General features: G+C 35.9%; 102 protein-coding genes and 2 tRNA genes (1 of these 104 cut by a window edge). 52 read left to right on the top strand and 52 right to left on the bottom strand.

What is annotated here, in order from left to right; genetic code table 11:
* The 3 genes from BUE24_RS08700 to BUE24_RS08690 form a co-directional block, all read right to left on the bottom strand.
* Positions 1–1,528 carry the 5' portion of a thioredoxin domain-containing protein gene (locus BUE24_RS08700; protein ID WP_244548135.1) on the bottom strand. The gene continues 572 nt to the left of window position 1, outside the view, so the window shows 1,528 of its 2,100 coding nt (coding positions 1–1,528); it begins with the start codon at positions 1,526–1,528; its stop codon lies beyond the left edge, outside the window.
* An 84-nt stretch (positions 1,529–1,612) separates the two neighbouring features.
* Positions 1,613–1,813 carry a dodecin family protein gene (locus BUE24_RS08695; protein ID WP_073315610.1) on the bottom strand — a complete coding sequence of 67 codons (201 nt, stop codon included), beginning with the start codon at positions 1,811–1,813 and terminating at the stop codon, positions 1,613–1,615.
* Positions 1,814–1,941: 128 nt separating this feature from the next.
* The gene (locus BUE24_RS08690) at positions 1,942–2,847 is read right to left on the bottom strand and encodes a NifU family protein (RefSeq protein WP_073315609.1); all 906 of its coding nucleotides are present in this window, start codon (positions 2,845–2,847) and stop codon (positions 1,942–1,944) included.
* A 253-nt stretch (positions 2,848–3,100) separates the two neighbouring features.
* Here BUE24_RS08690 and BUE24_RS08685 point away from each other — a divergent pair, with 253 nt between their 5' ends.
* Positions 3,101–4,138: a PorP/SprF family type IX secretion system membrane protein gene (locus BUE24_RS08685; RefSeq protein ID WP_073315608.1), complete on the top strand. Its 1,038-nt coding sequence runs from the start codon at positions 3,101–3,103 to the stop codon at positions 4,136–4,138.
* 36 nt (positions 4,139–4,174) lie between these two features.
* Here the strand turns inward: BUE24_RS08685 and BUE24_RS08680 are convergent, their stop codons facing one another.
* From BUE24_RS08680 to BUE24_RS08670, 3 genes are all read right to left on the bottom strand, one after another.
* Positions 4,175–5,254: a serine hydrolase domain-containing protein gene (locus tag BUE24_RS08680; protein ID WP_073315607.1), complete on the bottom strand. Its 1,080-nt coding sequence runs from the start codon at positions 5,252–5,254 to the stop codon at positions 4,175–4,177.
* Positions 5,255–5,391: 137 nt separating this feature from the next.
* Positions 5,392–5,901: a rhodanese-like domain-containing protein gene (locus BUE24_RS08675; RefSeq protein ID WP_084549459.1), complete on the bottom strand. Its 510-nt coding sequence runs from the start codon at positions 5,899–5,901 to the stop codon at positions 5,392–5,394.
* An 11-nt stretch (positions 5,902–5,912) separates the two neighbouring features.
* On the bottom strand, positions 5,913–7,082 hold the full coding sequence (locus BUE24_RS08670; RefSeq protein WP_073315605.1) for a vWA domain-containing protein: 1,170 nt from the start codon (positions 7,080–7,082) through the stop codon (positions 5,913–5,915).
* 204 nt (positions 7,083–7,286) lie between these two features.
* On the opposite strand from BUE24_RS08670, the gene BUE24_RS08665 reads away from it, so the two are divergent.
* Positions 7,287–9,512: a tetratricopeptide repeat-containing sensor histidine kinase gene (locus BUE24_RS08665; RefSeq protein ID WP_170864574.1), complete on the top strand. Its 2,226-nt coding sequence runs from the start codon at positions 7,287–7,289 to the stop codon at positions 9,510–9,512.
* The gene (locus BUE24_RS08660) at positions 9,509–10,240 is read left to right on the top strand and encodes a LytR/AlgR family response regulator transcription factor (RefSeq protein WP_073315604.1); all 732 of its coding nucleotides are present in this window, start codon (positions 9,509–9,511) and stop codon (positions 10,238–10,240) included. Before BUE24_RS08665 ends, BUE24_RS08660 begins: the two co-directional genes overlap by 4 nt.
* On the opposite strand, the gene murI is transcribed toward BUE24_RS08660, so the two are convergent.
* The 8 genes from murI to BUE24_RS08620 all read right to left on the bottom strand — a co-directional run bounded on the left by murI (position 10,241) and on the right by BUE24_RS08620 (position 18,299).
* Positions 10,241–11,032 carry a glutamate racemase gene (gene murI / locus BUE24_RS08655; protein WP_073315603.1) on the bottom strand — a complete coding sequence of 264 codons (792 nt, stop codon included), beginning with the start codon at positions 11,030–11,032 and terminating at the stop codon, positions 10,241–10,243. It abuts the gene before it with no gap.
* A 91-nt stretch (positions 11,033–11,123) separates the two neighbouring features.
* On the bottom strand, positions 11,124–11,633 hold the full coding sequence (locus tag BUE24_RS08650; protein WP_073315602.1) for an OmpH/Skp family outer membrane protein: 510 nt from the start codon (positions 11,631–11,633) through the stop codon (positions 11,124–11,126).
* Positions 11,634–11,672: 39 nt separating this feature from the next.
* Positions 11,673–12,527, bottom strand: a complete 855-nt coding sequence (locus BUE24_RS08645; RefSeq protein ID WP_073315601.1) for an OmpH/Skp family outer membrane protein — start codon at positions 12,525–12,527, stop codon at positions 11,673–11,675.
* A 35-nt stretch (positions 12,528–12,562) separates the two neighbouring features.
* The gene (locus tag BUE24_RS08640) at positions 12,563–15,199 is read right to left on the bottom strand and encodes a BamA/OMP85 family outer membrane protein (protein WP_170864573.1); all 2,637 of its coding nucleotides are present in this window, start codon (positions 15,197–15,199) and stop codon (positions 12,563–12,565) included.
* A 4-nt stretch (positions 15,200–15,203) separates the two neighbouring features.
* Entirely contained in the window at positions 15,204–15,941 is a 738-nt protein-coding gene (locus BUE24_RS08635) for an undecaprenyl pyrophosphate synthase (protein WP_073315599.1), read from the bottom strand.
* A gap of 2 nt (positions 15,942–15,943) precedes the next feature.
* Entirely contained in the window at positions 15,944–16,621 is a 678-nt protein-coding gene (gene porG, locus BUE24_RS08630; RefSeq protein WP_073315598.1) for a type IX secretion system protein PorG, read from the bottom strand.
* A gap of 100 nt (positions 16,622–16,721) precedes the next feature.
* Positions 16,722–17,606, bottom strand: a complete 885-nt coding sequence (locus tag BUE24_RS08625; RefSeq protein ID WP_073315597.1) for an NAD kinase — start codon at positions 17,604–17,606, stop codon at positions 16,722–16,724.
* A 36-nt stretch (positions 17,607–17,642) separates the two neighbouring features.
* A complete protein-coding gene (locus tag BUE24_RS08620; RefSeq protein ID WP_073315596.1) occupies positions 17,643–18,299 on the bottom strand; it encodes a CBS domain-containing protein in 657 nt (218 codons plus the stop codon).
* Positions 18,300–18,402: 103 nt separating this feature from the next.
* Here BUE24_RS08620 and BUE24_RS08615 point away from each other — a divergent pair, with 103 nt between their 5' ends.
* The 8 genes from BUE24_RS08615 to clpX all read left to right on the top strand — a co-directional run bounded on the left by BUE24_RS08615 (position 18,403) and on the right by clpX (position 26,857).
* On the top strand, positions 18,403–19,116 hold the full coding sequence (locus tag BUE24_RS08615) for a pyridoxine 5'-phosphate synthase (protein ID WP_073315595.1): 714 nt from the start codon (positions 18,403–18,405) through the stop codon (positions 19,114–19,116).
* A 7-nt stretch (positions 19,117–19,123) separates the two neighbouring features.
* Positions 19,124–19,891 carry an alpha/beta fold hydrolase gene (locus BUE24_RS08610; protein ID WP_073315594.1) on the top strand — a complete coding sequence of 256 codons (768 nt, stop codon included), beginning with the start codon at positions 19,124–19,126 and terminating at the stop codon, positions 19,889–19,891.
* Positions 19,892–20,007: 116 nt separating this feature from the next.
* Positions 20,008–21,258 carry an OmpP1/FadL family transporter gene (locus BUE24_RS08605; RefSeq protein ID WP_073315593.1) on the top strand — a complete coding sequence of 417 codons (1,251 nt, stop codon included), beginning with the start codon at positions 20,008–20,010 and terminating at the stop codon, positions 21,256–21,258.
* A gap of 6 nt (positions 21,259–21,264) precedes the next feature.
* A complete protein-coding gene (locus tag BUE24_RS08600) occupies positions 21,265–22,830 on the top strand; it encodes an SGNH/GDSL hydrolase family protein (protein ID WP_483188848.1) in 1,566 nt (521 codons plus the stop codon).
* 93 nt (positions 22,831–22,923) lie between these two features.
* Positions 22,924–23,271, top strand: a complete 348-nt coding sequence (locus tag BUE24_RS08595) for a phage holin family protein (RefSeq protein ID WP_073315592.1) — start codon at positions 22,924–22,926, stop codon at positions 23,269–23,271.
* An 85-nt stretch (positions 23,272–23,356) separates the two neighbouring features.
* The gene (gene tig / locus BUE24_RS08590; protein WP_073315591.1) at positions 23,357–24,679 is read left to right on the top strand and encodes a trigger factor; all 1,323 of its coding nucleotides are present in this window, start codon (positions 23,357–23,359) and stop codon (positions 24,677–24,679) included.
* A gap of 103 nt (positions 24,680–24,782) precedes the next feature.
* A complete protein-coding gene (gene clpP, locus BUE24_RS08585) occupies positions 24,783–25,457 on the top strand; it encodes an ATP-dependent Clp endopeptidase proteolytic subunit ClpP (RefSeq protein WP_073315590.1) in 675 nt (224 codons plus the stop codon).
* Positions 25,458–25,624: 167 nt separating this feature from the next.
* The gene (clpX, locus tag BUE24_RS08580) at positions 25,625–26,857 is read left to right on the top strand and encodes an ATP-dependent Clp protease ATP-binding subunit ClpX (RefSeq protein WP_073315589.1); all 1,233 of its coding nucleotides are present in this window, start codon (positions 25,625–25,627) and stop codon (positions 26,855–26,857) included.
* 88 nt (positions 26,858–26,945) lie between these two features.
* On the opposite strand, the gene BUE24_RS08575 is transcribed toward clpX, so the two are convergent.
* Complete coding sequence (locus BUE24_RS08575; RefSeq protein WP_073315588.1) at positions 26,946–27,287, bottom strand: hypothetical protein; 342 nt, start codon at positions 27,285–27,287, stop codon at positions 26,946–26,948.
* 249 nt (positions 27,288–27,536) lie between these two features.
* Positions 27,537–29,063 carry a GH3 auxin-responsive promoter family protein gene (locus tag BUE24_RS08570; RefSeq protein WP_073315587.1) on the bottom strand — a complete coding sequence of 509 codons (1,527 nt, stop codon included), beginning with the start codon at positions 29,061–29,063 and terminating at the stop codon, positions 27,537–27,539.
* A 120-nt stretch (positions 29,064–29,183) separates the two neighbouring features.
* On the opposite strand from BUE24_RS08570, the gene BUE24_RS08565 reads away from it, so the two are divergent.
* Positions 29,184–29,978 (top strand): DUF2797 domain-containing protein, encoded by a 795-nt coding sequence (locus BUE24_RS08565; RefSeq protein ID WP_073315586.1) that lies wholly within the window; start codon positions 29,184–29,186, stop codon positions 29,976–29,978.
* A 17-nt stretch (positions 29,979–29,995) separates the two neighbouring features.
* On the opposite strand, the gene BUE24_RS08560 is transcribed toward BUE24_RS08565, so the two are convergent.
* The 7 genes from BUE24_RS08560 to BUE24_RS08530 all read right to left on the bottom strand — a co-directional run bounded on the left by BUE24_RS08560 (position 29,996) and on the right by BUE24_RS08530 (position 38,401).
* Positions 29,996–30,637 carry a LysE family transporter gene (locus BUE24_RS08560; protein ID WP_073315585.1) on the bottom strand — a complete coding sequence of 214 codons (642 nt, stop codon included), beginning with the start codon at positions 30,635–30,637 and terminating at the stop codon, positions 29,996–29,998.
* Positions 30,638–30,763: 126 nt separating this feature from the next.
* Positions 30,764–31,204: a hypothetical protein gene (locus BUE24_RS08555; RefSeq protein ID WP_073315584.1), complete on the bottom strand. Its 441-nt coding sequence runs from the start codon at positions 31,202–31,204 to the stop codon at positions 30,764–30,766.
* An 84-nt stretch (positions 31,205–31,288) separates the two neighbouring features.
* Entirely contained in the window at positions 31,289–32,566 is a 1,278-nt protein-coding gene (locus BUE24_RS08550) for a hypothetical protein (RefSeq protein WP_073315583.1), read from the bottom strand.
* Positions 32,567–33,026: 460 nt separating this feature from the next.
* On the bottom strand, positions 33,027–33,464 hold the full coding sequence (locus tag BUE24_RS08545; protein ID WP_084549458.1) for a hypothetical protein: 438 nt from the start codon (positions 33,462–33,464) through the stop codon (positions 33,027–33,029).
* A gap of 37 nt (positions 33,465–33,501) precedes the next feature.
* Complete coding sequence (locus BUE24_RS08540; RefSeq protein ID WP_139241945.1) at positions 33,502–34,770, bottom strand: hypothetical protein; 1,269 nt, start codon at positions 34,768–34,770, stop codon at positions 33,502–33,504.
* Positions 34,771–34,969: 199 nt separating this feature from the next.
* Positions 34,970–37,603: an AsmA-like C-terminal region-containing protein gene (locus tag BUE24_RS08535; protein WP_073315581.1), complete on the bottom strand. Its 2,634-nt coding sequence runs from the start codon at positions 37,601–37,603 to the stop codon at positions 34,970–34,972.
* A 90-nt stretch (positions 37,604–37,693) separates the two neighbouring features.
* Positions 37,694–38,401 (bottom strand): queuosine precursor transporter, encoded by a 708-nt coding sequence (locus BUE24_RS08530; protein ID WP_084549457.1) that lies wholly within the window; start codon positions 38,399–38,401, stop codon positions 37,694–37,696.
* Positions 38,402–38,509: 108 nt separating this feature from the next.
* On the opposite strand from BUE24_RS08530, the gene folK reads away from it, so the two are divergent.
* Positions 38,510–39,640 (top strand): 2-amino-4-hydroxy-6-hydroxymethyldihydropteridine diphosphokinase, encoded by a 1,131-nt coding sequence (gene folK, locus BUE24_RS08525; RefSeq protein ID WP_073315580.1) that lies wholly within the window; start codon positions 38,510–38,512, stop codon positions 39,638–39,640.
* Here folK and BUE24_RS08520 read toward each other — a convergent pair.
* Together BUE24_RS08520 and BUE24_RS08515 are read right to left on the bottom strand one after the other, a co-directional pair.
* On the bottom strand, positions 39,637–40,944 hold the full coding sequence (locus tag BUE24_RS08520; RefSeq protein WP_073315579.1) for a dipeptidase: 1,308 nt from the start codon (positions 40,942–40,944) through the stop codon (positions 39,637–39,639). The two genes, folK and BUE24_RS08520, sit on opposite strands and share 4 nt — an antisense overlap.
* An 11-nt stretch (positions 40,945–40,955) precedes the next feature.
* Positions 40,956–41,495, bottom strand: coding sequence for an RNA methyltransferase (locus tag BUE24_RS08515; RefSeq protein ID WP_073315578.1), 540 nt, complete (start codon positions 41,493–41,495; stop codon positions 40,956–40,958).
* A gap of 150 nt (positions 41,496–41,645) precedes the next feature.
* Between BUE24_RS08515 and mutS the strand changes: the two genes are divergently transcribed.
* The 13 genes from mutS to BUE24_RS08450 all read left to right on the top strand — a co-directional run bounded on the left by mutS (position 41,646) and on the right by BUE24_RS08450 (position 59,334).
* Entirely contained in the window at positions 41,646–44,273 is a 2,628-nt protein-coding gene (gene mutS / locus BUE24_RS08510; RefSeq protein ID WP_073315577.1) for a DNA mismatch repair protein MutS, read from the top strand.
* Between the two features lie 95 nt (positions 44,274–44,368).
* A tRNA-Gly gene (locus BUE24_RS08505) sits at positions 44,369–44,440 on the top strand.
* Positions 44,441–44,462: 22 nt separating this feature from the next.
* Positions 44,463–44,548, top strand: a tRNA-Leu gene (locus BUE24_RS08500).
* Between the two features lie 486 nt (positions 44,549–45,034).
* The gene (locus BUE24_RS08495; protein WP_073315576.1) at positions 45,035–45,601 is read left to right on the top strand and encodes an RNA polymerase sigma factor; all 567 of its coding nucleotides are present in this window, start codon (positions 45,035–45,037) and stop codon (positions 45,599–45,601) included.
* Positions 45,598–46,281: a tetratricopeptide repeat protein gene (locus BUE24_RS08490; protein WP_073315575.1), complete on the top strand. Its 684-nt coding sequence runs from the start codon at positions 45,598–45,600 to the stop codon at positions 46,279–46,281. The genes BUE24_RS08495 and BUE24_RS08490 overlap by 4 nt, the downstream gene beginning before the upstream one ends.
* A gap of 54 nt (positions 46,282–46,335) precedes the next feature.
* Positions 46,336–47,970, top strand: coding sequence for a S8 family serine peptidase (locus tag BUE24_RS08485; RefSeq protein WP_073315574.1), 1,635 nt, complete (start codon positions 46,336–46,338; stop codon positions 47,968–47,970).
* Positions 47,971–48,122: 152 nt separating this feature from the next.
* Positions 48,123–50,963: a CHAT domain-containing protein gene (locus BUE24_RS08480; protein WP_073315573.1), complete on the top strand. Its 2,841-nt coding sequence runs from the start codon at positions 48,123–48,125 to the stop codon at positions 50,961–50,963.
* Positions 50,964–51,107: 144 nt separating this feature from the next.
* A complete protein-coding gene (locus tag BUE24_RS08475; protein WP_073315572.1) occupies positions 51,108–51,956 on the top strand; it encodes a DUF2490 domain-containing protein in 849 nt (282 codons plus the stop codon).
* A gap of 42 nt (positions 51,957–51,998) precedes the next feature.
* On the top strand, positions 51,999–53,042 hold the full coding sequence (locus BUE24_RS08470; protein WP_073315571.1) for a P-loop NTPase family protein: 1,044 nt from the start codon (positions 51,999–52,001) through the stop codon (positions 53,040–53,042).
* Positions 53,043–53,083: 41 nt separating this feature from the next.
* Positions 53,084–53,545 (top strand): hypothetical protein, encoded by a 462-nt coding sequence (locus BUE24_RS08465; RefSeq protein ID WP_073315570.1) that lies wholly within the window; start codon positions 53,084–53,086, stop codon positions 53,543–53,545.
* Positions 53,542–54,876, top strand: a complete 1,335-nt coding sequence (locus BUE24_RS24150) for a DCC1-like thiol-disulfide oxidoreductase family protein (RefSeq protein ID WP_211483313.1) — start codon at positions 53,542–53,544, stop codon at positions 54,874–54,876. Before BUE24_RS08465 ends, BUE24_RS24150 begins: the two co-directional genes overlap by 4 nt.
* Before the next feature lie 99 nt (positions 54,877–54,975).
* Positions 54,976–56,655, top strand: a complete 1,680-nt coding sequence (locus tag BUE24_RS08455; RefSeq protein ID WP_073315569.1) for an ABC transporter transmembrane domain-containing protein — start codon at positions 54,976–54,978, stop codon at positions 56,653–56,655.
* Positions 56,656–57,114: 459 nt separating this feature from the next.
* Entirely contained in the window at positions 57,115–59,334 is a 2,220-nt protein-coding gene (locus tag BUE24_RS08450) for a TonB-dependent receptor (RefSeq protein WP_073315568.1), read from the top strand.
* 284 nt (positions 59,335–59,618) lie between these two features.
* Here BUE24_RS08450 and BUE24_RS23715 read toward each other — a convergent pair whose 3' ends face one another.
* Both BUE24_RS23715 and BUE24_RS08445 read right to left on the bottom strand, forming a co-directional pair.
* On the bottom strand, positions 59,619–59,825 hold the full coding sequence (locus BUE24_RS23715) for a hypothetical protein (protein WP_139241944.1): 207 nt from the start codon (positions 59,823–59,825) through the stop codon (positions 59,619–59,621).
* A 602-nt stretch (positions 59,826–60,427) separates the two neighbouring features.
* Positions 60,428–60,880, bottom strand: a complete 453-nt coding sequence (locus BUE24_RS08445; protein WP_073315567.1) for a hypothetical protein — start codon at positions 60,878–60,880, stop codon at positions 60,428–60,430.
* A 202-nt stretch (positions 60,881–61,082) separates the two neighbouring features.
* On the opposite strand from BUE24_RS08445, the gene BUE24_RS08440 reads away from it, so the two are divergent.
* Both BUE24_RS08440 and BUE24_RS08435 read left to right on the top strand, forming a co-directional pair.
* Positions 61,083–61,304 carry a hypothetical protein gene (locus tag BUE24_RS08440; protein ID WP_073315566.1) on the top strand — a complete coding sequence of 74 codons (222 nt, stop codon included), beginning with the start codon at positions 61,083–61,085 and terminating at the stop codon, positions 61,302–61,304.
* Between the two features lie 130 nt (positions 61,305–61,434).
* Entirely contained in the window at positions 61,435–62,562 is a 1,128-nt protein-coding gene (locus BUE24_RS08435; protein WP_073315565.1) for a pentapeptide repeat-containing protein, read from the top strand.
* On the opposite strand, the gene BUE24_RS08430 is transcribed toward BUE24_RS08435, so the two are convergent.
* Both BUE24_RS08430 and BUE24_RS08425 read right to left on the bottom strand, forming a co-directional pair.
* Positions 62,552–62,974 carry a hypothetical protein gene (locus BUE24_RS08430; RefSeq protein ID WP_073315564.1) on the bottom strand — a complete coding sequence of 141 codons (423 nt, stop codon included), beginning with the start codon at positions 62,972–62,974 and terminating at the stop codon, positions 62,552–62,554. The two genes, BUE24_RS08435 and BUE24_RS08430, sit on opposite strands and share 11 nt — an antisense overlap.
* 2 nt (positions 62,975–62,976) lie before the next feature.
* Positions 62,977–63,687 (bottom strand): methyltransferase domain-containing protein, encoded by a 711-nt coding sequence (locus tag BUE24_RS08425; RefSeq protein WP_073315563.1) that lies wholly within the window; start codon positions 63,685–63,687, stop codon positions 62,977–62,979.
* Between the two features lie 71 nt (positions 63,688–63,758).
* Here BUE24_RS08425 and BUE24_RS08420 point away from each other — a divergent pair, with 71 nt between their 5' ends.
* The gene (locus BUE24_RS08420; protein WP_073315562.1) at positions 63,759–64,328 is read left to right on the top strand and encodes a nitroreductase family protein; all 570 of its coding nucleotides are present in this window, start codon (positions 63,759–63,761) and stop codon (positions 64,326–64,328) included.
* Positions 64,329–64,385: 57 nt separating this feature from the next.
* Here the strand turns inward: BUE24_RS08420 and BUE24_RS08415 are convergent, their stop codons facing one another.
* The 4 genes from BUE24_RS08415 to BUE24_RS08400 all read right to left on the bottom strand — a co-directional run bounded on the left by BUE24_RS08415 (position 64,386) and on the right by BUE24_RS08400 (position 67,316).
* Positions 64,386–64,730, bottom strand: coding sequence for a hypothetical protein (locus BUE24_RS08415; RefSeq protein WP_073315561.1), 345 nt, complete (start codon positions 64,728–64,730; stop codon positions 64,386–64,388).
* A gap of 164 nt (positions 64,731–64,894) precedes the next feature.
* Positions 64,895–65,668 (bottom strand): TIGR03915 family putative DNA repair protein, encoded by a 774-nt coding sequence (locus BUE24_RS08410; protein ID WP_073315560.1) that lies wholly within the window; start codon positions 65,666–65,668, stop codon positions 64,895–64,897.
* Between the two features lie 15 nt (positions 65,669–65,683).
* Complete coding sequence (locus BUE24_RS08405; RefSeq protein WP_073315559.1) at positions 65,684–66,946, bottom strand: putative DNA modification/repair radical SAM protein; 1,263 nt, start codon at positions 66,944–66,946, stop codon at positions 65,684–65,686.
* Positions 66,936–67,316: an endonuclease domain-containing protein gene (locus tag BUE24_RS08400; protein ID WP_073315558.1), complete on the bottom strand. Its 381-nt coding sequence runs from the start codon at positions 67,314–67,316 to the stop codon at positions 66,936–66,938. Before BUE24_RS08400 ends, BUE24_RS08405 begins: the two co-directional genes overlap by 11 nt.
* A 166-nt stretch (positions 67,317–67,482) precedes the next feature.
* On the opposite strand from BUE24_RS08400, the gene BUE24_RS08395 reads away from it, so the two are divergent.
* On the top strand, positions 67,483–68,250 hold the full coding sequence (locus BUE24_RS08395; RefSeq protein ID WP_244548134.1) for an XRE family transcriptional regulator: 768 nt from the start codon (positions 67,483–67,485) through the stop codon (positions 68,248–68,250).
* Here BUE24_RS08395 and BUE24_RS08390 read toward each other — a convergent pair.
* From BUE24_RS08390 to BUE24_RS08370, 5 genes are all read right to left on the bottom strand, one after another.
* On the bottom strand, positions 68,247–69,248 hold the full coding sequence (locus BUE24_RS08390) for an App1 family protein phosphatidate phosphatase (protein WP_073315557.1): 1,002 nt from the start codon (positions 69,246–69,248) through the stop codon (positions 68,247–68,249). The genes BUE24_RS08395 and BUE24_RS08390 overlap by 4 nt on opposite strands.
* Positions 69,249–69,329: 81 nt before the next feature.
* Complete coding sequence (locus BUE24_RS08385; protein WP_073315556.1) at positions 69,330–71,600, bottom strand: sodium-translocating pyrophosphatase; 2,271 nt, start codon at positions 71,598–71,600, stop codon at positions 69,330–69,332.
* Between the two features lie 111 nt (positions 71,601–71,711).
* A complete protein-coding gene (locus tag BUE24_RS08380) occupies positions 71,712–72,242 on the bottom strand; it encodes an inorganic diphosphatase (protein ID WP_073315555.1) in 531 nt (176 codons plus the stop codon).
* 170 nt (positions 72,243–72,412) lie between these two features.
* Complete coding sequence (locus BUE24_RS08375; protein WP_073315554.1) at positions 72,413–74,908, bottom strand: DUF5686 and carboxypeptidase-like regulatory domain-containing protein; 2,496 nt, start codon at positions 74,906–74,908, stop codon at positions 72,413–72,415.
* A gap of 111 nt (positions 74,909–75,019) precedes the next feature.
* Complete coding sequence (locus BUE24_RS08370) at positions 75,020–75,997, bottom strand: pyruvate dehydrogenase complex E1 component subunit beta (protein ID WP_073315553.1); 978 nt, start codon at positions 75,995–75,997, stop codon at positions 75,020–75,022.
* Positions 75,998–76,161: 164 nt separating this feature from the next.
* Here BUE24_RS08370 and BUE24_RS08365 point away from each other — a divergent pair, with 164 nt between their 5' ends.
* From BUE24_RS08365 to BUE24_RS08325, 9 genes are all read left to right on the top strand, one after another.
* Positions 76,162–76,908, top strand: a complete 747-nt coding sequence (locus BUE24_RS08365) for an electron transfer flavoprotein subunit beta/FixA family protein (protein WP_073315552.1) — start codon at positions 76,162–76,164, stop codon at positions 76,906–76,908.
* 11 nt (positions 76,909–76,919) lie between these two features.
* A complete protein-coding gene (locus BUE24_RS08360) occupies positions 76,920–77,888 on the top strand; it encodes an electron transfer flavoprotein subunit alpha/FixB family protein (protein WP_073315551.1) in 969 nt (322 codons plus the stop codon).
* A gap of 87 nt (positions 77,889–77,975) precedes the next feature.
* Positions 77,976–78,593 (top strand): bifunctional nuclease family protein, encoded by a 618-nt coding sequence (locus BUE24_RS08355; RefSeq protein WP_073315550.1) that lies wholly within the window; start codon positions 77,976–77,978, stop codon positions 78,591–78,593.
* Between the two features lie 36 nt (positions 78,594–78,629).
* The gene (locus tag BUE24_RS08350; RefSeq protein WP_425290159.1) at positions 78,630–80,342 is read left to right on the top strand and encodes a nucleoside transporter C-terminal domain-containing protein; all 1,713 of its coding nucleotides are present in this window, start codon (positions 78,630–78,632) and stop codon (positions 80,340–80,342) included.
* Between the two features lie 147 nt (positions 80,343–80,489).
* Entirely contained in the window at positions 80,490–81,314 is an 825-nt protein-coding gene (locus BUE24_RS08345) for a thymidylate synthase (RefSeq protein WP_073315549.1), read from the top strand.
* A 24-nt stretch (positions 81,315–81,338) separates the two neighbouring features.
* Entirely contained in the window at positions 81,339–81,764 is a 426-nt protein-coding gene (locus tag BUE24_RS08340; protein WP_073315548.1) for an energy transducer TonB, read from the top strand.
* Positions 81,765–81,864: 100 nt separating this feature from the next.
* Positions 81,865–83,031 (top strand): ergothioneine biosynthesis protein EgtB, encoded by a 1,167-nt coding sequence (egtB, locus tag BUE24_RS08335; protein ID WP_073315547.1) that lies wholly within the window; start codon positions 81,865–81,867, stop codon positions 83,029–83,031.
* Positions 83,032–83,041: 10 nt separating this feature from the next.
* Complete coding sequence (egtD, locus tag BUE24_RS08330; protein WP_073315546.1) at positions 83,042–84,025, top strand: L-histidine N(alpha)-methyltransferase; 984 nt, start codon at positions 83,042–83,044, stop codon at positions 84,023–84,025.
* A gap of 21 nt (positions 84,026–84,046) precedes the next feature.
* Positions 84,047–84,328, top strand: a complete 282-nt coding sequence (locus BUE24_RS08325) for a DUF427 domain-containing protein (RefSeq protein WP_073315545.1) — start codon at positions 84,047–84,049, stop codon at positions 84,326–84,328.
* Between the two features lie 30 nt (positions 84,329–84,358).
* Here the strand turns inward: BUE24_RS08325 and BUE24_RS08320 are convergent, their stop codons facing one another.
* Together BUE24_RS08320 and BUE24_RS08315 are read right to left on the bottom strand one after the other, a co-directional pair.
* Complete coding sequence (locus tag BUE24_RS08320; protein ID WP_073315544.1) at positions 84,359–84,655, bottom strand: isoamylase early set domain-containing protein; 297 nt, start codon at positions 84,653–84,655, stop codon at positions 84,359–84,361.
* 102 nt (positions 84,656–84,757) lie between these two features.
* Positions 84,758–85,840 carry an aminotransferase class V-fold PLP-dependent enzyme gene (locus BUE24_RS08315; RefSeq protein ID WP_073315543.1) on the bottom strand — a complete coding sequence of 361 codons (1,083 nt, stop codon included), beginning with the start codon at positions 85,838–85,840 and terminating at the stop codon, positions 84,758–84,760.
* Between the two features lie 67 nt (positions 85,841–85,907).
* On the opposite strand from BUE24_RS08315, the gene BUE24_RS08310 reads away from it, so the two are divergent.
* The 3 genes from BUE24_RS08310 (at position 85,908) to fabD (ending at position 88,666) form a co-directional block, all read left to right on the top strand.
* Positions 85,908–86,840 (top strand): dihydrofolate reductase, encoded by a 933-nt coding sequence (locus tag BUE24_RS08310; RefSeq protein ID WP_073315542.1) that lies wholly within the window; start codon positions 85,908–85,910, stop codon positions 86,838–86,840.
* On the top strand, positions 86,840–87,691 hold the full coding sequence (locus BUE24_RS08305) for a fructosamine kinase family protein (protein ID WP_073315541.1): 852 nt from the start codon (positions 86,840–86,842) through the stop codon (positions 87,689–87,691). The genes BUE24_RS08310 and BUE24_RS08305 overlap by 1 nt, the downstream gene beginning before the upstream one ends.
* Positions 87,692–87,784: 93 nt before the next feature.
* Positions 87,785–88,666, top strand: a complete 882-nt coding sequence (fabD, locus tag BUE24_RS08300; protein ID WP_073315540.1) for an ACP S-malonyltransferase — start codon at positions 87,785–87,787, stop codon at positions 88,664–88,666.
* A gap of 71 nt (positions 88,667–88,737) precedes the next feature.
* Here fabD and BUE24_RS08295 read toward each other — a convergent pair whose 3' ends face one another.
* Positions 88,738–89,628, bottom strand: coding sequence for a haloalkane dehalogenase (locus tag BUE24_RS08295; protein ID WP_073315539.1), 891 nt, complete (start codon positions 89,626–89,628; stop codon positions 88,738–88,740).
* 256 nt (positions 89,629–89,884) lie between these two features.
* Here BUE24_RS08295 and BUE24_RS08290 point away from each other — a divergent pair, with 256 nt between their 5' ends.
* From BUE24_RS08290 to BUE24_RS08280, 3 genes are read left to right on the top strand one after another with little or no spacing between them, the layout of a single operon-like run.
* The gene (locus BUE24_RS08290; RefSeq protein ID WP_139241943.1) at positions 89,885–91,810 is read left to right on the top strand and encodes a hypothetical protein; all 1,926 of its coding nucleotides are present in this window, start codon (positions 89,885–89,887) and stop codon (positions 91,808–91,810) included.
* Between the two features lie 3 nt (positions 91,811–91,813).
* On the top strand, positions 91,814–92,632 hold the full coding sequence (locus tag BUE24_RS08285) for a DUF2490 domain-containing protein (RefSeq protein WP_084549455.1): 819 nt from the start codon (positions 91,814–91,816) through the stop codon (positions 92,630–92,632).
* Between the two features lie 33 nt (positions 92,633–92,665).
* Entirely contained in the window at positions 92,666–93,538 is an 873-nt protein-coding gene (locus BUE24_RS08280; RefSeq protein WP_073315537.1) for an MORN repeat-containing protein, read from the top strand.
* Between the two features lie 3 nt (positions 93,539–93,541).
* Here the strand turns inward: BUE24_RS08280 and BUE24_RS08275 are convergent, their stop codons facing one another.
* Genes BUE24_RS08275 through BUE24_RS08265 form a run of 3 tightly spaced genes read right to left on the bottom strand, consistent with a single transcriptional unit; the run spans position 93,542 to position 96,202 of the window.
* Positions 93,542–94,048 (bottom strand): hypothetical protein, encoded by a 507-nt coding sequence (locus BUE24_RS08275; RefSeq protein WP_073315536.1) that lies wholly within the window; start codon positions 94,046–94,048, stop codon positions 93,542–93,544.
* A 27-nt stretch (positions 94,049–94,075) separates the two neighbouring features.
* Positions 94,076–94,867: a DUF3667 domain-containing protein gene (locus tag BUE24_RS08270; protein ID WP_073315535.1), complete on the bottom strand. Its 792-nt coding sequence runs from the start codon at positions 94,865–94,867 to the stop codon at positions 94,076–94,078.
* A 60-nt stretch (positions 94,868–94,927) separates the two neighbouring features.
* On the bottom strand, positions 94,928–96,202 hold the full coding sequence (locus BUE24_RS08265; protein ID WP_073315534.1) for a metal-dependent hydrolase family protein: 1,275 nt from the start codon (positions 96,200–96,202) through the stop codon (positions 94,928–94,930).
* Between the two features lie 271 nt (positions 96,203–96,473).
* Between BUE24_RS08265 and BUE24_RS08260 the strand changes: the two genes are divergently transcribed.
* Positions 96,474–97,199, top strand: coding sequence for a hypothetical protein (locus tag BUE24_RS08260; protein ID WP_139241942.1), 726 nt, complete (start codon positions 96,474–96,476; stop codon positions 97,197–97,199).
* Positions 97,200–97,214: 15 nt separating this feature from the next.
* On the opposite strand, the gene BUE24_RS08255 is transcribed toward BUE24_RS08260, so the two are convergent.
* The 3 genes from BUE24_RS08255 to BUE24_RS08245 all read right to left on the bottom strand — a co-directional run bounded on the left by BUE24_RS08255 (position 97,215) and on the right by BUE24_RS08245 (position 103,329).
* A complete protein-coding gene (locus BUE24_RS08255; RefSeq protein ID WP_073315532.1) occupies positions 97,215–100,118 on the bottom strand; it encodes a DEAD/DEAH box helicase in 2,904 nt (967 codons plus the stop codon).
* Positions 100,119–100,207: 89 nt separating this feature from the next.
* Positions 100,208–101,377: a DegT/DnrJ/EryC1/StrS family aminotransferase gene (locus tag BUE24_RS08250; RefSeq protein ID WP_073315531.1), complete on the bottom strand. Its 1,170-nt coding sequence runs from the start codon at positions 101,375–101,377 to the stop codon at positions 100,208–100,210.
* Positions 101,378–101,529: 152 nt separating this feature from the next.
* Complete coding sequence (locus BUE24_RS08245) at positions 101,530–103,329, bottom strand: T9SS type A sorting domain-containing protein (protein WP_073315530.1); 1,800 nt, start codon at positions 103,327–103,329, stop codon at positions 101,530–101,532.
* Positions 103,330–103,517: 188 nt separating this feature from the next.
* On the opposite strand from BUE24_RS08245, the gene BUE24_RS08240 reads away from it, so the two are divergent.
* On the top strand, positions 103,518–104,756 hold the full coding sequence (locus tag BUE24_RS08240; protein WP_073315529.1) for a 3-deoxy-D-manno-octulosonic acid transferase: 1,239 nt from the start codon (positions 103,518–103,520) through the stop codon (positions 104,754–104,756).
* Here BUE24_RS08240 and BUE24_RS08235 read toward each other — a convergent pair.
* Entirely contained in the window at positions 104,746–105,402 is a 657-nt protein-coding gene (locus BUE24_RS08235; protein ID WP_073315528.1) for a DUF2461 domain-containing protein, read from the bottom strand. The genes BUE24_RS08240 and BUE24_RS08235 overlap by 11 nt on opposite strands.
* 21 nt (positions 105,403–105,423) lie before the next feature.
* A complete protein-coding gene (locus BUE24_RS08230) occupies positions 105,424–106,038 on the bottom strand; it encodes a deoxynucleoside kinase (protein WP_073315527.1) in 615 nt (204 codons plus the stop codon).
* Positions 106,039–106,280: 242 nt separating this feature from the next.
* Here BUE24_RS08230 and BUE24_RS08225 point away from each other — a divergent pair, with 242 nt between their 5' ends.
* Positions 106,281–106,805: a DUF302 domain-containing protein gene (locus BUE24_RS08225; protein ID WP_139241941.1), complete on the top strand. Its 525-nt coding sequence runs from the start codon at positions 106,281–106,283 to the stop codon at positions 106,803–106,805.
* Here the strand turns inward: BUE24_RS08225 and BUE24_RS08220 are convergent.
* Complete coding sequence (locus BUE24_RS08220; RefSeq protein WP_073315526.1) at positions 106,794–107,477, bottom strand: response regulator transcription factor; 684 nt, start codon at positions 107,475–107,477, stop codon at positions 106,794–106,796. The genes BUE24_RS08225 and BUE24_RS08220 overlap by 12 nt on opposite strands.
* The gene (locus BUE24_RS08215) at positions 107,470–108,993 is read right to left on the bottom strand and encodes a sensor histidine kinase (RefSeq protein WP_073315525.1); all 1,524 of its coding nucleotides are present in this window, start codon (positions 108,991–108,993) and stop codon (positions 107,470–107,472) included. The genes BUE24_RS08220 and BUE24_RS08215 overlap by 8 nt, the downstream gene beginning before the upstream one ends.
* A gap of 124 nt (positions 108,994–109,117) precedes the next feature.
* Here BUE24_RS08215 and BUE24_RS08210 point away from each other — a divergent pair, with 124 nt between their 5' ends.
* From BUE24_RS08210 to BUE24_RS08195, 4 genes are all read left to right on the top strand, one after another.
* A complete protein-coding gene (locus tag BUE24_RS08210; RefSeq protein ID WP_073315524.1) occupies positions 109,118–109,933 on the top strand; it encodes a GLPGLI family protein in 816 nt (271 codons plus the stop codon).
* A gap of 21 nt (positions 109,934–109,954) precedes the next feature.
* Positions 109,955–111,121 carry an aspartyl protease family protein gene (locus BUE24_RS08205; protein ID WP_073315523.1) on the top strand — a complete coding sequence of 389 codons (1,167 nt, stop codon included), beginning with the start codon at positions 109,955–109,957 and terminating at the stop codon, positions 111,119–111,121.
* An 84-nt stretch (positions 111,122–111,205) separates the two neighbouring features.
* Positions 111,206–112,084, top strand: a complete 879-nt coding sequence (locus tag BUE24_RS08200) for a GLPGLI family protein (RefSeq protein WP_073315522.1) — start codon at positions 111,206–111,208, stop codon at positions 112,082–112,084.
* Positions 112,085–112,137: 53 nt separating this feature from the next.
* A complete protein-coding gene (locus BUE24_RS08195) occupies positions 112,138–114,861 on the top strand; it encodes a carboxypeptidase-like regulatory domain-containing protein (protein ID WP_084549475.1) in 2,724 nt (907 codons plus the stop codon).
* Positions 114,862–114,891: 30 nt separating this feature from the next.
* Here the strand turns inward: BUE24_RS08195 and BUE24_RS08190 are convergent, their stop codons facing one another.
* A complete protein-coding gene (locus BUE24_RS08190) occupies positions 114,892–115,233 on the bottom strand; it encodes a hypothetical protein (RefSeq protein WP_073315520.1) in 342 nt (113 codons plus the stop codon).
* Positions 115,234–115,343: the final 110 nt, after the last annotated feature.

Genomic DNA, 115,343 nt, shown 5'->3' with positions numbered 1-115,343 from the left:
AGGCATCAACAACTAGTGCATAATCCTCTAGATAGGCATTGATTGTGCTTTTACCATTTTTATAACTATGAAATAAGGAATTATCTTTTTTGAGTTGCTGCTTCTTAATAAAGTTTGCATTTTTTAATGCGATATCCAAGAATTCTTTTTCTCCGAACACGCGATACGCATCCAGATACCCCTTTAGCATAATAGCATTCCAGGAAGTAAGTGTTTTGTCATCTAATCGTGGTCTCGATCTTTTTTCTCTATACTCGAGCAATGTGCTTTTCCATGAAGAAATTTTACTATTCAGGGTTTCAATATCAATATCGTTGTTTTTACAAAAATCCGAATCATTGTCTTTTCTGATCAAAACAAAATTTCCTTTCTCCCAAAGACCGTAGGCATTTACATTGTAGTAGTTAGAAAAAAGCTTGTAATCATCTCCTAATAGTGTTTGAAGCTCTTCTTTATTCCAAATATAAAAGGCACCTTCTTCTAATTCTCCGGCAGCTGTTTTACTATCTGCATCCAGAGAAGAATAAAAAGCTCCCTCTTTGTTGGTGAGTTCTCGTTGTACAAAATCCAGTGTTTCGTATACTACAGTCTTATACCAGGGATCTTTGGTGGCAAGATAAGCATCTGCATACAAGCTTACTAATTGCCCATTGTCGTATAGCATTTTTTCGAAGTGTGGCACATGCCATTTCCCATCTGTGGAGTATCTCGAGAATCCACCTCCTACATGATCATAAACCCCGCCAAACGATATTTTTGTGAGTGTACTTTTTACAAAATCCAGCAGCTCTTGATCTTGAGTTTGATGGGCATAACGTAACAAAAAATGATAATTATTAGGCATCATAAACTTAGGCACACGTTTGGTACCTCCCTTTTGATGATCAAATTGTTTGCCCCATTCTTTTACCGCGGTAGCGACAAACTCTTTCTCAAACTTTATTTCATCGGTGTTTACCTCAATAATATCTACTTCTTTGATACCTTGCTCTAGCTTGTCGGCATATTCAACTAGTTTTTCTGGTTGTTTTTGGTACAAATCATTAATTTGTTTCAAAGCATCCACCCAATTCCCTTTTGGGAAATAGGTACCTCCCCATACAGGTCTGCCGTCAGGTAGAGTAATTACGTTAAGAGGCCAACCACCACTGCCAGTCATCAACTGTACAGCACTCATGTACACCTGGTCCACATCGGGTCGTTCTTCTCTATCTACTTTGATGTTCACAAAACTGTTATTCATCAATTTTGCTACTTCGGGATCCTCAAAACTTTCATGCTCCATAACATGGCACCAGTGACAAGCGGCATATCCTATACTGATGATCATTAATTTGTTTTCTTTTTTGGCGATATCCAATGCTTCTTCTCCCCATGGTTTCCAATTTACCGGATTATGTGCATGTTGTAATAAGTAAGGACTGGTTTCGTTGATAAGATCATTTGTGTATGCGTATTCCATCGCAGATTTGTTTTGACTTGTGCAAGAATAGGTGACCGTAAGGATGACAATGAACCAATATTTCATAATAACGCGTTTACTAGTGTCTAAAATATAAAAAAGCATCTCAATTCGAGAACTGAGATGCTTTTTTATTCTGAGTCGTTTTCTTTAGTCGATCTCGAAAGAAATTTTCAAGTTTACTCGATATTCAGCAATCTCATTATCTTTTACGATAACTTTTTGATCACTTACCCAAGCAGATCGAATGTTTTTTACTGATTTTCCAGCTTGTTTGATTGCGTTTTTTGCTGCATCGTCCCAGCCTTTTTCAGAGCTAGCTATAACCTCAATAGTTTTAACAATTGCCATTTCAATAGTTTTTTAGTTAATATTTTACGAATGGTTCTTCTAAGATACGAGATCCTTGAGTTTTATTGAAGTAAAAGCAATGAATATTTACAGACTTTTTTCGATATAATTACAGCTTTATCGTTGAACTACCCATTGAGTGCTTCAACATGAGCAATTTTGTCCTTTAGCATCTCTTTTAGCATGTTCTCGATTCCATTTTTCAATGTAAAGGTAGAAGATGGGCAACCACTACAAGCTCCTTGCAAGATTACCTTTACAATTTTGCTTTCTGGATCGTAAGAATCGAATAAAATGTTCCCTCCATCACTTGCAACGGCAGGTTTGATGTATTCTTCGATAATATTTACAATGTCTTTGGAAACGTCATCTAATTGGTCAAAATTTTGATCAGCTTGTTTTTGCACTTCGTTTTGGGATACCGTGGCATTGGCGGTTAAAATTTCTTTACCCTGTTCTAAGTATGCCTTTAGAAACTCTCGAATTTCTTGTGTAACATCATTCCAATCAGCCATATCATATTTCTGAATAGAAATATAATTTTCATCAACATATACCTCTTTTACAAAAGGGAAATGAAATAATTCTTGTGCTAGAGGGGCTTCTTTGGTGTCATCTATACTCTTAAACTCGTGACCAGCGGTAACCAATTTTTTGTTAGCTACAAATTTCAATACAGAAGGATTAGGAGTACTTTCTGCATAGATGGTAATAGGTACTTTTTTATTACTTTCAGATGCAGTAACCACAGATTGCCCACTATTTAGGTAATTTTTAATTTGTTCAGCAACCTCTTCCTGTACATCTTCCCAAGCCACAATCTCATATTTATCGATAGCCACAAAGTTTTGAGCAATAAATACTCTTTTTACAAATGGTAAATGAAATAATTGTTGCGCCAAGGGAGAATTTTTGGCCTGATCTATATTTTCAAATTCGTAGCTCGTATGTTGTGTGAGGAAATAATTGGCTTCAAACTTAATGATACTTGGGTTCGAAGTGTTTTCTATCTTTATTTCAAAATTCTTTTCCATGCTCTAATTTTTGGCAAATTTACTAAAAAGCAATACGATATGCGCATAGTATTTACATCCCTAACACTTTTTAACGAATTGAGGTAGTCAACTTTAAAATAGGCGTTCTGGTAAAAATTTATATCTTTGGAAACGTACGAATTTGGAATATGTATTTTAAAAATAATTGTGAAGCCCCACAATATAAACTGTTTTTGACAGTTTACATTTAATTCACAAAACCTGTTTGTCCCCATAAAATGACAGTGTCTAAATGAACTTAAAAGCGATCTATGTAGTAGCCCTGATGTGGCTTTCCCAATTTGCCTTTTCGCAAGAAGGGATACCTGTATTTGCAGATTATCTTTCAGATAATCTATATTTGGTACATCCATCCATGGCGGGAGCAGCAAATGCCAACAAAATTAGGTTAACCGCCAGAGCACAATGGTTTGACGTTGATAATGCACCTAATTTACAAACCGCAAATATAAATTTTAGAGTAGGAGATAAGACCGGTTTAGGAGCCATCGTTTACAAAGATGAAAACGGAAGATTTAACCAGTCTGGAGCGTATTTAACTTTTGCATATCATCTATTATTTTCGAGAGATAGAACCGATCTCAATATGCTTTCTTTTGGTGCGAGTACTGGTTTTATCCAGTCTAATGTGGATTTGAGAGGGCTTGATGATCCTTTTGATCCGGATCCTGTAATTCTCGATCGGGTGCAAAAAGATTTTTATTACAATGTCGATGTGGGAATGTCCTATCATTATTTAGAATGGTATGCACATTTTACAGTAAAAAATTTACTACCAGTAGCAAGAGATATTTTTAACCAAACAGACCCCACTCGTGCACCAATTCGGGAGTCTAATAATCAGCGTCGGTATATCTTTTCTTTAGGATACTTATTTGATTTAGGTGGCGAAGACGGGTTTAGTTTAGAACCGTCATTATTATATCAGGCAACAGACCAAACCCAAGAAAGCACGATTGATGCTAATATGAAAGTATATAAAGATTTGGGTGAGGTAACCACACTTTGGGGAGGAATCTCGTACAGAAGAAGCTTGGATGGCGCAGAATTTTCACAAGATGGATTAGCAGTAGAAAACCAACAATTACAATATATAACTCCGTTCTTGGGTGTAAATTATAAAAAATGGCTGGTTGGATATACCTACAGTTATCAATCTAATTCTGTGGTTCTAAGTAATGGAGGATTTCATCAGCTTACTATAGGATATGACTTCGCAAAACAGAAAGAACGTTGGAATTGTAAATGTCCGGCGGTAAATTCTCATTAATCTTTTGATTAATATTTTCTAGTAGTTTTTTTACTATCATTTTTCTAAAAGCGTATGGATTACTGCCTTGTTCATTATCGTAAAAGGTAATTTATCTTCCTGAGAATTGTATGCACTCCCGGTAAATACAGTAATTAGATTTAGATCTTTGAAAATCATAATATATTGCCCTCCGTTTCCTGTAGCAACCTTACCTGTTTTAGGACCAAATGGGATGGTCCACCACAAAAATCCATAGTCTATATTACTGATTTTGGTATGCGTATTTAAAGATTTTTCAATCCAATCTTTAGAGACAACTTGAACGTTATTCCATTTGCCGTTGTTTAATAATAAGAGCCCAATTTTGGCCATGTCACGAGGTGTCATTTGTATTCTCTTTGCTACATGGATAACCTCTTTTTTGGAGGTGTGTTTCCAAAAGACGTTATCTATTCCTAGAGGTGTAAACAAAAACTGTTTTGCAAATTGATCCAAAGACATATTAGAAGCATTACTAATAATTTGGGCAGCAATAACAACTCCCATTGTGCAATATGTTGATGTTACTCCAGGTTTTTCAATCATGGGTAAATCCAGTGTGTATTGAATCCAATCCTTCTTTTTATAGACTTTGTCTTCCTGGCCTTTTGATTTTTTATCCCAGTCGTTGCAATCCAAACCTGAAGACATGGTAAGAAGATGGCGAATGGTGATTTGTTCTTTTAAAGTGTTTAGGTTTTTGGTAGGTTGAATGTTGGGCAAGTATTGCTGTACGGGATCGTCTATGGAGGTTACGAATCCTTTATCGATAGCAATTCCCATCAAAATTGAAATGATACTTTTGGTAACCGATCGTAAATCTTGTGGAGTCTCAATGGTACGTTCATTGTAATATTCTTCCAAAAGTAGCTTACCGTCTTTTATCAAAAGAAAGCTATTAATTTTATGATCATTATGTTCTAATTGACGTAATACTTCAAAAAGGTAAGAAGTATTGCTATATAGTTTTTGAAAATTTTCAGTTTCCCATCCATCCGAAATCATTTTTGGTTGTTTATACTCAAATGTCTGCTGCCCATAAGAAAGTAAAGGAAGTATGATCAAATACGCCACTAGGATTCTTAGGTATTTCATTAGAAAAGGATTTTAACTATCAGAATTTACGCAAATAACTACAATTTTTATACCGTTTCCGAACGCAGATAGTAATGGTGTGTAGAAAATACAAAAAGCTCGCAGATGCGAGCTTTTTGTATTCCAATTTATAAAATTTAGCGTACTGATTTTCCCTCAAACTGCAATCGTTGATCATTTATTGAGACCAATGAAGCCAGTTCGTATATGTTCTTATATCCATACCCATAGAGATTAATAAATGTAGGTATGTTTAAAGCCAAAGGCGCTCTTTTACTAGCAAAAAACTTCGTGTCTCCTATTAGGTTGTTGTTGCAATAAATCAAAATTCTTGTATCCTTTGAAGGGATATGTTTTGCCAATTCTTCTTTGGTGAAATCTGAAAAATTGATATGAATTGCTCCTTTTAGGTGTTTTTGGCTATACATGGTTTTAGAACGTGTGTCCAACAAAATAGTATTTTCATCCTTCATGTACTCAAGAAAAACATCCAAGGGGATCAATCTTTTCTCTCGATAACTCATTACTTCTTCAGAAACTTCTATAAAAGAGTCATAATCTACCATAGATTTTTGAAGTTTTGCTTTGGGTTGTGATGTCATTGTAAATGATATACTTGTTATGATAATAAATAGTACAGTTCTCATAGTGTTTTGTTTTAATCTTCCCAGCTAAAGGATTTCTTTTTACCTTGACTTTTGATAGCGTTCAATAAAGCAGTTTCTAGGCTGGTGTCATTCTTCTTACTATTAGTTTTGATATATTCCACACGTTTTTTGTTCAGCTCCTGGATCTTTTGCTGTATTTCTTTACGCTTAGCACTTTTTTTGGCAATGTGTTTTTTTAATTCGGCTGTAGATTTATCCTGTAATTCTATAGGAAGTTGCTCTTCAGCTATTTTATCAATTTCAAACTCTTCATCTTCGGCAGCATCGATAAGGTCCCAGCTTTTATTTTTGTAAAAACCAGAGCTTTTACTAATAGTTCTACTTACTGCATTTGCCGGGCTATACGACTTGGCATTTTGGTCTTGTTCCATTTGCATGCTTCTTTTTTGAGCTCCACGACTACCGTAATAGATGTAAGTATCGTTTAATTGGTTGTTAAGTTGAAGAATAATATCATCATATGGGGTTGCTATATGAACTGTTTGATGGTTGTGATCGATAGCGCTGTACTCTCCATAAGTTAGGTCAGCACCATGTTTCCACATCGTGTCGATCCCTTGTCTGAAGTTCCCACAAAATATAGTATTGATTGTGATCCCTTTTTCCAAAGCATCAGTAGCTGCATCTTTGTAATTGGTAGGTCCTTGAGTAAACGGTTCATTTCCGGCAATAAATATCAGTTTAAGATCGTCGTTACTTTTTTTCCAATCCAATTGATTGATCGATGTGGCAATTACCTTTCCGCAGTACTCGTTACCACCATTGGTAGTCAACCCGAATAGTTCTTTGGAAATTTCATCTAAATCATCAGAGAATGGCAGTACTTGCCGGATGTAACCTTCTTTTGATGGTAATCCATCATTACCATATTCATATAAAGAAATCTGTAATCTGATTTTATTATGCCCACATTTTGCGTACGACAATTCGTTAACGATTTCCCATAGTTGCGCTTTGGCCTGCTCTATAAGTCCGTCCATACTATTGCTAGTATCGAGCAGCAAAGCCACTTGAATGTTACTGGTATTAGGATCAGTTTTGGTCGTTAAGATTTTATGGGGTTTTTCGGTAAGTGCTACCTCATTATTCTGTTTGGTGCTTGCATTACAAGAAATATGAATAAGCAACATAAACATACTCCATATATAAAAAATTCTCATGATGTTGTTTTTTAAATTCGTGGTTAAAAGTACCCTGAACTTTTTTGGAGAAAAATCTGGAATGAGGGAAATGGCATTTCTGGTTAGTAAACGGATATACAGAATTAGGGAAAGTACTTTTTTAAACCCAAAAACACCATGTTGTTGCTGTTTTTGCAGAATGAGAATTTTATTTTCCCAATGAAATGGATTAAGTTTATCCTTATGAAACAGAAGATGATAAAGTGGTCTGGCGTAATGCTGCTGTTATTTTTGATAGTGTCTTTTCAAGGTTTTTCTCAAGAAGAAAATGAAGCCCCCGTCATAACTAAGCCAATGGTGATTAAGGGTTCTGTAAAAGAAAAAAAGACCAAAAAAGCGATCAAAGATGTAGAGATTACCATAATGGGTAAGGGTACAGTATTGACCGATGTTTTTGGGGACTTTAGAATACAGGCACGAATAGGAGATGAGATTGTTATTAGCCATGACAGTTTCGAGACGGTGCGATATGTTGTTAAAGACGGACAGCGAGTAGATGTTGAAGTAAAGGAAAACCCGGTAACGATAAGATCACAAAAGTTATCCAAGAAAAGGACAGAGTCAGAATATCAGGAAAACCTTCAATTAGCTCGAAGTACAATAAGAAAGGATGTATCTGCGAGTATTGGATATATCACAAAATCCCTTGAAAGTATTCAGGAAGATGACCCAAAAGGTGATATGAAGAGGGCAGAACTCTATGAAACCCTTGCAGATATCTATAGTTTTTCAAAACAACCTGATCTGGCAGAAAGCAATTACAGAATTAGCCTATCCTATGCCTATAATACTGATGTAAAAATTAAATTAGGAAAAGCGCAACTTGAGGATAAGAATTACCAAGGCGCTTTTAAAACGTTCAGCGAACTGCAAAGGTCCCGATTAAATGCAGAGCAAAAAATATTGGTTTTAGAAGGTTTGGGAGATAGTAATAAAGGATTAGAAAATTCTTCGGGAGCTATTCAAAATTATAATAGTGCACTGTCTCTAAGTAAGAGGAAAAATCTTGATGATAAAGAAATATCTTTAAACACCAAACTGGCTGATATACTTCAAGAACAAGGTAATACTTCTGATGCAGCGGGGTACCTAGATAATTCGGTACAGTTGGCTCAGCAACAAGATAGAAAAACGGCTGCAAGACAGCGTAGTGTAGCTGCCGATTTTTATAACAAGAGTAATAGTTATGACAAAGAAATACAATTACGTAAAGAAGCACTGGCAGATATTGAGGAAATAGAGGAAAACGCCGAAGACGAGTTGTTGGAAGAGGATAAAGCAATTACACCGCAAGTACAAAATTATAAGATTGCCAATGCATTTGCAGCACAAGAAAAATATGATGAAGCGATTAGTTATTTTGAAGAGAGTAAAAAGGAAGCGGCATCAAAAAATGATCTTATCGTACAAAAAGATGCTACCCGGAAATTGGGAGAGGTGTATCGTGAAAAGGGAGAGCTAGAAAAAGCTTCAGAAGAGTTTGAGGAGTATGAAGTGATCGTAGATAAGTTATATATCCAAAAGGAACAAGAAATATCTCAGGCGGCCCGATTTGGTCGGGAGTTGGCTTTGAGTGCTAATAGAATTGAGACTTTAGAGAAAGACCGAGAACTTAATGAGACGCGTTATCAACTTGCGTTCGCTTCTCAGGAAATTTTAGATCAAAAAAGTTTACGCCAACAAGTGATGATTTATTTCTTGATTGGCCTTTCGGTGTTATTATTACTAATGGCGTATTTAATGTTCAGAAATATCAAACAACAGCGGTATGCGAATAATCTTTTGGCATTAAAGTCTCTGCGATCTCAGATGAATCCTCATTTTATTTTCAATGCTTTAAATTCGGTAAATACCTTTATTGCAACCAGTGATGAAAGAACAGCAAATCGATATCTTACCGACTTTTCATTGTTGATGAGAGCAGTCTTGGAAAACAGTGAAGAGGATTTTATTCCGTTGGAAAAGGAAATAGAACTATTGCGTTTGTACGTGCAGCTGGAGCACTTTAGATTTCAGGATAAATTTGAGTACCAGGTGGAGGTAGATCCGGCTATAGATGTGGCCGAATATATGATCCCACCAATGCTTTTGCAACCTTATGTAGAGAACGCCGTTTGGCATGGGTTGCGGTATAAATCAGAAAAAGGTACATTATCTATCCGATTTGATAAGATAGACGAAGGTAGTATTAAGATTGTTATTGAAGATGATGGTATTGGGAGAAAGCAATCTAAAGCATTAAAAACCAATAATCAGAAGTTGCAAAAATCTCGAGGGATGGGCAACATTAAAAAAAGAATAGAAATTCTTAACGAAATGTACAAAGATAAAGTCGATGTTTTTATTTCGGATCTAAACGGGAATGAAGAAGGAACGCGAGTGCAATTAATACTTAAAAAAGATAGATGAATTTAACCGCAATTATTGTAGACGATGAAGCAAACAGCAGGTTAATCCTGCGTAACTATTTAGAAAAATATTGTACTTCTGTGACCATATTGGGTGAAGCTGCTAGTGTGCAAGAAACGTTAGAGCTTTTAGAAACGATCACACCAGACATGTTATTTCTAGATGTAGAAATGCCATATGGAAATGCTTTTGACCTACTGGAGCAAGTTCCGGATCGTACTTTTGAAATTGTATTTGTGACAGCTTATGATCATTATGCGGTTGAAGCATTAAACGCGCAGGCTACTTATTATCTATTGAAGCCTATCGCTATTGATAATTTGATTAAAGCGGTAGATCATGTTACTCATATCAAACAGAAAGAAATGGCGCTGCAAGATGCTGTATTGGTACCAAAAATGGCCGCAGTGGAAAGCAAAATTACTATTCCCCAACAGGATGGTTTCGAAATCCTGGAAGTAGCAGATATCTTATATTGTGAAGCTGATGATAATTATACCAAAATTTATCTGGAAAAAGGACAGAAGCTAGTCAGTAAAACCTTGAAATATTTTGAAGATCTACTCAGGGTGCATGGTTTCTTAAGAATACATAAAAGTTATTTGGTGAATATTGGAAGAATTACCAGATATCGAAAAGGAAAAGGAGGGAGTGTGGTACTCACTTCTGGGAAAGAGTTGGCTGTCTCTTCTTCAAAAAAAGGAGCTTTGCTGGATTGTTTTAAATAACTAAAAGTTCAAAAAGCTTACCGTAGGGGATACTGTTGTTGAAGCGACGATGTCTGCAAGGATTTCGGGATTAGCGTTAGTATATAATTGGTGCGTTCCCAAATCGGATTTTGAATTCAAAATCCCGTTGATAGCTAACACTGCTTTGGTTTGTCTTGCAACAGCCTCTCCAGAATCAATAATCGTTACTTTGCTCGGGAGTATCTTTTTTAAGACCGGAATTAGATAGGGATAATGCGTACAACCCAAAACAAGGTGGTCTATATCCTTTTCCAGCATTGGATCCATATATGATTGTAATAGATGGAGCATTTTTTTTGAACGGATTTCACCTTCTTCGATGAGCTCCACCAATCCAGTTCCAATCACCTCAATCACTTCAATATTTTGAGCATAGAGATCAGAGGTCTGTGCAAATAGCTCACTGGATAAAGTTCCTTTGGTAGCCAGTACACCAACTTTTTTGGTTTTGGTGTGAATAGCCGCAGGTTTTATAGCAGGTTCAATCCCAATAAATGGAACATCATAAGTGTCGCGTAACGTTTTTATCGCGTTAGTAGTAGCTGTATTGCAGGCTACTACGATAATTTTGCTGTTTAATGCTAGTAGTTTTTCGGTGTTTTTGATACTTAACTGCAAAATTTCATCCTTACTTCTTTTACCATATGGGGCATATTTGCTATCTGCCAAAAAAATGCAGTCCTCGCTGGGTAAAAGCGCAGCAATTTCTTTCCATATGGAGGTACCGCCAACTCCAGAGTCAAATATTCCGATGGGTTGATTTTGTGTCATCTACCGTGCAATTTGTTTCAAAAATAAAAAAGACAGTGAGAAATAGTCTTCACTGTCCTTAATTTTATTTGTAAAAGAATTTGGTTTCGGATTAGATACCTAAGTCCTTTTTTACATCAGCCATTAGGTCTTTACCATCGGCCATGATTACACCTGTTCCTGTTGTAGAGTCAAGTACGTAATTAAATCCTTGAGCTCTTGCTACTTTTTGGATTGATGCACGTGCTTTTTCATAGATAGGCTTCATTAATTCTATTTCTTTTTTCTGAAGATCTTGAAGCGCATTGGTTCTATAATCGTTGATACTTTTTTCTGTAGCTTGAATTTCTTGCTGTCTTTTTAAGTTTTCCTCGTCTGTTTTTGTTTCAGCTTCTTGGGAGTACTTTTTAATAGTGCTTTGCAATTCTAGAACCATATTTCTAATCTCTGCATCATAAGTCTTGTTAAGCTTTTCGATCTCACTTTTAGCAGCTTTGAAAGCAGGCATTGCCTCAACTAATTCTTGCGATGCAATGTGTGCTACTTTTGATTGTGCATTTACAAAACCAGTGGTTCCCATAGTAATTGCAATAGCTACTAGTAATGTTCTAAATTGTTTCATTGTAGTAATATTAAAGGGTGTTATAAAATTTAAAGTTATTTATTCGTTATTGTCTCCACCATCAGATTGCGAATCGTCATCCTCTTTCAGTTTCTGCTTGGCGGCTTTTAAAGCCTCTATAGAGTCTTTTTTCTTTTTTTGTAATTCTAATAGTTTTGCTCTTCTTTCTTCAAACTCTTTTCTTTTTGCAGCACGTATAGAATCTCTTTCGGCTTTACGCTGTGCAAGAAGTTGTTCTCTTTCAGATTGTTTTTGTAAGGTAGCTCTTTCTCGGTCTGTTACTTCTTTTTCTTGAGCAGCACTTCTTTTTTCGGACCTTTCTAAAGCTTTTTTCTCCCTCTTGTTATTCAATTGTTTTCTTTTTGAGGCTCTATTGATTCTTAATAAAACCTGATCACTGATATCATATCGATCTGCAGAGTACAACATGACCAAATCGGCAGTCTTATCAAAAATGAAATCGTATCGTTTGTTTTTTGCGATTTCTTGTACCGCTACAAAAACTTGATCTTGTACCGGCTGTACGAGTCGTTTTTTCTGTAAAAACAAATCCCCATTAGGGCCAAATCTTTTTTGCTGATATTCTAATATTTCTTTTTCCTTATAAAGAATGTCTTCTTCTCTTTCTTCAATCAATTCTTTGGTTAACAAAACTCTTTCATTATTCAGATCCTTTCGCATTTCATCTACCTCTTTCAATTCAGCTTCGATCTCCACCTTCCATTTTTGTACTTTGGATTCAAGTTCAGCAGAGGCTTGATTATATTCAGGAACATTTTCTAGAATATACTCCATATCAATGTAACCAATTCTGATGCCTTTTTGTGCGCTTGCGGATGATGTGAACGACAACCAGACAATCGCGGCGAGCATTAAAAGAATCTTTGTTTTCATAATTTTGTTTATTTATTGAAATAATCGTGCCAAAACTAAAACTGTTGTCCAATAATAAAATGAGTTTCCCATCCATTAGGCCCAGTATTAGTGCCTGGGATTGGGTCAAACCCATATCCAAAATCGATCCCTAATAAACCAAAAGCTGGCATAAAGATACGTAAACCTGCACCAGCAGAACGATTTAATTGAAAAGGATTGAATCCTTTAAAACTGTCATAGGTAGCACCACCTTCCAAAAATGTCAACATATAGATAGATGCCGCTGGTTTTAACGTTATTGGATAACGAAGTTCTAACGAATATTTATTATAAATTGTTGCACCGTCTCCATCAAAATCTTGATTCGTAGGTCTGCTCAAAGGAATTAAGGACTGATTTGGATATCCTCTTAACGCTACAACTTCACGACCATCAAGGGCTGTAGCTCCCAAACCATCACCTCCAAGGAAAAAGCGCTCGAAAGGAATGTTTCCTCTATTACTATTATAAGATCCTAAGAATCCGTATTCAGCTCTTGTTCTTAAAACAAGAGGTTTTTTACCTAAATTAATTAAGCTGGTATACCAGGTACCGTCAAACTTAATCTTATAGTATTCTAACCACTTGAAACGCTCTTGATCGATTTCTCCGATCTCTTCATTTATTTCCTGGCTTCTTACCTGTTGTTGAGTGTCTGTAAGATCAAGGTTACTTTGCTCTTCTTCTAGTGCATCTCTTTGTGTTGCAAGTGCGCTATAATCATTTCCGTCAAACAAGGAGTAAGGTAACGATAATTTGGCAACAATATTAAATTCTGATCCTCCAATTGGGAAGATCGGGTTTACTGTAGTGTTATTTCTGCTTAAACCTATAGTATAGGATAAATCATTTGACGATCCATTACCAAATGTAAACAATCTGGTGTTGTAGTTTTTGAGGTTGTAGTGTCTGATACTAACAGCTTGGGATAAGGTAAAGTAGTTATCCGGCCAGTTTAATCTTTTTGCGATACCTATAGATCCACCAGTAATAAGGAACTTACTATCTCGATCTACATCACGATTAATATTGTTAAATAGGAACTGAATGGTATGAGAGAATGATGTGGATAACTGATATGGGCGTTTACCACCTAACCAAGGTTCAATAAATGACAAGCTGTAAGTCTGAAAAAATCTACTGGCTTGGGCTCTAAGGCGCAAAGTTTGGCCATCTCCCATAGGTAGTGGGCTATACGCTTCACCATTAAAGATATTTCGGATCGAGAAGTTGTTGAATGCCAAACCTAGTGTACCCACAAAGCCTCCACCTCCAAAACCACCTTGGAGTTCAATCTGACTGGAACCTTTTTCTACGACAGGGTAGTTGATATCAATTGTACCTGCCTGTGGATTTGCATTTTGGAATTGAGGCTCCAGCTGTTCAGGATCGAAGAATCCTAATTGTCCAATTTCTCGTACGGTACGTACTACCAGATCTTTACTATAACGCTGTCCTGGTTTGGTTCTTAAAATTCGGTAAATTACGTGGTCATTGGTTTTGTCGTTCCCAGTAACTGTAATATGATCAAAATATGTCAATTTTCCTTCACGAATACGAATCTCAAAATCAATAGTATCATTGTAAACATTGGTTTCTACTGCGTCTATACTAGAGAATAAATACCCGTTATTCTGATACAGGTTTGTCAGATCATCTGCATCAGGTTTGGTATTGTCAGCAATTTGTTTTTCTAATAAAACACCATTGTATACATCTCCTTTTTTGATTACAAGTTGTCTAGCTAGTTGTCTGTCGGTATATACGCTGTTTCCTAAGAAATTTATATTTCCAAAATAATATTTGTTTCCTTCTTCGATATTCAGATTTAAAGAAACTGTGCTATCATCGTTTATAATCAAAGAATCTCCAACAATACGAGCATCTCTATATCCCTTTTCCTTGTATTTTTTGATGACATTATCCTTGTCATCCTGATAATCAGCTTTGATATACTTTGAGCGTTTCCAGAACCTATAGGCTTTCTTCTGTTTGGTGTTAGACATGGCGCCTCTTACCTTGGCGTCAGAAAGTTGCTCATTACCATTGATATTGATTTTGGCAACTTTTACACGATCACCTTTGTCGATTCTTACCAACATGTTTACTTTGTTGGTAGCTACCGTATCTGTTACTGGAGTAGTGTTTATTGCTACTTTGGTATTTAAGAAACCTTCTTTTTTGTATTTATTACCGATAAAATTTCGCGTAGTGGTAATAAGATTTTCTGTTACTTTGGTTCCTTTAGTAAGGCTATTATCTTTTATGAGATCTTCCCCTTTACGTTTTTTTACTCCTTCAATGCGAACCTCATTTAATTCTGGGACCTCTTGTATGTTAAGTTCGATGTCTGCAACTTCTCCTTCTACATTTGTGATGTAAAAATTGATATCACTAAACAACTCCAAATCCCATAGTTTTTTGATTACTTTACTAATACGATCTCCTGGTAAGAAGATGCGTTCTCCTTTTCGTAATCCTGTAAAAGTGATGACGGTATTTTCATTATAACTAGTAGTTCCAGTCACTTTGATCTCACCCAAAACATATTCTTTCCCTCCGGATCCAGGGATAGTTTGTGCAGAAACTGATAATGTGTTTATGAATAAAGCAAGTAACGTAAAATACGCAATTGGTAATCTTTTTGTCATTTTTTTAACTGAGCTGCTCACTAGTTTTTCCAAATCTTCTTTCTCTTTTTTGATAGTTGTATATGGCCTCAAATAAATGTTCTTTTCTAAAATCTGGCCATAAAATCTCTGTAAAATATAATTCTGCATACGCAATTTGCCATAATAGGAAATTACTAATACGTTTTTCTCCACTGGTACGTATTAGAAGATCCACATCTGGCAAGTTTTTAGTATACAAATGCTCATTAATGACTGATTCATTTATAAGATGTGGCGAAATTACACCATTTTTAACTTTAATACTGATTTCTTCTATTGTTTTTATAAGTTCTTCACGACTTCCATAACTCAACGCAAGCGTCAATGTCATGTGGTCATTAGATTTGGTTTTTTCTATAACTTCCATTAACTCTTTCCTGGCTTTTCCTGGTAAAGATTGAAGGTTGCCAATAGCGTTGAGCTTAATGTTGTTTTCTTGAAGTGTCTTGATTTCTTTTTTTAAAGAGGTGACTAGAAGTTTCATTAAAGTGTCTACCTCTAACTTGGGTCTGTTCCAATTCTCGGTGGAGAATGCGTATAATGTAAGATATTTTACTCCGATCTCAGCGCAACTTTCAACGGCTTCACGAACAGCTTTTGTTCCTTTTTCGTGACCAACACTTCTGAATAAGCCTTGCTTTTTGGCCCATCGGCCATTGCCGTCCATTATTATTGCAACGTGCTGAGGGATATTATCATTTAACTGTTTTTTGTCAACCATTTTTAAAAAGCACAATAACACGGTATCCTACCCCAAGTATACGATATTGTAATACCTGTAAATACATACCAGTCATTGTTGTTTAAATTACCAAATCCTGTACCAAATCTATCATCGGGATCACTTCCGTCCAGATTATCTGTAAACGTATATCGGGCACCTATCTCTGCCCCGATAACAAAATCCCTACCTAATGTTTTTTTGATTCCTACAACCATAGGAATAGCAAAACTCCATTTATCGCTATAGGCTTCTATTTGGTTGCTGGCATCTATTGCCTGTGCACCATAGTTAAAAGCTGTCAATCCGCTATAAAGATAAGGAGTAAACTGGGGTTTTCCATCATATAAAAACCAATCCCAGAAATTAAACTCCATACCTACTGATAGTTCTTTTACAGAATTATCAAAACTTAGTCCTCTTTCTTTTCTACGATCATCACCTTTAGAATCATCTCCATCAAGTCCTGCATATAGAAACGAAGCTCTAAATGCATGTCTTTTACTTCTGTTCCACTTTGCAATTACCCCAAAAGCTACGTCGTTGGGAGCAATGTAGTACGTCGACCCTACATCACCTATATAATTGGCGCCTCCGGCCATCAAACCTACTTCGTAAGTTTGGGATGTAGCAGATTGTACGAAAAATACAATAAATAATAGTGATGCTAAGTATCTCATAGATTTTCAAAAGTTTGCAAATATAACAATTAACTTTAGTACACAAGAATTTGAGTAAAATAGTATGACTTAAAAAACACTTTTTAGCAGATTTTATTGTTTAATTACGTTTATCTTCTCCCCATAACATTTTTTTGCGCAGTGTTTTCAGAAAGCTATTGCCTTCCAAAACAACCATATTTATTTTAAAAGGAGCTTTTTTAATAATCACAGTAGCTTCATTAGGTAATGTGTGGATTCTTGAATCCAGGGAGACTAAATAAGAATCCTCTCTTCCTGTAACCTGAAGTTTAATTTCTGTGTCGTCAGGAATAACCAGAGGTCTTGCATTTAGATTGTGCGGGGCTATAGGGGTAAGTAACATGCTTTCTGCGTCAGGCATCACAACAGGTCCGCCACAACTCAAAGAATATCCCGTAGATCCGGTAGGTGTAGCTACAATAAGGCCGTCTGCCCAATATGAAGTTAAAAACTCATCGTTCAAACTTGTGTGCACGGTAACCATCGAGGTGGTGTTTCTTCTACTAACGGCAATTTCATTCATCGCAAAATTCAAAACTCCAAACTCGTCTGTTGGAGTTACCGTTTCTACCGTAACCAAACTTCTTGGGGATATGACATACTTTTTCTTAAGGATAAGATCAATACTATCTTGTATTTCTTCTTTTTGGATGGTGGCTAGGAATCCCAATCTTCCGGTGTTAATCCCAGCAATAGGAATCCCTAAATCTCTAACATAAGTAATGGTTCTTAATATGGTTCCATCACCCCCGATACTGAAAAAGAGATCGTAAGATGTGTCTAATTCCTCAAAAGTGCTGAAATGAGAATAACTCTTGTCGATTTCGTCATGAAGATGAATCAGTTCTAAAAAATTCTTTTCAATGACTACTTCGACATCATTGTTATCAAGAATGTCTAGTAATTGCTGGATGTAAATCCCCGAATTTTTATGATAGAACTGCCCGTAAATACCGATCTTCATCACGATATGGTTTGTATGAGTTGGTTATATAAACAATCAAATATTTAAATACTTTTCCAAATATTTTGATCGTTCCTTTAAATTGGTTAAAAAGGTGTCTTCTTGGTGTTTCGAAACAATATTGTAGCTATATCTTCTAAAAGTCTGAACAATATTATTGATATCACTATCTCCAATTTTGATAGTGATTTGCGCTACATCATTTTCCATGTTAGAAATAAATAATCCTAATACCTTGGCGTTATTTGATTCAATGATTTGAGAAATTTCACTGAATGAATAATCCAATATTCCTTTTTCTACAATCAGAATATTACCGGGCTCACTCAGGAAAGGAGTTTCATTAAAAAGGTTGATGATATCTCCCAGTTCGAAAAGTCCTAGGTAGCTATTGTTATCGTCCAGAACCGGTATGATGTTCGATTGGTTTTGCGCAAAAGCTTCCAAAATATCCAACCAATTTTGATCTTTTCTAACAAAAAAACCTTCTAATGCATACTGGTATGCTTCCAGAGTCTTGTCGGTTTCAAAACACCGTATATCTGTCTCAGAAATACAACCCAAATAGGTTTTGTCCTTTATTACCGGGAAATGGGTGTACGTTAGCTCATTAAATAATAATTGGGCTTCAGTTACCTTAACCGAGATGTCTAAAGGTTCAATTTCGTTTACTATGTATAAGTTCGTCTTCATATGTTTTTTGGACCCCTATATGATGCAAAATAATCAAAAAATATGCAATCAAGGCGTTCTCAACTTTGTATTTTTGCTTTTTTAGATAAATACATCAAAAACTATGACAAAGTTAAGTGTTAATGTCAATAAAATTGCAACGCTTCGTAATTCAAGAGGGGGTAATGTGCCGAATTTGCTGAAAGTAGCAGGTGATATTCAGGATTTTGGAGGGCAGGGGATTACTATTCATCCAAGGCCAGATGAAAGACACATTCGATATCAAGATGCTTATGATTTAAAACCCATTGTTCATACCGAATATAATATAGAAGGAAACCCAATTCCAAAGTTTGTGGATTTGGTTTTGGCAGTAAAACCTACCCAGGTCACTCTGGTTCCTGACGCTATTGATGCGATTACCAGTAACGCCGGATGGGATACCAAAAAGAACGAAAGTTTTTTATATGAAGTGATTTCAGAATTCAAACGAAATGATATCAGAACCTCGATTTTTGTGGATCCGGTGATTGATATGATAGAAGGAGCAGTCAAGACAGGAGCAGATCGTATAGAGCTTTATACCGAAGAATTTGCTTTGGAATACGGTAAAGGAAATAAAGAGGCTATTACACCATATGCCCAATGTGCACAATTGGCAATAGATTTAGGTCTGGGAGTCAACGCTGGACATGATTTGTCATTAGATAATATTCAATTTTTTAAAGAAAATATTCCTGGTCTTTTAGAAGTGTCTATAGGACATGCATTAATTAGTGAGTCCATTTATCTTGGCTTAGAAAATGTGATTCAGATGTACTTACACCGTCTTAAATAATATAGTTATGCAATTACACGCTAATGTTTTTGGGGCAGGGCAGCCCTTGCTAATTCTTCACGGTTTTTTAGGGATGGGAGACAACTGGAAAACCTTAGGCAAAAAAATTTCTGAACAGGGCTTTGAAGTTCATCTAATCGATCAGCGCAATCATGGAAGAAGTCCACATAGTGATGAATTTAGTTATGATTATATGGTAGAGGATCTTTTGGAGTACTGTACTACGAACAATTTGGATACTATCCATTTGCTGGGGCATTCTATGGGAGGTAAAGTGGCGATGTTGGCTGCGGTAAAACATCCAGAGTTGATCTCAAAATTAATTGTAGCGGATATCGGACCAAAGTATTACCCTTTGCATCATCAAGATATTTTGGATGGATTGAATGCACTTGATTTTGAAGTATTGAAGTCTAGGGGGGAAGTGGATAAAGAATTAAGTCTGTATGTTCCAGATATGGGAGTTCGAATGTTTTTGATGAAGAACTTATACTGGAAAGAAAAAGGAGTGCTTGGGTTGAGAATGAACCTGAGTGCACTCATCAAAAATGCTTCAGAAATTGGGGTAGCATTAGGAGAAGAATATCATTATGACGGTACGGCTTTGTTCTTAAAAGGAGAAAAATCCAATTACATTTTAGAGGAAGATCAGCCTGGAATTACTCGTCAATTTTCCAATGCCTACATACGTGAAATTCCTGCTGCAGGGCATTGGTTACACGCCGAAAACCCATCTCAATTTTTAGCCGAAGTATTGGAATTTGTTAAAAATTAAGTAAAAAATGCTATGTATGCATAATATTTTTAGGATTTCGTTGTCTAATTGGTATTTTCTACTATTTTTGGGGAATCTTTTTACAAACCCTAAAACAAAAACAATTCTAAATTATTATGAAAAAACTTCTATCGTTAGTTCTATTCATCTCTGTAGTTTCGGCTACTTATGCCGGTGGATATAGAGTTAGTGTGCAAGGTCAGAGAGCGATTGCAATGGGGCACACTGGAGTAGCTGTTGTGAATAGTGCTGAACTTGTATTTTTTAACCCTGCAGGTCTTGTGTATCTGGAAAACAACCTGAATGTAAGTGTTGGTGCCAGTGCTATTTTTACAGATGTGATTTATCAAAATGCATCACTAGGAACTACTGCTGAAACAGATAGTTCTGTAGGAACACCACTTAATTTATATGGTTCTTACAAGGTGAATGACTGGATGTCTGTAGGTCTTGGTGTATATACTCCTTACGGAAGTGAGGTTACCTGGCCAACAGATTGGGCGGGATCTCACCTGGTAAACAATATTGATCTGGCAGCGATTTATGTGCAGCCTGTTGTATCTTTCAAGCTTTCAGACTATTTCAGTATTGGTGGAGGGCCTATATATGTTACAGGTTCGGTAAACTTTAATCGTAACTTTAATAGAAGTTTGACAGATATCGAAGGAAACCGTTCCAATATTACTGTAGATGATTCTGGAGTAAGTAATTGGGGGTGGAGTGTAGGAGCGATGTTTAATCCAACCGAAAACCTTCGTATAGGATTTAGCTATAGAAGTGAAATCATCCTTGAGGCAGAAGATGGAGAAGCGACTTTTGCCAATTTTCCAAATTCTCCTGCATTCCCAGCAAATGGAAATACAACATTTAGCGCAGAATTACCGCTACCTGCTGAGTTAACTATTGGATTGTCTTATGAGTATAAGAAATGGTTATTTGCTTTTGATTTCAACAGACAATACTGGGAGGTATATGAATCTTTGGACCTTACCTTCGGAAACGGAGCCACTTCTTTGAACCCACGTAACTATAAGAACTCTTCAGTGTATCGTTTTGGATTACAATACCAGGCAACAGAAAAGATTGCACTTAGAGCAGGGTATTATAGAGATGAATCTCCTGTGCAATCAGGTTTCTTCGCGCCGGAAACACCTCGTAATGATTCTGATGGATTCTCTGGAGGATTTAGCTTTGCGGTCACTCCGAGATTAGCGATCGATGCTTCTTTCTTTTATTTGAGATTTGATGAAATCGATGAGTCGTATGACTTTGGTGTAGATCCTGTTTCAGGGCAAGCAGTTCCTTTTGAAGGAACTTATAAATCAAGCGCTTTTGCGCCAGGTCTTGGTTTAACTTATAAAATGTAATTCATGATGATAAAAAATATAAAATATTTAGCGATTCTAGCTGTTGGATTGGTGGCTTGTGAGCCAGAATTTGATAATCCAATTGATGAATCAGGAGTATTTACCAGTGGAGAAGCGAACTTTAGTAACTTCGTAGCGTTAGGAAATTCATTAACTGCTGGGTTTGCTGATGGGGCCTTATATATTACAGGACAGGAAAATTCTTTTCCAAATATTCTATCTCAACAATTTGCATTAGCTGGTGGAGGAGAATTTACACAGCCTTTGATGGCGGATAATGCTGGAGGATTTAGTAATGATCCAGTAAGGTTCCCTACTAGATTCGTGTTGGCTTTTGATGCTCAAGGAAATCCTGGTCCAGCTAGATTTACCGGTGCTGCACCAACTACAGATTTTACAAATAACTTAGGAAGTTCTTTTAATAATATGGGAGTTCCAGGAGCTAAGAGTTATCATTTAGCCGCTCCGGGTTATGGAAACGCTGCAGGTGTTGCTGCAGGATTAGCTAATCCTTATTATGCAAGATTTGCTTCATCTGCAACTTCTACAGTAATTGGTGATGCAGTAGCACAAAGCCCAACTTTCTTTAGTTTGTGGATAGGTAATAATGATATTCTTTCTTATGCTACTTCTGGTGGTGTTGGAGAAGATCATAATGTAACAGGAAATTTAGACCCTTCAACATACGGGTCTAATGATATTACGAATAATAATGTATTTGCTTCGGTATATAACGATCTTTTAGCTGCCCTTACATCCAATGGTGCAGGAGGAGTTGTATTGAACTTGCCAGATGTAACATCTTTACCATTTTTTACAACTGTTCCTAATAATGCATTGGTACTAGATGCTACTCAGGCAGCAAGTCTTACAGGTTTCTTCCAGGCGGTAGTTGGTATTGTAACGGCTCAAATTGCAGGAACCGGAGCTCCTTTGGCTCAGGCACAAGCAATAGCGTCACAATATGCGATTACATTTAATGCTGGACCAAACAGATTTTTAATCAAAACCGAAGTAACACCTACAAACCCACTTGGTTTCCGTCAAATGACCGAAGAAGAGCTGTTGGTACTTACTATTGATCAGGCTGCTTTGGCGCAAGGTTATGGATCTGTAGTGTTAACTCCAGAAGTACTTCAGGTGCTTGGGATCCTACAAGCAGGTGGAATGCCAACTGCAGAGCAAGGTGCATTAGTGATAGCTGCGATCAGTGCTATCGATGATCAGGATGCATTAGATAGTGATGAACTTACTGCTATAGAAACCGCAAGAACTTCTTTTAATGCTACTATTGCTGGATTGGCAGCGGCCAACGGTATTGCTTTCTATGATGTAGCGAGTGATTTATCGCAAGCTGCAAATGGAGGTATACCTTTTAATGGAGGTATCATCACTTCAGATTTTGTTACCGGTGGAGGATTCTCTTTAGATGGAGTACATCCTACTCCTAGAGCTCATGCTTTGGTGACCAACGGAATTCTAGATGCTATTCAAGAAACTTATGGAGCACAGCTTCCTAGAGTAGATCCAGGAGATTTTGGTACAGTTACCTTAAGTAACGAAGTGAACTAAGATCACAATAGATATTCAAAATAGAAAAAACCTGCTTATTTTTTAAGCAGGTTTTTTTATATTCATAGCATACAAACCATAACCAATTATATTATGAAATTTCTTTTAAAATTAGTCTTAAGCGCATTGGCTGTTTTGTTGTTGGCCAAAATTCTACCGGGCGCTCAGGTTGATAATTATGTAAGTGCGCTTATTGTAGCGGTAGTTTTGGCAATCTTAAATACTATCGTAAAGCCAATTCTAGTGTTTTTGACCTTACCGGCTACCATTGTTACTTTAGGGTTATTTTTATTAGTGATTAATGCTGCAATTATTTTGTTGGCCGATTATTTTATCGATGGATTCTCAGTCAATGGATGGCTTTGGGCGTTGATATTTAGTGTTTTGTTATCGGTATTTCAATCGATCCTACATTCAATTTTGATAAAAGATAAAAGCTAGCTGTTTTTCAAGGAGTTAAAAATTTGTTGTGACGTAAAAAAGTATTACTTTTGCAACCCAATTTTTAGTAGTAAACGTAGAGATAATGAATATTTCAAAAGAGCAATTAGACGATTTAAATGCAGTAGTAACTGTTGATATTTCCAAAGAAGATTATACTGGTAAGGTAGATAAAATCCTAAAGGATTACCGCAAAAACGCGAATATTCCTGGGTTTAGAAAAGGTCATGTTCCTATGGGGCTTGTTAAGAAACAGTATGGAAAGGCAGTATTGGTAGATGAGGTGAATAAATTATTGCAAGATGCTTTGCACAAATATTTAACTGAAGAAAAATTAGATGTTTTAGGTAACCCTTTACCAAAAGAACAAGAAAATTTTGATTGGGATGCTGATGATTATTCTTTCGAATTTGAATTAGGATTAGCACCAAAGTTTGATGTTAAACTTAACAGTAAAAAAGCGATTACTCATTACAAAATTGTTGCTAGCGATGAGATGATCGATAACCAGGTAAATACCATCCAAAAACAGTATGGTAAATTAGTCGCTAAAGATGCTGCAGAAAAAGAAGATTTGGTTGCCGGTGTTTTCGTAAATGAAGAAAAAGAAATCAATAATCCTACTACTGTTGCTTTAGAAAAAATCAAAGGAAAAAGAAATCTAGATAAGTTTTTAAAAGCAAAGATAGGAGATACACTTACACTAAAAACAAAAGGGTTATTTAATGACGATCATGACTTGATCAGTGCGCTGAAAATTACTCATGATGAGGCTCAGGATTTGGATGTTGAAGTGACTTTTACAGTTAATGAAATCAACAAACAAGAATTGGCTGATTTGGATCAGGAGTTATTTGATAAGTTATACGGTCCAGGTGTTATTTCAAGTGTTACCGAATTAAAGGAAAGAATCAAAACGGATTCTGAGTTGCAGTTTGAGCAGCAGTCTGATCAGCAATTGCTAAACGCTATTACGGAGTCACTTCTTGAAAATACTCAGTTTGATTTACCAGTAGAATTTTTGCAAAAATGGATTCGCACTACAGGAGAGCAGCCATTAACTGAAGATCAAGCTAAAGATGAGTTTGAGAAAAGTGAAAAAGGATTGCGTTACCAATTGATAGAAGGTAAAATCATTAGCGATAACAATTTGCAAGTAACTTTTGAAGAATTAAAAGACTTTGCCAAAGACTTGATCAAAGGACAAATGGCTCAGTTTGGGCAGATGTCTCCTCAAGACAAAGAGTTAGAGGATATTGCTGCGCGTATCTTATCAAATCAGGATGAGGTAAAAAGAATTTCTGAGCAATTGATGAGCAAAAAGTTATTGAATTTTTACAAAGAGAATGCAAAGCTTAAAACCAAAGAAGTAAGCTTTGATGAATTCATAAAAGAAGTTTACAAATAATTAATGTTGTAATTTACTAAGGAATTTATACTTATATTTAGGGCGTTAAACCACGTAGTGGTGAACGCCTTTTTTTATAAATAAAATTTCAGAGAAAGAACATATGGATTACGGAAAAGAATTCGAAAAATATGCTACAAAACATCATGGGATAAGCAGTACGTATTATAACCAGATGATTAGTAGTATGTATCCAACCAATATGACTCCAAATATTATTGAGGAACGTCAAATGAATATTGCAATTTTTGATGTTTTTTCAAGATTAATGATGGATCGTATTATATTTTTAGGAACTGGTATCAACGATCAGGTTGCTAATATCGTACAAGCACAACTTTTATTTTTGGAGAGTGTAGATGCTTCAAAAGATATTCAGATCTATATCAATTCTCCAGGAGGAAGCGTATATGCTGGTTTAGGGATTTATGATACGATGCAGTTTATCAAACCAGATGTAGCTACGATTTGTACAGGTATGGCTGCTTCTATGGGTGCTGTGTTGCTTTGTGCTGGTCAAAAAGGGAAACGTTCTGGTTTGCCTCATAGTCGTGTAATGATTCACCAGCCTCTAGGTGGAGCGCAAGGACAAGCTAGTGATATTGAAATCACAGCTCGAGAGATATTGATTCTGAAAGAAGAATTATATAAGATTATTGCAAAGCATTCTGGACAGACGTACGAAAAGATTTATGAGGATAGTGATAGAGATTACTGGATGAAAGCTGATAAAGCTTTAGAGTATGGAATGATTGATGAAATCTTAACAAGAGAATAACATTCTTTTATTGAGTTCGAGGCTTGTGTTTCGACTTAATGAAAATAACATAGTATTGCTGAAAAACGCGTTCTAAAATGTTTCGTTTCACACGATTGTTATAGTAAACGTAATTGGGATATATTTTTTGTAATACAAAGAGAAAGATTAATAGAAACTAAATAACGATGGCGAAAGAAGATTTAGAATGCTCTTTTTGTGGGAGAAAGAAGCCTGAAACAAACTTGCTTATTGCGGGATTAGACGCCCATATATGTGATAGATGTATTGTTCAGGCACATGGAATTGTTGTTGAAGAAGCCAAAGATGAAGAAACCGGCGAATTGAGTAATGAACTAATGTTACGCAAGCCAATGGCGATCAAGAAGTTTTTGGATGAATATGTAATCGGACAAGAGTTTACAAAAAAGATCATGTCTGTAGCGGTGTATAATCATTACAAACGTTTGTTGCAGCCTCAAACCGAAGATGATATTGAAATACAAAAAAGTAATATCATTATGGTTGGGCAGACCGGAACAGGAAAAACCCTGATGGCAAAAACTATTGCAAAAATGCTTAATGTACCTTTGGCAATAGTAGATGCTACCGTGCTTACCGAGGCTGGTTATGTGGGCGAAGATGTAGAAAGTATTTTAACCAGACTTTTGCAGGCAGCAGATTATAATCTAGAAAAAGCGCAGCGTGGTATTGTTTTTATTGATGAGATCGATAAAATTGCAAGAAAAAGCGATAATCCTAGTATTACACGAGATGTTTCTGGAGAGGGTGTGCAACAAGCACTTCTTAAATTACTAGAAGGAACAATTGTTAATGTACCACCAAAAGGAGGGAGGAAGCATCCCGATCAGAAGTTTATTGAGGTAAATACTGAAAATATACTGTTTATTGCGGGAGGAGCTTTTGACGGAATTGAAAAAATCATCCAAAAGCGATTGAATATGCAAGCTGTGGGATATAGTGCTTCAAAAAGTGAAGATGCTATAGAAAAAGATAACTTGTTACAGTACATCATTCCAAAGGATTTAAAGGATTTTGGTCTCATTCCTGAAATTATAGGAAGATTACCAGTGCTGTCCTATATGAATCCATTGGATGGAGAAACACTTCGTTCTATCCTAACGGCACCAAAGAATGCAATCATCAAACAATACAAGAAATTGTTTGAGATGGATAATATCACATTTTCTATTACAGATGGTGCTTTGGATTATATCGTTGACAAAGCGATGGAATATAAGCTGGGAGCTCGTGGACTACGATCACTTTGTGAAGCAATCTTAACAGATGCGATGTTTGAGTTGCCTGAGAGCGACGAAAGTGAATTGAGAGTGACCAAGGATTATGCAGAAAAGAAACTGAATAAATCCACCATTAAAAAGCTTAAGGCAGTGTCTTAAGCTTAAGGTTGATTACTTTATAAATACAAAAAAGCCGTTATATAACTATAACGGCTTTTTTGTTGGTTGAATAGTTGGAATATACTTTTTAGTCCGTATATGATATTCTCTCTTTTGAGTTTGTGATTATATCTTCGGTATTTCTTAGTACTAACTTGTGGTTATTGCTATCCTTAAGTTGAATATCAAAGTTGTTTTGAATGATTAATGCTTCATAAAAGGTAACTTTAGATATTTCTCCGTAGCAGGCCATATCATCAGAAGCAATTTTTTTAGCCGAAACTCTAGCGTTTGCCGCATCTTCGTTCTTTGCTATATCCTTAATAGTTTCATTGGTTGTTTCTTTTACAGGTGTAGTACTCACATTCTCTTGAGCGCTTATTCCAGTAACAACAAATAAAAATAATAATAAAGATAATGTAGTTTTCATATTTCGGGGCTTTAGTAAGTTTGTAACTATCTGGTAACAAATTTAATATGAAAAAGAGTTGTTGAAAAGTGATTTGGGAATTTTTAGATTAAACGCATTTTTTGGTCGATGAAATACTACTTTTTTTGTTAAAAACAAGTATTCTTACATAAAAATTTTACGGTAAAACCGTATTTTTTTATGGATTTCTTACCTGATTTTACCCGAAAAACGTCAGATTTTTCAAAATGCAGAAATGCTACCAGCTCATTAGTAAGAACTTACCTGATTTAGAGATAATAATTCTTCAATATAGGTTCTCGTGTTTGATAGCCTTGGTATTTTGTGTTGTCCGCCAAGTTTATCCTTGTTTTTCAACCAATCATAGAACAATCCCTTTCTGGCTTCCCGGATTTGAAGAATATTCAAAGTAGTATTATTGTATCTTTTTGCTTCGTAGTCACTGTTTACTTCCTGCAACTGCTGGTCCAGTACAAAAGCAAACTCGGTAAGGTTATTAGGATATTTTTTAAATTCTATAACCCATTCGTGAGCTCCTTTTTCTCTTCCTTCCATAAAAATAGGAGCTACGGTATAGTCTACGATTTCACTATTCGTGATTTGAGTGGTTTTTCTAAGGGCTTCTTCGGCGTTTTCGATAATTAATTCTTCGCCAAAGACATTAATATGATGTTTTGTTCTGCCCGATACCTTAATTCTATAAGGTTTAACAGAAGTAAAACGAACAGTGTCCCCGATCATGTATCTCCATAATCCGGCATTAGTGGTGATCACTACTGCGTAATTCTTATCTACTTCCACTTCGCTTAACGGAATAACCTTTTGTTTCGGAGTTCCAAAAGTGTCCATGGGTATAAACTCGTAGAAGATCCCATAATCCAACATCAAAAGTAACTCTGAAGAATCGTTTCGATCTTGAATTGCGAAGAATCCTTCAGAGGCATTATAGATTTCGTAATATTTGAAAGAGTTATTAGGAAGGATCTTTTGATATTGATCGCGATATGGCTCAAAACTGACTCCTCCATGAAAATACACTTCAAGATGATTCCAGATTTCAAACAAGTTTTCATTACCTGTTGTTTCCAAAACCTGATTAAGAAGAACCAACATCCAGGAAGGAACACCTGCCAAGCTGGTTACATTTTCTTGGATAGTTTCATTAACGATGGCTTTCATCTTATATTCCCAATCGCTCATCAGCGATATTTCACTACTGGGTGTCGAGCTGAAATCCGCCCAAAAAGGCATATTGTCTATAATGATAGCAGACAAATCACCAAAAGAAGTGCCATTTTCTTTATATAACTCCTTACTGCCACCAAGACGTAAGCTTTTTCCCGTAAAGAGTTTTGAGTTTTCATTGTTGTTAAGATACATGCATAGTAAATCCTTTCCGGCTGCAAAATGACAATCTTCGAGAGATTCCTCACTTACTGGAATGAATTTGCTCTTAGCGCTTGTAGTGCCACTTGATTTTGCAAACCATCGTATGGGTGTGGGCCAAAAGATATTACTTTCTCCTAATCGGCTTCTTTCGATCATAGATTCATAATCTTCGTATGATCTGATAGGAACCCGTTCTTTAAAGGTTTCATAATTATTTATGGAAGAAAAATCATATTGCTTTCCAAGCTCTGTGTTTTTCGCAGTTTCCAATAGTACGTGTAATAATTCTAGCTGTACTTCATTAGGGTACTTCAAAAAAAGCTCCATTTGATGAAATCTTTTTTTCAAGAACCAACTGGCTATAGAATTAACTAATGGGATTGGCATTTTTTGATGTATATTTATGCGAAAATTGTGGTTTATTTGTTTTAGATGGCCGCCATCAGAAAACTAAAATAATAAAAATAATTACATTCTTCTTCTAACCTTAATTTATAACATAGTTTTATGCAATATCAAGGGGTCCTTACCAAGATGCAAACTGAAATAGGAGAACCTATTCAATATTATCTGATTTTTGAATCAGATTTTATCAATGTCAATCAATTACTGGATAAAAAAATTAAGATCTCTTTTGTGGGATATCAATGTTTAGCATGTGGTGAGAACAAAAAAATTTATCGACAGGGCTACTGTTATGATGATTTTTACAACAGGCCAGAAGTAGGGGATTGGGTGATGCGCCCCGAATTGAGTAAAGCACATTTGGATATAGAGGATCGAGATCTTGAGTATGAGAAAAAAGTGCAGTTACAACCACATATTGTATATCTGGCAAATTCTAGTAATGTAAAAGTAGGGGTAACTCGCAAAACACAAGTACCTACAAGATGGATAGATCAAGGTGCTCATGAAGCTATAGAAATAGTAGAAGTCCCTAATCGATATTTGGCTGGAATTACCGAAGTGGCTTTAAAAGAACAGGTAGCAGATAAGACGAATTGGCGTACAATGCTAAAAAACGAAGTAGCAGACGAGGATTTGATAGCGCACAAAAACAAATTAAAGTCCTTTTTACCAGAAGAGGTTCAAGAGTATTTTATTGAGAACGGAAAAGAAACTGAATTACATTTCCCTGTATTACAATACCCTGAAAAGTTAAAAAGTTTGAATCTGGAAAAGACACCAGAATATTCGGGAATTTTAAAAGGAATCAAAGGTCAATATCTCATTTTTGAAGATAATACCGTATTTAATGTTAGAAATAATGAAGGGTACGTTGTAGAGCTAACGGTTAATTAGTCACTGTTTGGTGTCAATTACTCGATGACAAATTTTATACTCTGCGCGATCGATATTGCGATCAATGCCACTCCTATAATTCGGTGAATTTTAGTTTTTGAATCTCCTTGTTTCTGAGACATCTTATTTCCCCATTTTCCGTAAAAATATAGAGTGCCTATTTTGCCTAGATATATTCCTAAAAAGAATAAGGCAAGAGAAGATATCGGATTTTGGATAGTTAATGCAAATACGTATTTGTTGGTTAAAGATATGGCTATGAGCCAATAGATAATCACTGGTGGATTTAAAATCGCAAGAGAGAAGCCAGTTAAAAATTTTGATTTAGGCGCTTTGATCTTTTTTCTGGATTTACCACTAGTTGTATTTTTCTTCTTATTGGCAAATATTAAGAAATAGATGCCAATGGCAAAAAAGAGTGCTATAAAAGAACCTTGTATCCAAGGATTGTTTTCAAAAAATGCAGAGAGCTCCATACTACAATGCAAAGCAAAAAGAGCTAAAAAAACTTCTCCAACACCTGCAGCCAAAGCGATATAAAAAGCTTTTTTTATATTTTCTTTGATCGATGTGTTGATCACTGCGATATTAACAGCTCCTAAGGGTACTGCACCAATTATGGCAATGATGATTCCTAAAAAAAGATATAGTACGGTCATAGTATCTTAGTAGTAGTAAATATAATAATCTTACAGCTAAAATTCTTTTAAACACAAAAGCGACCTTAAACAGTCGCTTTTGCACCCTAAGTAATTAATGATAATTTAAACACATTACAATTATCTTTAGAAGTTACCGTTAACTCCAATTCTCATTTTTTTAATGATTTCTTCAAGGTAGAGTATGGTCCAAATAATCTTTTCGGTATCCGCATATGGAACTAATTCTTCGATAGCCACTTTTGTGCTTTCCAGGCTTTTGGCTACGGCTTCAGTGTTGTTCTTTAGTACTTTTACATTTCTGGAATCTTCTTTTATTCCAATGTCACTGAGTCTTACCCCTGCTTCGTTGGTGAGTGAGAGAAACGGAAGTATAATCATGATTTCCTCAACACGTTGTTTGTAAAGGTGTATGAGTTCTCCTTTTTTTAAGGCTTCTAGTTCGCTAATCGTATAAAAACGATTTATTTGCTTGGTTTGCGAAAAAAAAACGGCGTCGTTTGTTTTTTGTGCAATTGTACTTTGTAATGTTAGAAGGAAAATAAAACTAACTAATAATTTAAACATAATATATAACTCTGATTAGACAAAAATCGGTTTTGTTGAACAGGGATCAATTTAAATTGGGGGGACTGTTTTTTTAAAATTCGATTACTGCATTACCATGTAGTTATTCATAGATTGTTTCAGCTGAAATTTTGGCATTAGGTTATTTTCTGGATCATCAAAAAGATCTTTGGTATCAACAAAATCTTTAGTGAATCTATTGTATTTTAAAATATTTAATGCTCCTTTTCCTATTAATTGGTGCGCTACGCGAACTCCTTCTCCATGAATATTGAAAAAGCTATTATCCATCATAAATCTTTTTTGAATCAAGGCTACAGATGTGTAGGACTTGTCAAACTGCACCACATCAGAGAAACCAGAGATTTTAGACTTGTGGATGTAGGTTAATGCAGAATTAGAAGAGTACACAGCAGCACCAGTATGTTGGTAGTTTGTCTTATTTGATAGATTTACTAAAGTAGCATTGCTAATAGTAACATCTGTTACCGAATTTGGATCAACATATCCCATGTTTTCATCATATCCATCTACTTCTATAGCATAAGAACCAGAAGGGCTAGTAATGTATGGATGACGTACCGCCATAACGTTATTAAGATTTCCTTTGAAACCTTCTGCCATCTGGTAGTCATCGTCATTTGCTTTTAGGGAAATAAGATTTTGAGCATCATTTATTCCTCCATGAAAGTTAAAAGAATCTTGACCAGAATAGCTAACCATAATATTATCTATTATCGATCCCGATCCAATTCCATAAAGAGAAAGACCATTGGATCCTTGTTGTCTTTTGGTAGTGTTTCCAGGGTATTCGATTCTTACATATCTAAGGACAGTAGTTTGCTCTTCATGTCTGTCTCCACCGTATACTGAAAATTGAGGATTGTAATTTCCTTCTATAAGTCCATTTCCGGAAACGGTATTAGTTTTTCCTGATCCAGCAATTGAAATACCACCCCAATCACCGCTATTTCTTGATTTTGGAGCTTTGTTGGATGTGAAGACAATTGGATATGCTTTAGATCCTACGGCTATTAGTCTAGCACCTTTGGTTACTATAAGATTAGCAGGATCTTTATGGTCACAACGTATAACTGTGCCCTCTTCAATAGTTAATGAAGCACCTTGTGTAACATAAACATCACCAGACATTAAATAGACCACATCATTAGTTAAATAAGTGTCGTTGGCAATAATGTTAGGGAGTTTCTCTTCTGCTTCGGGATAATCTGTTTTGTTAGGGGAGAAATTTGTCCAGCCTTTTGCCCATTTTTCTTCGTTTTCTCCAAAGTCTTGTGCTGTAAGTGTTGGGGTATATAAAAACAAAATAAATAGGGTAATCAGGGTAGCTCTTTTTTTCATAGTAGATTATTTTGGGGTTAAATTATTGGAGGAAATTTCTTTCTTCCAACTTTTGGGATTACTAAGTTAGCAGAGTTTTGTTAAAGTTGGTTACGTGTTTACCGTAAACTTTGTACGTTCGTCGTCTTTTTAAGAAAAATTAATAAAATATTATGAGTATAATTCTTACTTTATTTTTCTTATACTGCTGAAAATCAAAAAAATAATAAATGTTTATTTCAATTGGCTGAAAATTAAACAAAAATGTGTAAGGGGGAAATCCCCCCATCAAAAAGGGTGTTTTTTGGAAGATTTTGTCCTTTTTTTACTGATATATAAACAATTAAAAGAGTTAGTTGAATCAAAAATTTAAGTGTTTTCTGTCGGTAGCTATACTTAAATGTTAAAAACCTTAGTTCTAATGAATAAAAAAACCAGTTAGTTACAACTGGTTTTTGTGAGTTTAAAGGAGAATTGGAAATTAGAAATTTCCATTGGCTCCTATGCGTATTTTTTTGATGACTTCTTCAAAATATAAAATTGCCCAAACAATTTTTTCGGTATCTGCATAAGGGATGAATTCGGAAATCATATTATTCGTACTCTCAAAAGAATCTAATATGGCTTCGTGATGTTTGTCTAATGATTTTAGATGATCAGAACTCTCTTTAATACCAATGTCTGATAGTTTTACGCCTGCTTCATTGGTCAATGCAAGATAAGGTAATACTGTAGTGACTTCTTTTACTCGTTCGGTGTATAGTTTTATCAATTCCCCCTTTTTCATGTCTTCCAGTTCATCAATGGTGTGGAATTTTGAAATCAAAGCTTGTTGATCAAAGAATACGTTCTTTTTGGTTTGTGAATACGTGAAATTGAAAATCAAAAAGAATAGAATGCTAAAAGTGATTGTTTTCATTGTAGGGGAATTTTTAAAGACGATGTGTTAATTTATGCTATTGCATAAAGGTGTAATTACTTGATTCTTTTATAGTGAATTTTGGATTTTTGGTATCTGTAGGATCTGTAAACAAATCCTCTGCGCTTTTAAAATTATTGGTGTACATATTGTATTTTAAAAGTCGACCAAGATCCTTATTTGATGTAAATCCAGTGGTTATGGCAATATCATGTACGTTGAAAATACTGTTCTCCAGTAAAAAGCATTTTTCAATATCTGTGTAGGATTGGTAAGTTTTATCAAACTTTACCACATTGGCAAATCCAGATATTTTGGATTCGGTAAGTTCTATACGCGCTAGGTTTTTGGAGGAAATTGCAGCGGTGGTATGCTGATAATTACTCTTGTCTGACAGATTGATCAGTGTGGCATTTTTTATTTTGATATAAGACAAAGAAGAGGTGTTGATAAAACCATCCTTTTTGTCATATCCGTCAATTTCTATAGCAAATGATCCGCTGATATCACTAATATATGGGTGTCTTATTGCTAGGATATCGGATAATTCTCCAGAGTACCCGAGGGTAAAATCAAAATCATCATCTTTGGCTTTGTAAGAAATAAGGTTGCTCATAGGGACACTGCCACCAAAACATTCGAACGAATCGTCGGCAGAATAGCTAATCATGATATTACTTATACTAGATCTTTTGCCAAGTGCATATAAGGATAGTCCATTAAGCTCTTTGGATTTGTTGGTCTTTTTGCCGGCAAATTCGATACGCACATAATCCAGGTCTGCAGTCATTTTATCTCCACCAGTGCCTCCATACATCGAATATTGAGGTAAAAAATTTCCTTCTATCACTTTGGTAACAGCAGGAGAATTTATTTTTCCGCTTCCTGCGATTATAATTCCGCCCCAGTCTCCAGGTTTTCTGGATTTGGGAGCTTCATTCGAGGTAAAAACGATAGGGAACATTTTGGAGCCTTTGGCTATCAATTTCGATCCTTTGGCAATGATTAAACTTGCTGGATTCTTTGTGTCGCAACGTATAATTGTACCTTCTTGTATGGTAAGCGTAGCATTGTTGGTAACATATACGTTCCCTGACATTAGATAGACTACATCATTTCTGAGGTAAGCATTGGTTTCAATAGTACTGGGAAGTATTTCTTCGGCTTCAGGATAATCCTGAAGATTTGGGTCAAAATTGGTCCATCCCTTGGTCCAATCCATGTGATTGTTTTTTATGTCTGCTTGAGACCATGCCAGAATAGATACATTGCAGCACAAAACGAGGAGTAATGCATTCAATTTCATAAACGGGGGTATTTTGGTTGGGGTATTAAAATTAAAATTATACCATTACTTCATAGACAACTATAACTTTACTAAATCGTTAACCCGGTTTTATGAAATTTATTGTTTGCAGCACACAAGAGTTATCCACAATAATCAGATTATTGGGAGAATGTTTTCAATCCAAAAGAGGTATTGTTATATCGGTATTATAACGAAATCAATTTCCAGTCTTTGTACTGTCTTTTTTCTTTTTCTTTCCCAAAAAGCCGCCAAGAATATCTTTTGCTGTGTTTTTAAGGGTGTCCTCTGTATTGGTTTTTGTTTGTGTAGAGTCGGTTTGTTTTTTTGAACCTCCCAAGAGATCCGAAATTACTTTTTTTCCTTGTCCTACCAGTTGTTCTTTCGCTTTGTCTTTTTGTTTGCTAATCAGGTTTTGTGTAAACTGTTTGATGCCTTGTTGGGCGTCTAAATTTACCTTGGGATTTGTGAAATTTCCAGATACACCAACAGGGAGTTGTACAGTTGCAGAATTTGCCTCTTTTGGGCTAAGTTGTGATAATAAACCGCTAACCTCATTTCCAAAGTATTTTGCAGGAACATCAAGCGTTAGGTTGTAGCTCATGCTTTGATCAAAACTGTGGTTTCCTCCAGCAGTGATTTTAATACCTTCTACTTCAAAATCAAAGGGTTTTACTTTTATGTTTCCATCTTCAAAGCTAAGATTGGTTTTAATGTCTTTTAGATTCAACTTATCTAGTTGTACAAAACTCATTTTACCATCAAGTTCTGATAATAATGGTGTTTTGGCAGTAGATACTTTTGCATTTAGGATTTCTGCCAATGCCTTCCCTTTTAAAGAGGTGAGCACAGGAGTAAGATCGCTATTTAATTTTCCGTTTAAATTAATTTGAGTGGTAAGATCTCCGGTAAGGGCACGTGCAATTGGAGCTAATCCTTTAATCAACTCGAGATTATTGAAAGATTGTGCAATATCGATTTTACTTAAATCCAAAGCCATATCAAAAACAGGAACTTCAGATTTTGTAGACACATTACCATTGAAGGCTAAACCGCCATCAAAAATATTGGAAGTTACATTTTGTAAATACGCGGTTTCGTCTTTTATTTTTACAGTCCCCTTGGCATTGGATAAGGTCAAATTATCATAGATCACTTTTTGAGTATCAAAATTAAGTGTGGCATCCAAAAAAGAAGGGATTTTCATGGTTTCATCTTCGGTAGCTGTTTCGTTAGTATTCTCAGTTTCTGAAGTGCTGGTTTCCGGCATCATAAAATCATTAACCGCAAAAGTGTTTGAAGAAACATCAAAATTTCCTTTCAGATCTTGTTTGGCAAATAAGAACCCCATCAGGTTGTCAATAGTTCCTTTGGCAGAAAGGTCAGATTTTCCTGTAGTGACCTCCATTTTTTCTAAAGAAATGGTTTGAGGGTTGAAGCTCACATCTGCATTTTGAATATTGATGGTATTAGGAAGTTCTTCAGAAGCATAAGAAAAACCAGATATACTCGCGGTTCCAGAACTTTTGACATTTTGATACTGTTCTTTTTCCAAGGATTCCATATCAAAATGGGTTTGAATATTGGCATTAACAATACCATTGATTTTTTCTTCCAATTCCAAAGGATATGCTTGATCCAGATGAGCAAGATTTAAAGTCCCTTGCATCGCCATGTCTACAATCATATTTTGAGTAAGGTTGCGTAAACTCCCTTTGGCAGCAAAAGTGTCCTGATCAATTTTAAAAGTTAGATTTCCGATTTGGATATAGGTGTCATCGGCTAGTCCTGTGTCATTCTTTATTTGCGTGTCAATGTTAATGTTGCTTACACCTTTTGGTAAGTCAGGGTATTTAAAGGAGGCGTTGTGAGATACAATTTTAATATCCATTTTTGGGATATAGGTATCATCTGCTTTTCCTTTTATCAAACCATCAATAGAAAAATCACCACTAGTAGTTACTCCGTCCAGGTTTTTGGCATAGGTTTCTGGGACCACCGCCAGGAAGTTTTTGAAATCCGAAGTTGGTGTTTTAAAACTTAGATCCACATCGGTGTATGTTTCCGCAGTTTGTACATACCCTGCAAACTCTAATGGTAATCGATTGATTAATGCTTTGTTTTCTTTGAAGGAATATTTTTGATTTTTTAAATCTAATTCTAGTTGCGCATCGAGTTGTACCTTGTTTTTGTTTAAATATTGCGTGTCATCTAACCCAAAAGAGACTTCAGAACTGGTTTTTGTATCCAAAATTACTTTCTCTCCAGAAACAGACCCATCACCGCTATGATTTAAATGTGTCATCAGCAAGTGTGTTTTACTCACGTCATCCTGGTATAAAATCTTACCATTATTAATCTCATAATGTTCTAGTGCAAAAGTAAAAGAGCCACCATCTTCTGTAGGTGTTTCTTTGGTTTGAGAGCCTTCAGTCTTTGAAATATCAAAATTAGAACGACTCAAAGAATCTGTTTTGATAGCAATATTGGCTTCGTCTATAATTATCTTTTGAACGCTAATAGGTTCTGTAGCGTCTTTGAATAGTTCATTGACGGCCATATCCAGTGCTATTCGTTTTGAATAGGCCAAGGTATCTCCTTCAAAAGGGGCGTAATTAATCACCGATAGATCATCTATGACTACAGAGGCCTGAGGGAAACTGCGAAGCAAGCTAATATCGATATTAGCAAAATCCACCTTTGCATTTACGTGCTGATTGATAAGATAGCGTACTTTGTCTTGTATCGTTCCTTTAAATAAAAAGGGTATGGCAATAATTCCAATAATGCCAAGAAGAATGACGATACCGAATATTTTTAGGGCTTTTTTCATGCGTTCATGTAATTAGATAATTGAGCCGTATAAAATAACGGTTTACAAAGATACTATGTTGCTTTTTTTAAGTTAACTATTTGTTAGATTTTACACTTCTAACTCTATTTCACCACCAACACCTAGCTTAAATCGCTTTCGTAAAAAGTAAACCGCAGCATATAGAAGGGGTGTATCCAAAGCAGCCACCAAAATTTTGAAAAGGAAACCATTGAGCAATAGTAGTCCAAAACGGTCCCAGCCTATGATTCCTGTAGAGCACAATAAAAGTAATACCGTAGCGGTATCGATCAGTTGAGAGGAAAAAGTAGAGAAATTATTACGCAGCCATAAATGTTTTCCTTTGGTAAATTTTTTCCAAAAATGATAAATCTGGATATCGACATATTGAGCAAAAAGATAAGCCATCATCGAGGCAAAAACTGCAATGGCAGTAGCACCAAAAACAGTTTTGAAAGTTTGGTCATCGATAGGAGACCAGGACGTAGCTGGCACAGCTCCCGATACCGAAACAATGAGTAAGGAAAAGAAAGAAGCAAATATTCCTGCAGTAACGATTTGATTGGCTTTTCTTTTTCCGAAAATTTCGCTTATGATATCAGTAATCAAAAAAGTGATAGGATATGGCAAAATGCCTACAGAAACCTCAAAAGTGTAGATCCCGAAAAAATCCCAATAAAAAAACTTCTGAAAAATTAAATTAGACGCTACCAAAGAGGAGATGAATAATGCCCCGAGAATAAGGTAAATCCTAAAAGCATCCCGTTTATCTTTAGGATTTAATATAGTTTCGTTCAAAATAAAATAGTTAATAATACTTCATGCAATAGTAGCATGAAGTGATTTTGTTTTGCTTAATTTGCCTTAAAAATAAGGAGTTCTTCTTAGATTAATAAATCTCTGCTGTTGAAAACGTCACATCTTGTTCATATATCATTAGGAAGTAATATAGGAGATCGTATTGATTTTCTTCAAAAAGGCGTGGATGCTATTTTTGAATCTATCGGCGATGTTATCGCTATTTCAAACGTGTATCAAACACCTTCCTGGGGGTTTGATAGTGAGGATTTTTATAATGCTTGTATCACTGTAGAAACTTTTTACACCACCCAAGAGGTTCTAGATCTGTTATTAAAGATTGAGACGGAATTGGGTAGGAATCGAGCAGCAGATCAAAAAGGGTATCAAGCAAGAACTATTGATTTGGATATTTTGCTATCCTCAGAAGGGATTATAAAAACTGAAGATCTACAAGTACCACATCCGGCAATGCAAGATCGAAGGTTTGTTTTGACCCCTCTGGCTGATATTGCGGATAATGAAGTGCATCCTGTTTATAAAAAAAGCATTGCTAAGCTGCTTGAAGAAGTAAACGATGATTCACAAATCGAACAAGTTTCAGAAAAGATAATTCCACCAAAGAATGTGTATAAGTTGTCCCAATTTCAATACCTTACTATTGAGGGTAACATTGGAGCAGGTAAAACAAGTCTGGCGCAGTTGATCTCTAAGGAATTTAATGCAAAGTTGATTTTGGAACGATTTGCAGATAATCCATTTCTGCCTAAGTTTTATGAAGATATGGAACGATATGCTTTTCCGTTGGAGATGTCTTTTCTTGCGGATCGCTATCAACGGCTTCAGGACGATATTGCGCAGTTTGATCTTTTCAGTGATTTTGTAGTTAGCGATTATGATGTGTTTAAATCATTAATTTTTGCCAAGGTTACTTTGCAGGATGATGAATTTGCTTTGTATAAGAAAGTATTTGATCTCATGTATCGCAATCTGGTAAAACCGGGATTGTACATTTATCTCTATCAAAATACAGAAAGATTGTTGCAAAATATCAAAAATAGGGGTAGAGATTATGAGCAAAAGATCCCACCAGAATACTTAAATAAGATCAACCAGGGATATTTGCAATTTATTAAATCTCGTGCTGATTTTAATGTGAAAATCATTGATGTTTCTGAACTGGATTTTGTCGCAAATCGAACGGATTTTGTAAAAATACTACAAGAGATTTGCGCTTAGCTTTTTTGAAGCTCCTGAGCTACTGCTTGCACTTCGTCCAAAACACGAAGTAAGTTACCGCTCCATAGCTTTTCGATTTCTTCTTCTGTATATCCTCGTCTTACCAATTCTAGAGTGACATTAAAAGTTTCTGAAGCATCGCTCCATCCTTCGATACCACCGCCACCATCAAAATCAGAGCTAATACCTACATGGTTTATCCCGATTTTCTCGACCAAATAATCAATGTGATCTACAAAATCAGCTACATCAACAGCAGGAGGAAGATCTTTCATTGTTTTTACTTTTGCCCGTCTAACCGCTGCCATAGTTCCTAAAAAGTCATAGTATTTTTCTTTTTCTTCGCTACTCAGTTTCATTACTTCCTCACGTTCTAGCCAGGTTACTCCCATAGAATCAGCGATCTGTTTTGCTATCTCTACGTCTTTGATCACTCGTTTCTCAAACTTTTCCGTGTTCAAATACGAGGAAAAAGCTACAGTTTGCACAACACCACCATTGTTTTTGAGCCATTCGAGTTGCTCATCGTCAAGATTCCTGCTATGATCGCAAAGCGCTCTTGCCGAAGAGTGAGAAGCAATGATGGGAGCTTTAGAGAGTTCGATCATTTGTCGCATGGATTCTTTTGAAGGGTGAGAAACATCGATCATCATGCCGTATTTATTCATTTCTACAATCACTTCTTTGCCCAGTTCGCTCAGGCCATTATGTAGCCATACCCCATCTGCTTCTCCAGTATTCGAATCGCAAAGTTGACTATGCCCGTTATGTGAGAGCGACATGTATCGAGCACCAAGATCATAGAATTTCTTTACATTGTTGATATCGGTTCCTACAGGATAGCCATTTTCGATACCGATCATCGCTACTTTTTTTCCTTTTTTATGGATGCTACGAACATCATCAGAAGTAAGGGCTAATTCCATTTGATCTGGAGCTATAGAATCTACCAGTTTGTGGATGGCGTCAAATTTTGACATTGCAATTTGGTGGGCCTTTTCATAACCATTTGGGGTTAAAGAATCTTGACCTGTATAGACAATTAACCATGCTACATCTAATCCTCCTTTGTCCATCTTAGGTAAGGTGATTTGGGTGTTTAGATCTTGTGTGTAGTTTGTTGTGCGAGTAAAATTTTTCACATTGATATCACAGTGGGTATCCAAAGTGATCACTTTACTGTGTATTTCTTTAGCTCTGTTTAGTAGTTGTTGATCCTCAGACTCTCGTAAAGGTTTGGTTTCTTGTTTACAAGAAAAAAGAAGTAAGGAAAAAAGACAAATGAATGGTGTGCTGTATTTCATGAGTGAGTGTTCTAGTTCACTCTAAACTTACAAAACAAATCCCAGATTACCACTCCTGCGCTTACCGAAATATTCAAGGAGTGTTTGGTTCCAAATTGTGGAATCTCTAGTACAGTGTCACTAGATGAAACTACTTCTTGCTGGACTCCCTTTACCTCGTTTCCAAAGACAAGTGCGTATTGTCGGTCAGTTTCTGGAGTAAATTGATCTAACATTTCTGCGTTTTCTGCTTGTTCTATAGATAGTATTTTGATGCCTTGTGATTTTAAGGAGGTAACCAATTCTATAGTGTCTTTTTGATATTCCCAACTCACCGTATCGGTAGCTCCTAAGGCTGTTTTTTGAATGTCCTTATGAGGGGGTGTTGCAGTAATACCGCACAGGTATATTTTTTTGATTAAAAAGGCATCTGCTGTTCGAAAAACAGAGCCAATATTATTTAGACTCCTGATGTTGTCCAGGATGATGATCAATGGAGTTTTATCCGAAGATTTAAACTCTTCTATGGTTTTGCGATCAAGCTCGCGGTTTTTTAGTTTTCTGTTTTTCATCCCTGCAAAAATATTATTTATTCGTTAGATGTAATCATGGATAGCAGAGAAAACGAATTGTGAATAAAATTGAATAACTCGTTATAGGGATATTTCAAAAAAAAATGGAGAATAGCTACTTTAGCATGGTTCACATAATTACAATTTTGAATGGCAGGAAAGAGCGGAAAGAAAGTAACTCCATTAATGAAGCAATACAATGCGATCAAGGCAAAATACCCTGATGCATTATTATTATTTAGAGTAGGGGATTTTTATGAGACTTTTGGAGAAGATGCGATCAAAACAGCAGCCATTCTCAATATTGTTTTAACCAAAAGAGGAAACGGAAGCGAACAGGAAACGGCATTGGCGGGATTTCCACACCATTCGTTGAATACCTATTTACCAAAATTGGTAAAGGCTGGAGAACGCGTTGCTATCTGTGATCAGCTCGAAGATCCTAAGCAAACCAAAACAATTGTAAAAAGAGGGGTTACAGAATTGGTAACTCCAGGAGTGGCTCTTAACGATGAGGTGTTACAAAGTAAAACCAACAACTTTTTGTGCGCCATTCATTATGGAAAAAAGGAGCTTGGGATTGCATTTCTGGATGTATCTACGGGAGAATTTTTGACCGCTCAAGGAGATGTTGCGCATATTGATAAGCTTATCCAAAATTTTGGCCCCAGCGAGGTGTTGGTTGCTAAGCAAAAGAAGAAAAACTTTTACAATGATTTTGGCGAATCTCATCATTCTTTTTTTCTCGAAGATTGGGTGTTTAAAACCGATTATACAACCGATACCCTAAATGACCATTTTGGTACCGCATCCTTGAAAGGATTTGGGGTGCAGGATTTGCAAGAAGGAATCATCGCTGCAGGAGTTATTCTGCATTATTTGGGAGAAACACAACACCACAAATTACAGCATATCACCGCAATCCAGCGTATTGCAGAGGATCAGTATATCTGGATGGATCGCTTTACCATCAGAAATCTTGAGTTGTACCATGCAAATGCTGCCAATGCAGTTACGTTGTTGGATGTGATTGATAAAACGATTTCTCCAATGGGAGGGCGTACCTTAAAACGGTGGTTAGCTTTACCGCTCAAAAATGTAAGCGCAATACAAAAAAGGCATGAGGTGGTACAATACTTTTTGGACACCCCTTCACTGCATCAAAAAATACAACATCAGATTAAGCAAATAGGGGATATCGAACGCTTAATTTCTAAGGTGGCTACCGGAAAGGTAAATCCGCGAGAGGTAATTCAACTCAAGAACTCTTTGGAAGCTATTGTGCCGATTAAAGCACAGACGGTAGCAAGCGATAATGAAGCGCTAAAAATTATAGGAGACACCCTTAATGATTGCGAGTTGTTGCGTTCCAAAATCAAAGAAACACTTAATGAAGAAGCACCGGTAAATGTTCTGAAAGGGAATACCATTGCGGATGGATATCTGGATGAATTGGATGAACTAAGAACAATTGCTTTCTCAGGGAAAGACTATTTGGATAAGATGTTAGAACGTGAGTCTGAAGCTACTGGAATCACTTCATTAAAAATTGCATCCAATAATGTTTTTGGATATTACATTGAAGTACGAAATACGCACAAAGATAAGGTACCGGATACCTGGATACGTAAGCAAACCCTGGTAAGTGCAGAACGCTATATCACCGAAGAGTTAAAGGAATATGAAGCCAAGATTCTTGGTGCTGAAGAAAAAATATTATTGCTAGAACAACAGCTTTTTAACGATCTGGTGATTTGGATGAACGAATACATCAAACCTGTGCAATTAAATGCAGCGCTAATCGGTCAATTGGATTGTTTATGTTCGTTTGCACTATTGGCGCAACAAAATAGTTACGTTCGACCGTTGATTGATGATCATTTTGATTTGGAGATCAAGAATGGACGCCACCCTGTTATAGAGAAGCAATTGCCACCTGGAGAATCCTATATCGCCAATGATGTTTCTTTGAACCGGGATACGCAACAAATTATAATGATTACGGGACCTAACATGAGTGGTAAATCCGCGATCTTACGTCAAACTGCACTGATCGTTTTATTAGCTCAAATGGGATGTTTTGTCCCTGCCGAAGAGGCAAAAATAGGTGTAGTCGATAAAATCTTTACCAGAGTAGGAGCTAGTGATAATATCTCTATGGGAGAATCTACTTTTATGGTAGAGATGAATGAAACGGCAAGTATATTGAATAATATTTCTGATCGAAGTTTGGTATTGCTCGATGAGATTGGTAGAGGAACCAGTACTTATGATGGGATTTCTATCGCCTGGGCGATTAGTGAATTTTTGCACGAACATCCTGCACGTCCAAAGACATTATTTGCTACCCACTATCATGAGTTGAATGAGATGTGCGAAACTTTTGGTCGGATAAAGAATTATAATGTAGCTGTCAAAGAGTTAAAAGATACGGTACTGTTTCTCCGAAAACTAGTTCCGGGAGGTAGTGAGCATAGTTTTGGGATTCATGTAGCAAAAATGGCAGGGATGCCCCAGCAAGTACTGCATCGTGCAAATAAGATGCTTAAAAAGCTCGAAAAGTCGCATAGTAGCGAGGAGCTTACCGATAAAATTAAAGGAATGCAGGAAGAAGATGAATTGCAGTTAAGTTTCTTTAATATGGATGATCCATTATTGGAAGAAATCAAGGAAGAAATCCTGGATATCGATATTGATACGCTTACTCCTGTCGAGGCTTTGATGAAGCTTAATGAAATTAAACGCATGTTAACCAGGAAGAAAGCTTCTCAAGTGTAAATTTTTTTATTCTTTTTGCTAAAAAGACTTTGGTATTATTAGAATTGTATTAAATTTGCATCCGCAATAACGAATTGCGACGTTCATTAAAGATTGCGAAAGTAGCTCAGGGGTAGAGCATCACCTTGCCAAGGTGAGGGTCGCGGGTTCAAATCCCGTCTTTCGCTCTGAGATATACATAAAGTCCATGCTGAAGTGGTGGAATTGGTAGACACGTTGGACTTAAAATCCAATGGACAGTAATGTCCGTGCGGGTTCAAGTCCCGCCTTCAGTACAAAAGCCTCGTAAATGAAATATTTACGGGGCTTTTTTTGTTTCCTCGATTAAGAAGAATTTTTGTAAAATATTGTTGAGGTCTGATCATCCATCCTAATTTTGAAATTAGGCCTGAATATTCATAATGTCTTTTTCAATAGTTTGGGACACTAAATACTCAAAGTTTTTTCTCCATAAGATCTTTCAATTTCGATTATAATAGAAACCAGCTGTTCGAAGCTCCCTATTTAATACCGCACTAGAAGAAAGTACGTTTTTTCTCACTTTAATTAATTTTTGTTAAAAACCAGAATAGGGATAGGGTATTTTTTAGTTCACCTGTTTAGACCACAAATTGATTAGAAGAATAAAGTTCTCTGAAAAAATAAGTTAACTTTTTTTGTCACGTTTTGTATTTCTAAGACTTATACAGCAAAATATGAACTGTTTTTTCTTAGTACTTTAGTTATAAATTATTGATTTCTAGAGGGCTAAACTAAAAATAATGAAGCAAAAGAATTTTGGATTAAGCGAAGCATCTTTTCAGAAGCTGATAACAGATCTGAAAAAAAATGACACCTATTTTTTTGAACAGGTTTTTCTGAAACAGTTCGAAGAAACGGTAAGATATCTCTGTAGGGAGTATCGATCAAACCATGAGGATGCATATGATGCCACTATGGACACTTTAATAGAATTTAGAGCACGATTTGTAGAAGGAAAATTAGCTTACGGTAATTTACGTTTCCTGTTTACAAAGATGGCTTCTCAGATCTTGCTACGGAACTTAAAAAAGAAAGGAATATCATTGGATGATAGCATTGTTGCAATGTCTCAGGAAGATGAAGAACCTGCTTTAGATGATGAGGATCTGGAAATGCTCACTAATGCTTGGCAAACTTTGGGAGATCAATGCAAAGAGTTGTTAACGAGGCATTTTTATGGAAAGATGAAACTTTCTGAAATAGCAAAAGAAATTCAAAAGAGTCCAGCAACCATTAGAAAACAGAAAGAACGCTGCATTAAACATTTAAAAGATCATTTTGGTCTTAAAAAAATACTGAAGTCATGAATGATAAAATACATCAACTATTAGGTCCTAATCTCTCAAAGGATGAGGAGGATAAGATCTTGGGGCAAATACTTAAAGAAAAGCACGATGCTGATCTAAAAGTAAAATGGAAGACAAAGCTTGAGAATGAATACGGAATTACAAGAAATAAACATATTTCAAAAAATAAAAACCGTAATACCTTTATAAAAATTCTATTGGCTACAGCTGCTTGTATTGCTGTAGTAGTCACCATACAACTAGCTGGTTCATCAGCAGTTGATGTTTCCTTAATTGCACAAAATTACCTGGATGAACAAGAAATATTGCATCCAGGTACATCCAAAGGAGTTTCTAAGGAAGAGGTATTTAGAACGCTCGCCATTCAATCTTTTAACCAGAAAGAGTATAAACAATCATCGGGATATTATCAGAGTCTAACAAATCCGGATCAAGAAGATCTCTATTATCACGGACTGGCTCTTTTGTTGTCAAAAGATTATGAAAATGCTTTGCAAAAGTTTGAAGAGAATAAACAAACTGGGGATAAATATGCTCAAGAGATAAATTGGTATCAATCTTTGACTTTTCTACTATTAAAACAAATTGATGCCGCTGAAGATCAACTAGAACAGATTAATCCCGATGATTGGAATTATGAAAAAGCACAGAAATTGCTAGAACAACTAAAAAACCAATAGTAAGTGATATTAGGACCTTGCTTTAAAATCAAAACTCAATACCCTCTCTTGAATATGAAAACTGTAACTCACACCACCATCTTACTTTTTTGCCTCTTATTTATGTTACCCATTTTTGGGCAACAGAACACTCCCTCCTTATCAAACTCAAAAACCATTGCTCAAAACAAGGATAATGATGATGACGATGATGATGATTGTGACGATGATGATGACGATGATGACGATGATGATGAGGATTGTGACAACCGGGTTATAAAACACCCATCCTTGTACTTTGTACAATTGGACCCAACACTTACTACAGCTCAGGTAGACGCGCTTCTCAACGATTTGAACTCTGAAGAAATCTGGTATCGCCCAGAAATCAATCTCAGGTTGTGGAACACGGTTGCTTTTCCTTACGTAAATGCACAAGGGCAACGGATAACTAATATCGATCGACAAGTGATGAGCGCTGAAGGTAAAACTGATATTGACGGTACTGATTTTAATATAGGAGCTATAAATACAGAGCCAATAACCAGCATTCCAACCTCTTGTTTCAATACTATCGAACCGCAGCAGGTCACTAGTAATAACCCTATAAAAATTTCCATTTTTGACACCGGATATAGCCAGCCTATTACTAATATACCTGGTTACGAGTTTGATATTACGAGCTTTACGGGTTATGATTATATTGATGACGATACAATTCCTGAAGATCGAAATGGACATGGAACGCATATTGCGAGTGTGATTCACCATCTTATCAATCAAAATGCGCCCTCTACATCTGTTGTCTTTGATATCAGAAAAACACATAATAACCAGGGACAAGGTTTTCTGTCGGAATTAATACCTGCAATATTAGATGCTGTAAATGAAGGAGCCAATATTCTAAATTTTAGTTTCAGTTACAGAGATTTCAATACCAATCCAAACGGGAAACCACTAAAACAAGCCATCGATTATGCCGAGCAAATGGGTGCTGTAGTGATCGCTGCTTCTGGAAATACGAGTGTAAATAATGATAGAGGAAATGTTGTAGCCTTTCCTGCCACATATCCTAATAGCAATATCATATCTGTAGCCTCCACAAATTGCAATGATGCATTAAGCGTTTTCAGTAGTTTTGGTCGCACATCTGTAGACGTTGCTTTATTGGGAAATAGTATCCCAGGGGCGGGTTTGAATAGTAATGTAGTATATCAATCAGGTACTTCGTATGCTGCAGCAAACATCACGGCATTCGTAGCCATATTAGGATCACATCAAGCTAATTTTAATTACCAAGACATTAAATGTGTATTGATCAATACCTCTACCCCAAATACCTTATTAAACCAAAGAGTGGTTGCTAATGGGATCATTAATTTTCCTCAGGCATTTGCGCAGCTAAGTAACGGATGCAACCCCCAAAGTGGACTGATTAATAATCAAATTCAAAGGGAATCGGAAACCATTTTTATCCCTAACCCATTTAGAAACACATTGCAAATGCATGTGCCAAAGAATATAAAAGGCCCGATACATGTTTCTATCTATAATCAAAACGGTTTGCTGGTCATGCAAGATCAGTTCATAAGTAATGAAGGCATGCAGGTATTTGATATCGCACAAACTCAGCAATTACGTTCGGGCCTTTACTTTGTAAAAGTTGAAACAACAAAAGATACCTTCAATCAGACTGTATTAAAGAAATAATTGAATCTACTATATAAAAGAGGGATACATGAACAAATCATGTATCCTTTTTGTTTTTCAAATAATTATCACCGAAAATCGTTTTGACATTTAGTATATTAGTATGATAAACACAATCATCTGCTTCTGTTAGAAGTATTTAATGCTTGATTATGATTCTTAAACCCCCTGTTATCTTAATCATCTTTAGTTCTGTCTTTTTTGTAAATGCTCAAACAAATAATGATCCCAGGGATTCATTTTTTGAAAAACAGTACAGTAGTATTAATCGAAATATTACAAATGGGCTTTACAAAAAGAATACAGAATTAATCGAAATGCTGACTCTGGATCCCGAATATCAACAACTAGATTGTTATTATCAGGGGAAAATACTTCATAAAATAGGAGTTTCTTACTATTTATTGAATCAGGAGGCTAATGCCATTACTTATTTCAAAGAAAAGCTATTGCCTTTGTGGGAAAATTGCCCACAGGTGCCCGCTACCGAAAGAGCAAATACGATATATAATACAGGTGTTTGTTATCAGTATTTAAATGACCTTTCTTCGGCAAAGAAATACCTGGATCAAGCATTGTATATATTTGAAAATGATTCCCTATATCCAAGTCAAAAACTAGCGAAAAAATATCATGGTGTCGGCAAATTTTATAAGGATCTGAATGATATTTTTAGAGCTGAATTATATTATAAAAATTCATTAAACCTTTACAAAAAACTGGGAGATAATAAAGTAAAAGAATTTGAAGTAATCAATAATCTTATTGCTTTACACATGGAGTTTAAAGAGTTTGAAAAGTCCAAAAAATACATCGAGGAAGCTCTTGTAATTCATGACTCGTTTCCGGATGTAATTCCAGAACTCACCTTGGCTTGGGTATATCTAAATGCAGGAACCACTTATTTAGAACTCAAAGACTTCAATAGTGCTAAAACAATGGTAAAAGCGGCAATTAATCTGTTGGATAAAGATCAGGATGCTTTCTATTATGCTATTGCCTTAGAACTGTTAGGTATGATCCATCTGGAGCAAAGAGAATTTGATGTTTCAGAAGAATATTTAAACAAAGTTTTAGAGTTAAGAAAAGAGAGCGTTCTTAAAGGAAATCCGAAGCAATCTATCGTTTACTCTTATGAGAATCTTTGTGAGTTAATGATCGACAAAAAAGACACTATAAGAGCACAACAATATCTTAGCAAAGCATTTGAGATTCTGATACCAGTAGGTCACTTTGACAAAGATAACTTACCGATAATTAACAGCTCGAAGGCTCTTGATGACGAGCACCTTATCCGATTAATTGAAATAAAAGCAAAAATATTCAAACAACAATATCAGGTTTCTAATGATATTTCTTTTCTGAAAAAGGCATTAAATGTGCAACACAAAATCGATTCTGTAATTAACCGAAGTCTGGTTTCCTTTCAGTTTGGTCAATCCAAATTGGACTTTTTAAACTTGAAATTCGAGCACTATGGAAAAGCGATAGAAGATGCACTTGAATTGTATCAAATCACCAAGGATGGTTTTTATTTGGATGAAGCCTACTATTTTTCATCAAAAACCAAGGCAATCGTTTTGCAATATGAACTAAGTCAAACAGATGCATTTCAATCCAATGTGTCTGAAGAAGTATTGCAAAAGGAAAAATCACTACGTGAAAAAATGAATATGCATCAAGCATCTCTTTTGGAGACTACCAATAAGCAAGATTCTTTGTTGAAAGCGTATACCAAAGCGCAATACGAACTAGATGCATTTCTTTCGGAAATTGAAGAGAAAGAGCCCAATTACTTCAAAGAAAAATATGCTTATATAAGAGCTCCACGGATAAAGGAAATCCAGAAAAATTTACCAGAAGATATGGTGGTGGTAGAGTATTTTGTCTCTAAAAACATATTATATAGTTTTTGGCTTACTCAAGATTCTTTTTTCCCTGTCACAACTCCATATGATCCTGAACTAAAAGATGCCATCAAAAATTTTAGTGAACAATGTCATGATCCCAGTAGGGAAATTTCTACTTCATTATCCAAAATGCTTTATGATAAATGCTTACGAAGGGGCCTCAATAAAGTTACAGGGGATATAAAACGTATATGTATTATTCCGGATGGCCAACTTCATAAAATCTCTTTTGAAGCGCTTTCAACGACTAATGATACTCAAAAATATTTGATAGAAGATTATGTCATATCCTACTCTTACTCGGTATCCTTATTGTTTAGAGAACATCAAAAAAGACAACTACAACGATATGTAGGTTTTGGGTCCACCTATAGTACAGCTCTGAATCAAAAATTAAAAGCTCGCAAGCGCTTTTTCGGGGCAGAAAACCTGGCGCAACTTACACTTTCACAAGAAGAAATAAATCGTGGTGCAGCAATTTTTGATGGTAAAGTATTTATTGATAAACAGGCTTCGTTGCCTTCTTTTCTTTCCGAAAGTAAAGATGCGGATATTATTCATCTGTCACTTCATGGATTGGTAGATACCAACGATCCAGAAAGATCTTGTATTATTTTTGATGATCATACAGAAGAGTTTATTCTTTCTCCTCAGGATTTGTATTCTAATCGTTTGCAGGCAGATCTTGTGTTACTGAGTGCTTGTCATTCTGCTAACGGAAAAATCTATCATGGCGAAGGTGTTCAGGGGATGAGTAAATCCTTCTTGTTGGGAGGAGCACATAATATCACCTCCAGCCTATGGAATGCTTCTGAAGCGAGTTCGCTGGCTATTACTACTGCGTTTTTAGAAAATGTTCATGAAGGTAAACCTATAGACAGAGCATTGCATCAATCAAAACTAGATTATCTTTCTGCTTCAGAACCCAACAAAAGACATCCTTATTACTGGGCAAATTTTATCTTGGTAGGTGAAGTAGAACCTTCAGAAACAGGCTCTGGTTCTTATGTACTTTGGATTTCAATTTTAGGGGCATTATTCCTGCTTATTTTCACTTTCCGCTTCTCCAAAAAAAGACTGTAGGTACAAAAATCATTTCTTTATCTACTTTATTTATAGGTTTTTATGAAAAAAAACATAAAAACATTGTCACGTTCTTAAGGTTTCATCCTTATACCGATAACAATACAAATCAAGACAACCCATTACTAATTTGTTATCGTTGTTATGAAATCAAAAATCACCCTTATTCTAATTATTTGTTTAGCAACTACTCATCTATTTGCTCAAGAAGACTTAAAGTTATGGACCGGTTATAGTGCAGGTGCAAGAATTACCAAAGAATGGAGAGTCTCCGCCGGACAGCTACTGTTATTCAGCCAACAACCTTTTGAGTTGTCTTCTATGCAAAATAGTGTTAATCTCACGTATAGATTCGATAGGAGATTCCGAGCGGGATTTGGATACCTTAGATCGTCTGATCCCTCGGATCCAGATCAGGAAGCTAGAAACCGAGTTACTGGCAGATTTAGATATAATGCCAGGTTGGGGAAATTTCGATTTCTCAATTCTTTGAGAGCTGAATGGCATTTTCCCGAAAGAAGCAAATTTGAATATCGTATCCGTTATGGTATCCGTATACATCGAGGCAGTTGGGGGCTACCACTAAGAACAACTCCTTTTATCACCAACGAATTTCATTATTACTTATCTGGACGCCCCTTACAATATAGAGATGAGCAAGGAGAGAAAGTAGTAAAACAATCGCCAGACGGACTACATGCCCACCGAATTACTTTAGGAGTACGTTTTAGACCTTTCAAAAGAGCTAACGCAAGCATTAGTTACATGCGACAAACCGAATTTAATATTGGTAGTAAATATCGAGAAATTAATGTTACAGATCCAAGAGATGGAGATATCCTGAGAGCTTTCAACAATTTTTCGGTATTGATGTTCCGATTTTCATATCGATTGGATTTCAGACGAAGAACATTAAGACCAAACGCTATTGGTTTTCATACGAAAAAACAAAAACCAATACCACATAGCGAAGAATCACATACATCAATTTAACACAACTCGTATTCATTATTAACCAAATTTATCTGTATTACTATGAAAACTATAAAAAAATCTAATATCTGTAAACACGTAAACCATTATCAAATCAACACAAAAATTGCTAAGTCTCATCAACCCATTGCAGGAGATGTTGCCATTTTTGAAGTTGTAAGCATCGGCTCATTGAATGCTGTGCAAGATTTTGAAGGAAGAAACTGTTACATCTTTCTGGGAGATCGTATTATGCTCGCATTTGGTAACCGATATGCCAGCAATCAATTTGAAGGATATGTACCTGAAGGATATCACCCTGAGTATGATTTTATCGGGAAAGGAGGAGTAGCAGGGATTGCTGTATCCATGTATTATAAATTATTAACCAAAGGACCAACTAAACTTAAGTTGATAGGATATGCCTCTGACAACGATGGTGAAGTAATCAATACCATTTATTACCATCAAAAAGCAACCAGATTTAATCCTAAAAAAGTGAGACCCTTTAAAACCATTCTATCCATAGGCTCCAGTATGGATAGCGGAAAAACCACCACTGCCGCCTACTTATGCCGAGGCTTAAAAAACTCTGGATTCAAAGTTGCCTATATAAAATTAACAGGTACCGTTTTTAACAAAGATCGCATGTTAGCATACGATTGTGGGGCGGATGTAGTAAGTGACTTTTCAGAATTCGGATTTCCATCTACCTATTTATGTTCATTAGATCAATTGATGGATCTACATGAAGGACTATTATCACAAATAGCAGCGGTACATCCTGATTATGTTGTGATTGAAGTAGCTGATGGGTTGTATCAGAAAGAAACCAGCATGTTATTGGATCACGAATTATTTACCGACACCATTGATCATGTTATTTTATCTTGTTGTGATAGCTTGGCTGTAAGTACTGGTATTCAATTGTTAACTCCAATTTTTGGATCTCGATTGTTTGCACTAGGAGGATTGTTTACGGGAAGTCCACTTCTGGTAGCAGAAGTCGAGAATAGAAGTACACTTCCTATTCTAACTTTAGAAAAACTCTTAGATCCTGGGCAAATACTTCCTTTATTGATTCTTGATGTAAATGTTGCTGTATGAATAGCGCTTAGAGAAAACCCAAACTCTTAAAAATGATCCCCATGAAATACTCACAAAAGCAAGTCCTGGTTATAAGCGTATTTGTGATTACCCTAATATTGTCCCCCGTAGTAGAGAACTGGGCTGGTAAGCCTAAGGATAACTTCCCCTTATCTTACTATCCCATGTTCTCTAAAAAAAGGAAAGCCACCTACGGGGTTTATTATCTTATCGGGTATGACCAAGAACAAAACAGACATATTATCCCATACCAGTTTGCTGGTACTGGTGGTTTCAATCAAGTCCGTCGACAAATCAAGAAAGCTGCAAAATCTGAAAATGCAGTGAGTTTCACGCAAAAAATAGCTCAGAAAATTGCTGCCAAAAAACAAGCTCCTTATTCACAGTTAGAGCGAATTGAACTAGTAAAAGGATATTATCATCTTGAGAATTACTTTTCGAAACTAGATACACTTCCTGTACATGAGAGAACCATCGCGTGCTCTAAAATTAAAAAGTCATGAAAAAACTCCTTAAAACTTTACAACGACATTGGTTTACACCTATGAAACCCCAACATTTGGCATTGCTGCGCATTACCACGGGATTGTTTTGTTTATGGTATTTATGTTCCAGATTTGATATGTTACAAAGGGTAGTCCAAAATACTGAAGCTTTTGAACCTATCGGGATCTTAAACTGGATGACTCAGCCTATAGCTCCAGAGGTGTTTTGGTGGGTCAGTATCATCTTGATTATTCTAAATGTGCTATACATCATCGGATGGAAGTTTAAATACATAGGGCCATCTTTTGCCATTCTTGCATTATTGTTTTTTACTTATCGTAATTCATGGTCGATGATTTATCACAACCGTAATGCATTGATTTTACATATCATTATTTTGGGTTTTGTAGCATCTGCCGATGCCTGGTCCTGGGATTCCTGGAAAAAATCTAAAAAGAACATACTATCTCCCAAAATCAGTTGGCATTATGGTTGGCCCGTTCAGCTTATTTGTACTGTTACTGTAGGTTCTTATCTGTTGTCGGGGATAGCCAAACTTGCAGGAGATCTCTCGTGGGAGTGGGTTACTGGTAGTGCTATGCGCTCTCAGGTATCGGTAGATGCAATTCGAAAAGAAATGCTTGGTTCAGAATCTGCTCCTCTTTTTGACTTTCTGTTCGAGCATACCTGGTTATTCTTGGCTATGGGTATCCTCACTTTTATTCTCGAGCTTGGAGCCCCTTTAGCTCTTTTTAGGAAAAAATGGGGTATGGCCTGGGCAGTACTTACCTGGATGATGCATTGGGGTATTTTTTGTATTATGGGAATCACTTTTAGGTATCAGATGAGTGGATTTATATTTCTTTCATTCTTTGATATAGAAAAATTATGGAATCCTTCAAAAAAGAAACCCTCTACAGTATATACAACATATGATATCAACGAAACTCCATCAAAACCAATAGTTTTATTTGATGGTGTGTGCAACCTTTGTAACGGTTGGATCAGATTTATTCTCAAAAGAGAACGAAATCCCTTATTCCAATTTGCTTCACTGCAGTCACCAAAAGGACAAGAATTATTAGGAGCTCATCGATATGAGAATAGTTTGTCTTCTATCATTTTGATCGAAAACAACAAAATCTATCAAAAAAGTGATGCTGTCCTGAAAATATGTAGCTACTTTAAATTCCCATGGAATATCTCAAATTACTTGAGGTTTGTTCCCAAAAGAATACGAGATTTTAGTTACGATTTTATAGCCGCCAGGCGCTATAAATGGTTTGGCAAACAAGAGCACTGTGGTCTAATGACAAAGGATCAAAAAGTTAGATTCCTGGATTTATAATGTTGTGAATTTCAAGCATAGAAGGTATGTACCCAGAGAGTATGTTTCTCCCTTTTGTTTTCGGGGAATGCCTTCTCCGCTTGAATAAAAAAGAGTACAATGAATCGCAAATGGAATATCATCAAAACGTTTGTCAAAACAGATAAACATGGATTACTGATTATTTTGGCTTTAGCAACAGGTCTTTGCTACAACATACTAACTATTCTTATACCTATAAGTATCGGTAAATTCTATGAACTTAGTTTTGGTTTTTCATCTCATCGATTGGCCGCATTTAAGTTTATTCCTTTTATGGATGCTCCGGATTTCGAGGCGTTTATTTTCTTTTTCTTTTCTCTAGTACTACTAAGATTGCTGTTCGAATATATCAATCGTTACAGTATTTCATTGATTGGAGAACGTTTCAGTAAAATACTAAGAGAGCAACTTTTTGCAAATCAGCTCCAGATTACGATGGAGGTTTATAATAGCAAAGGAATAGGTAAATATCTATTGCGATACAGTGGAGACTTGAAAAGTATTCAGAACTATATTAAAAATGGATTAATTCGCTTTTCCCAAGATGTCGTCCTGTTAATTATTGTAATGATTGCTATCGGTTATTTCGACTTATTTCTTGCCTGTATCGTTGGTGGTTGTATTTGTATTTCTTCAGTGTTACTGTGGCTTATAAACAAGGAATTATATAAAGCATCTTTGGACAGAAGAAATACGCGTTCAGGAATGCTAAGTTTTGTCAATACAAGATTAAGAGGGATTTTGGCATTAAAAGCTTTTAATAAATATCAGCCAGAAGAAAAGCGATATCGAAAGCGCTCTGATAAACTGTATCTTATCGGAAAACGATACTCTAGAATTGTTGCATTGTTACAAGCGTTGATTCCTGCAATTACGTATGCAATGTTGGGAGGTATTATGTGGTATGTATTCCATTCTTCTAATAATCCTGATAAAACCACTCTCGAAGGTTCTTCGCTTCTGGTTTTAATATTATTGATTATTTCTATCCTTCCTGTATTAAGACGTACCCTCAGAGTAAGTATTGTTTGGAAATTAGGAAATATTTCTTTCGCAAAACTTATAGATATCTTCGATCTGCCCAAAGAAAACAGATTACCTGTTGAGCATGTTAAATTGTACGATGGGGATATAACTATTCAAAATGTATCTTTTTCCTATCCTAATACCTCCAAGCCTATTTTTGAAAACTTGAATTTGGTTTTCAAAGCTCAAACTACCACGTTGCTCAAAGGTACATCCGGTTCAGGAAAATCTACCTTAGTCCGTTTATTATTAAAGTTCTTCTCTCCATCAAAAGGAACAGTATCGTATGGAGGTCTAGGGAGTTGTTCTTTGTCAGAAAAAACGATCCGTAAACATGTAGCTGTTGTGTCAAAGGATTTCCCTCTTTATGGTAAAAATGTTTATGAAGCAATTTGTTATAACAGAAAAGAAGAAAACAAGTTAGAAGCTACTTTATTACTGAAAAAACTACAAATACACGAGGACAAAATGACCATTTTACATTTAGAAACTCCAATTGGAGACCTAGGATGTAATCTTACTTCAGGTCAGCAAAAAATACTGATGTATTGCAGGGCCTTGCTTACTAAGAAACCTATTTTGATTATTGAGGAACCTTTGCAAGAACTAAATGTCAAAACACAAGAACTTATTTTGGGTTTGCTAAACAGTTTTCATCGGCAAAAGACACTTATCCTTATCAGCGAAGGATGTATTGAAGGGGCTAAGATTGATCAAATTCATCGACTGTAAACATTGAAGATGATCTTAATGATATCCAGTTTAATCGATCATTGAGGAAATAATGTAAGATAGATACATCTTTTTTATGCTGTAAAGAAACTATAAAACCTAGGTTTGTATCAATAACTTAGAGTATTACAATATTGACTTACCATTTTTAGAAAAAAGTCAAATTTTTTCCAAGCTCCAAGATTTTTTAAACATCTGTTTGTCAGGCGTTAATTTGTTTCGTAGAGGTTTTGTGTTGCAATACCAATCAGTTAATCTTCGTAACTAAAAAACCAATATTCTTTTTTTCTCGTATATAATCATGCAACCATGGTAAAAATAAAATTTACCTGTTGTGGAAGGAGTTTTTTATAGAGTGTGAAATTATACTTATAATTTTGTTAATGCGATATAGTCGCATTAAAGGATTCTATACATTTAGCTCCAAATTTAATAAACAAACCTTAAATGAGATTATAAATGAAACTACTATTTTCAGCGATTTTACTTCTGTTGTTTAATCACTCGATTCAGGCTCAAATTCTAACAGGAAAGGTAGTTAATGAAAGCCAACAGCCTCTTAAAGAAGCTTATATATTGAATACAACAACCGATAAACATACACATCCAAATATACATGGTAGTTTTAGCTTAAAAAATGTGTCAGTAGGGGATACTTTAACCTTTTCTTGTGTGGGTTATCAAAGCGAAGAATTGGTTATCAAAGATACCAGTATTCCTTTGGAGATTGTGTTATACCGGGCGGCTATTAGTTTGGATGAAGTGGTAATTACACCAGAGGTGAATTCTCTTCAACTAATTAGTGATATTGATGTACAAACAACTCCGGTTAACTCTTCCCAGGATATCTTGCGAAAAGTTCCTGGTTTATTTATTGGACAACATGCAGGTGGGGGTAAAGCAGAACAAATCTTTTTACGTGGTTTTGATATTGATCACGGAACAGATATTAATCTTACCGTTGATGGGCTACCGGTAAATATGGTGTCTCATGCTCATGGGCAGGGATATGCCGATTTGCATTTTGTAATTCCAGAGACTGTTGAAAATGTGGATTTTGGAAAAGGACCATATTATGAGGACAAAGGAAATTTTACTACTGCTGGATATGTAGATTTCAGAACCAAAGAAACCTTAGGGAATAGTACCATCAAATTAGAAGGAGGACAATATGATACCTATCGTCTTTTAGGAATGTTTAATGTATTGAATACCGCAAAACACAATGCCTATGTGGCTTCAGAATATCTATCTACAGACGGTTTTTTCGATAGTCCGCAAAACTTTGATAGAATTAATGTTTTTGGAAAGTACACAGGTTTTGTTAGCGAATATGATAAATTGGGCTTTACCATTTCTCACTTTACAAGCGAATGGGATGCTTCTGGGCAAATCCCACAACGAGCAGTAGACAGTGGCTTGATTTCTCGATTTGGAGCAATAGATGACACAGAAGGAGGAAATACATCTCGCACCAATTTTTCAATGAATTACGATAAGATTTTGGATGAGAAATCTACCTTGAAAAGTAATGTGTATTGGAGTGCTTATGACTTTGAATTGTATTCCAATTTTACATTTTTCTTAGAAGATCCTGTAAACGGAGACCAGATCAGACAAAAGGAAGATAGAAATATTTTTGGGTTGAATAGTGAATATCAAAGAACATTTTCTACAGATAAATTAGAAGGAACATGGCAAGCAGGAATTAGCTTAAGAAATGATCAGAGCAAGGACAATGAGTTATCACGCACCTTAAATCGAACAGAAACTCTGGAACAAATCCAGTTTGGAGATATTAATGAAACTAATATTGCAGGCTATCTGGGGGCAGATATTAATTTTGATAAGTGGACGTTTAATCCATCGGTTCGGGTTGATTATTTTGATTTTAAGTATAACGATAGGTTGCTAGATGCCTACCAAACTCAAGAAGAGGCCAAAGCAATTGTAAGCCCGAGGTTAAATGTGTTTTACAATCCATCAAAGCGATTACAACTTTATGCAAAGGCCGGAAAAGGATTTCACTCTAATGATACACGAGTAGTGGTTGCTCAGCAAGGAGAAACGATACTACCATCTGCTTTGGGGGCCGATGTAGGATTTGTTTGGAAACCTACATCCAAAATGCTGTTGAATGTTGCGTACTGGTATTTGTACTTAGAACAAGAATTTGTTTACGTAGGAGATGCGGGTATTGTGGAACCTAGTGGAGAAACCAAACGCCAGGGAATAGAGCTTAGCTATCGATACCAGATTTTGCCATGGTTATTTTGGAATTTGGATACCAATTATACATATGCTCGATCTATCGAAGAACCTTCAGGGCAAGATTATATCCCACTGGCACCAGACTTTACCTTGTCTAGTGGACTTAGTATTATTCATAAATCTGGATTGTTTAGCAATATTAACGTAAGACATATCAATGATCGCCCAGCAAATGAGGACAACTCTATTGTTGCAGAAGGTTACACCGTTACTGATCTAAGTGCAGGGTACCGTTGGGATAAACTCAGTTTAGGGATTCAAATACAAAATCTATTTGATGTTGAATGGAATGAAACTCAATTTGCTACTGAATCCCGTTTACAAAATGAAGCTCAATCTTTCGAAGAAATTCATTTTACTCCGGGAACACCGTTCTTTTTTAAGGCAACATTAGAATATAATTTTTAAAAAAGTATTTGTTTTCGTTTTACAAAGAATGGATCTAGCCATGTACATTTTCCTGGTTGATCAACAATGACAAGTGTTTGTGTTAAAGGTTTGTCGTATTGACGGTTTGTTTCTTGAGAAATGGCTGCATTTAATTCTAAGTAAAAACATTAATGCTTAACCTTTCAAAAAATACCAAAAACCCTGATACAATTTATCAGGGTTTTCTGTACCTAAAGTCTATTTGCTATCATCAATATTTTGTTGAGTTAACTGTAATAGCTCAACAAGGCATTTAGGAAAAGTTAACAAGAAGTGTAAGATAGAGTTGGGCCACAATTTGGTATAGTAACCAGGCATCTTCCATCAGAGAAATAATGTCCGTTTAATGATTGACAAGATTGGGGAGTAGTACCATGAATAAATTGTTGACATTCTCGTATTCCTCCTGTTACTTTTTTTTGTTCTACTTTGGTTAAAGCCTTACCTAATTTTAAAATGGATTTTTTCATAATTAAAATGATTTTAAAAAATAATATATATCCCAGAACTTTTAACGACACTCATGGGTTATGTCTGATATTCTTATGTGTAAACAAATAAAGAAATCAAAGCAGGCATAAAAAAGAAAATCAGGTCTGCATAGGTTCGGATACCGTATTTGAACCAAAGTCTTTATTCAATCTGTTTTTGATATTCTTTACGTCTACATGGATAATATTCTGACTTTATTTGGTCTAGATTAAATTTTTTCTGTGAATGACCTTTTTGTTTCTGTTAAATTCTTAGGGTTGGTTATGACACAGATGTCAATTTTTGAAAGAACAGAGGTAATTTGGTGTTATCTACGATTGAAAGTATTTTATAAAAATGAAATCCTTTTTTCTTTTCCTACGGTAGCAAAAGAATCAGAATTGTCATTTTCGCATCAAAAGCAGTGTATTTTTAAGCACTTTTTGCTTTTGATGCGTGCTTTTTGTTAATTTGCAATAAGGGAAATTTTGATTATTGGGATTAGCCAAAGATATTCCGTATTCAAAGTCCTTATATGCCCTGAGGTTTTCTCAGGGCTTTTTGGTTGTATATACTATCTTATACTATAGATATAAGTTATCTATTTAATGATGAGTTCTTTAAACTTTACGGTGGGTTTGAGACTTATGATTTCTACCGGATGTTTATTGCTTAAATTTTTATTGATTTTAGACAACTCAATCTGATCCTTTAGTGTTCTTAAATCGGCTTTGGGATATTTTTTGATCAGTTTTCTTAGATATTCGGTTACTGCGGGTTTGATCTCAGTGGTATTAAGATCTTCGATTGTTTTTTCTTCAATAGTTTCTTCGGCGGCTCCTTTTACGATAAATCGATAAATGACATTTAAGTTTACTTCTTGTTGATCCGAAGATTGAGCAGTGGTTTCATACAGATAAAATAAGGTGTCTTTGATGACTACACCGGTTTCCTCTTCTGCAGACGAGGAGGTTGAGGTGGTTCCTTTTTCGTTTTTACCACAGGAAATAAAAGTCAATAAAATGAGTATGCTATAAAAAAATACATTTTTCATAGAAGCTTTGTATTTGGTTGGATCTATTACAAAAGTAATAAATAAGAAGGGTAAATGTCAATTCCTCAAAAAACGATGAAATGTGTTTTTTATCGAAAATCGCGGATTAATTACGCCTCATTTTCTTTTTTTATGGTTTCCAAAAGTACTTTAATACCTCTTTAACCACATTTTCCATCGGAAAGTTCTAAAAATCAATAAGATGAAAGAGGATTTGAGCATTGCCGAAATAAGATTAATCATACGAAACTTGATTACGTTCATTGTGGTTGAGGGTAAAGAGTACGTGAGCGATGAGTTTAAAAGGGAATATGTAAAAGGATATGTGCATTTACTAATCAAAATTGTAAATCAGATTGATGAAGAAGAAAAATCCTCACTGGTCGAAGATATCGCTAGTGATATCGCAACGTACTTAAATTAAGTTCAGTATTTGTTGGATACCTTTATGTTTTGAAGAAAGCCTTTTTTATCCCTGATAAATCAGGCTTTCTTTTTTTATGTCATAATATCTTTTATATCTTAAGCGTTTAAAATCCAAATCCCCTAGACAAGTGAACAACGAACAAGAATATATCGAAAGGTTAAAAACCGAAAATAAGATTCTTCAGGATAAGCTTGATAAGATCAGTCAAGGAAAACAAAAGAAGAAAAGATTTAGGCTATGGTTGCTCAAAAAATCAAGTACTCCACTCTTTGGGAAACGTCTTAAAAAGAGCATTAGCAACGCAATTAATGAGTATAAAGAGTATAAAACGGTATCTGTAGATACAGTTTCTGATGTTTCTTCTAGTGTGATATGGAGAGTTACTCGTATAGGACTGTTTGCGTTTATGGTAGGAGTAATTCCTGCAGCGGTTTTAATTTTTCAAACCAAACTATTAGTCAATCAGAATAAACTGATCACCAGTCAAAATAATTTGGTCGAGGCGGATAGAAGATCCTCTTTAGTTTTTGTAATGGGGGATGTATTGGCTGATCTGAATGAAGAATTAAAATACAAAGGATCCGGTGGGCGTAACATTAGTAAGACTCTAGAAGCTCGGATTATTGGATTATGCATGGCCATGAAACCTTATCAATTTATAGAAGATGGTGAACTGATTGAAACACCGGTTAGTCCAGAAAGAGGTCAATTGCTTTTCAGTATTTTGAAAAGTGACTTGGGAGCAGAATCATCACAGGATATCCTAAACTCTGCGGACTTTGACTATACGTATCTCAAGAAAGTAAATTTAGGTTCTGGTTCAAATTTAAAATACGCACGATTGAACTACGCTAATTTCACTGAAGCACAAATGCCTGCTTCTAATCTCGAAAGAGCAGAACTTAAGGAAGCAGAGATGAGTAAAATTAATCTTTCGGATGCGAATCTAAAAAGGTCAAAACTACATCAGGCAAACCTTAAAAGGGCAGAGCTATTAAGTGCGGATCTTACCCATGCCAATTTGTACGGAGCGGACCTTACAGGAGCAGATCTTTCAGAAGCTACCTTATGGGGGGCTAAATTTGATAAAGCCAAGCTAACCGATGCTATTTTGGATAATGCCATTGTAGATCGTCAGGATTGGATTGATTATATCGATGATACCTGTGATGTAGAAGGTGCTGGTGATATCGCTAGTAGATACCGAGTAAAAAAGCAAGGTAAACAACAATTTGTTCTTGTTCCTAAAAAATAAGTCGGTGTACTTTGGCTACCAGCCAATTCCCTGCAGGAAAATACAATGCAAAAAATAATGCCATTCCCAAACTGAAGTTTTGTGGGTTAAACAGTTGATCCAATATGTTGTTTGGATAGACATAAGAGGTTTGTAGCCAATATCCTAAAAACTCCAAAATACCCATGGCAACCAATCCGTATGCATATTGATTAAAAAAGCTGTACTCTTTGAGCAGTATAGAAATGGGTACCATGTATAAAATATAACATGTAATGACTTGCCACCAATACGAAAATCGGGCAATCTCCATTTCTGCACCAAACTGATTCATACCTAGTCCCCAACAGAAATAAATAATGATATAGGTAAGTAAAAGTGTTTTAGGTGTGCTTTTCAGAGTCTGAAGTTGGTTTGTAAAAAATTGTTTCATGTTTATGAGGGTAGATCAAGGGTTGCGATCATTCTGAAAAAAGGTTTTTTCCGTATAATATAATCTTCTACGTTTCCTTGTCGAATGATCATTTCAAGTTCTTTTTTGGTAAATGCTCTTTGAATTGCTACTAAACCATCTTTTTTTGCCATTTCTGAAATGGGGAGAAGACGGCTAGCAATTTTAAAGAGAAAATAAGCTATAGGACTTCGATACAACTCGCTAAAAATAATATGTTTTACGTTTTTGGGCTGGATTTTTTTTAAAAAATCTGCAAGTTTTTGATTATCAAAATGATATATAAAGTGGCTGCTAATTAAGATATCACATTCCGGAATTTCAAATGTAGGAGAGAGGATATCGGCAACCAAAAATTGTATGGAATTTTGGTGAGGGGTATTTTTTTTAGCAAACTCAATACTTTTAGGGTTCCCATCGATTCCGGTATATGATGCGTTAATATTCTTTTGCAGTAGTTGTTTGGAAAGATAACGCAGACTGTCTCCACCGCCGCATCCCAAATCCACTATATGAATATTTTCTTTATACTTCTTGTTGCTACAATACTTCAGTACGGATCGGGTTAGCTGTCGATGATTTCCAAAAATTGAATTGATAGTTCCTAAGCTAGATAAGGTGTCTTCAAGGACTTTACCAGAAAGGGATAGGTCATCTAATTGTTCAGAAATGTTTAGTCTAACTTTTGGATTCACAATAGGTATTTAACTTTGTATTTTAGAATTGGTCTAAATAATAGTGGTAACTTTACAGAAAACAAAATTGTATGAAGGATATTAGTGAACTTATCAAAAACAGGAGGTCCGTTTTTCCTCCACAATATAATAATATTCCAGTTTCAGACAAGTTAGTCAATGAACTTTTAGAAAATGCGAACTGGGCTCCTACACATCGATTAACAGAACCTTGGCGGTTTAAAGTGTTGAGGGGAGAGGCTAAAGATCGATTAGGTAAATTTTTGTCGGATACCTACACCGATATTACTCCGGATATTGATTTTTCACCTTTTAAGCACAAAAAAATTATCAATAATTGCAAATCTGCCAATGTAATTATAGCGATATGTATGCAAAGAGACTTGAAAGAAAGGGTACCAGAGTGGGAAGAGGTAGCATCAACGGCAATGGCAGTACAAAATATGTGGCTTACCTGTGCTGCTCACGATGTGGGATGTTATTGGAGTAGCCCAAAGTTGATTGATTATATGGGGGAGTTTTTTGACTTTGAAGAAGGGGAACGTTGTTTAGGGTTGTTTTATGTTGGGAACTATGACAAACAAGAACCTTTGGAGTCGAAAAGAGAACCTATAGCAAACAAGATCCAATGGTTGGATTGAGAAAATAAAAAAGCCATCCCAATTGAGATGGCTTTCTTTTTAATCTTATAACAGTAATTACTGTTTTAAGGCATCCTTCACAGCATCTGATGCTTTTTCGGTACCTTCTTTTACAGCGTCAGTTGCAGCATCTTTTGCAGCATCTACTGCCTCACCAGCAGCGTCTTTTGCAGCGTCTACAGCTTCACCAGCAGCATCCTTTGCAGCATCCACAGCTTCATCAGCAGCGTCTTTTGCAGCCTCAACTGCTTCACCAGCAGCCTCAGTTGCGGCCTCAGCAGCTTCAGTAGCCTCAGCTGCAGCTTCAGTTGCAGCTTCTTCTGCTTTATTAGCAGTTTCTCTACAAGATGTTACCGATACAGCGAACATTAGAGCCAAAGCTCCTAGAAAAAATTTTTTCATAATAAATAGATATAGTTAATTGGTTACTTAACGTCAAACATAGTGTTTTATTTCGTTTTTTTGAAAATATTGGTGGGGAAAAAATCCACACTTTATGATTAAAACAGCCTGTTTTTTGTGGTGTTTTCACAGGTAAACTGTGGTAAATAGAGTAGAAATGAAGGTTATTGAGGTTTTTTTTCAGTCAGATATTTCCAATACCTTTTGGGTAAGTGTTGAAGATGAAGTTTGGTGTTTTTTCTGGATTTGATATTTACATTTTTATAATAAGTATCCCATAACTGTTGGAATTCACTTTCTTTATCATCGTAGTTGTCGGATATTTTTTTGAGAATATGCTCTTCTTTATGCTCAAAAGTGACAGTGTCGACCGAAATTAAATCATAAAAGATTCCATACTTGCGTTTCATATCAAAAATTAACCACTTTTGATCTGCGTATCGATCTTTGAAATGATTGATGATCAATGGCAATACATTAAAGTCAGGTTCTACCGTTGAAACATAGATTTGATCGGTAGTCAATTGAAATCTTACAAATGCCTCCATCCTGTGTTTTTCCCGATCAACCATCCGTGCTACTTGGCTAATTTTGAGAATATCCTTATTACCGAAATCGATGCCTTTAGAGGAATCATTTTTAAAGGTGTATTGTATATATCTTAATATGGTGTTCTCTACTCCTTTAATTTCGCTTAGGAAAACCTTGAAAACATCTTTTTGCTCTTTAGAAGTTGTTTTTTTGCAAAATGCTTTCCATACTCTTTTTGCTCTTTGTTCGTTGGTAAATATGGTTTCTGTGGTGGCAAAAAAATCAGCAGTATTTTGAAATTCTTTTTGAATAACGGGAGCTGAAATTTTTTGTTCGTAAACGGCAAATACACAACTTAAGAACCCATCAAAACTTCCGTCGTATTGTAAATTTGTAGTTGGATTCATAAGTACCGATCTTTTTTAGGAAAATAGACTTAGTTGCCCATCAAAGTACTTCTTATACTTTGTACTGCTATTTTTTAGTATTTTTTGTTTTAAAGTTTCAGGTGAGTATTCTTTGGTGTAGAAGTCTTTTGAATCACAAACAATAAAGTATTGCGTCCGATTAAGTGCGATACCAATAGCTTTGAGGTGTGACCAATTAAGTCGTCTAAACTTTCTTGCCTGAATAATTTTTGAGACCGAAGTCATCCCAATTCCTGGTACTCTTGCCAACATGCGTTTATCGGCGGTGTTGATATCAATAGGGAAGTGCTCAAGGTTCCTTAAGGCCCAACTTAATTTGGGGTCGATATCCAGATCCAGATTTTGATGTTGGGAATTAACGATCTCCTGAACAGAAAATCCATAGAACCGAAGTAACCAATCGGTTTGATATAATCTGTTTTCACGAAGCATAGGGACTTGAGACCCTAAAGATGGCAATCTAGCATCAGATAAAACAGGTACGTAACCAGAATAATATACACGACGCATATTAAACTTTTTGTAGTAATATGTAGCAGATCGAATAATGTCCCAATCACTTTCTCCCGTCGCTCCTATAATCATTTGGGTACTTTGTCCGGCTGGAGCGTATCTGGGGGTGCTTCTAATGATTTTTCGTTCAGATTGGTATTTGGTAATTTCGGTACTTACCTTATTCATAGGTTTGATAAAATCCTCATGTTTCTTTTCTGGAGCCAGCAGTTTTAATCCAGAAATAGTGGGGATTTCAATATTTACGCTTAATCTATCTGCATACAAACCTGCTTCACGCATCAGTTCGTCACTGGTTCCTGGTATGGATTTTAGGTGAATGTATCCGTTGAAATTTTCTTCTAATCGTAGTTTTTTAGCAACTCGAATTAGGCGCTCCATCGTATAGTCGGCATTTTTGAAAATCCCAGAACTTAAAAATAACCCTTCTATATAATTTCGTCGGTAAAAATTAATGGTAAGATCTACTACTTCCTGGATTTTGAAAGCCGCTCTTTTAATATCATTGCTTCTTCTGGTCACGCAATATGCACAATCATAAATACAATGATTGGTCATTAATATTTTTAATAGCGATACACAGCGACCATCTTCGGTATAGCTATGGCAAATACCCATACCTGTGTTGTTTCCTAAGCCTTTGTTGGTGTTCGCTCTTTTGCCTCCACTACTGGCACACGAAACATCATATTTTGCCGCGTCTGCTAGAATGGAAAGTTTTTCTTTGATGCGATCAAACGACATAAGGCGTGTTCGAAGATTTTATTTGTTGTCTGATTGTTCGCAAGATCTCATCCATATCTACCAATACCTGGTGATCAGTAAATCGCAATACGGTAATTCCTAAGGAAGAAATAAATAATTTTTTTGGTGCATCTAGATTGTAAATATCTGTAAACTCATGAGCATAGCCATCTATCTCTATGGCAATACGAAGATTAGGACAAAAGAAGTCGAAATGATATCGTCCTATGGTTTGCGATTGTAAAAAGTGATATCCCTTTTCATTCAATTTTTTTTCTAAACTATGAATCACTTCAAGTTTGTTGTTCAAGGAATGCTTAATGATTTTTTCAGGGACTTTTTGATGTAAAGCGATGGTCTGTGTTGACATGGGTGGTATGTTTAGTAGTAATTTTTCCAAATTTATGGAAAAATTCCATATAATTTAAAATTTATTTATGTTAAAATTGGAATTATTCCAAAATCTCGTATATTTGTTACTAGTTATCCCAAACTCCTAGGTGTATTTATGAGATAAAAATTTAAATCCTGATTTTATGGATAAAATGACTGACCAAACCGTTAAGCGATTTAAACAAATTCGCGAAGAGAATCATTATACCCAATCAGATTTTGCCAAAGTCTTGGATATCAAAAACTCTACAGCAGATATCGAAAGAGGCAAAACAAAAATTTCTGGTAAAGTAGTAGCCAAATTGCTGCAGGAATTTAGTATCAATCCGTTGTGGTTATTTGGGGAAAGTAATCAAAAGAAAATAGCTCTGGAACATGGGGATGTATCTCCAAAAGTGGTCACTGTAGATCCGCAGAACAATGAAAATATCGTGTTGGTCAATGTAAAAGCAGCAGCAGGATATCCGCATAATGTTCAGGATTTAGACTGGTATCAACAATTGCCGGCTTTTGATATTCCTTTACCAGAGTATAGAAATGCTACATACAGAGGTTTTCAGGTAGAGGGAGATAGCATGATACCTGTTTTGGAGCCAAAAGAATGGGTGATAGGAAAGGCAATCAACAATCTTTCAGAAATAGGAAGTAATGTGATATGTGTGATTGTTCTGGAAGATAGTGTTGTTGTAAAAAAGATTCGAAAGAATGAGGATGCTTCGACCATTACTTTGGTTTCTTTGAACCCAGAATATTTACCCTATACTATTAAGGCGCATCAGATCGTGGAGTTGTGGGAGGTCAATAGTAAGCTCAGTTTTAATGTAGATGCCAATTCTGATAATGCAAGTATCAAACAACTACAAGAAGCAATGCAGGTATTAACTTCGGAAGTAAGAAGCTTAAAAAATTAATGGATTAGACCATTTTTTTTGGCATGGTCAAGAGCCTCATCAGAGGTTCGAACCAACAAAACAGGGCAGGATGTAAAAGTGCTCATCATTTTTTGAATGCGCTTTTCTTTTCTTCTGTGATTTACACTTCGCAAATAAATTGCCAGAATTCTACCAGGAAAATCTTCAGCTATTTTTCGATAGATATAGGCGTCCTTTTCTCCACAATCACCTATCAAAACGAATTTCATTTTTGGATAAGTTTGCAGTAGATTTAGAATTTCTGATTTTTTATGCGGAATTTTTGGTTTCGGTGTCTTATCAAAAGGAGTTCTAAAATCTCGAAGTAGGATAGGGCCTTTTGGAAAATTGTTTTTTTTGAAAAATGCACTTAAGTAATCATACAAATTCCAAGGACTGTTACTAACATAGAAAAACGGATTCTCGGGTGTTGTATTGGTGCCTTCTTGTAGTTTTTTGTAGAACTTTACTGTTCCCTCAATAGCTTGTCTTTTATCAAAATTTTTGAAGATGGTATTTGCAATGACTCTCCATTTAAAAAAGGAAGCTACTCCAGTATGGATAATAGTGTCGTCAATATCGCTGATAATACCAAATTCTGCTTTGGTGGAGGGGATAAGCATTTGACTTGGAAATTCATTATCATCAATGATTTCCTTTCTAATTTCATCGCTTTTATAAGATACTTTATACGGGAACCAACCGTTTTGATCTAGATGATCTTTACAAGAAGAGGTGTCTATTGTAAAATTGTAATATCCTTCATGATCCGTTTTTGTTTCTAAGATGGTACCATCGGGGAGTGTAATAATTATGGATACGTTTCTGACTTCATCACTTTCAAATTGACGATAAATGTTTCGTAATGTTTTTGAAATTCGTTGATTCGTGCTAAAATCTATATTCTCGTCTTCTAGAGCTCTTCCGGTGGCACGGAATAGAGTGTTCGTGCCATATCCAAGATAAGTATTAATCCGCAAAGCTTTTTTCTTAAACATCTAGAAAACGATAGATTTTAGTATAAAAATAAACAACCCCGCCAAAAAGAGCGGGGTTGTACGTTATAATTTTAAGATTTTTTATTTTGAAGGAGATGCAATAGAAGTGATTTGAATCTCTTTTGCATCATTTTCTGTACTCTTTTCCGGTACAGATTCTATAACTTCAATGGTCTCTTTTGCTACTACCGTATCTTCTTCAGTATGTCCACCTAATATAGGAGCTATTACCAGTCCTACCAAACATGTTAATTTGATTAAAATGTTCATTGATGGTCCAGAAGTATCTTTAAATGGATCTCCAACAGTATCTCCTGTTACCGCAGCTTTGTGCGCATCAGATCCTTTGTAAGTCATTTCACCATCGATTTCTACTCCTGCTTCAAAAGATTTTTTGGCATTGTCCCAAGCACCACCTGCGTTGTTTTGGAAGATTGCCCACATTACACCAGATACACAAACACCGGCCATATACCCACCTAGAGGTTCAGCTCCAAATAAAAGTCCGATAATGATTGGAGTAATGATAGTGATCAATCCTGGAAGGATCATTTCTCTTAATGCTGCTTTGGTAGATATATCTACACATTTTGCATATTCTGGGGTACCTGTCCCTTCCATGATCCCAGGAATTTCTTTAAACTGTCTACGAACCTCTTGCACCATTTCCATGGCAGCCTTACCTACTGATTTCATGGCTAATGCAGAGAATACAACAGGAATCATTCCTCCAACAAATAACATTGCCAGAACGTCTGCCTTGAAGATGTTAATTCCATCAATTCCGGTAAATGTTACATACGCTGCAAATAAAGCTAATGCTGTTAATGCAGCAGATGCAATTGCAAAACCTTTACCAACGGCTGCTGTTGTATTACCAACTGAATCCAGAATATCGGTACGCTCACGTACATGATCTTCTAATTCACTCATTTCCGCAACACCTCCTGCGTTATCTGCAATTGGTCCAAACGCATCAATCGCTAACTGCATAGCCGTAGTAGCCATCATCGCTGAAGCAGCCAAGGCTACACCATAAAATCCAGCAAGGGCATAAGATCCAAAGATCGCAGCGGCAAATAAAATAACGGATAAGAATGTAGACTTCATCCCAACGGCAAGACCTGCAATGATATTCGTTGCAGCACCTGTTGAACTATTTTGTACGATATCAAGAACTGGTTTTTTACCTAAACTAGTATAATATGCAGTTACTATAGAAATCAACGCTCCAACTGCAAGACCAATAAGTGTTGAATAGAATACATTCATCGATGATACTTCTTTTATTCCTTCTCCAAAGAAGTTCATTTGCATGGTAGACGGAAGCATGTATTGTATTAAGAAGTAACTAGCTACAACGGTAAGTACAATGGCCACCCAGTTACCTAGATCCAGTGCTTTTTGTACCTGTGCTTCTTTGGCATCGTTATTTTTAACGCCAACCAAAAACGTTCCGATGATCGAAGCCAGAATACCAACTCCCGCAATTACTACAGGTAATAAGATAGGTCCCATATTCCCAAAGTCATCTGTGAACTGAGTGGTAGCAGACATATCTCGAATTACATAATTACCAAGAACCATTGCTGCTAATACCGTAGCGACGTAAGAACCAAAAAGGTCGGCACCCATTCCGGCTACATCACCTACATTATCACCTACGTTATCTGCAATAGTAGCTGGGTTTCTAGGGTCATCTTCAGGAATCCCTGCTTCGACTTTACCAACAAGATCAGCACCTACATCAGCAGCTTTGGTGTAAATTCCACCTCCAACTCGTGCAAATAATGCAATAGATTCTGCTCCCAGGGAGAATCCAGCTAATGCTTCAAGAACGATAGTCATGTTGGTATAGAAAGATCCTTCATTATCCATGAATTGCGAAGTGAAGAAAAGGAAAAACAAACTCAATCCTAGAACTGCCAGTCCTGCTACTCCTAATCCCATAACCGTTCCGCCTCCAAAAGATACTTTCAATGCTTGCGGGAGACTAGTTTTTGCTGCTTCGGCAGTACGAGCGTTCGCTTCGGTAGCGATTCTCATTCCGATGTTTCCTGCAAGAGCAGAGAAAATAGCACCAAAAACAAAAGCCGGAACAATCATCCAGCTTGTAGTAGGCACTATCATCGAAATACCAAAAAGTGCAGCTGAAGCAATAACTACGAAAATTAATAATAATCTATATTCTGCAGCCAGGAAAGCCAGAGCTCCTTCTTTGATACTTTTTGAAATGCCCTGCATTTTTTCATTTCCCGGAGCCTGCTTTTTTACCCAAGCCATTTTAATAAACATAAAAAGTAGCCCCAGAATAGCCAATGCGATTGGCACGAAGATCATGTTTGATTCCATAAATATATTTTAAGTTAATTAGTCGCTAAAAGTAGTAAAAATACCCTAAATACAAAAAGCTCAATATTAATTAGAAAATATTGAGCTTTTTTATGTTTTTTTAATCAAAACTTAATGAATACTAAACAATCCTTCTGGTTTGTTTTCGATATCTTCAAAGCGCTTTACGCAAGCTTTGATGATTTCTCTGGCTTCATCGATATTACCCCATCCACCTACATCAACTTTCTTTTTTTCTAAATCCTTGTATACTTGAAAGAAATGTTCGATTTCGCTGATCAAATGCGGGTTCATTTCTTTTAAATCTGCTAGGCGATTTGCGATTGGATCGGCAACTGGTACACAGATAATTTTTTCGTCAGGCCCTTTTTCGTCTGTCATATGAAACACACCAATTGGTTTTACTTCCATTACACAACCAGGAAAAGTAGGTTCTGTAACCAAAACCAAAACATCTAGTGGGTCTCCATCTAGTGCCATTGTTTCTGGAATAAAACCATAATCTGCAGGATACATCATTGAAGAAAATATCATACGATCATAGCGTATTTTTTTTATATCAAAATCATATTCATATTTATTACGACTCCCTTTTGGAATTTCAATCAGTACGTCAAAGCTTTCTTTGGTAGCTGCGCTCATAATTTTTGTTTTCATTTAATGGGCGGCAAAGATAGGTATTACAAGGGGTTAGTTAAAATTTATCGCAAAAAATATTGAATAAATACGAAAATTTTAATGTTAAGATAAACTATAACGTTTTCTAATGTCAGAAAATTCAAAAAAACATACGATTAAAAAGCAAAAAAGAATTAGAAGTAAAACCCGAATGATCCTGTAACTCCAAATTTTCTAGCGTCTGGATTATCGAAATAATTCCCTCTAAAATGGAAATCAATTCTGAAGATCTTGAAAATATTTCCTACACCAAAACTGTATTCCCAATAGACTTCATCATCTGGAGCAATCAAAATTTCGTTGGAAGGAGCACTTAATAATAGGTTCTCTTCGGATAGTTCTCCCCAAACTCCTCGAATTCCTACTAATTCCCTAAGGTTTAACTTCCTTAATAAAGGGATTCTCGAGAATATCCTACCATTAAAATTATGTTCTAAGTGTAAAGAAGCATAGGTGTCCGTAACAAACTCATAAAAGTTGAGTAGGGGGAACGTATTGTAAATTGATAAATAAGTTTGGTTACCCGGAACTACACTCAATAGCCCTAGGGGAACTTCTCCATATGTTTTTCCAAGCTCGAGTGAACTGTTTAAAACTCCAAAACCACCGATATTCCAAGGTTGTCTATAGAAAAACTGTACTTTTTGATAATCAAAATCACTTTCTAGTATTCCTTTAACTCCAACGCTGTAATTAAGAAACAGTGTAGCAAAATCCCCGTCGTTTACTGTGATTCTATCTACTCCGTATCCAGTGGTCTTTCTTCCCGGAGTGTAGGCGAGTTGCGTAGAGATTTCGGTCTGTTTAATTTCTGAACGTAGTTCGTTAGTGTCTTCGTCAATAAAATCGAGACTAAACAAAGCACGGTCTGCAGGTTTTAGGGTTCTAAATGAGCCTGTAACCCCAAAAGTGAAATTCTTTCGTGGTTCTATTTGCATAGAAAATGCAGAAAGGTTAATCGAGGTTAATCTCGTATTATCTCCAGTGGTTACAATCGATGAAGAAGCCAAACTTCTTCCTTCTACATCATTCGTATTGGTAAGACTTGCACCGAGCTGCTCGACATCTCTTCGGTTTCCGGCAGAGACAATTAACCTAGATTTACGATCTACCAGGTATTTTCCTGAAACGCCGTATTTAAATTTGTTATCTCTAAAACCATAAGCTCCATATCCTTCTATACGCCAGCGGTCATTAGGTGTAAAATAAGTACGCCCACCAGCACGAACTCTCCATCCTTCAATAGCATTAAATCCAACTGTAGAGAATAAAGGTCCAAAATCAAAACCATTAAATTCTACGTAACCGGATGCCAGTATGGTACCTATATTATATAGACGTTTAAAAGCTTTTACAGTTCTTAGCGTATCAAGCAGCTTGTAAACCTTTTTCTCATCTTTATTTAATTCTTCCATTCGAGCGTTTTGCCAGAAAGAATCTTCTCGGTTGTAAATATCCTGATCGTAAGGGTCTACCTGAGTTTTATAAAACTTTTTGTTCTTTTTGACATCAAATTTATAGTTGTCATAAAGGGTAGTTCTTTTTCCGTAAACTCCTCTGGATTTTTCTTTTTTGCTAAACGCAAAGTCAGATTGAAAATAATCTTTGGTGATCAAAAAGATGGAGTCATTAAGCACGTCAAACTCTTGTTCGATATATAAATCTTTTACCCAGTTGATATTAGCACTTTTGGTAACTTCGAGATTGATGTCTTTAATGGCCCATGTGGTATCGTTTACCCAAAAGTCCCCTTGAAAAGTAAGTTCATTTTTTCGACGAGGATAATATACAATGTTGTAACACCACTTATTGTCTATATAAGCACTATCTGAAAGCACATAGTTGTATACATCGATTCCGGTTCTGGATAACGGACTGGTAAAACTTTTATCAAAAAACTTTAAATAATTATCGTAAACATCATAATCCGAATATAAGTCTTTTACAAAGGCGATTAGAGTTTGGTTATCACTAAAACCTGCATTTTTATTTCCTTTCAGAACTTCTTTGTAATCATTGGAAGTGTTATCACCATAAACCTGGGATATGGCTTCATTTAAGAAAATCGGTAGATATGTTTTTCCTGTAATCCTAGAAGTATCAACATCATCGAAGATAAACTCCATACCGTTAAAAATACGACTGTTGATCAAAGCACTGTCAATGGTGTTCAGATCAAATTCCAATTTCTCATATTTGTCGTATTGATATTGTTTGAATTTTTTTACTCCATTCACCCTTCGATTTTTCCATATTTTTCTGAGGATATCGATGGCTGGGTTGTTCTTTTTAGAAGTTTTTCCTTTATAAATTACAACCTCGTCCAGGGCAGCGGCTTCTTCTGCCAGGGTGATTTCCATATTATAGGTCACCTTTTTGGTCAGCTTGATTGTTTTCGTTTCAAAACCAATAAATGAAATCTTGATGCTCGAGTGATTGTCATCAGATTCCATATAAAACCTACCGTTCTCGTCGGTAATTGTACCCACGGTAGAGTTTACAAATACAATATTGGCAAAAGGAATTGGTTGTTTATTACTGTCGTATACTTGACCACCAACTTTAGTTTGCGAAAGAAGAAAGGAACAGCTAAATAGCGTTAATATTCCTCCTAAAATCAAATGTTTCATCCAAAGTTATTAAAATTAATACTTGTGATAGTTAGTGGATCACATCATCAATTTTTAGGCCACTTTTTGACGGTAGCTTAAAATTGATGAACGCAAAATAAGCGCTTTATTTTATTTATACATCACTTTTTTTACAGCTTTAACAACATCTTTGCTGTTAGGAAGCCATTCTTCTAATAATACAGGAGAATATGGAGTAGGCGTGTCTGCTGTATTAATTTTGATAATAGGTGCGTCTAAGTAATCAAAAATGTTAGATTGCACCTGGTATGTTATTTCAGAAGCAATATTTGCCAGTGGCCATGCTTCTTCAAGAATAATTAAGCGATTTGTTTTTTTGACTGACGTAAAAATGGCGTCCAAATCCAAAGGACGAACCGTTCTTAAATCGATGATTTCACAAGAGATGTTCTCTTTTGCTAATTCGTCTGCTGCTTTGTAAGCTTCTTTGATAATTTTACCAAAAGAAACGATAGTAACATCATTTCCTTCTCTTTTAAGCTCTGCAACTCCTAATGGGATGGTGTATTCTCCCTCAGGAACTTCACCTTTATCCCCGTACATTTGTTCACTCTCCATAAAGATCACAGGATCATTATCTCTAATCGCAGATTTCAAAAGGCCTTTAGCGTCTTTAGGATTTGATGGTACCACTACCTTTAAACCAGGAGTATTTGCAAACCAGTTTTCAAAAGCTTGCGAGTGGGTAGCTCCTAATTGACCTGCAGAAGCTGTAGGTCCTCTAAACACAATTGGAATATTAAATTGTCCGCCACTCATCTGGCGCATCTTTGCTGCATTATTGATAATTTGATCAATACCTACCAACGAAAAGTTAAATGTCATGAACTCGATAATAGGTCGATTACCATTCATAGCACTACCAACACCGATACCTGCAAAACCTAATTCAGAGATAGGAGTGTCCAAAACGCGGTCTGGTCCAAATTCGTCAAGCATTCCTTTACTTGCTTTGTATGCTCCATTATATTCTGCTACTTCTTCTCCCATCAAATAAATAGATTCGTCTCTGCGCATCTCTTCACTCATGGCTTCACAAATTGCTTCTCTGAATTGTATCGTTTTCATAGATATATATGTTATTTTTGTGCTACACGAAAGGCAAAAGTAGCAATTAATACCCTTTAGTAAGACCTGAAAATTAAAAAATTTATTATGCATGCATAGTAAATTAGACTTTTTATTTGTACCTTCGCATTTATTATTAAATTCTCAAAAAATACCTATATAAAATGAAGATATTAGTATGTATTAGCCATGTGCCTGACACAACTTCCAAAATTAATTTTACGGATGGTGATACTAAATTTGATACCAATGGGGTGCAATTTGTGATCAACCCTAATGATGAATTTGGACTTACTCGCGCTATGTGGTTTAAAGAAAAACAAGGAGCATCTGTAGATGTTGTTAATGTAGGTGGTCCTGAAACTGAACCAACATTGCGTAAAGCTTTGGCAATTGGAGCAGACAATGCCATTAGAGTAAATGCCGAAGCAACCGATGGGTTTTATGTAGCAAAACAATTGACAAAGGTTATCCAGGATGGTGGTTATGATTTGGTAATAGCAGGTAGAGAGTCTATTGATTACAATGGAGGAATGGTGCCTGGTATGGTAGCGGCTTTAACAGGAGCGAATTTTGTAAATACATGTATTGGATTGGAAATCGAAGGAGACACGGCTACTGCAATTCGTGAGATCGATGGAGGTAAAGAAACTTCTACTACAAAATTACCTTTGGTAGTAGGAGGACAAAAAGGATTAGTAGAAGAAAGCGATCTTAGAATTCCTAATATGAGAGGTATCATGATGGCTCGTAAAAAACCTCTTACTGTTGTAGAGCCTGTAGAGGCAGGGCAGGAAACAAAAGCTGTAAAGTTTGAGAAACCTGCGCCAAAAGGTGACGTTAAGTTAGTTTCTCCTGACAACGTACAGGAATTAATCGATTTATTACATAACGAAGCAAAAGCTATTTAAAAGAAAAAAATATGTCAGTTTTAGTATATACAGAAAGCGAAGGAGGAAAATTTAAAAAAGCAGCTTTTGAAGTTGCATCCTATGCCAAAGAAGTAGCGAATATGTTGGGTGGTACCGTAACTGCTGTAAGCATTAACGGAGGAGATGCTAGCGAATTAGGAGCATATGGAGTTGACAAGGTATTGGAAGTAAAAGACGATAAATTAACTGAGTTTAATGCAAAAGCATATGCCGATGCTATTAAACAAGCTGCAGAAAAAGAAGGTGCAAAAGTAGTGGTGGTTAGTTCTACTGCTGATAGTAAGTTTTTAGCCCCTTTGGTAGCTGTTAATTTGGATGCAGGATACGCTTCGAATGTAGTAGCATTGCCAGAAAGTGCAGCGCCTTTTACAGTGAAAAGAACGGCATTTACTAATAAAGCATTCAATATCACTGAAATTAATACAGATGTTAAAGTGGTAGGATTGTCTAATAATGCATTTGGTCTTAAAGAAGCATCTGGTGCAGGTGCTGCAGAGGCGTTTTCGCCTTCATTATCTGATGCGGATTTTGGAGTAAATGTAACTGCAGTTGATAAGGCCACAGATAAAGTGTCTATTGCTGATGCAGAGATCGTTGTTTCCGGTGGTCGTGGATTAAAAGGTCCTGAAAATTGGAATATGATAGAGGACTTGGCCGATGTACTTGGAGCGGCAACTGCATGTTCTAAGCCAGTAAGTGATATGGGGTGGAGACCACATAGTGAACACGTTGGGCAAACAGGAAAACCAGTAGCGTCTAACTTATATATTGCTATCGGAGTTTCGGGAGCTATTCAGCACCTTGCAGGGATTAATGCAAGTAAAGTTAAAGTGGTTATTAATAACGATCCTGAAGCACCTTTCTTCAAAGCTGCGGATTACGGAATCGTAGGAGATGCGTTTGAAGTAGTGCCTAAACTTATTGAAAAATTAAAGGAATTTAAGTCGAATAACGCATAATTTTCATAAATTGTGCTCGATTAAGGGCTGTTTGAACTTAGGTAAAAGTCCGTTTGTTCAAACAGCCTTTTTTTTATTAATGTATCTATGAGTTTAGTTCGACTGAATATAAAAGGAATATCTTACAGTCAAACCCAGAATGGGGCCTATGCGTTGATTTTGAGCGAGGTGGATGGAGAAAGAAAATTGCCTATCGTAATTGGCGCTTTCGAAGCACAGTCTATAGCAATTGCTTTGGAAAAGGAAATAAAACCTCCTCGTCCTCTTACACATGATCTTTTTAAAAATTTTGCAGATAGATTTGATATTGTAGTCAAACAAGTCATCATTCATAAATTGGTAGATGGAGTGTTTTATTCTAGCATCATCTGCGAAAGAGATAAAATAGAAGAGATTATTGATGCTAGAACCAGTGATGCTATAGCATTAGCACTTCGTTTTCAGGCACCTATATTTACCTATAAAAATATTTTGGATCAGGCAGGGATTTATTTGAAAGTAAATCCTAAGAAAGACGATGAAAATGACCCCGAAAGCCTCTTGGTGGATGAGTTAGTTTCTGAAGATGTAGAAATGGTGGGTAAAGAAACTAGCTATAAAGATCTTTCTCTGGAAGAGTTGAATCGCATGTTGGAACAAGCTGTTGCTAATGAGGATTACGAATTGGCAGCAAGAATTAGAGATGAAATTTCTAAAAGAGGGTAACTCATCAATACGAAAAAGGGATCTAATTGTTTTTTTATGACTTCTATTTTTATGAAAAGAGAACTACTTGCTTTTCTATGTTCATTTTTTGTTTTTACAGTAGTATCCTCACAATCCCTAGAAAAGAAGTGGGATCTGGATAAAGTTAATGGAGATTCTGAAGGTGTTTTTGTTCCTGGAGACGGGGATTACATTCAGTTTGATGAAAACAGCTTTTCGTATTCTTTCGATAAGAAATCCAATGTGTTGGATGGAGATTACATTCAACAGAATAATATTCTTCTATTATTTCCAGAAACCGCAGAAGATTCTATAGTAAAGTATAGGATTACTTCACTTACAGACTCAACCTTGGTTTTGTCCAAAGGCGGAGTTTCGTATTCATTACTAAGTAAAAAAGTAGAAGAGCAACCAGTAATTGCCAAAGTGGATGGTTTGGTTCCGAGTAAAGGATTTTCTGTTAGCAGTTTAATTCGCGGGGTAATTGGTATGTTAGTGCTTTTAATTATTGCGTATTTGTTTAGTAATAACCGAAAAGCGATTAACTGGAAAACAGTAGGTATTGGATTAGGTGCTCAATTGCTGTTGGCAATCGGAGTTTTAAAAATCGGATTTGTACAGGCTGCTTTCGAATTTGTAGGGCAGATCTTTGTTAATATACTTGATTTTACCCGAGCAGGAAGTGAATTTTTGTTGGGTGGACTTATGAATGTTGATAGTTATGGTTTTATTTTCCTTTTTCAGGTTTTACCAACTATTATTTTCTTTTCAGCATTGACTTCGGTATTGTTTTATTTAGGAATTATTCAGGTGGTGGTAAAAGGGATGGCCTGGGTGCTTACCAAATTGATGGGGATTTCTGGAGCAGAAAGCTTGAGTGTTGCGGGGAATATTTTTCTGGGGCAAACAGAAGCTCCTTTAATGATCAAAGCGTATTTGGAAAGAATGACGCGGTCAGAAATTTTACTGGTGATGGTTGGTGGTATGGCCACAGTTGCTGGAGGTGTACTTGCTGCATATATTGGTTTTTTAGGAGGTGATGATCCAGTGTTGCGATTAGAGTTTGCTAAACATCTTCTTGCAGCTTCCGTAATGGCAGCTCCTGGAGCTATAGTGATATCTAAATTATTATATCCGCAACAAGAAGCGATTGATACTGATGTGAAAGTTTCCGCAGATAAAATTGGATCCAATATACTTGATGCTATTGCTAATGGTACTACCGAAGGGTTGAAACTTGCAGCAAATGTAGGAGCAATGCTTTTGGTTTTTATTGCTTTTATAGCCATGTTTAATGGGATTTTGGGTTGGATAGGAGAAATTACTACGCTAGATGCGGTTATTGCAGAGTATACTCCTTATGATAAATTTTCGTTAGAAGCTATTCTTGGTACCGTATTCGCACCATTGATGTGGATTATAGGAGTTGCCAAGGAAGATATGATGCTTATGGGGCAGTTATTAGGAATTAAATTAGCTGCTAGTGAGTTTGTAGGATATATACAACTTGCGGATCTTAAGAATCCAGCAAACCCTTTGCATCTCACCTATAATAAATCGGTGATTATGGCTACGTACATGCTTTGTGGATTTGCTAATTTTGCGTCTATAGGTATTCAGATTGGAGGTATAGGTTCCCTGGCTCCAGGGCAACGTAAAACCCTCTCAGAATTTGGGATGAAAGCGCTTCTTGGAGGAACTATAGCTTCTTTGCTTTCAGCTACTATAGCGGGTATGATTATCGGATAAACGCTCGTCGATATCGTTATTGTTGAAAACTATTGTACAACTAACCCTTAATCAAAGTATTAAACGATACGTGGTATCCTATTTTTTGTATATTTGAAACACACTTAACTAACAAACAAAAAAACTAACACAAACTGTAGGAGGAATATGAAGCAGTACCTTGATCTTGTACGTCATGTGATTGAAAATGGAAATGAAAAGGGAGATAGAACCGGAACCGGGACAAAAAGCGTTTTTGGTTACCAGATGCGGTTTGATCTCAGTGAAGGGTTTCCAATGGTTACTACCAAAAAACTACACCTTAAATCAATTATACACGAATTATTATGGTTTTTGAAAGGAGATACCAATGTAAAGTATCTTCAGGAAAACGGTGTGCGTATCTGGAATGAGTGGGCCGATGAAAATGGAGACCTTGGACCTGTTTATGGATACCAATGGCGTAATTGGAATGGAGACGAAATTGATCAAATTAAAGAGGTTGTAGAGGCCTTAAAAAATAATCCGAATAGTAGAAGAATGTTAGTTTCGGCCTGGAACCCAAGCGTGCTTCCAGACACTAGTATATCTTTTTCAGATAATGTGTCCAATGGCAAAGCAGCACTTCCTCCTTGTCATGCTTTTTTTCAATTTTATGTAGCAGACGGAAAATTGTCTTGTCAGCTTTATCAGCGAAGTGCAGATATCTTTTTAGGAGTGCCTTTTAATATTGCATCTTATGCGTTGTTTACAATGATGATGGCTCAGGTTTGTGGATATGAACCAGGAGAGTTTATTCATACATTTGGAGACGCCCATATATATAATAACCACCTGGAACAACTTGAGCTTCAACTCTCAAGAGAACCGAGAAAATTACCAACTATAATCATCAATCCGGAGGTGAAAGATATTTTTGGCTTCGTTTTTGATGACTTCAAACTTGTAGACTACGATCCGCACCCTCATATCAAAGGAGCGGTAGCAGTTTAAGCCCTAAACTAAAAACTATAAATTATGAAAAAACTACTACTTATACTATGTATTTTGTTTACAAGCATATCCTTTGGACAGGACGGGTTAGTCCTCTCCCAACAGAATGCTAACGAAAAGGGTATTTCTCCCATCTGGCCCAAATGCGAACGGTCTAGACAAACGCCAGTACAATGTTTTGATGGTAAGCTTAGAACTCATATTATCCAGAATTTCGAGTATCCAGAAATTGCTTTGAATGAAGGTCTTGCAGGAACAGTAACGGTGGAGTTTATTATCAATAAAAAGGGAAAAGTAGAGGTGTTAGATGTACACGGAGCGCATAGATATTTACAAAGAGAAGCTATTCGTATCATACGTGCTATACCAAAGATGGAGCCAGGAAAATGGGGTAATAAGCCGATCGCAGTTGCCTATGAAGTCCCGATTACCTTTGTAAAACCAGAGTAAGTTTCAATATATTTTAACAAGGGATTAACCTTGTTTGAGAGTAGAGAATTATAAAAATCTGTAAATTTGAGTGTATTCGTAAGTCGTGTACACTTTTTTTATGATTCTTACAGATAGTTTACTTACCCTCTTTTTAAAGACCCGATCAGATACCGAAGAAATTTGTGCTCCCCTCCAAACCGAAGATTATGTGGTGCAACCCATTGTTGATGTTTCGCCACCCAAATGGCATTTGGGGCATACAACCTGGTTTTTTGAGGAATTCATTTTGTCCAAATATGTACCGGGATACGAAAGATTTCATCCAGAGTATGCTTTTGTGTTTAATAGTTATTACGAAAGTGTAGGTAAAAGAGTAGTTCGAACCAATCGAGGGAATCTTTCCCGTCCAACAGTGAGTGAGATATATGAGTATAGAGATCATGTAACAACGCATTTACAGACTTTTCTCGAGGAGAATGATGAAGAACATATACAAGAATTGGTAGAAGTGGGGATTCATCATGAGAAACAGCATCAGGAATTACTACTAACCGATATCAAATACATTCTAGGGAATAACCCTTTACTGCCCAAGTATAATGATACGTTTACAGAGCATCGCGTTCCAGATGTTCCGACAAGGTATATTGGTATAGAAGAAGGTGTTTATGAAATAGGACATCAAGGAACAGATTTTTGCTATGACAATGAATTAGGGAGACATAAAGTCTTTCTTTCTGAATTTGAAATTTGTAACACGTTGGTGTCAAATAAAGAATACCTCGATTTTATCAAAGATGGTGGATATAAAAATAGTTTATTGTGGCATGCAGAGGCCTGGGATTGGTTGCAGAATGAAAATGTAGAGTCTCCTTTGTATTGGCATAAAATAGACGGTGTATTCCAACAATATACACTACGAGGTCTTTCTGATATTCATCCGGACACCCCAGTTACTCACATTTCTTATTATGAAGCTTTTGCCTTTGCGCAATGGCGAGGCGAACGTCTACCTACAGAATTTGAATGGGAGGTAGCACAGTCAGCTTTTAATTGGGGAACCCGATGGGAATGGACAGAAAGTGCGTACTTACCATATCCTAATTATACCAAAGCTCCAGGAGCCCTGGGGGAGTATAATGGGAAATTTATGGTTAATCAAAAAGTATTACGTGGAGGGTCTGTAGCAACCCCTCAAAACCATACCCGACCCACATATCGTAATTTTTTTCACCCTCATCTTAGATGGCAATTCACTGGGTTCAGATTAGTGAAATGCAAATAATTTACCCTTTATGAATACTAAAGATCAAAAAGTACAAATCTCTACTTTCGAGAAGGAAGTGTGCGAAGGGCTTACGACCTTTCCTAAATATTTATCGTCAAAATACTTTTATGATGAGATAGGGGATAAACTCTTTCAGCAAATCATGGCGCTGCCAGAGTACTATCTTACACGAGCAGAATATGAGATTTTTGAAACCCATAGATCGGAAATTGTCCAAAGCTTTGATGCAAATCAGGAGGGCTTTGATTTGATTGAATTAGGTGCAGGAGATGGGAAGAAAACAAAAGTTTTGCTTAAAGAATTAAGTGATAAAGGTTTTGATTTTACCTATGTGCCCATTGATATTAGTCAAAATGCAGTTGAAGGTTTGGTAAATGATCTTGCTAATGAAATGCCAGGAATAGGTGTGAATGGTGAAATAGGGGAGTATTTCGAAGTGTTGGATCGTTTAAAACAACTTAGTGACCGTAAAAAGGTAATCATGGTTTTGGGATCCAACATTGGTAATTTGTTGCACCAAAGAGCTATTCAATTTTTAAAGAAATTGTGTAATGCTATGAATCCAAATGACCTGGTGTTAATGGGGTTTGATCAAAAGAAACATCCTCAGAAAGTTTTGGATGCCTATAACGACAAAACTGGTGTAACAGCAGCCTTTAATAAAAATGTACTTACAAGAATTAATAAAGAGCTCAATGCAAATTTTGATCTTGATAAGTTCATGCACTGGGAAACCTATGATCCCGAAAGTGGAACGGCTAAGAGTTATTTGGTAAGTACAGAAAAACAAACCGTAGATATCGATGATCTGTCATTACAAGTTCATTTTGAAGCCTGGGAAAGTATTCATACTGAAATTTCTCAAAAGTACGATGATGATATTGTAAAATGGTTGGCAGAAGAATCAGGGTTAGAGATTAGTAAGTCTTTTGCTGATCAAAATATGGATTATAAAGACTATTTACTTACCAAAATTAAAAGTGTAGAGTAAATAATTATAAAGAGATAAAACATGAAAGCAATTTGGAATGGCAAAGTCATTGCCGAAAGTAATGAAACAAAAGTAGTAGAAAACAATCACTACTTTCCGCCAGAGGCGATAAAAGAAGAATTTTTTAAATCAAGTAATACTCATACCAACTGTCCTTGGAAAGGTGTAGCTTCATACTATACGGTAGAGGTAGATGGAAAAGAGAATCAGGATGCAGCCTGGTATTATCCAGAAACCAGTGATCTGGCAAAACAGATTAAAGGATATGTTGCATTTTGGAAAGGTGTTGAGGTTGTAGAATAACCCTCAACACCTTTTTTTATTGTAGTTTGTTTATAATATCAATAAACTATTTTCTGCAGAAGCATAATCACTCCATTGATACCCATCTGCTTCTATTTCATTAGTCCACTCACCATCAACTACATACTTAAATTCAAATTGGTTGTCTTTTGGAAGATCAATTGTTCCTTTGAAATTCCCATTTTTCAATTTTTTAAGCATGGTAGCTTCCGTGTTCCAATTATTGAATTCTCCCGCAACACTTACAGATGCAGCTTCCTTTGCTGGAACAACAAAAGTAACTTTACAAATAGGCTTTGTTTTTAAATATTGTTTGGTAATCGCCATAATTTTGATTTAAAAATTAATGATTAGGTTAATAGAGTTGTTCTAAGTTACGGTAAAATATAAAAACAGAAATGAGAGAAGTTTCAGATTTTCAATAAGTTATTAACGATAACGATGTAGTTGGGTAAGTAATTGATCAATGTCCTCGATAGTGTTATAAAAATGAAGACTAATCCTAACACCATAACCTCTTAGAGAGGTGATAATGCCATGTTCTTTTAAGTGCAAAAATAGCTTTTGATCTCCTTTGATATTCAAAATTGTACTGTGTTTTTTTCTCGAAACCACTTCACTTCCTAACAGGTTAAGTTTTTGTAATTCTTCTTTGGAATAGCTACCAAGCATCTTTATTTTTTGTTCAATTTCTGATAGTCCAATTTTGGATAAATGTCTTAACGAATACTCGAGGCTCCCAAAATTAAAAGTGTCTAAGTGTCCACATTCAAACCGAGCAGGTAGACTGATGTAAGAACTGTCGTAATTTTCATTTTTTGCTGCTTCGATATACATTTTTGGAGTTAAATGGTCTAGCATGCCGTCTTGAAATAATAGAAAACCGTTTCCGTAGCCTCCCAATAGCCATTTGTATCCGCTGCATCCCAAAATATCAATGCCAGAATTAGCAAAGTTGAAAACCGCTGTACCGCAAAACTGAGTCCCATCGGCAATAATAAGCAGCTCTGGATAAGAATTTTTTAATTGCTTGATAATATCCAGATCAATTTTGATTCCTGAGATATACTGCACAATACTGAAAATGAAAATATCTGGTTTGTGCTGTTCGATAGAAGACATGATGTTCTGTTCCAGATGTTCATCTATTTTCGCATAACAGGTATCGAATCCTTTGCTTCTTACAGAAAAATTGATAGAAGGGTAGTCATCATCCAATAATAGTACTTTCTGATCTTTTGAAATATCTTGAAGGATAGTATTGAGACCTGTAGAAAAGTTTGGCGTTAAAATGGTGTTTTTTGTAGAGGCTCCAAAAAACTCTGCAATAGTTGTTCTTACTGAATTCAAGAATTGTTGTTGGGAATCTCTAAATTTGCTTCCTCCGATCAAAAAATCCAAGTCATGCTCCTGTCTAAAATCTAGGAGAGTATCGTATAGTAATCCAGAAGAAGCAGTGTTGAGGTAAGTGTATTGTTGTAAAACAGGGAATTCATTTCGTAAATTCTTCATAAGCAATTGTAAGGTGATTTTTGGTAAAAACTATATCTTTACTTGCCGATACTAAGTTAGCATTAATATGTTCTCAAGAAAGAAAGAAACACCACAAATTGATCCCCAACAAAGAGAGTTGTATGAGCATGCTCGAAAAAGAGTTATTCAGAAAAAAAGACTCTTTTATCATTTTGTTGTGTTCATAGTAGGATCTGCTTTTTTCGCTCTTTTAAACATTGTTTTTGGGTATGGCAAAGACTTTACTTTTTTTGGGGTCAATTGGTATGTTATAGCTATAGTATTTTGGGCGTTTCTTTTTGTAATACATTTTTGTAATGTATGGTTGTTCAGCACCTTTATGGGGCAGGAGTGGACCGATAAGCAGATGGAAAGATTAGTGATCAAGCAAAAGGAAGAAATCGCTTTGATTCAAAAAGACGTTGACTTGATGTATCCCAAAGATGATTTACAACAAAAAAAAGAAGCATTTATCACACAAAAACAAAATACCGAAGTGAAGGAAAAAAATGAACAAATTATAACAATGATTGCCGCGGCAGGAGAAAATAATGCGCTTGGAAAAGATAATGATCTGGTATGGCACTTACCCGATGATTTTAAACGATTTAAACAACTAACTACCGGGCATTACATCATAATGGGTAGGAAAACTTTTGAATCCTTTCCAAAGTTGTTGCCAAATAGGATTCATGTGGTTATTTCTAGAAATACCAATTATCAGGCTCCAGGAGCGATCGTTGTGCAAACAATGCAAGACGCTTTGGCAATTGCCAAAAATGACGAAAATCCGTTTATTATTGGTGGAGGTGAGATTTATAAACTAGGGTTGGATGTTGCCAATTGTATAGAGCTTACTCGTGTGCATTCTGATTTTGAGGCAGATGCCTTTTTTCCGGAAATTGATCAAGATACGTGGGAGTTAATCCAAGAAGAATTCCACGATGTGGATGATAAGCATAAGTTTCCGTTTACGTATCTTACCTATAAAAGAAAGTAATGCTTTCTAAAGCGTTGATCGCTCATCTAAAAGAACTACTCTCAACAAAGATTCTTCATGCATCTCCATTATCAGGAGGAGACATCAATGAGGTGTATCTGCTACAAACCACAAATCACAAATTTGTGGTAAAACTAAATAGTGCTTCCCGATTTCCAGGAATGTTTAAAGCAGAAGCAAAGGGACTTGATGAACTTAAAAGTTCGAATACTTTTTCAATTCCTGAAGCTATTGCTTATGGAGAAGTTGATAAGGTATCTTATTTACTTTTGCAATATGTAGATAGTGCTTCAAGGGCTTCGGATTTTTGGGAGGTGTTTGGGCAACAGTTGGCGGCAATGCATCAAATCAGCGAGGAGTATTTTGGTTTGAAAAAAGATAATTATATCGGTAGTTTACCTCAGTACAATACAAAATGCCAAACGGCCTCAGCGTTTTATATACAACAGCGATTAGAACCACAGTTTCAGCTGGCTTCAAAAAATGGGTATTTATTTTCTAAGCTAGATGTTTTTTATAAAAACATTGAAGGCATTATACCCCAAGAACCCTCTAGCTTGATACATGGTGATCTGTGGAGTGGTAATTTTATGGAAGATGGTAAAGGAGCTCCTTGTTTGATAGATCCTGCGGTTGCCTATTCTCCAAGAGAAATGGATATAGCCATGATGCATTTGTTTGGGGGATTTGACCCGCAATTATTTGAAGTGTACCATGAAATCTTTCCTTTGCAAAAAGGGTGGAAACAGCGAATTTCTCTTTTTCAATTATACTATTTGTTGGTGCATTTGAATCTTTTTGGAAGCTCTTATTATACGTCGGTAAAAAGGATAATTGAGAGCTATTCTTGATGATTTTCAGAAGATTGTCAAATCGTTAGCCAATTGCTAGACGAATAATTTATTATCCTTACTTTTGTCAAAATTTATAACACACAATATCGTATGAACGCATATGTATTTCCTGGTCAAGGAGCACAGTTTTCAGGAATGGGCCTGGATCTTTACGAAAATTCGGATCTCGCAAAAGAACTTTTTCATAAAGCGAATGATATTCTTGGTTTTGAAATTACCAAAATCATGTTTGAAGGTACAGCTGATGAGTTAAAACAAACCAAAGTTACTCAGCCTGCCATCTTTTTACATTCTGTAATCTTAAGTAAAGTGTTAGGAGACAGTTTTAAGCCTGATATGGTTGCAGGACATTCTTTGGGTGAATTCTCAGCTTTGGTAGCCAATGGTACGCTTAATTTTGAAGATGCATTACAGTTAGTTGCCAAAAGAGCAATGGCCATGCAAAAGGCTTGCGAATTACAACCTTCTACAATGGCCGCAGTTCTAGGATTAGATGATGACGTAGTAGAGAAAGGATGTGGAGCTATAGATGGTATTGTGGTTGCTGCCAATTACAACTGTCCTGGTCAATTAGTAATCTCGGGAGAGGTAGCTGCTGTAGAAAAAGCTTGTGAATGGATGAAAGAAGAAGGAGCACGTAGAGCATTGTTACTGCCCGTAGGAGGAGCTTTTCATTCTCCCCTGATGGAGCCAGCAAGAGAAGAGTTGGCGGCAGCTATCGAAGCTACTCAGTTTAACGTTCCTGTTTGTCATATTTACCAAAATGTAACGACAACAGCAGTGTCAGATCCAGATGAAATCAAAAAGAACCTAATAGCACAGTTAACAGCTCCGGTAAAATGGACACAAAGTGTACAGAATATGATCAATGATGGAGCTACTTTGTTCACAGAAGTAGGACCAGGTAAAGTGTTGTCTGGTTTGGTGAAAAAGATAGATCGCTCTGCAGAAACTACATTGGCTGCAGTGTAATCTTGCGGTATACAATACAAATACAGAAAAGCCCTGGCATATTTGCTAGGGCTTTTTTTAATGTGATTAACCTATTTGTTTATAAGTAATTCATCTTTCATGAATTGATCTATGTAACCAGCAATTTCTTCTCCTTTTTCTTCCTGCAAAAAATGGCCGGCATCCTTGATGATTATCTTTTGTTGGTCCTTGGTAGTTGGGATTAATTTATAGAAAAACTTCTCTAATCCACCTAGTACTTTATCCTTGTCAGAGAACATGACCAAAGCGGGTTTGTCCCATGTAGAAAGTACATCTCTGGCTTTTTGTATTGGAGCTACTGCAGGATCTTTTGGATGAGCAGGGACCAATAAAGGAAAAGCTACTGCGCCTCCTTTGTGTTTTTTATTAGGGTATGGAGCGTTGTAAGCAGCAATCACATCTTTGGATAACTTTTGGTGAGAAGCGTACTGTATAATGCCTCCTACCGGTAAAGAAGGGTGATATTTGGTGAACATCCGCCATATTTTAAAAGGTAGTGACATTTTTTTGCCAATAGGTAGAAAGGTATTTAGTATAACAACACGTTTAAACTTTTCTGGATACTTCCCTAATAAAGATAAGCCCAGGAGCCCTCCCCAATCTTGTACGATAAGAGTTATATCTTTAAGTTCTAACTTTTCAATAAAATTTTCGAGAGACCTAAGGTGTAGATCAAAAGAGTAGTTTTTTCTACCCACAATTTTGTCTGATTTACCGAAACCAATAAAATCAGGTACTATAAAACGATAATCTTTGAGTACGGGAATAAATTTTCGGTATAAGTAAGACCATGTGGGTTCTCCGTGAAGTGCCAGGATAGTTTCTCCTGCTCCTTCATCAATATAATGCATTTGTAGATTCTCAAAGGTGATGTAATTTTCTTGATATGGAAAATCAGTAATATGTTCAAAACGTTTAAAATCGGGTCGTACAAATTCCATAAATTAACATAATAATTGATACTTTATTTAGATTTTTAATTGATCCCGGTTGTAGGTCAATTTTTATAAACTTAGCTAATTTCTTCTGTGAAAGAAAGAAGAAATGCAATAAAATGACGATATGAATAAATTATTGATAGTGTCTACTGCCATTTGCCACGTATGTAATAAAGTGATGTCCCAGTTATATTGAGATGTTTTGCGTTCTTGATAAAATAATTTCGAATAATTTTAGTTTATTTGAATTGTTAAAATCATGAAATATAAAGACTTAATAACAACATATTGTGTTGGGATGCTCTTATGGCTTCCCTGGATATTTCATGCCCAGGATGTACGCACTTTTAAAGGTGAACTAGAACTTCAAAAATACAAAGGGGAAGCTAGCTATTCGTATCTCCTGAAAGATACAGATACTATTTTGAACGGTCCTTTTACATTTAACCGTTCTAATCTGAAAGCATTGTTAGAAAAAGAAGACGTCTCTTTTTCGATCCAAGGACAGTTTACGAACAATTATCCAGAAGGGAATTGGTCTTTTCGATTCAATGAGTTTCAGTCGAGTGATAATAATGCAGTTGAGGACTATCGCTATGTGGTAAATGTAGACGGAAACCAACGAGTAGCGTCTGGAAACCTACTACAAGGAAGGCCTGATGGGACATGGACCATTAAAGTACAGCAAATTAAGGATTCTGAAGTCCGACAAGTTGATTTTAATAGTGTCATCACTTTTGAAAAAGGGGTTCCTCAACAAAGTTTTCGAATTGAAGATCAACAACAGGAACTGGTAGGAAGGTTTTTGAGAAATGGACTTGCTCACGATAAATGGACATTATTTTCAGATAGAGAGTTAGACGAAATAGAATCCTGGTATTTTGATGAAGGTGTTTTACAGACTATAGAAGCAAATTCAAGAAACGGTAGCAGAAGTATACCAGTTTTTAAAGATTTGAATACAAGAACTGAGGTTATTTCCCTAGGGGAAAAATACATGAAGATCCTTGAGTTTCTATTATCAGATAGTGATGCTAGAAAGGTTCGAGAAGGTGGAATTACCTATTTATTGACCACTAATGAAGGACATTATCAAAATATAGACGACATTTTATCAGCTTTGGGGTCCTCTTCATTCTCACCAGAGTTCAAGGTAGTTGTTCCCTTTTATCCTTTAGCATCTAATGAAAAAGAGGCTATTGATACTACAGTAGCGTATTATCAAAAATCGAGAAGCATAAGTGATTTTTTATTAAACGATTCGCAGCTCAATATTCGGAAATTATCAGATCAAGATGTTCGTTCTTTGGAAGATGAGGTAGCAGCAATTACTGAAAACATTTTACAGCCTCTACAAAGAGTAGATGAATACCATAAAGATGACATTCTTACTCATATCGAAAAGGATAAAATCATTGCAAACTTGTGGGAGAATGGAATATCTCAATTACAGGACTTCGAAAAATATAAAATTTCTTTAAAAGGAAAGATCAATCCAGAGGATAATGTTTTTAAGGTGCTAAAAATTATATCCGAACAAACTTTTTATCGCCTGGAAGAGATACAAGCAACACTACAAAGTAAAATAGATAAACAAGTAAAGCAACAAGAAGCTATTGCCCTGGAAAAGGAGATGGTTACTCGTCATAACTATCTGGAAGAACTAGGGGAGAGAGGCAGAGCAGATTCTATACCAACACTGTTTTTTGAAGCGATAGATCAGTTAAAGAATACTGCAGAGGATAAATTGAAAGCCTATTCTGAGATAGAAAATCTTGAAAAAAAGTTGGAATTCGGAAGAACCTTGGTGCACTGTTTTGAAGATTATGGTAAGATAGGAGAGCGGGTTTTAAAACTTCCTGAGCAACAAAAGGAAATACATGAAAAATATATGGACGCTGTGTGGAATCCATTTATTGCTACGTTGATGGATGAGATGGTGAAAAAGCGCATCGTTTCTGCTTATGATGATGTGTTGATCCCTTATTTTTTGGAAGAGATCAATGACGGACTAGCATGCGAAGAAGCAAAGAGCTGGATGAATATGGTTGATCTTACCTATAAGCAACTCTTGATTTTGAGAGATGAAGATACCAGAAAAATGGAGCGCAAGCTAAAAAAGGAAAAAGACCCTATAGTAGTATTACAACGTTTTAAAGTCCCTGTAGTAACTAACCAAGACTAGTAGATGATAAAAAAATATTGTACATATCTGTTTTTTGTGGTCATCTGCTTTTTTGTTTCCGTAGAGGTGGTAGCACAAGAAGAGCAACCTACAGAATCAAAGTTTAAAGAGCCAGTAACCAAGCTATGGATCAATACCTACGGAAATATCAGAATTTCCAAACGATTATTTTGGGTTGCCCAAACGCATTTCAGATTTGAAGAAACAGAAAGCACACCTTTTGCTGGGCAAGTAGGCCAGGTATACAATAGGCATGCTATTGGCTACATTTATTCAAAATATTTTAATGTTAGTCTTGGAGGAGTATTAAGGCTTAATTTCAATACAGATCCAGAGTCCGTAGATCGTAATCTGGTACCCGAATGGCGTATATGGCATCAATACATGTTTGCGATGCCGCTTTCTTCTATGATGTTTTATCATCGTATTCGTATTGAACATCGTTGGACTCAAGGATTTGAAGAAAACAGTGAATATATTTTCAGGAATCGATGGAGGTATATGTTCAAAGCTAAGATTCCTATCAATTCGGATAAGTTCAAGCCTAAGACGTTTTATGTCTCACCCGAGGCCGAATTGATCATGCAAAGTGGTAAAGCGGTTATAGGTAGCCCTATGGAAGATTTACGTTTACATGCTTCTTTTGGGTATATTTTGAATCCTAGAATGACAGTAGCAACGGGGATTATGTATTCTCAAGGGCAAACTTTGAGTGATGCTTCTGTTTTTAAGCAGAATTGGACACTTCGATTTCACTTGTATTTTTCACCAGATTTCAGAAAAGTTAAGAATAAGTTGCCTGCAATTCATTTAGATGATTAATATTGCAAAAATTTGATGTAAGCCCTAAACCCAATGAAAAAAAAGAACGCCAACATCCTATTATATAGTATTTTGACTCTTGCTGTTTTTGCGGCAACCTACAATACCATTCGTGCTAAAAAACTTAAAAACAAACTCCATACTCTGGAAGAGGAAAGAGCCAAAGCATCACAGGACTCTATTTTAGAACGGAGCCTTCTTCAAATAGATTCTATATTAATCAAAGGAGAATATAGATCTGCGTTGAATGCCTACCAAGAACAATTTGATGCTGTAATCAATGATGGTGATGAAAAAGAAAGTGTAAAGTTTCGGATAGAGGTAGCACAACAGTTTATGAATTTGCATAAAGAAATTTACGAAGATCATTCTTTGTCAGATTCAGTTCAGGAAATAGATACCACCAATGTGGGGGTTGCAGAGACATCGATTCAACTTAGAGCCTACGATTCTTTAAGCTTTGCCCTTGAAAAGGCTAAAGTTCAATTGAACAGAATAAAAAAACAACTCAAAAAAAGATCATATGGGGAGTATCTTACGTTTAAAAACCCCAAAAAACACCAATTGCATTATGTAGGTCAGGTAAACAATAGCAAGGCAAACGGATTTGGTATTGCGCTATTCGATACAGGAAGTAGATACGAAGGCGAATGGAAAGACAATCTACGCCATGGAGAAGGATCTTTTTACTGGCCAGATGGTGAACGTTACGAAGGAGAATATGTAAATGATCTCCGCAATGGTATAGGAACCTACTTTTGGCCTAATGGAGAAAAATATACCGGACATTGGAAAAATGACCAACGTGATGGTGATGGCGTTTTTTATGGTAAAGACGGCGAAATAGTAACCAGTGGTACTTGGAAAAAGGATAAGTTGGTAGAAGAGCGGAAGAACAGGAAATAACCGCTATCTTTTTTTATTTCCAGCCGTAAACTTAGTTTCGAGATATAGTTGTTTCCACTCACCATTTTGATAATCCCCAACTTTGAACATATAGGTGTTGTCATCCACATATTCCCACATATCGGTAACCGTTGAAGTGCCATATGCATAGGTATATATGATGTTTTTATCCTCACTTTTTACCGTCCCTGTAGTTACTCCACCAAAAACATCAAATTCCCAGAATTCGATCGTTTGTTTTTCAGGATTGTATCTTCGGATTCCATGATTACGAGGACCAAATTCGGTCTGCTCTTTATTAGTGTATCCTTTGGATTCTGCAATAACAATTGTATTGTTGAGGTCAAAATGAAATACGATTTCTTGCTTAAATTTGCTTCCATCTCCCCAGTTTCCTTCAGCTTTCCATACTTTTCCTATCAAAGGAGTAAAAGCAGAGAGTTTGGTTTCCTGGCTCCAGGAATACGAATAGCAAATGGTAAGGATGACAACAGTTTTTAGAATTTTCATCGATGTTTTTTTTGTTTTAGAATCAGTTTATGTCAGCGCTTTATAGATCAAAGCTCCAATAACGACAATGATGCTAATAATACTCATAAATATACCGAAAAAGAAGAAGCCAAAACAATAAATGACTAATCCTAGAAGAAATCCTATGATTTGTTTTTTTCCAAACATATCACGGAAAATTTGACTGTAAATGAATGCGGCAATAGAGAATCCGAGGACTAGCATAAGTCCAAAGAATTCTGGTATAAAATAAAATACAATTGCATTTAATGCTCCATAAATAGTGGATTGGCCAAGCATAAATGTGTTCATTATAAAATGCTCGGCATAATATAATTTATGTCGTTCTAGAAATATTTTTGAGCTTAATGAGATAAAGGGTACTAATAAAAAAGGAAGCAAATTCATAAACTTGGTCGCGAACTTGAAGTATCCACGCATTTCTACTTCTTTTTCTGGAGTTTGAATGATCCCAAGATCTTTATAGATTTCAACCATTGCTTCTACTTGGAAATCCCAAACCCCAAAGGTGAGCATACAAAATACATTGATAGCAATTCCTATCAGCGCATATCGAAATGGATTGGCATAATTTACGGTGTTTCCCTCTAAATATTCCTGAATAACTTTTCCGGGTTGGATCAGTAGTTTTTTGAAGGTGTAAAAGAATCCTTTTTCAAGATTGAAAATTGCTGTAGCTGCATTGTTGATGAGCTTTTTCAAAGTCCATCGTTCTGCGATACGTTTTTGTCCACAATAATTGCAAAAATTACCAGAATAACTATGTCCACAATTTTTGCATTGATAATTTGATTCCATTACAAAATTTCTAAGGTTGTTAGAAAAGAATACGACCTTCTATTAATCGATTAAAAAATATTATTGTTTGTAAATTTTCCCTTCCTTCATTACAAAGACAATATTTTCCATAGTGTCAATTTTTTGTGTAGGATTATCATTAACCGCAACGATATCGGCTATAAAACCTGGAGATACTTGTCCCAGCTTTTCCTGCATTTCCAAAATTTTTGCATTGGTAATTGTGGCGCTTTGGATAGCTGCAATGGCAGGCATTCCTGCTTCCACCATATATCCAAATTCTTTACCGTTTTGGCCATGTTTAAAAACACCGGCATCAGTTCCAAAAGCAATACCAACTCCTCGGTCGTAAGCCTTTTTGAAGGTGTTTTGAATCTTGGGACCAATATTTAAGGCTTTGGGTACAATAATGGCAGGATAATAGCCATCAATCTTAGCTTTGTCTGTTACCTCTTTCCCGGCAGTAATGGTAGGTACCAAATACGCATCATGCTGTTTCATTAGATCCATGGTTTTTTCGCTCATTAGCGTACCATGCTCGATAGTTTTAACACCGCCTAATATTGCCCTTTGCATACCTTCGTCACCATGAGCATGTGCTGCTACATGAAAGCCATAATCTTTGGCTGTTTCGCAAATAGCTTTTATTTCCTCGACCGTAAATTGAGGATTCGATCCACTTTTTGCAACACTTAGAACTCCTCCTGTAGCAGTGATTTTGATCAAATCGGCTCCATTTTTATAGCGTTGACGAACGGCTTTTCTAGCATCTTCAACGCTATTCACAACTCCGTCCTTAGGTCCGGGATCCCCGATGAGCGATCTTTTACCTCCGTTTGTTGGGTCTCCATGACCTCCTGTTGTAGACAATATCTTACCAGCAGTAAACACCCTTGGTCCAACAATTTTACCTTGAGCAATTGCCTTTTTTAATGAAATATTTACTCCTGATCCCCCCAGATCTCGTACCGTGGTGAACCCCGCCATCAATGTTTTTTCGGCATATCCAACTGCGTCAAAAGCAAGATCAGCTTCGTTATCTGTATACCTTTTCAGATAAGCTTTTGGGTTGGTTTCACTTTCGATATGAATGTGCATATCGATCAATCCAGGCATTACTGTTTTGTTTTTAAGATCAATGGTGGTGTCTCCTTTTTTACCGTCGACATAGCCGTCTTGTATTTTGAAAATCTTATTCCCAGAAATCACAACTGTCTTTTCGGTAAGAATCTTTCCGTTTTTAGTATCCACTAATTTTCCACATTGTAAATAAGTGTCTTGTGCTAATAATGAAGCACTTGCGCAAAAAAGAAGAAGCGTAAAAATATATCGCATTTTGATGATTTGTTTGAATGTGAATGCTAAATATAGTCGAATTAAGGGATTTGGCAAAACCACTCCTTTTTTGGAGAAGTTACATTGTCCAAATCAGATATTTGAAGATTTGGCTACTTTAAAACAAGTGATTTACATCCAACAAAATAAATAAAAAAATGGAAAATAAATCGCTATGTGCTGGTAATTGAGTAAATTAGGGGAAGGGGCTCCCATTTCAATTTGGCTTGAATTTTGATTTTTTAGTAATACTAGGGAAAAACAATGTAATATGGTTATAAAAATACTCGTTTTATGGTGCTTCTTAATATCGGTGAATCTGTTCGGACAAATTACTCCGGATGATCTCATTAATTTTGATGAAAAATCCTCTAGAAGCTATTTAAAAAAACATCGGGTACTATCTGCATCCCTGGATTCAATTATTAATTTCGGACATATAGATAGGGGTATAAATACTGTTTGGCTTAAAGATGTAAAAGCAAATTTTACAACATTGGTTCCTCATAGTGGTTTGTCTCTGGTTTATAAAGAATTGGCATGGATGCATCCTTGGCTAAAAGAGCATAAAGAGCTAAGAGTTTACTTCTGGATGAACGATCTAACCGGTACTCCTGAACTTGTGGGATACAGTAAAGGCACCATCGAATTTCCTAAAATAAGAAGAAAATTGTTAGACAATGAACAAGACACATTTGTTGATTTCTCTTCGGTAGATCCTTCAGCTTTTTCAGGTACTTATATTCGAGGTCGATTGGATGGGTCAGAACGAATGACGGTATTTACGTTACTCTATAAAAAGAATTTATTATTGATATACCCAGAACACCTTTGGGGCGCACCCAAGATATCAACTTTTGCAGATCGATATAAGTTAGTAAAACCTATATCCGTAGGACTACTAGAAAAAATAGTACAAGAAGATATATTTTTGGTACTCAAAAAAGTGGACCATCAATATGAGATTTGTGGGTATGTAGGTTCAGAAGGCAAGTAAATCTTAAATCTATGTTTACTTTAATAATTCTTCCAAGTTACTTTCGATATATTCTGGAATACTATCAATAGCGATCAATTCATCTGATAAAGATTGTTTTTGCTCTTGTAATTGAATGATTTTTTCTTCAATGGTATTTTTTGAAATGAAACGAGTGACCAAAACTTTATTAGTTTGTCCAATGCGATGTGCACGGGCGATTGCTTGTTTTTCGGCAAATGGGTTCCACCAGGGATCCAGCAATACTACATATGAAGCTTTGGTTAAATTTAAACCAACTCCACCTGCTTTCAAAGAAATAAAGAACAATGAAATATCATCCTCTTCTTGAAAACGATTGACAATGGTTTCTCTTTCTTTGGCAACTGTATTTCCGGTTAAAGAAAGAAAAGAAATCCCTTGTGCTGTACTCCACTTTTCATAAATAGCAAGATGAGAAACAAAAGAGCTAAACACCAATACCTTTTTTTGTGCAGTAACTAAAGTTTGAAGGTGATGGGTGACGTCATCAAATTTTCCTGAAGTTTGCTGGGTTTCACTGGAAACCAATTGTGGATGATTGGCTAGTTGCCGTAGCTTGGTTAAGGTATTGATGATATGAATTTTGTTTGTAGCAACATGATCAAGCCCTAACAAAAGATTGCGAGCAGCAGATTTTTCGGATTCGTAGCTTCTTTTTTGCTCTGGTTGCATTTCAGAGTAGCGTATTTGTTCAGTTAGTTCTGGTAAATCTTTAGCAACCTGATTTTTGGTTCTCCTTAATATGAATGGTTCTATTAGGGATTTGAGTTCGGCTATTTTTTCTTCATTTTGATGTTGCTCTATAGGGGTTTTAAAATGCTCCTTAAAAAAAGCAAAACTGCCCAACATTCCTGGGTTAATAAATTGCATTTGCGACCATAAATCAGACAAAGAATTTTCGATAGGAGTGCCACTCAACGAGATTTTATGTGTCGTATTGATCTTGTTAATTGCCTGGAAAATTTTGGAATCCTTATTCTTGATTTGTTGACTTTCATCCAGAATTAAATAATTGAAATTTAATTTTTGAAACGTATCATTGTCTCTGGAAATGATGCCATAGGTGGTTAACACCACATCATATGACTCCAAATATGGAGCGTTCTTTTTACGATCTGTACCAGTATATTTTATAAGGTTAAGATGTGGAGCGAACTTGATAATTTCCTGAGCCCAGTTAAAAACCAGAGAAGAAGGTAATACGATCAATGTCTTTAAGAATGTTCTTGTTTCCAAAGGCGTGGCAAAGAGATCGAATTGTATTTTGCTAACTTCATTTTCGCTGGGTTGCAATTGTTCTTTTGCGTGAACCAAAGTTGCAATCGTTTGTAGTGTTTTACCTAGTCCCATATCGTCTGCAAGACACGCCCCTAAACTATTGTTGTAATGATTTACTAACCATTGCACACCTTCTAGCTGATAAGGTCTAAGGCTAGCTTTTAGATTTGAAGAAGGTTGATAAGGTGCTGACGATTCACTTTGGTCATAAAGAGGTAATTCTTTTTCAGGAATAACCTCTTTTAAAACCGTGTAATTACTTTTTGCTAGCGTGATTTTATCATCGGTAGATCTGCCAAAATCTGCCAACTTTTTATATCGTGTCATCCATTCCAAAGGAATGATAAAAGTCTCGTTGTTGTTTAGCGGAAAACATCGGTTATTATTTCGGATATACTTGATAAATTTTGAAAATGGGATTTCCTGATCTCCTATAGTGACCCATCCTTTGATGTCAAACCAATCTTTTTGTTGCTCTTGTCGGATAGAAAGTTGATGTGAAGTTGTGGATACTTGTTGTCCTAGTATGTTGGGAAGCTGTATCGTGAACCCTTCTTTCTGCAATGTTGTTTTGTGGTTCGTAATCCATGTAATAATCCCGTAGGGATCGTTGGATTCTGAAACTTCAAAAAGTAAATTTTGATTTAAGAGAAGACCTTTTGAGGTGATTTTTTCTACAACCTCCGATTCAATATCTAGATTTCTTTTGGTCTGTACAATGGTAATTTGGTCTTCATTGTAAATGATTTCTGAGGCTGTATTTTTGGATTGATGAAAATCAAATGTACAATGTTCGTACTCGAATGTAATTTTTGCTACATAAAGATCCTGAATAAAATCCTGAATGATTTCCAGTGTGTATCCCACAACATCTTGTTTGTTTACAATCTCGAACCCCTCCGCCTGGACTTCAATATTTTTTGATACCGGAACAATGACTTTTTCTAAATAGGTTTTGACATGTTTTTGAGCTATGATGATTTTATCTTTCTGAAGAAATGGTTTTAACTTGTTTGCATTTAAGTTTTTAATCCTGAAAAGCTTTTTGTTTACTACGATCCATGAGGGATCGTTTAGTAAAATTTTAATGCTTTTGTCCTTTGGGACAAACAATGAAGCTTGGTCTTTCAGGGAAAAAGCATACTCAATACCTTCTTCCGTTTTGGTAAACCTAAGTATGGGATCTAGTGGAAGTTTTGCAATTTCAATAATACTAGAAGCAACGGGTTCTTTTCGTTTTGCCTGATAAGCAATAGGATACTGATATTGAGTAATGAGTTGATAAAAAGTACCGAGTTTTCGGTTTACAAAACCTTCGATCAGCTCTTTGGTTTTGTCCTCCAACAGTAGTTGTGATAGGTTAAGGTTTTTTCGGGATTTTTTAGGTTTAAAACGTTGTTCTAAAGCAGTTGGTCGTAAAAGGGTACAAATTTCAATAAGCTGTTCGTGTGGTGTTCCTGGATATTGGATATTGAATTCGGAAATAATCTCGGGAGTAGCCTGTTTCTCTATGTATTCATATTGCGCTTCTTTTTTAGAAACGATATAGGCTTCGGGTAATGCAGGTATTCCGGTAAAATTGTGGTCAACAATATTGTAACAGATACAGTATGAATCCATTTCAGTAATTGGTGTAGGTTTGGGGTAAAGTTTAATGTGTGTTTTTTAAGTCCATCTGAATTGAAAACGGTTCAGATGGACTTAAAATTTTATTGATTTACAAAATCAATAACTGTTTTGGTGATAAAATCAATTTGTTCATCATCAAGTTCTGTATGCATTGGTAAGGAGATTACTTCTTTCACCAATTGATTGGTTATGGTAAAATCAGCCTCGTTGTATCGATCATCTTTGTATGCTTTTTGATTGTGTAATGGGATAGGATAATAAACTCCACATGGGATTCCATTATCGTTTAGATGTTTTACGAGTGCATCACGATCAATATCAATAACTCTTAACGTGTACTGATGAAATACATGACAATTACATGTATCGCAAATGGTATTTTCATCAGATCCGCAGTTGTTTCCCTTTACTTTTGGAGTGATAATATTTTTAATCCCAGCAAAAGCATCGTTATACTTTCTTGCGGCTGCTCTTCGCGCATTATTGTAACTATCCAAATTAGGCAATTTAGCACGTAAAATAGTAGCCTGAATAGAATCTAATCTCGAATTTACACCCACTACATCATGATGATACCTTTTGTACATCCCATGATTTACAATACCTCTTATAGTATGTGCCAAGTCATCGTCATTGGTAAAAATGGCTCCACCATCTCCATAACATCCTAAGTTTTTGGAAGGAAAGAAAGAGGTAGAAGCTACATGCCCGATGGCTCCTGTTTTTTGAGTCTTGCCATTAGCAAATTGATAACTTGATCCAATACCTTGGGCGTTATCTTCTATAACATATAAATCATGTTCTTTTGCTATGGACATGATTTCATCCATATTGGCACATTGTCCAAATAAATGTACAGGGACAATTGCTTTGGTTTTTGGAGTAATCGCCTTGCGAATGGCTTCCGGGTCGATATTGAACGAATCGACTTCTACATCTACTAATACAGGCGTAAGTTGTAAAAGCGCAATTACTTCAACCGTGGCGGCAAAGGTAAAATCAGCTGTAATTACTTCATCACCTGGCTGTAACCCTAATCCCATCATGGCTATTTGTAACGCATCTGTGCCGTTGGCACAAGGGATTACATGTTTAACATCAAGATACTCTTCTAATTCCTTTTGAAAACTATGGACCTCAGGTCCGTTAATAAATGCTGTAGATTGTATAACGTCAAGTACAGATTTGTCGACTTGTTCTTTAATTTGCTCATACTGACCCTTTAGGTCAACCATTTGTATTTTCCTCATTGATGTGCGTATTGTAACCTCACGAAAGTACAAAATATAGGAACTATAGCCAATGTAAAAATGGTTTTTGAATATAGATGGGTGATATAAAAAATCAAAGCATCTAAACTAGAGAAGCCTAAGATGCTTTGAAAAAAGGTAGTTAATATCTATTAATTGGTTTTGATGAACTTAATTGTTTTGAAGTTTTTGACTTTTAATAAGTAAATACCTGCATGTAAGGACTGAACTTGATTAGAAATGTTGTATCTGAAAACTTGCTCGTTTGCTATTTCCCATGATTTGATTTCTTTTCCGGTAATGTCATAAATAGTAATCTGCAAAGACTTTGCTGTTAGTGGGGTTTCTAGAACTAAAGAAGCTTCATTCTTAACCGCATTAGGTACTATTTGTAATTCTTTTTTCTCATTGATTACAGGGTTGTTGATATTGGTATTTATCACATTTTGAAGATCTCCAACTACAAACCCTGAGATGATATTCCTTTTGAAATTGCCTTCGCTCTCTGCATGTAGAAATAGGCTATATACACCATCTTCAAGAATAGAAGTGTCAAAATGGAAATGATCTTTCTCTTGGGTAAAAGTCACAATTTTTGGATCCCCATCGATTTGAATTCCCTGATCGGTAATTTTTTGTGTGATCACCGCACGAACTTCTGTATTCTTTGGAGTGTGAAAATTCTTTTGATTTGAAAAGAAACCTGCTTTTAAGAGGGATGCATTACCTGTTTTGATATTTTGAAACTCCAGTCGGATACCACTATCTTGTTTGATAAATGCTGCAAAATTAGAGTTACTTTTTAGGGTTAACTCCCCATCTGTAACCGGGATAACCGTTTGATGATACTGAGTTACATGTTTTGTGTAGTTCTTTATCTTTTTTGTCTGATCGTAAAGATCAAAAGAAGCTTTAGGATTTTCATGTAAAATCTCTGCTACAGCATATTTAGAATCTTTGTCCAAGATTATTTTATCATACTCATTTTGAGAATGAATAATGTAGTAATTGCTTACTATTTTGGAGTTTTCTGCCTTATCATTTGATTTAAAATTGCTGCGTAATGAAGGATTCTGTATATATGACTTCACATAAGGCCAACTAAATTGACCCAGCCCTACATCCAAATGATCAAAAATAGCTCTCGAGTCATTTTTTCGGAAAACATATTCGGCTCCAGGACGTAGTGTACTGCTATACGGAGCAACCCCATCATTGGCCCCTTGTACAGGTAATAAAATTCCTCCGGTAACTAGAAATGCAGCGGCAGCTATCGTAGATCCTTTATAAAATCCAGAAGCGCCTAGTATCACAAATTTTCCAGGATCATTATTGGGATGATTATCAAGTATCGGTCGTACCACATCTCTACAGTAATAGGTTGTAGAAGTTCGGGCTCCTTCGTTAAGCCCGGTAAGTCGCCATGCCCAATTCAACCATGGCATTTGAGAAATATCCGCAAGATAAGTACCCCAAAATGGTGTACCCAAAGCAAAGGCCTTAGTTACTTTCGAATTTTTTCCATACTGAAACATAGCTGCTTCAGAGGCTTTTCCTCCATTGCTGTGCCCAACCAAATAGACTTCAGAAACGTTGTATTTGTTGGTAACAATATCAATAGATTCCGCTAGTAATTCTCCATTTACCCAAATACCTCCACCTCTTGTGGTAGCTACAAAAACAGCTTGATATCCTTCGTTGTAGGTATCTCTATAAAATGAATTGTCAAAAAGAAATTGTCCTTGGTTAAGGTCAATATATCCGTGGTTAAAAACGATCACTTTTCCATTATAGTTTGGAGGAGTCACTCCATAATGGATAGTTGACTTTACCAAAGGACCTATAAACAAAGGACTCAATTTGTCTGGGGTAGGGAGTTGTACTTCTAAAAAACTTTGTGAAAAAAGAATAGCGCATGAGAATAACGCAATGAAAGTAATTTTTAATTTCATGGTTTAAGAGTTTGTGTTAAGGTTAGTGTTAAATTAATTAATTTTTAACTAAAAAAGTATGATAACATTAATTTTTATTTCAATAAAATGAAATATTGATAATTTGAGTGTAAGTTGTTCTTTTTGAACTTTTGGTACCGTATTCTAGTAAAGAGCTGTATTTTTGCTACTCATAAAAATAGAAGTCATTGCATATTATATATAACATCTTTGTTGGAATTTTCAATTTCATACTACCCGTTTTAGGAGGGTTTGGCTCCAAATTGAAATTATTTGTCAACGGAAGACGTTCGGTTTTCAAAATTTTAAAAGAAAACATATCAAATAATGATGAGATCATTTGGTTTCATTGTGCCTCTTTGGGAGAATATGAACAAGGAGTTCCTGTAATGGAAGCGCTTAAGACCAAATTTTCGGACACCAAATTGTTGGTTACTTTTTTTTCTCCTTCAGGTTATGAAATAAAAAAGAACAGCAAGCTTGCTGACATCATCGTGTATTTACCGATAGATACTAAAAGGAATGCTAAGAAATTCATCGAACTGGTTAATCCCAAACTGGCTGTTTTTGTAAAGTATGAATTTTGGCCCAATTATCTTAAAACGCTCCGGGTGAACGATATCCCAACAGTATTTATATCTACTACATTTAGAGAAGATCAGGCCTTTTTTAATTGGTACGGTGGTTTTATGAGAAATGCCTTGAAGGGAATCGATCATTTTTTTGTTCAGGATGCAACTTCTCAAACACTGATTGAAGGGTTGGGGTATGCCAATGTATCTTTAAGTGGGGATACCCGATTTGATCGCGTGAGTCATCAGATAGAGATGGACAATTATGTAGATTTTATTTCAGAATTTGTAAATGATCGTACGTGTATCGTGATGGGTAGTTCCTGGCCAGAAGATGAAGAGGTGTTTTTGGATTTTGTAAATAATGCTCCAAAAGAGGTTTGTTTTATTATAGCACCGCATGAAATTAAAGATAGCAATGTCAACCCTTTGGTACAGAAAATAGAAAAAAACACTGTTTTATATTCTGAAAAAGAAGGGGTGAACCTTGCAGATCAACAAGTCTTTGTGATGAATACAATTGGGTATTTGTCCAGGGTGTATAGTTATGGGGATATTGCCTATGTAGGAGGAGCTATGGGAAATACAGGATTGCATAATATTCTGGAGCCTGCCACTTTTGGTATTCCCATTGTCATTGGAAAAAACTTTGAAAAATTTAGAGAAGCCAAACAACTTCAGAAATTGGCGGGATTATTTTCTGTATCAAGTACAGAAGAGTTTAATAGCATAATGACTAAGCTTGTCGAAGACAAAAAGTTCAGAGAAAAAACAGGTATGATTGCAGGACACTTTATTAATAGTAACACCGGTGCTACCGCAATGATCTTAGATTATTTGGATACTAAACTGTAACCGCCTCACGTAAATACCTTCTGAAAGGAAGCATTTCTTTATAAACGGCAATCACATAATCCGTAAAATCAGGCGCCAATATTTGTTCTTGTTTTAAGTCATGAATCACAGCAAAGGTTCTATAGCGCAACAAATGGATATGTTCATGATCCTTACTGTAACCTTTTGGAGCAGATTTCAACATCTCATCTTCGGCATACAAACCTCCAAAGGTGTCTTTGAAACTTTTTTTGTTAATGATTTTTACAAGTTCTTCCCCATTATAATCAATACCTTCTCGGATACTCTGCAGTAATTTGTTGTCTGGCCTCCAGTAGCCTCCTGCGAGCACTCCTTTTTTGATACCTATTTCAATATAAAAATCTCCTTGCTTGGTTTTTTGATCTAATCCAGCTCCAAAGTGATCTTTGTATACAGGCTTATTGGGATGAAAGAGGAGGTTGTTGTTAATTCGATTGATTCCTTTTTTACCTGGGGTAGGATAATATTCTGGATCTATATTGGCTAATTTGTTATCCAGATCATCAAGCCAGGAAACAAAATCATTTCGAATAGCATGGTAGTGTTTTCTATTCGCATCCATCCAATCCTTATGATTGTTCTGCTGTAATTCTTCAAGAAATTGAAATAAAGCCTGAAAGTCCATGGTACGGAACGTAGTTACTTTTTAAAATAAACCATTCAACTCAGCATCAATTCGATTGATGATACTACCAAGATCTTCAGGATTATCTACGAAGTTGAGGTGATCCACATCTACGATAAGCAAGTTACCCTTATCATAATCATGTGCCCAAGCTTCATAGCGCTCATTGAGCCTGCTTAAATAATCAATGCTGATGGTGTTTTCGTATTCTCTTCCTCTTTTATGGATCTGTGCAACAAGATTGGGAATACTACTTCTTAAGTAAATAAGTAGGTCAGGACCTTCTACCACAGCTTCCATAAGATCAAATAGCGATTTGTAGTTTTCAAAATCCCTATTGGTCATTAATCCCATGGCATGCAAGTTGGGAGCAAAAATGTAAGCATCCTCGTAGATAGTTCTATCCTGTATGATATCTTTTCCGCTTTCTCGGATATCCAAAATTTGTCTGAAACGACTATTCAAAAAGTAAATCTGAAGATTGAACGACCATCGTTCCATTTTGTTATAGAAGTCTTCCAAGTATGGATTTTCTAATACATCTTCATAATGCGCCTCCCATTTATAATGTTTAGCAAGTAATCGGGTCAATGTAGTTTTTCCGGCACCGATGTTTCCAGCTATTGCTATATGCATATTAGATAATTTTTGTTGGGGAAACGGTTAATCTTTGTTATGCCGTAAATATAATAGATTTTATGAGTAAGATAAAAGGGATATAATAAAGAATTTGTATCGGATTATTATTTAGAAATATTTTTAGAAAACTAGATAAAAGAAGCCTTTCATAAAAATCCACTATTCTTTATCATCTTTATAATAGGATTAACAATCTGTCTTCTATTTTACAGTATCTTTAGATAAAAAGTAATTTTGTTATGAAGTCTGTAAAATATTATTTCCTCTCCTTCTTTTTTGTGTTGATTGCTTGTAATCAAGTGCCGAATGAAACGTCTAAGGAAGCACAAACAACAACAGAACAACAAATGGAAATACAAGCACAACAAGGTGTAATTACCAAAAAAAGCAATAAGAGTTTTGAAGAGACTTATGCATCATTAAAAGATATCATTACTAATAATCCCAATTTGAAAATCATTGCCGAGCTGGATCATCAAAAAAATGCAGCTTCTGTTGATTTAGAATTAAGGCCTACACGTATCATTTTGTTTGGTAATCCAAGATTAGGAACTCCACTTATGCAAACTTCACAAACTACTGGGTTAGATTTACCACAAAAGATTTTGGTATGGCAAGATGAAGAGGGCATGGTGAATGTATCTTACAACGATCCAAAGTATTTGCAAAACCGTCATGGTATTACAGGCAAGGATGAGGTACTGGCCAAGGTTACTGGTGCTTTAGATAAAATTACGAATATGGCAGCAGGCTTAGCAAATTAGCTTGTACCCGTATCCGCGAACGTTGATGATCTGGATCGATTCGTCCTTTTTTAGTTTTTTACGGAGTTTGGTGATAAATACATCCATACTTCTTCCATTGAAAAAGTCATCGTCTCCCCATAACTTTTTAAGGATTAAGGAGCGATCCAGAACTTGATTTTTGTTTTTAATAAGATGAAAAAGAAGATGGGCTTCTCTATGGGTTAGAAGAGATGGTTCCTCTTCTTTAAATTGCAATTGTTGCTTAGGGAAATTAAAGGTATATGCTCCTACACTAATGATTTCGGCTTTCTTTTGAATTCGAGTTCTCTGTAATAAGTTATTGATCCTCACAATCAATTCTTCCATACTAAAAGGTTTCTTCAGGTAATCATTTCCTCCAATGGTAAATCCTTCTACCACATCTTGTGTCTGTGATTTTGCCGTAAGGAAAATAATAGGAATCGTTTCGTCCTCCTCTCTAATTTCTTTAGCCAAAGTAAAACCATCCTTTTTGGGCATCATCACATCCAAAACCAAAAGTTTGGGATCAATGCTTTTGTAGAGTTCGAAAGCTTCTTTTCCGTCTTTTGCCAAATGAACCTGAAAGTTTCTCGTTTCCAGACTTTCTTTGATAATCAAACCTAAAGAAGGTTCATCTTCAGCCAATAGTATATCGATAATTTCAGCCATTTGGTAAGTTGATTTTAAAATTGGTTTGGTTATTGTCTAGTAATAACTGTATGGTTCCTCTATGTTTTTCGATAATGGTCTTGGTATAAAATAATCCAATGCCAAATCCTTTCACATCATGGGTATTTCCTTTGGGAACACGATAGAACTTATCAAAAATCTTTTCCTTATGGATTTTGGATAATGAGATCCCATCATCTATAACCTCTATGGTAAGGTTGTTTTTTGCTTTTTTTACGGCAACATGTATCCGGTTTCCTCCATACTTAATCGCATTATCTATAATATTGTTGATTGCATTTTCAAAGTGAAAAACATCGATGTTTACCATAGTTTTTTCAGTATTGGTCTCAAACGTAATTGTTTTCTCTTCTGAAATCGTCGCCATGTTTTTCTCCACTGCAGTTTTAAGAATGGTTATCAAATCCATTTCCTCCAACTTAAGCTGCAATTCTTCACTATCCAGAGTTGCTGTTTCCAGTATTTTTTCAACCATGGTATTTAATCGCCCTAATTGATTAGAAGACATCTCAACATATTTTTTGGTTTTCTCGGGATCATTATTGGTATTAAAGTTCTGAATAGCCTCTAGCGCAGCACTAATGGTGGCAATGGGAGTTTTAAATTCATGAGTAATATTGCTAATCAAATCATTTTTGAGTTCTGCCAATTGCTTTTGTTGGTTGATGATACGTAAAAGAAATAATAAACATCCAATTACGCTGGCTACCAAAACAAAGGATAGTAGGATACCTCCAAGGTTTTTCTTAAATATGGTTAATCGCTCATTGGTAAAAAATAATTCTAAGGAGCTGAGTCTGCGTAAGAAAGAAGATTTTGATTTGGTTTGTAAAACAGCTGTTTTAATAATGTTTTCGTCAATTTCGGTTTTCTCTCCAAAAGGATTGGTAAATCGTAATCCGTAATCTATGTTGATGTTTTTTCGATGTAATTCTTTTTGGACTAACTCATTAATCTTTCCCAATTTTAACGAATCTTGCGTAATAGAAACAATTGCTTTTGAAGCTAAACCGCTAAGAACCTTTATGATACTATCCTGATTTTGAGGTATAGAGTCTTCCTGACGTTGCGTAAGGTGTAAAAGGATATCTTTTTGTTGTTGTACGACTTGATCCTTGGTTAAGTCGGGTCCCTTTACAATATGTATACTCTGCGTATTAGAGTCCTTTACGATAGAGATTTTGGTGCTCTCATTAATTTTAAAAGAATCAATTCTTTTGAAGTTGCTATGAGCAATAAAGCCTTTCTCCATTTTATGAAGATTTCTCACGGTTTTCCCAATCATGGTATCATGCATAATGAAAACTGCATTTTCTTTGGCTAGTTCTGTAAAGTATTCATCTACCGCATTATCCAGGCTAATTTGAACTTCGTTAATCAATTGCTGTTTGGATGCTTGATAATTCTTGTAGTTCCAATATACCTGAATGCCAAGTGTAATCAAGATCACACTTGTAATAAAGTAAAGAATGATTTTGTAGTTTCTTTTTCTCATACTTCAAATGTAATACACTCTTTGGGGATTCAACGAATCGGTTAACACTCGTTAACACTGCTTAACGCAAGGAATGATACTCAATATTGATCTTTGTCGAAGAAATAATCATAAAAATATAATTATGTTACGACTTATAGTTTTACTAGTGCTTTTTGTAATAAAGAGTGTGTCTGCTCAGGATTTTCAGGGAGTTGCTATCTATAGTTCAGATCGAAAAATGGACATTCAGTTGGATAGTACACGTGTAAATTCTGAAATGCAAAATCAGATACAGGAAATGATGCGTAAGCAGTTTCAAAAAGAGTATACCTTACGATTTAATACTAATGAATCGGTGTATAAAGAAGAACAAACCTTAAACCCAACCCCTTCGGCTCCCGGAGTGCGGATAATGGTGGCAGGATCTCAAAGCTCAGATATCTTGTATAAGAATAGTAAAGAAAAAAACTACGCGGCAAAAAGAGAAATGTTTGGAAAAGCGTTTTTGGTAAAAGATGCCCTTACTTCTTATGATTGGAAACTTGAGGATGAAACCAAAAAAATAGGAAATTACACTTGTTACAAGGCCACTGCCACAAGAACCGTACAGACACAACGAAGTGTTAGTATTAATAGTGAAGAGAATACATCCGAACCCAAAACAGAAGAAGTAACCATAGTGGCGTGGTACACTCCCGAGATCCCTGTGAGTAGTGGTCCTTCTACTTATTGGGGTTTGCCAGGGTTAATTATGGAGGTAAGTGATGGGAATGCTCGTATATTGTGTAATAAAATAGTATTAAACCCAAAGAAAAAAATAGCAATTAGCGCTCCCGAAAAAGGCAAAGTAGTTACCGAAGATAAGTTTGAAGAAATTATGGAGAAGAAAATAAAGGAAATGCAAGATCGAGTGCCAAGAGGAGGAGAGAATAGTTTTCAAATTAGAGTACGTGGATAATCATCAAAAATCAATCAAAAAATGAACAGGTTTTTTCTAATCATCATATTATGTATCGGGTCTTCGTTACAGGCTCAAGTGGCAACAATACCTTTTGAAAAAAAAGAACTAGTTTTTATTAAGGTTAAAGTGAATCAGCATCAAGAACCCTTGCACTTTGTTTTTGATACAGGTGCATCTACAGCGGTTTTGGATAGCGAGGTAGCAAAAAGATTAGGGATTCAATCTAATTATTCTCAGAATACTCGAGGAGCTAACGGATCTGAAGTATATCAAATCGCAACTGGTCAATCGATAACCATAGAAAACATCAAATTTCAGAATGTGAATTTGGTATTGGTAGATTTAAAAGAACTTGCTCAGCGCACCGGAACCAGGTTGGAGGGGATTATTGGGTATGATGTATTGAAAAAGTTTGTCACTCAAATGGATTTTGAGACTCATACGATTAAGTTATACACCTCTTCAAAGGAAATCCCTGATCGCAATACGTATCAAGAATTACCATTACAGTTCAAAAGAGGACCTATACCACAAATAGAAGTAGATTTTGTATTGAAAGATGGATCGACAGAGAGTGGGAGTTTTCTTTTTGATAGTGGAGCTAATCTTACGGTTGCATTTAATACACCTTTTGCCAAGAAAAACAATATTAAAAGTAGAACGGGTAAAACAATTACTGCCAAAGCCAGGGGGCTTACCAAAACATCCATGTTTACCATAGGAGCTGCTCAAAAACTGAGTATTGCCAATAATGATTTTTTGGATTTGCCAATCGACATTTCAGAAACAAAAACAGGAGTGTCGGGATCAAGTGCCTATGATGGTATTTTGGGGGCAAAAATTATCAATCGTTTCAATATGATATTGGACTATCAAGACAAGATATGGTATTTCAAGCCCAATGTTACATTCAAAAAACCATTTTATTTTCCGATGAGTGGTATTAGTATCAAGCTGGTAGGAGATCAGATACTTGTTGGACATGTGATCGAAAATAGTGAAGCATATAGGTTAGGGATTAGAGAAGGAGATGAGTTGTTGGCAATCAATGAATATACTGGTAAAGACTTAAGCGTTTGGCGAAATCACCTTAGAAAAGATCAGGAAAAGGTGACTTTAAAAGTCAAAAAGGAAAGGTCTGAAGAAGTAGAACAGGTGACAATTTTACTGAAGCGCTTATTGTAGTATTTAGTTTTATGAATTAATTAACTTTTTTGAATTAAACCTGTTTTGGTTTTAAGGGTCATAGAACTTTAAAATCTACTCACAATGAAAAAATGCATACTCTATTTGGGTGTTCTATTGATCTCTACCCTTACCTCGGCACAGCAATTTCAAGGAAAAGCATATTACTTCAGTAAAACAAAAGTGGATCTCAATTTTGGTAACCGTCAGTTATCCGAAGATCAAAAGAAAATGATAGGAGAAAGAATGAAATCAGCCTCAGAGCGCACTTTTGTGCTTACGTTCAATAAAGAAGCTTCCTTATATACCGAAGAAGAAAAGTTGGAAACCACGGTTGAACCGGGACCAGGAGGTGGTAGATTCCGAGCAATGATGTCTGGATTTACTTCGAATAACTATTATAAAAACAACGGAGAGGGTATATATCATGACCAACGGGAATTTTATGGTAAGAATTTTTTGATTGTAGATTCATTACAACCGATAGATTGGGTATTGAAAAATGAAACCAAAAAAATTGGAAACTATACTTGTTTTAAAGCGGTAACCACAAAAAATGTAGAAGAGGTAATGGATTGGCGAAGTATAAGAAGAAAGGCCAGGCAAATGAGAGAGAGGGAAGAAGGAACTAAGAGGAATGATACTATGTCTGATCGGAAAAAACCACCCAAAGAAATTGAAATTGTTGCCTGGTATACTCCCGAAATACCAATTAGTACTGGTCCGGGTGCCTATTGGGGATTGCCAGGGTTGATATTGGAGGTACAAGAAGGACGTACCGTTCTTTTGTGTAATAAAATTGTACTAAACAACAATGAAATGGAGCCTATCAAAAGACCTAAAAAAGGAAAAGAACTCTCTCAAGAAGCATACAATGCTATCACCCAAAAAAAGGTCGAAGAAATGATTGATCAGTTTAGCACACAAAGAGGAGGAAATTTCGGAAGAAGAGGGAGAAATTAAATTATTTATCGCTTACAAAAAGAAAATCTAGCATGTTTGAAAATACAATGTTTATGCTATTCCTTTTAGGAATAACACTGGTAACTAATGCTCAAAAAGCACAAATTACTGGTGTGGTAAAGGATTCTGTTGGTAATCCATTAGAAATGGCAAATATAATCGCCTATAAAAAAGACACCAATGCGATGGTTGCTTACGGGATCACCAACGACAAAGGGATTTATAAAGTCAATGTACCTCAAAACGATACGTATCTTTTAAGAGTCAGTTTTATTGGATTTTCTTCAGAAGCAAAATCATTTACCGTATCTGAACAAGATGTTTCTATTGATTTTGAAATGAAACCCGACGAGAACAGTCTGGATGAGGTAGAACTGGTATATGAAATGCCAGTTGTAGTAAAAGGGGATACCTTGGTCTATAATGCAGATTCTTTTACCACAGGAACTGAAAAAAAGCTAGGGGATGTCTTAGAAAAACTTCCAGGAGTTGAGGTAAATGAGGATGGAGAAATAGAAGTCGAAGGGAAAACGGTTTCAAAAGTAATGGTAGAAGGAAAGGATTTCTTTGATGGGGATTCAAAATTGGCAACCAAAAATATACCAGCAGATGCATTGGATAAAGTTGAGGTACTCAGGAATTATGAGGATGTAAGTCAAATGAGAGGGCTAAGAAATTCTGACGATCAGATCGCAATTAATATCAAATTAAAGGAAGGAAAGAAGAATTTTTGGTTTGGGGATGTACAAGCTGGATCGGGAGTAGGAGAGACCGAGCGATACATTGTGAAACCCAAATTGTTCTACTACAGCCCCAAATACAGTATCAATATTATTACCGATTTTAATGATATTGGAGAGGTCCCTTTTACAAGGAGAGATTACTTTAATTTTACAGGAGGTTTTAGAAATCTAGGTAGAGGAGGAACTACATTCACAGTATCCTCAGATGATTTGGCGTTTGCAACATTACAGGATAACAGAGCCAATGATATCAATACCAAATTTGGAGCAGCAAATTTTAATCTTACTGCTAGCAAAACATTGGATATTAGCGGATATGGTATTGTGAGTGATACAGAAACTGATTTTGTGACCAATACCAGAAGAGTATATATAGATGATACCCCAGATCCAACAGATAATGTAGTAGAAGAAACTTTTGATAATACTACTCAAGAAAACAAATTGGGATTGCTAAAGCTAAGTGCTGTATATAAACCCAATGCAAATTTTAGATTGGATTATGATATGTTCGGAAAACTTTCTAGCCAAAAGGAGGTTGGTAATTTCTTATCGGTACGATCCGATGTTTCAGAAAATATAGAGGAGCAATTAGAAAACACTCCTTTTTCGATACAGCAAAATGTAAATGCGTACTACACCGTTAACGAGAAGAATATATTTTCTCTAGAGGCCCAGCATTTATATCAGGATGAAGATCCTTTTTATAACGCGATACGGGATGAAATTCCTTTCAGAGGAGTTTTTACAGCAATTAATGATCCAACAGATCCGTCTTTGGATACCTTTGATCCTCTTCAGGAAGCAGATCGCTACAGTATAAACCAAGATAAACAGGTAGTTACTAGTAAATTTGATGCCAAACTAGATTATTATTATGTGTTAAATAAAAAAAGCAATCTCAATTTTACATTGGGATCTATTGTGAGTACACAAAATTTCGATTCCAGTATCTTTCAGGTGTTAGATAACGAGGATACGGTTACTTTTGGTGATGAGGATTTTAATAATGATGTAACCTATAACTTCACAGATATTTTTGCCAGCATGCATTATAAATTTATTACTGGGATATTCACCTTTAACCCGGGGGTTAGCTTACATAATTATAGGCTTAAGGATGAACAACTAGGTACAAGATTAGAACAGGACGAATGGTTGGTGTTGCCTGATTTTTTTGCACTGGCTCAATTCAAGAAAAGTGAAAGCTTGCGATTTAATTACTCAATTACGGCAGAATATACGGATGTAAATCGATTAGCAGAAGGGTTTGTGTTTAATAATTACAACTCTTTGTTTAGAGGAAATAGAAATTTGGACAATGCATTGTACGACAACTTTTCTTTGAACTATTTTAGTTTTAATATGTTTAATTACACCAATGTTTTTGCACGAATTAGCTACAGTAATCGACGTAGCCCTATCAAAAACAATAGTGTTTTTTCAGGGATTAATCGTGTAGAAACCCCTGTGAATTCTAATTTAGCAGATCAGATTTTCAGTGCCGTTGGAAACTTTAGTAGAAGTTTTGGTAAAATAAAAGGAACGCTCAGTGCTCGCGTAGGATGGTCCAGTTTCAATAATGTAGTCAATACATTGCCAAGTGAAAGTATAAGTTTGACCCAGAATTATAGTACAGAATGGTCTACCAACTTCAAAAAAGGTCCAAATTTTGACCTTGGATACAGCATTACCGTCAATGATTATGATAATAACGGGGCACAAAGTACATTTTATACCAGCCGACCATTTGCAAGATTAGATTGGTCTTTTGCAAAAGGCTTCTTACTAAAGTCCTCCTACAGTTACTACAATTATCGGGATACCCAAACCACGCTTAACGAATATAGCTTTTGGGATGCAGATTTGTTTTACCAAAAACCAGATAGCAAATGGGAATATAAGTTTTCGGTTACGAACCTTTTGGATATCGATAGTATAAATAGAGATAGTTTTAATGAATTATTCAATAGTACCTCTAGTTATATGGTACAGCCAAGGTATTGGATTCTGAGTATAAAATACAATCTGTGATAGGTATAGAAGTTGAAGCGATAGCAAGAGTTATTGCTGCAGTTTTACTTTTATAGGTCCTCCACTCGACACGGGATATCCTCCTATTTCTTCAAGGTTGATAGGGAGCTCGTCTTGCGTACTTATGTCGTTGATATCCACTCTTAGTTTATCATAGGTGTCGATATTTTTGATATTGACATCAATTTCGTCGGCACTGCTTAATCGAACAGTAATCGATCCATCTTCGTTAATAGGAATAATCCCATAAGCGCTATTTGTACTTGTGTTGGCATATGCTTTTGGAACAATTCCGATATCCCGAACAACAATAATGACAAGACTAATTGCAATAACGGTTAGTAAAAATTTGGTGTAGCTGTCTATTTTCATGATGGTTTATTTTTATGTTGATAATGCTTCAATAAGAATGCCAAACTACTTTATCTAAAGTATTGTATATGATTGGTTTTTTTGCCGTTTTTTTGGTAACCTTTAATAAC

It is taken from the genome of Aquimarina spongiae (genome assembly GCF_900141785.1).
GTDB classification, from domain to species: domain Bacteria; phylum Bacteroidota; class Bacteroidia; order Flavobacteriales; family Flavobacteriaceae; genus Aquimarina; species Aquimarina spongiae.
The sequence above is the reverse complement of the archived record's forward strand: the minus strand, read 5'-3'. Positions and strand labels throughout refer to the sequence as shown.

Bases quoted from the DNA above. Each gene is read 5' to 3' on its own strand.
- BUE24_RS08410 (WP_073315560.1), bottom strand. From the start codon at position 65,668: ATGAATCCAACTACAAATTTACAATACGACGGAAGTTTTGATGGGTTC.
- mutS (WP_073315577.1), top strand. From the start codon at position 41,646: ATGGCAGGAAAGAGCGGAAAGAAAGTAACTCCATTAATGAAGCAATAC.
- BUE24_RS08695 (WP_073315610.1), bottom strand. From the start codon at position 1,813: ATGGCAATTGTTAAAACTATTGAGGTTATAGCTAGCTCTGAAAAAGGC.
- BUE24_RS08200 (WP_073315522.1), top strand. From the start codon at position 111,206: ATGAAAAAATGCATACTCTATTTGGGTGTTCTATTGATCTCTACCCTT.
- BUE24_RS08430 (WP_073315564.1), bottom strand. From the start codon at position 62,974: ATGAAACAATTTTTTACAAACCAACTTCAGACTCTGAAAAGCACACCT.
- BUE24_RS08310 (WP_073315542.1), top strand. From the start codon at position 85,908: ATGTTCTCAAGAAAGAAAGAAACACCACAAATTGATCCCCAACAAAGA.
- BUE24_RS08280 (WP_073315537.1), top strand. From the start codon at position 92,666: ATGAAAAAAAAGAACGCCAACATCCTATTATATAGTATTTTGACTCTT.
- BUE24_RS08465 (WP_073315570.1), top strand. From the start codon at position 53,084: ATGAAATACTCACAAAAGCAAGTCCTGGTTATAAGCGTATTTGTGATT.
- BUE24_RS08535 (WP_073315581.1), bottom strand. From the start codon at position 37,603: ATGAAAAAAGCCCTAAAAATATTCGGTATCGTCATTCTTCTTGGCATT.
- BUE24_RS08440 (WP_073315566.1), top strand. From the start codon at position 61,083: ATGAAAGAGGATTTGAGCATTGCCGAAATAAGATTAATCATACGAAAC.
- BUE24_RS08370 (WP_073315553.1), bottom strand. From the start codon at position 75,997: ATGAAAACGATACAATTCAGAGAAGCAATTTGTGAAGCCATGAGTGAA.
- BUE24_RS08230 (WP_073315527.1), bottom strand. From the start codon at position 106,038: ATGCATATAGCAATAGCTGGAAACATCGGTGCCGGAAAAACTACATTG.
- BUE24_RS08400 (WP_073315558.1), bottom strand. From the start codon at position 67,316: ATGTCAACACAGACCATCGCTTTACATCAAAAAGTCCCTGAAAAAATC.
- BUE24_RS08220 (WP_073315526.1), bottom strand. From the start codon at position 107,477: ATGGCTGAAATTATCGATATACTATTGGCTGAAGATGAACCTTCTTTA.
- egtB (WP_073315547.1), top strand. From the start codon at position 81,865: ATGATTCTTACAGATAGTTTACTTACCCTCTTTTTAAAGACCCGATCA.
- BUE24_RS08615 (WP_073315595.1), top strand. From the start codon at position 18,403: ATGACAAAGTTAAGTGTTAATGTCAATAAAATTGCAACGCTTCGTAAT.
- BUE24_RS08205 (WP_073315523.1), top strand. From the start codon at position 109,955: ATGAACAGGTTTTTTCTAATCATCATATTATGTATCGGGTCTTCGTTA.
- BUE24_RS08375 (WP_073315554.1), bottom strand. From the start codon at position 74,908: ATGAAACATTTGATTTTAGGAGGAATATTAACGCTATTTAGCTGTTCC.
- BUE24_RS08245 (WP_073315530.1), bottom strand. From the start codon at position 103,329: ATGAAATTAAAAATTACTTTCATTGCGTTATTCTCATGCGCTATTCTT.
- BUE24_RS08445 (WP_073315567.1), bottom strand. From the start codon at position 60,880: ATGAAAAATGTATTTTTTTATAGCATACTCATTTTATTGACTTTTATT.
- BUE24_RS08550 (WP_073315583.1), bottom strand. From the start codon at position 32,566: ATGAAAAAAAGAGCTACCCTGATTACCCTATTTATTTTGTTTTTATAT.
- BUE24_RS08575 (WP_073315588.1), bottom strand. From the start codon at position 27,287: ATGAAAACTACATTATCTTTATTATTATTTTTATTTGTTGTTACTGGA.
- BUE24_RS08455 (WP_073315569.1), top strand. From the start codon at position 54,976: ATGAATCGCAAATGGAATATCATCAAAACGTTTGTCAAAACAGATAAA.
- BUE24_RS08360 (WP_073315551.1), top strand. From the start codon at position 76,920: ATGTCAGTTTTAGTATATACAGAAAGCGAAGGAGGAAAATTTAAAAAA.
- clpX (WP_073315589.1), top strand. From the start codon at position 25,625: ATGGCGAAAGAAGATTTAGAATGCTCTTTTTGTGGGAGAAAGAAGCCT.
- BUE24_RS08385 (WP_073315556.1), bottom strand. From the start codon at position 71,600: ATGGAATCAAACATGATCTTCGTGCCAATCGCATTGGCTATTCTGGGG.
- clpP (WP_073315590.1), top strand. From the start codon at position 24,783: ATGGATTACGGAAAAGAATTCGAAAAATATGCTACAAAACATCATGGG.
- BUE24_RS08265 (WP_073315534.1), bottom strand. From the start codon at position 96,202: ATGCGATATATTTTTACGCTTCTTCTTTTTTGCGCAAGTGCTTCATTA.
- BUE24_RS08405 (WP_073315559.1), bottom strand. From the start codon at position 66,946: ATGTCGTTTGATCGCATCAAAGAAAAACTTTCCATTCTAGCAGACGCG.
- BUE24_RS08355 (WP_073315550.1), top strand. From the start codon at position 77,976: ATGAGTTTAGTTCGACTGAATATAAAAGGAATATCTTACAGTCAAACC.
- BUE24_RS08640 (WP_170864573.1), bottom strand. From the start codon at position 15,199: ATGACAAAAAGATTACCAATTGCGTATTTTACGTTACTTGCTTTATTC.
- BUE24_RS08520 (WP_073315579.1), bottom strand. From the start codon at position 40,944: ATGAAATACAGCACACCATTCATTTGTCTTTTTTCCTTACTTCTTTTT.
- fabD (WP_073315540.1), top strand. From the start codon at position 87,785: ATGAACGCATATGTATTTCCTGGTCAAGGAGCACAGTTTTCAGGAATG.
- BUE24_RS08345 (WP_073315549.1), top strand. From the start codon at position 80,490: ATGAAGCAGTACCTTGATCTTGTACGTCATGTGATTGAAAATGGAAAT.
- BUE24_RS08565 (WP_073315586.1), top strand. From the start codon at position 29,184: ATGCAATATCAAGGGGTCCTTACCAAGATGCAAACTGAAATAGGAGAA.
- BUE24_RS08315 (WP_073315543.1), bottom strand. From the start codon at position 85,840: ATGAAGAATTTACGAAATGAATTCCCTGTTTTACAACAATACACTTAC.
- BUE24_RS08250 (WP_073315531.1), bottom strand. From the start codon at position 101,377: ATGAGGAAAATACAAATGGTTGACCTAAAGGGTCAGTATGAGCAAATT.
- BUE24_RS08260 (WP_139241942.1), top strand. From the start codon at position 96,474: ATGGTTATAAAAATACTCGTTTTATGGTGCTTCTTAATATCGGTGAAT.
- BUE24_RS08675 (WP_084549459.1), bottom strand. From the start codon at position 5,901: ATGAGAACTGTACTATTTATTATCATAACAAGTATATCATTTACAATG.
- murI (WP_073315603.1), bottom strand. From the start codon at position 11,032: ATGACACAAAATCAACCCATCGGAATATTTGACTCTGGAGTTGGCGGT.
- BUE24_RS08595 (WP_073315592.1), top strand. From the start codon at position 22,924: ATGAAATTTCTTTTAAAATTAGTCTTAAGCGCATTGGCTGTTTTGTTG.
- BUE24_RS08450 (WP_073315568.1), top strand. From the start codon at position 57,115: ATGAAACTACTATTTTCAGCGATTTTACTTCTGTTGTTTAATCACTCG.
- BUE24_RS08540 (WP_139241945.1), bottom strand. From the start codon at position 34,770: ATGAAATTGAATGCATTACTCCTCGTTTTGTGCTGCAATGTATCTATT.
- egtD (WP_073315546.1), top strand. From the start codon at position 83,042: ATGAATACTAAAGATCAAAAAGTACAAATCTCTACTTTCGAGAAGGAA.
- BUE24_RS08545 (WP_084549458.1), bottom strand. From the start codon at position 33,464: ATGAAAACAATCACTTTTAGCATTCTATTCTTTTTGATTTTCAATTTC.
- BUE24_RS08650 (WP_073315602.1), bottom strand. From the start codon at position 11,633: ATGAAACAATTTAGAACATTACTAGTAGCTATTGCAATTACTATGGGA.
- BUE24_RS08420 (WP_073315562.1), top strand. From the start codon at position 63,759: ATGAAGGATATTAGTGAACTTATCAAAAACAGGAGGTCCGTTTTTCCT.
- BUE24_RS08485 (WP_073315574.1), top strand. From the start codon at position 46,336: ATGAAAACTGTAACTCACACCACCATCTTACTTTTTTGCCTCTTATTT.
- BUE24_RS08235 (WP_073315528.1), bottom strand. From the start codon at position 105,402: ATGGACTTTCAGGCTTTATTTCAATTTCTTGAAGAATTACAGCAGAAC.
- BUE24_RS08480 (WP_073315573.1), top strand. From the start codon at position 48,123: ATGATTCTTAAACCCCCTGTTATCTTAATCATCTTTAGTTCTGTCTTT.
- BUE24_RS08305 (WP_073315541.1), top strand. From the start codon at position 86,840: ATGCTTTCTAAAGCGTTGATCGCTCATCTAAAAGAACTACTCTCAACA.
- BUE24_RS08515 (WP_073315578.1), bottom strand. From the start codon at position 41,495: ATGAAAAACAGAAAACTAAAAAACCGCGAGCTTGATCGCAAAACCATA.
- BUE24_RS08190 (WP_073315520.1), bottom strand. From the start codon at position 115,233: ATGAAAATAGACAGCTACACCAAATTTTTACTAACCGTTATTGCAATT.
- porG (WP_073315598.1), bottom strand. From the start codon at position 16,621: ATGAGATACTTAGCATCACTATTATTTATTGTATTTTTCGTACAATCT.
- BUE24_RS08670 (WP_073315605.1), bottom strand. From the start codon at position 7,082: ATGAGAATTTTTTATATATGGAGTATGTTTATGTTGCTTATTCATATT.
- BUE24_RS08610 (WP_073315594.1), top strand. From the start codon at position 19,124: ATGCAATTACACGCTAATGTTTTTGGGGCAGGGCAGCCCTTGCTAATT.
- BUE24_RS08225 (WP_139241941.1), top strand. From the start codon at position 106,281: ATGAAGTCTGTAAAATATTATTTCCTCTCCTTCTTTTTTGTGTTGATT.
- BUE24_RS08415 (WP_073315561.1), bottom strand. From the start codon at position 64,730: ATGAAAAAATTTTTTCTAGGAGCTTTGGCTCTAATGTTCGCTGTATCG.
- BUE24_RS23715 (WP_139241944.1), bottom strand. From the start codon at position 59,825: ATGAAAAAATCCATTTTAAAATTAGGTAAGGCTTTAACCAAAGTAGAA.
- BUE24_RS08605 (WP_073315593.1), top strand. From the start codon at position 20,008: ATGAAAAAACTTCTATCGTTAGTTCTATTCATCTCTGTAGTTTCGGCT.
- BUE24_RS08390 (WP_073315557.1), bottom strand. From the start codon at position 69,248: ATGTTTAAGAAAAAAGCTTTGCGGATTAATACTTATCTTGGATATGGC.
- BUE24_RS08645 (WP_073315601.1), bottom strand. From the start codon at position 12,527: ATGAAAACAAAGATTCTTTTAATGCTCGCCGCGATTGTCTGGTTGTCG.
- BUE24_RS08560 (WP_073315585.1), bottom strand. From the start codon at position 30,637: ATGACCGTACTATATCTTTTTTTAGGAATCATCATTGCCATAATTGGT.
- BUE24_RS08395 (WP_244548134.1), top strand. From the start codon at position 67,483: ATGGATAAAATGACTGACCAAACCGTTAAGCGATTTAAACAAATTCGC.
- BUE24_RS08290 (WP_139241943.1), top strand. From the start codon at position 89,885: ATGAAATATAAAGACTTAATAACAACATATTGTGTTGGGATGCTCTTA.
- BUE24_RS08660 (WP_073315604.1), top strand. From the start codon at position 9,509: ATGAATTTAACCGCAATTATTGTAGACGATGAAGCAAACAGCAGGTTA.
- BUE24_RS08685 (WP_073315608.1), top strand. From the start codon at position 3,101: ATGAACTTAAAAGCGATCTATGTAGTAGCCCTGATGTGGCTTTCCCAA.
- BUE24_RS08665 (WP_170864574.1), top strand. From the start codon at position 7,287: ATGAAACAGAAGATGATAAAGTGGTCTGGCGTAATGCTGCTGTTATTT.
- BUE24_RS08340 (WP_073315548.1), top strand. From the start codon at position 81,339: ATGAAAAAACTACTACTTATACTATGTATTTTGTTTACAAGCATATCC.
- BUE24_RS08195 (WP_084549475.1), top strand. From the start codon at position 112,138: ATGCTATTCCTTTTAGGAATAACACTGGTAACTAATGCTCAAAAAGCA.
- BUE24_RS08380 (WP_073315555.1), bottom strand. From the start codon at position 72,242: ATGAGCGCAGCTACCAAAGAAAGCTTTGACGTACTGATTGAAATTCCA.
- BUE24_RS08320 (WP_073315544.1), bottom strand. From the start codon at position 84,655: ATGGCGATTACCAAACAATATTTAAAAACAAAGCCTATTTGTAAAGTT.
- BUE24_RS08350 (WP_425290159.1), top strand. From the start codon at position 78,630: ATGACTTCTATTTTTATGAAAAGAGAACTACTTGCTTTTCTATGTTCA.
- BUE24_RS08255 (WP_073315532.1), bottom strand. From the start codon at position 100,118: ATGGATTCATACTGTATCTGTTACAATATTGTTGACCACAATTTTACC.
- BUE24_RS08495 (WP_073315576.1), top strand. From the start codon at position 45,035: ATGAAGCAAAAGAATTTTGGATTAAGCGAAGCATCTTTTCAGAAGCTG.
- BUE24_RS08680 (WP_073315607.1), bottom strand. From the start codon at position 5,254: ATGAAATACCTAAGAATCCTAGTGGCGTATTTGATCATACTTCCTTTA.
- BUE24_RS08215 (WP_073315525.1), bottom strand. From the start codon at position 108,993: ATGAGAAAAAGAAACTACAAAATCATTCTTTACTTTATTACAAGTGTG.
- BUE24_RS08625 (WP_073315597.1), bottom strand. From the start codon at position 17,606: ATGAAGATCGGTATTTACGGGCAGTTCTATCATAAAAATTCGGGGATT.
- BUE24_RS08275 (WP_073315536.1), bottom strand. From the start codon at position 94,048: ATGAAAATTCTAAAAACTGTTGTCATCCTTACCATTTGCTATTCGTAT.
- BUE24_RS08365 (WP_073315552.1), top strand. From the start codon at position 76,162: ATGAAGATATTAGTATGTATTAGCCATGTGCCTGACACAACTTCCAAA.
- BUE24_RS08210 (WP_073315524.1), top strand. From the start codon at position 109,118: ATGTTACGACTTATAGTTTTACTAGTGCTTTTTGTAATAAAGAGTGTG.
- BUE24_RS08470 (WP_073315571.1), top strand. From the start codon at position 51,999: ATGAAAACTATAAAAAAATCTAATATCTGTAAACACGTAAACCATTAT.
- tig (WP_073315591.1), top strand. From the start codon at position 23,357: ATGAATATTTCAAAAGAGCAATTAGACGATTTAAATGCAGTAGTAACT.
- BUE24_RS24150 (WP_211483313.1), top strand. From the start codon at position 53,542: ATGAAAAAACTCCTTAAAACTTTACAACGACATTGGTTTACACCTATG.
- BUE24_RS08635 (WP_073315599.1), bottom strand. From the start codon at position 15,941: ATGGTTGACAAAAAACAGTTAAATGATAATATCCCTCAGCACGTTGCA.
- BUE24_RS08570 (WP_073315587.1), bottom strand. From the start codon at position 29,063: ATGCCAATCCCATTAGTTAATTCTATAGCCAGTTGGTTCTTGAAAAAA.
- BUE24_RS08285 (WP_084549455.1), top strand. From the start codon at position 91,814: ATGATAAAAAAATATTGTACATATCTGTTTTTTGTGGTCATCTGCTTT.
- BUE24_RS08600 (WP_483188848.1), top strand. From the start codon at position 21,265: ATGATAAAAAATATAAAATATTTAGCGATTCTAGCTGTTGGATTGGTG.
- BUE24_RS08490 (WP_073315575.1), top strand. From the start codon at position 45,598: ATGAATGATAAAATACATCAACTATTAGGTCCTAATCTCTCAAAGGAT.
- BUE24_RS08475 (WP_073315572.1), top strand. From the start codon at position 51,108: ATGAAATCAAAAATCACCCTTATTCTAATTATTTGTTTAGCAACTACT.
- BUE24_RS08620 (WP_073315596.1), bottom strand. From the start codon at position 18,299: ATGAAGACGAACTTATACATAGTAAACGAAATTGAACCTTTAGACATC.
- BUE24_RS08325 (WP_073315545.1), top strand. From the start codon at position 84,047: ATGAAAGCAATTTGGAATGGCAAAGTCATTGCCGAAAGTAATGAAACA.
- BUE24_RS08690 (WP_073315609.1), bottom strand. From the start codon at position 2,847: ATGGAAAAGAATTTTGAAATAAAGATAGAAAACACTTCGAACCCAAGT.
- BUE24_RS08295 (WP_073315539.1), bottom strand. From the start codon at position 89,628: ATGGAATTTGTACGACCCGATTTTAAACGTTTTGAACATATTACTGAT.
- BUE24_RS08270 (WP_073315535.1), bottom strand. From the start codon at position 94,867: ATGGAATCAAATTATCAATGCAAAAATTGTGGACATAGTTATTCTGGT.
- BUE24_RS08555 (WP_073315584.1), bottom strand. From the start codon at position 31,204: ATGTTTAAATTATTAGTTAGTTTTATTTTCCTTCTAACATTACAAAGT.